94 protein-coding genes and 2 pseudogenes (2 of these 96 cut by a window edge) are annotated in these 115,343 nt (G+C 71.7%); 54 read left to right on the top strand and 42 right to left on the bottom strand.

Annotation, left to right across the window (positions count from 1 at the left end; all coding sequences use genetic code 11):
• Positions 1-197, top strand: partial view of an FAD-dependent monooxygenase gene (locus ACH4XV_RS03265; protein ID WP_395786558.1) — the final stretch only. It extends 1,315 nt beyond the left edge of the window; 197 of the gene's 1,512 nt are visible here — the last part of the coding sequence; its start codon lies beyond the left edge, outside the window; the stop codon is at positions 195-197.
• 111 nt (positions 198-308) lie between these two features.
• Here ACH4XV_RS03265 and ACH4XV_RS03260 read toward each other — a convergent pair whose 3' ends face one another.
• The 3 genes from ACH4XV_RS03260 to ACH4XV_RS03250 all read right to left on the bottom strand — a co-directional run bounded on the left by ACH4XV_RS03260 (position 309) and on the right by ACH4XV_RS03250 (position 8,788).
• On the bottom strand, positions 309-1,709 hold the full coding sequence (locus tag ACH4XV_RS03260; RefSeq protein WP_395786557.1) for a M1 family metallopeptidase: 1,401 nt from the start codon (positions 1,707-1,709) through the stop codon (positions 309-311).
• Between the two features lie 333 nt (positions 1,710-2,042).
• Positions 2,043-5,480, bottom strand: coding sequence for an amino acid adenylation domain-containing protein (locus ACH4XV_RS03255; RefSeq protein WP_395786556.1), 3,438 nt, complete (start codon positions 5,478-5,480; stop codon positions 2,043-2,045).
• Between the two features lie 761 nt (positions 5,481-6,241).
• Positions 6,242-8,788, bottom strand: a complete 2,547-nt coding sequence (locus ACH4XV_RS03250) for a BTAD domain-containing putative transcriptional regulator (protein ID WP_395786555.1) — start codon at positions 8,786-8,788, stop codon at positions 6,242-6,244.
• 553 nt (positions 8,789-9,341) lie between these two features.
• Here ACH4XV_RS03250 and ACH4XV_RS03245 point away from each other — a divergent pair.
• Together ACH4XV_RS03245 and ACH4XV_RS03240 are read left to right on the top strand one after the other, a co-directional pair.
• Positions 9,342-10,469 carry a saccharopine dehydrogenase family protein gene (locus ACH4XV_RS03245; protein WP_395786554.1) on the top strand — a complete coding sequence of 376 codons (1,128 nt, stop codon included), beginning with the start codon at positions 9,342-9,344 and terminating at the stop codon, positions 10,467-10,469.
• Between the two features lie 172 nt (positions 10,470-10,641).
• Complete coding sequence (locus ACH4XV_RS03240; RefSeq protein WP_395786553.1) at positions 10,642-11,763, top strand: glycerophosphodiester phosphodiesterase; 1,122 nt, start codon at positions 10,642-10,644, stop codon at positions 11,761-11,763.
• A gap of 87 nt (positions 11,764-11,850) precedes the next feature.
• Here ACH4XV_RS03240 and ACH4XV_RS03235 read toward each other — a convergent pair whose 3' ends face one another.
• Entirely contained in the window at positions 11,851-13,149 is a 1,299-nt protein-coding gene (locus ACH4XV_RS03235) for an NAD(P)/FAD-dependent oxidoreductase (protein ID WP_395786552.1), read from the bottom strand.
• A 195-nt stretch (positions 13,150-13,344) separates the two neighbouring features.
• Here ACH4XV_RS03235 and ACH4XV_RS03230 point away from each other — a divergent pair, with 195 nt between their 5' ends.
• The gene (locus ACH4XV_RS03230) at positions 13,345-15,564 is read left to right on the top strand and encodes an NADP-dependent isocitrate dehydrogenase (protein ID WP_395786551.1); all 2,220 of its coding nucleotides are present in this window, start codon (positions 13,345-13,347) and stop codon (positions 15,562-15,564) included.
• 56 nt (positions 15,565-15,620) lie between these two features.
• Here the strand turns inward: ACH4XV_RS03230 and ACH4XV_RS03225 are convergent, their stop codons facing one another.
• Positions 15,621-16,883, bottom strand: a complete 1,263-nt coding sequence (locus ACH4XV_RS03225) for a sulfite oxidase (RefSeq protein WP_395786550.1) — start codon at positions 16,881-16,883, stop codon at positions 15,621-15,623.
• A 135-nt stretch (positions 16,884-17,018) separates the two neighbouring features.
• Positions 17,019-17,606: an RNA 2',3'-cyclic phosphodiesterase gene (gene thpR, locus ACH4XV_RS03220; protein WP_395786549.1), complete on the bottom strand. Its 588-nt coding sequence runs from the start codon at positions 17,604-17,606 to the stop codon at positions 17,019-17,021.
• Between the two features lie 360 nt (positions 17,607-17,966).
• Here thpR and ACH4XV_RS03215 point away from each other — a divergent pair, with 360 nt between their 5' ends.
• Complete coding sequence (locus tag ACH4XV_RS03215; protein ID WP_395786548.1) at positions 17,967-18,911, top strand: RICIN domain-containing protein; 945 nt, start codon at positions 17,967-17,969, stop codon at positions 18,909-18,911.
• Positions 18,912-18,942: 31 nt separating this feature from the next.
• Here the strand turns inward: ACH4XV_RS03215 and ACH4XV_RS03210 are convergent, their stop codons facing one another.
• From ACH4XV_RS03210 to snpA, 3 genes are all read right to left on the bottom strand, one after another.
• Positions 18,943-19,398, bottom strand: coding sequence for a hypothetical protein (locus ACH4XV_RS03210; protein WP_395786547.1), 456 nt, complete (start codon positions 19,396-19,398; stop codon positions 18,943-18,945).
• A gap of 74 nt (positions 19,399-19,472) precedes the next feature.
• Complete coding sequence (locus ACH4XV_RS03205) at positions 19,473-19,874, bottom strand: NTP pyrophosphohydrolase (RefSeq protein WP_395786546.1); 402 nt, start codon at positions 19,872-19,874, stop codon at positions 19,473-19,475.
• A 162-nt stretch (positions 19,875-20,036) separates the two neighbouring features.
• Entirely contained in the window at positions 20,037-20,699 is a 663-nt protein-coding gene (gene snpA, locus ACH4XV_RS03200) for a snapalysin (RefSeq protein WP_395786545.1), read from the bottom strand.
• A gap of 273 nt (positions 20,700-20,972) precedes the next feature.
• Here snpA and ACH4XV_RS03195 point away from each other — a divergent pair, with 273 nt between their 5' ends.
• Positions 20,973-21,956, top strand: coding sequence for a LysR family transcriptional regulator (locus tag ACH4XV_RS03195; protein ID WP_379997820.1), 984 nt, complete (start codon positions 20,973-20,975; stop codon positions 21,954-21,956).
• Between the two features lie 103 nt (positions 21,957-22,059).
• Here the strand turns inward: ACH4XV_RS03195 and mtnB are convergent, their stop codons facing one another.
• Both mtnB and mtnA read right to left on the bottom strand, forming a co-directional pair.
• Positions 22,060-22,704 carry a methylthioribulose 1-phosphate dehydratase gene (mtnB, locus tag ACH4XV_RS03190; protein WP_395786544.1) on the bottom strand — a complete coding sequence of 215 codons (645 nt, stop codon included), beginning with the start codon at positions 22,702-22,704 and terminating at the stop codon, positions 22,060-22,062.
• Between the two features lie 207 nt (positions 22,705-22,911).
• Positions 22,912-23,907: an S-methyl-5-thioribose-1-phosphate isomerase gene (gene mtnA / locus ACH4XV_RS03185; protein ID WP_395786543.1), complete on the bottom strand. Its 996-nt coding sequence runs from the start codon at positions 23,905-23,907 to the stop codon at positions 22,912-22,914.
• Between the two features lie 667 nt (positions 23,908-24,574).
• Between mtnA and ACH4XV_RS03180 the strand changes: the two genes are divergently transcribed.
• The 8 genes from ACH4XV_RS03180 to ACH4XV_RS03145 all read left to right on the top strand — a co-directional run bounded on the left by ACH4XV_RS03180 (position 24,575) and on the right by ACH4XV_RS03145 (position 33,072).
• On the top strand, positions 24,575-25,651 hold the full coding sequence (locus tag ACH4XV_RS03180) for a BMP family ABC transporter substrate-binding protein (protein WP_395786542.1): 1,077 nt from the start codon (positions 24,575-24,577) through the stop codon (positions 25,649-25,651).
• Positions 25,652-25,742: 91 nt separating this feature from the next.
• Positions 25,743-27,353 carry an ABC transporter ATP-binding protein gene (locus ACH4XV_RS03175; RefSeq protein WP_395786541.1) on the top strand — a complete coding sequence of 537 codons (1,611 nt, stop codon included), beginning with the start codon at positions 25,743-25,745 and terminating at the stop codon, positions 27,351-27,353.
• Between the two features lie 13 nt (positions 27,354-27,366).
• Positions 27,367-28,566: an ABC transporter permease gene (locus ACH4XV_RS03170; protein WP_395786540.1), complete on the top strand. Its 1,200-nt coding sequence runs from the start codon at positions 27,367-27,369 to the stop codon at positions 28,564-28,566.
• Between the two features lie 2 nt (positions 28,567-28,568).
• A complete protein-coding gene (locus ACH4XV_RS03165) occupies positions 28,569-29,537 on the top strand; it encodes an ABC transporter permease (protein ID WP_395787048.1) in 969 nt (322 codons plus the stop codon).
• Positions 29,534-30,313, top strand: a complete 780-nt coding sequence (locus ACH4XV_RS03160) for a nucleoside phosphorylase (protein WP_395786539.1) — start codon at positions 29,534-29,536, stop codon at positions 30,311-30,313. Before ACH4XV_RS03165 ends, ACH4XV_RS03160 begins: the two co-directional genes overlap by 4 nt.
• Complete coding sequence (locus ACH4XV_RS03155) at positions 30,310-31,653, top strand: amidohydrolase family protein (RefSeq protein ID WP_395786538.1); 1,344 nt, start codon at positions 30,310-30,312, stop codon at positions 31,651-31,653. The genes ACH4XV_RS03160 and ACH4XV_RS03155 overlap by 4 nt, the downstream gene beginning before the upstream one ends.
• A 14-nt stretch (positions 31,654-31,667) precedes the next feature.
• Positions 31,668-32,282 carry a sulfite oxidase-like oxidoreductase gene (locus ACH4XV_RS03150; protein WP_395786537.1) on the top strand — a complete coding sequence of 205 codons (615 nt, stop codon included), beginning with the start codon at positions 31,668-31,670 and terminating at the stop codon, positions 32,280-32,282.
• Complete coding sequence (locus ACH4XV_RS03145; protein WP_395786536.1) at positions 32,275-33,072, top strand: ferredoxin reductase; 798 nt, start codon at positions 32,275-32,277, stop codon at positions 33,070-33,072. Before ACH4XV_RS03150 ends, ACH4XV_RS03145 begins: the two co-directional genes overlap by 8 nt.
• A gap of 73 nt (positions 33,073-33,145) precedes the next feature.
• Here the strand turns inward: ACH4XV_RS03145 and mtnC are convergent, their stop codons facing one another.
• On the bottom strand, positions 33,146-33,898 hold the full coding sequence (mtnC, locus tag ACH4XV_RS03140; protein WP_395786535.1) for an acireductone synthase: 753 nt from the start codon (positions 33,896-33,898) through the stop codon (positions 33,146-33,148).
• The gene (locus tag ACH4XV_RS03135; protein WP_395786534.1) at positions 33,895-34,476 is read right to left on the bottom strand and encodes a 1,2-dihydroxy-3-keto-5-methylthiopentene dioxygenase; all 582 of its coding nucleotides are present in this window, start codon (positions 34,474-34,476) and stop codon (positions 33,895-33,897) included. The genes mtnC and ACH4XV_RS03135 overlap by 4 nt, the downstream gene beginning before the upstream one ends.
• Positions 34,477-34,703: 227 nt before the next feature.
• Here ACH4XV_RS03135 and ACH4XV_RS03130 point away from each other — a divergent pair, with 227 nt between their 5' ends.
• Together ACH4XV_RS03130 and ACH4XV_RS03125 are read left to right on the top strand one after the other, a co-directional pair.
• Positions 34,704-35,087 (top strand): hypothetical protein, encoded by a 384-nt coding sequence (locus ACH4XV_RS03130; protein ID WP_395786533.1) that lies wholly within the window; start codon positions 34,704-34,706, stop codon positions 35,085-35,087.
• A gap of 25 nt (positions 35,088-35,112) precedes the next feature.
• A complete protein-coding gene (locus tag ACH4XV_RS03125) occupies positions 35,113-35,262 on the top strand; it encodes a hypothetical protein (RefSeq protein WP_201261031.1) in 150 nt (49 codons plus the stop codon).
• A gap of 317 nt (positions 35,263-35,579) precedes the next feature.
• On the opposite strand, the gene ACH4XV_RS03120 is transcribed toward ACH4XV_RS03125, so the two are convergent.
• On the bottom strand, positions 35,580-36,455 hold the full coding sequence (locus ACH4XV_RS03120) for a response regulator transcription factor (RefSeq protein ID WP_395786532.1): 876 nt from the start codon (positions 36,453-36,455) through the stop codon (positions 35,580-35,582).
• Between the two features lie 223 nt (positions 36,456-36,678).
• Between ACH4XV_RS03120 and ACH4XV_RS03115 the strand changes: the two genes are divergently transcribed.
• Positions 36,679-38,352, top strand: coding sequence for an AMP-binding protein (locus ACH4XV_RS03115; protein ID WP_395786531.1), 1,674 nt, complete (start codon positions 36,679-36,681; stop codon positions 38,350-38,352).
• Here the strand turns inward: ACH4XV_RS03115 and ACH4XV_RS03110 are convergent.
• The gene (locus ACH4XV_RS03110) at positions 38,349-39,449 is read right to left on the bottom strand and encodes a nucleotidyl transferase AbiEii/AbiGii toxin family protein (protein WP_395786530.1); all 1,101 of its coding nucleotides are present in this window, start codon (positions 39,447-39,449) and stop codon (positions 38,349-38,351) included. The two genes, ACH4XV_RS03115 and ACH4XV_RS03110, sit on opposite strands and share 4 nt — an antisense overlap.
• 178 nt (positions 39,450-39,627) lie before the next feature.
• Between ACH4XV_RS03110 and ACH4XV_RS03105 the strand changes: the two genes are divergently transcribed.
• Complete coding sequence (locus tag ACH4XV_RS03105) at positions 39,628-40,632, top strand: serine hydrolase (RefSeq protein ID WP_395786529.1); 1,005 nt, start codon at positions 39,628-39,630, stop codon at positions 40,630-40,632.
• Positions 40,633-40,736: 104 nt separating this feature from the next.
• The gene (locus ACH4XV_RS03100; protein WP_395786528.1) at positions 40,737-41,333 is read left to right on the top strand and encodes an HhH-GPD-type base excision DNA repair protein; all 597 of its coding nucleotides are present in this window, start codon (positions 40,737-40,739) and stop codon (positions 41,331-41,333) included.
• 111 nt (positions 41,334-41,444) lie between these two features.
• Here ACH4XV_RS03100 and ACH4XV_RS03095 read toward each other — a convergent pair whose 3' ends face one another.
• Entirely contained in the window at positions 41,445-42,848 is a 1,404-nt protein-coding gene (locus ACH4XV_RS03095; protein ID WP_395786527.1) for a DHA2 family efflux MFS transporter permease subunit, read from the bottom strand.
• Positions 42,849-43,020: 172 nt separating this feature from the next.
• Between ACH4XV_RS03095 and ACH4XV_RS03090 the strand changes: the two genes are divergently transcribed.
• The 7 genes from ACH4XV_RS03090 to ACH4XV_RS03060 all read left to right on the top strand — a co-directional run bounded on the left by ACH4XV_RS03090 (position 43,021) and on the right by ACH4XV_RS03060 (position 51,776).
• Positions 43,021-43,515: a winged helix-turn-helix transcriptional regulator gene (locus ACH4XV_RS03090; RefSeq protein WP_395786526.1), complete on the top strand. Its 495-nt coding sequence runs from the start codon at positions 43,021-43,023 to the stop codon at positions 43,513-43,515.
• A 282-nt stretch (positions 43,516-43,797) separates the two neighbouring features.
• Positions 43,798-45,225 (top strand): helix-turn-helix domain-containing protein, encoded by a 1,428-nt coding sequence (locus ACH4XV_RS03085; protein ID WP_395786525.1) that lies wholly within the window; start codon positions 43,798-43,800, stop codon positions 45,223-45,225.
• 261 nt (positions 45,226-45,486) lie between these two features.
• Complete coding sequence (locus ACH4XV_RS03080) at positions 45,487-48,678, top strand: M28 family peptidase (RefSeq protein WP_395786524.1); 3,192 nt, start codon at positions 45,487-45,489, stop codon at positions 48,676-48,678.
• Positions 48,679-48,828: 150 nt separating this feature from the next.
• Positions 48,829-49,413: a MepB family protein gene (locus ACH4XV_RS03075; protein WP_395786523.1), complete on the top strand. Its 585-nt coding sequence runs from the start codon at positions 48,829-48,831 to the stop codon at positions 49,411-49,413.
• A gap of 113 nt (positions 49,414-49,526) precedes the next feature.
• Entirely contained in the window at positions 49,527-49,895 is a 369-nt protein-coding gene (locus ACH4XV_RS03070; RefSeq protein ID WP_395786522.1) for a TetR-like C-terminal domain-containing protein, read from the top strand.
• An 87-nt stretch (positions 49,896-49,982) separates the two neighbouring features.
• Positions 49,983-50,501: a DUF4240 domain-containing protein gene (locus ACH4XV_RS03065; RefSeq protein ID WP_395787047.1), complete on the top strand. Its 519-nt coding sequence runs from the start codon at positions 49,983-49,985 to the stop codon at positions 50,499-50,501.
• 90 nt (positions 50,502-50,591) lie between these two features.
• Positions 50,592-51,776 carry an epoxide hydrolase family protein gene (locus tag ACH4XV_RS03060; protein ID WP_395786521.1) on the top strand — a complete coding sequence of 395 codons (1,185 nt, stop codon included), beginning with the start codon at positions 50,592-50,594 and terminating at the stop codon, positions 51,774-51,776.
• 75 nt (positions 51,777-51,851) lie between these two features.
• On the opposite strand, the gene ACH4XV_RS03055 is transcribed toward ACH4XV_RS03060, so the two are convergent.
• Positions 51,852-52,295 (bottom strand): hypothetical protein, encoded by a 444-nt coding sequence (locus ACH4XV_RS03055; protein WP_395786520.1) that lies wholly within the window; start codon positions 52,293-52,295, stop codon positions 51,852-51,854.
• A gap of 104 nt (positions 52,296-52,399) precedes the next feature.
• Positions 52,400-53,294, bottom strand: a pseudogene (locus ACH4XV_RS03050) (sigma-70 family RNA polymerase sigma factor).
• A gap of 66 nt (positions 53,295-53,360) precedes the next feature.
• Between ACH4XV_RS03050 and ACH4XV_RS03045 the strand changes: the two are divergent.
• Both ACH4XV_RS03045 and ACH4XV_RS03040 read left to right on the top strand, forming a co-directional pair.
• Positions 53,361-53,825 carry a carboxymuconolactone decarboxylase family protein gene (locus ACH4XV_RS03045; RefSeq protein WP_395786519.1) on the top strand — a complete coding sequence of 155 codons (465 nt, stop codon included), beginning with the start codon at positions 53,361-53,363 and terminating at the stop codon, positions 53,823-53,825.
• A gap of 297 nt (positions 53,826-54,122) precedes the next feature.
• Complete coding sequence (locus ACH4XV_RS03040; RefSeq protein WP_395787046.1) at positions 54,123-55,244, top strand: methyltransferase; 1,122 nt, start codon at positions 54,123-54,125, stop codon at positions 55,242-55,244.
• A 77-nt stretch (positions 55,245-55,321) separates the two neighbouring features.
• Here ACH4XV_RS03040 and ACH4XV_RS03035 read toward each other — a convergent pair whose 3' ends face one another.
• Together ACH4XV_RS03035 and ACH4XV_RS03030 are read right to left on the bottom strand one after the other, a co-directional pair.
• Positions 55,322-55,519, bottom strand: a complete 198-nt coding sequence (locus tag ACH4XV_RS03035) for a DUF397 domain-containing protein (RefSeq protein ID WP_395786518.1) — start codon at positions 55,517-55,519, stop codon at positions 55,322-55,324.
• 1 nt (position 55,520) lies between these two features.
• Positions 55,521-56,378: a helix-turn-helix domain-containing protein gene (locus ACH4XV_RS03030; protein ID WP_395786517.1), complete on the bottom strand. Its 858-nt coding sequence runs from the start codon at positions 56,376-56,378 to the stop codon at positions 55,521-55,523.
• A gap of 202 nt (positions 56,379-56,580) precedes the next feature.
• Here ACH4XV_RS03030 and ACH4XV_RS03025 point away from each other — a divergent pair, with 202 nt between their 5' ends.
• Entirely contained in the window at positions 56,581-57,069 is a 489-nt protein-coding gene (locus ACH4XV_RS03025; RefSeq protein WP_395786516.1) for an ATP-binding protein, read from the top strand.
• 87 nt (positions 57,070-57,156) lie between these two features.
• The gene (locus ACH4XV_RS03020; protein ID WP_395786515.1) at positions 57,157-57,810 is read left to right on the top strand and encodes a hypothetical protein; all 654 of its coding nucleotides are present in this window, start codon (positions 57,157-57,159) and stop codon (positions 57,808-57,810) included.
• Positions 57,811-57,828: 18 nt separating this feature from the next.
• On the opposite strand, the gene ACH4XV_RS03015 is transcribed toward ACH4XV_RS03020, so the two are convergent.
• Complete coding sequence (locus ACH4XV_RS03015) at positions 57,829-58,359, bottom strand: hypothetical protein (RefSeq protein WP_395786514.1); 531 nt, start codon at positions 58,357-58,359, stop codon at positions 57,829-57,831.
• A 35-nt stretch (positions 58,360-58,394) separates the two neighbouring features.
• Positions 58,395-59,699 carry a diaminopimelate decarboxylase gene (lysA, locus tag ACH4XV_RS03010; protein ID WP_395786513.1) on the bottom strand — a complete coding sequence of 435 codons (1,305 nt, stop codon included), beginning with the start codon at positions 59,697-59,699 and terminating at the stop codon, positions 58,395-58,397.
• A gap of 198 nt (positions 59,700-59,897) precedes the next feature.
• Here lysA and ACH4XV_RS03005 point away from each other — a divergent pair, with 198 nt between their 5' ends.
• Positions 59,898-61,469, top strand: coding sequence for a helix-turn-helix domain-containing protein (locus tag ACH4XV_RS03005; protein ID WP_395786512.1), 1,572 nt, complete (start codon positions 59,898-59,900; stop codon positions 61,467-61,469).
• Here ACH4XV_RS03005 and ACH4XV_RS03000 read toward each other — a convergent pair.
• From ACH4XV_RS03000 to ACH4XV_RS02990, 3 genes are all read right to left on the bottom strand, one after another.
• Entirely contained in the window at positions 61,454-63,046 is a 1,593-nt protein-coding gene (locus tag ACH4XV_RS03000; protein WP_395786511.1) for a serine hydrolase domain-containing protein, read from the bottom strand. The genes ACH4XV_RS03005 and ACH4XV_RS03000 overlap by 16 nt on opposite strands.
• A complete protein-coding gene (locus ACH4XV_RS02995; protein WP_395786510.1) occupies positions 63,046-64,539 on the bottom strand; it encodes an APC family permease in 1,494 nt (497 codons plus the stop codon). The genes ACH4XV_RS03000 and ACH4XV_RS02995 overlap by 1 nt, the downstream gene beginning before the upstream one ends.
• A 220-nt stretch (positions 64,540-64,759) precedes the next feature.
• Positions 64,760-65,383, bottom strand: a complete 624-nt coding sequence (locus tag ACH4XV_RS02990) for an RraA family protein (protein WP_395786509.1) — start codon at positions 65,381-65,383, stop codon at positions 64,760-64,762.
• A 190-nt stretch (positions 65,384-65,573) separates the two neighbouring features.
• Between ACH4XV_RS02990 and ACH4XV_RS02985 the strand changes: the two genes are divergently transcribed.
• Positions 65,574-66,269, top strand: a complete 696-nt coding sequence (locus ACH4XV_RS02985; RefSeq protein ID WP_395786508.1) for an HNH endonuclease family protein — start codon at positions 65,574-65,576, stop codon at positions 66,267-66,269.
• Positions 66,270-66,582: 313 nt separating this feature from the next.
• Here ACH4XV_RS02985 and ACH4XV_RS02980 read toward each other — a convergent pair whose 3' ends face one another.
• A complete protein-coding gene (locus ACH4XV_RS02980; RefSeq protein WP_379997906.1) occupies positions 66,583-67,068 on the bottom strand; it encodes a GbsR/MarR family transcriptional regulator in 486 nt (161 codons plus the stop codon).
• A gap of 117 nt (positions 67,069-67,185) precedes the next feature.
• Between ACH4XV_RS02980 and ACH4XV_RS02975 the strand changes: the two genes are divergently transcribed.
• The gene (locus tag ACH4XV_RS02975; RefSeq protein WP_395786507.1) at positions 67,186-68,097 is read left to right on the top strand and encodes an ATP-binding cassette domain-containing protein; all 912 of its coding nucleotides are present in this window, start codon (positions 67,186-67,188) and stop codon (positions 68,095-68,097) included.
• A complete protein-coding gene (locus tag ACH4XV_RS02970) occupies positions 68,094-69,740 on the top strand; it encodes an ABC transporter permease (protein ID WP_395786506.1) in 1,647 nt (548 codons plus the stop codon). Before ACH4XV_RS02975 ends, ACH4XV_RS02970 begins: the two co-directional genes overlap by 4 nt.
• A gap of 37 nt (positions 69,741-69,777) precedes the next feature.
• Here the strand turns inward: ACH4XV_RS02970 and ACH4XV_RS02965 are convergent, their stop codons facing one another.
• Positions 69,778-71,244, bottom strand: a complete 1,467-nt coding sequence (locus ACH4XV_RS02965; RefSeq protein ID WP_395786505.1) for a sugar porter family MFS transporter — start codon at positions 71,242-71,244, stop codon at positions 69,778-69,780.
• Positions 71,245-71,717: 473 nt separating this feature from the next.
• Here ACH4XV_RS02965 and ACH4XV_RS02960 point away from each other — a divergent pair, with 473 nt between their 5' ends.
• The 8 genes from ACH4XV_RS02960 (at position 71,718) to ACH4XV_RS02925 (ending at position 83,017) form a co-directional block, all read left to right on the top strand.
• On the top strand, positions 71,718-74,066 hold the full coding sequence (locus ACH4XV_RS02960; RefSeq protein ID WP_395786504.1) for a M4 family metallopeptidase: 2,349 nt from the start codon (positions 71,718-71,720) through the stop codon (positions 74,064-74,066).
• 316 nt (positions 74,067-74,382) lie between these two features.
• Positions 74,383-75,594: an ROK family protein gene (locus ACH4XV_RS02955; protein ID WP_395786503.1), complete on the top strand. Its 1,212-nt coding sequence runs from the start codon at positions 74,383-74,385 to the stop codon at positions 75,592-75,594.
• A gap of 335 nt (positions 75,595-75,929) precedes the next feature.
• Positions 75,930-77,219 carry an ABC transporter substrate-binding protein gene (locus ACH4XV_RS02950; RefSeq protein ID WP_395787045.1) on the top strand — a complete coding sequence of 430 codons (1,290 nt, stop codon included), beginning with the start codon at positions 75,930-75,932 and terminating at the stop codon, positions 77,217-77,219.
• A gap of 4 nt (positions 77,220-77,223) precedes the next feature.
• Positions 77,224-78,189, top strand: coding sequence for a carbohydrate ABC transporter permease (locus tag ACH4XV_RS02945; RefSeq protein ID WP_379997920.1), 966 nt, complete (start codon positions 77,224-77,226; stop codon positions 78,187-78,189).
• 114 nt (positions 78,190-78,303) lie between these two features.
• Positions 78,304-79,209: a carbohydrate ABC transporter permease gene (locus tag ACH4XV_RS02940; RefSeq protein ID WP_379997922.1), complete on the top strand. Its 906-nt coding sequence runs from the start codon at positions 78,304-78,306 to the stop codon at positions 79,207-79,209.
• The gene (locus tag ACH4XV_RS02935; RefSeq protein ID WP_395786502.1) at positions 79,206-80,492 is read left to right on the top strand and encodes a 6-phospho-beta-glucosidase; all 1,287 of its coding nucleotides are present in this window, start codon (positions 79,206-79,208) and stop codon (positions 80,490-80,492) included. Before ACH4XV_RS02940 ends, ACH4XV_RS02935 begins: the two co-directional genes overlap by 4 nt.
• Entirely contained in the window at positions 80,480-81,514 is a 1,035-nt protein-coding gene (locus tag ACH4XV_RS02930; protein WP_395786501.1) for an N-acetylglucosamine kinase, read from the top strand. The genes ACH4XV_RS02935 and ACH4XV_RS02930 overlap by 13 nt, the downstream gene beginning before the upstream one ends.
• A 303-nt stretch (positions 81,515-81,817) precedes the next feature.
• Positions 81,818-83,017 carry an MFS transporter gene (locus ACH4XV_RS02925; protein WP_379997929.1) on the top strand — a complete coding sequence of 400 codons (1,200 nt, stop codon included), beginning with the start codon at positions 81,818-81,820 and terminating at the stop codon, positions 83,015-83,017.
• A gap of 13 nt (positions 83,018-83,030) precedes the next feature.
• Here ACH4XV_RS02925 and ACH4XV_RS02920 read toward each other — a convergent pair whose 3' ends face one another.
• The 3 genes from ACH4XV_RS02920 to ACH4XV_RS02910 all read right to left on the bottom strand — a co-directional run bounded on the left by ACH4XV_RS02920 (position 83,031) and on the right by ACH4XV_RS02910 (position 86,933).
• On the bottom strand, positions 83,031-83,867 hold the full coding sequence (locus tag ACH4XV_RS02920; RefSeq protein WP_395786500.1) for a Gfo/Idh/MocA family protein: 837 nt from the start codon (positions 83,865-83,867) through the stop codon (positions 83,031-83,033).
• A gap of 159 nt (positions 83,868-84,026) precedes the next feature.
• Positions 84,027-85,193 (bottom strand): N(5)-(carboxyethyl)ornithine synthase, encoded by a 1,167-nt coding sequence (locus ACH4XV_RS02915; RefSeq protein ID WP_395786499.1) that lies wholly within the window; start codon positions 85,191-85,193, stop codon positions 84,027-84,029.
• Positions 85,194-85,235: 42 nt separating this feature from the next.
• Positions 85,236-86,933, bottom strand: coding sequence for an alpha-glucosidase (locus ACH4XV_RS02910; RefSeq protein WP_395786498.1), 1,698 nt, complete (start codon positions 86,931-86,933; stop codon positions 85,236-85,238).
• Positions 86,934-87,160: 227 nt separating this feature from the next.
• Here ACH4XV_RS02910 and ACH4XV_RS02905 point away from each other — a divergent pair, with 227 nt between their 5' ends.
• The 3 genes from ACH4XV_RS02905 to ACH4XV_RS02895 all read left to right on the top strand — a co-directional run bounded on the left by ACH4XV_RS02905 (position 87,161) and on the right by ACH4XV_RS02895 (position 91,776).
• Complete coding sequence (locus ACH4XV_RS02905; protein ID WP_395786497.1) at positions 87,161-89,344, top strand: DEAD/DEAH box helicase; 2,184 nt, start codon at positions 87,161-87,163, stop codon at positions 89,342-89,344.
• Between the two features lie 103 nt (positions 89,345-89,447).
• Entirely contained in the window at positions 89,448-89,954 is a 507-nt protein-coding gene (locus ACH4XV_RS02900) for a DUF2269 family protein (protein WP_395786496.1), read from the top strand.
• 115 nt (positions 89,955-90,069) lie between these two features.
• Complete coding sequence (locus tag ACH4XV_RS02895) at positions 90,070-91,776, top strand: ATP-binding protein (protein WP_395786495.1); 1,707 nt, start codon at positions 90,070-90,072, stop codon at positions 91,774-91,776.
• On the opposite strand, the gene ACH4XV_RS02890 is transcribed toward ACH4XV_RS02895, so the two are convergent.
• The 10 genes and pseudogenes from ACH4XV_RS02890 to ACH4XV_RS02845 all read right to left on the bottom strand — a co-directional run.
• Entirely contained in the window at positions 91,744-93,951 is a 2,208-nt protein-coding gene (locus ACH4XV_RS02890; protein ID WP_395786494.1) for a xanthine dehydrogenase family protein molybdopterin-binding subunit, read from the bottom strand. The genes ACH4XV_RS02895 and ACH4XV_RS02890 overlap by 33 nt on opposite strands.
• Positions 93,948-94,937: an FAD binding domain-containing protein gene (locus ACH4XV_RS02885; RefSeq protein WP_395786493.1), complete on the bottom strand. Its 990-nt coding sequence runs from the start codon at positions 94,935-94,937 to the stop codon at positions 93,948-93,950. Before ACH4XV_RS02885 ends, ACH4XV_RS02890 begins: the two co-directional genes overlap by 4 nt.
• Positions 94,938-94,942: 5 nt before the next feature.
• Positions 94,943-95,425: a (2Fe-2S)-binding protein gene (locus tag ACH4XV_RS02880; RefSeq protein WP_395786492.1), complete on the bottom strand. Its 483-nt coding sequence runs from the start codon at positions 95,423-95,425 to the stop codon at positions 94,943-94,945.
• 72 nt (positions 95,426-95,497) lie between these two features.
• The gene (locus ACH4XV_RS02875; RefSeq protein ID WP_395786491.1) at positions 95,498-96,310 is read right to left on the bottom strand and encodes an ABC transporter ATP-binding protein; all 813 of its coding nucleotides are present in this window, start codon (positions 96,308-96,310) and stop codon (positions 95,498-95,500) included.
• The gene (locus tag ACH4XV_RS02870; protein ID WP_395786490.1) at positions 96,307-98,058 is read right to left on the bottom strand and encodes a dipeptide/oligopeptide/nickel ABC transporter permease/ATP-binding protein; all 1,752 of its coding nucleotides are present in this window, start codon (positions 98,056-98,058) and stop codon (positions 96,307-96,309) included. The genes ACH4XV_RS02875 and ACH4XV_RS02870 overlap by 4 nt, the downstream gene beginning before the upstream one ends.
• On the bottom strand, positions 98,055-99,023 hold the full coding sequence (locus ACH4XV_RS02865; protein ID WP_395786489.1) for an ABC transporter permease: 969 nt from the start codon (positions 99,021-99,023) through the stop codon (positions 98,055-98,057). The genes ACH4XV_RS02870 and ACH4XV_RS02865 overlap by 4 nt, the downstream gene beginning before the upstream one ends.
• Before the next feature lie 61 nt (positions 99,024-99,084).
• Positions 99,085-100,638: an ABC transporter substrate-binding protein gene (locus tag ACH4XV_RS02860; RefSeq protein ID WP_395786488.1), complete on the bottom strand. Its 1,554-nt coding sequence runs from the start codon at positions 100,636-100,638 to the stop codon at positions 99,085-99,087.
• A gap of 107 nt (positions 100,639-100,745) precedes the next feature.
• Positions 100,746-101,588 carry an alpha/beta fold hydrolase gene (locus ACH4XV_RS02855; RefSeq protein WP_395786487.1) on the bottom strand — a complete coding sequence of 281 codons (843 nt, stop codon included), beginning with the start codon at positions 101,586-101,588 and terminating at the stop codon, positions 100,746-100,748.
• Entirely contained in the window at positions 101,585-102,940 is a 1,356-nt protein-coding gene (locus tag ACH4XV_RS02850) for an O-acetylhomoserine aminocarboxypropyltransferase/cysteine synthase family protein (protein ID WP_395787044.1), read from the bottom strand. The genes ACH4XV_RS02855 and ACH4XV_RS02850 overlap by 4 nt, the downstream gene beginning before the upstream one ends.
• A 180-nt stretch (positions 102,941-103,120) precedes the next feature.
• Positions 103,121-103,948 (bottom strand): annotated as a pseudogene (locus tag ACH4XV_RS02845) (isopenicillin N synthase family dioxygenase); the annotation flags it as partial.
• Positions 103,949-104,867: 919 nt separating this feature from the next.
• Here ACH4XV_RS02845 and ACH4XV_RS02840 point away from each other — a divergent pair.
• From ACH4XV_RS02840 to ACH4XV_RS02820, 5 genes are all read left to right on the top strand, one after another.
• Positions 104,868-106,244, top strand: coding sequence for a bifunctional o-acetylhomoserine/o-acetylserine sulfhydrylase (locus ACH4XV_RS02840; protein ID WP_395786486.1), 1,377 nt, complete (start codon positions 104,868-104,870; stop codon positions 106,242-106,244).
• A gap of 36 nt (positions 106,245-106,280) precedes the next feature.
• Positions 106,281-107,507 carry a homoserine O-acetyltransferase gene (locus ACH4XV_RS02835; protein ID WP_395786485.1) on the top strand — a complete coding sequence of 409 codons (1,227 nt, stop codon included), beginning with the start codon at positions 106,281-106,283 and terminating at the stop codon, positions 107,505-107,507.
• Positions 107,508-107,610: 103 nt separating this feature from the next.
• Positions 107,611-108,174: a rhodanese-like domain-containing protein gene (locus ACH4XV_RS02830; protein ID WP_395786484.1), complete on the top strand. Its 564-nt coding sequence runs from the start codon at positions 107,611-107,613 to the stop codon at positions 108,172-108,174.
• Positions 108,175-108,299: 125 nt separating this feature from the next.
• On the top strand, positions 108,300-109,118 hold the full coding sequence (locus ACH4XV_RS02825) for a polysaccharide deacetylase family protein (protein WP_395786483.1): 819 nt from the start codon (positions 108,300-108,302) through the stop codon (positions 109,116-109,118).
• 65 nt (positions 109,119-109,183) lie between these two features.
• Complete coding sequence (locus ACH4XV_RS02820; protein ID WP_395786482.1) at positions 109,184-109,759, top strand: hypothetical protein; 576 nt, start codon at positions 109,184-109,186, stop codon at positions 109,757-109,759.
• Here ACH4XV_RS02820 and ACH4XV_RS02815 read toward each other — a convergent pair.
• Positions 109,756-110,760, bottom strand: coding sequence for an alpha/beta hydrolase (locus tag ACH4XV_RS02815; RefSeq protein ID WP_395786481.1), 1,005 nt, complete (start codon positions 110,758-110,760; stop codon positions 109,756-109,758). The genes ACH4XV_RS02820 and ACH4XV_RS02815 overlap by 4 nt on opposite strands.
• A gap of 214 nt (positions 110,761-110,974) precedes the next feature.
• On the opposite strand from ACH4XV_RS02815, the gene ACH4XV_RS02810 reads away from it, so the two are divergent.
• Positions 110,975-111,625 (top strand): TetR/AcrR family transcriptional regulator, encoded by a 651-nt coding sequence (locus tag ACH4XV_RS02810; RefSeq protein WP_395786480.1) that lies wholly within the window; start codon positions 110,975-110,977, stop codon positions 111,623-111,625.
• A gap of 19 nt (positions 111,626-111,644) precedes the next feature.
• On the opposite strand, the gene ACH4XV_RS02805 is transcribed toward ACH4XV_RS02810, so the two are convergent.
• Positions 111,645-112,886, bottom strand: coding sequence for a hypothetical protein (locus ACH4XV_RS02805; protein WP_395786479.1), 1,242 nt, complete (start codon positions 112,884-112,886; stop codon positions 111,645-111,647).
• Between the two features lie 97 nt (positions 112,887-112,983).
• Between ACH4XV_RS02805 and ACH4XV_RS02800 the strand changes: the two genes are divergently transcribed.
• From ACH4XV_RS02800 to ACH4XV_RS02790, 3 genes are all read left to right on the top strand, one after another.
• The gene (locus tag ACH4XV_RS02800; RefSeq protein WP_395786477.1) at positions 112,984-113,565 is read left to right on the top strand and encodes a TetR/AcrR family transcriptional regulator; all 582 of its coding nucleotides are present in this window, start codon (positions 112,984-112,986) and stop codon (positions 113,563-113,565) included.
• Between the two features lie 125 nt (positions 113,566-113,690).
• Complete coding sequence (locus ACH4XV_RS02795; protein ID WP_395786475.1) at positions 113,691-114,920, top strand: Cmx/CmrA family chloramphenicol efflux MFS transporter; 1,230 nt, start codon at positions 113,691-113,693, stop codon at positions 114,918-114,920.
• 234 nt (positions 114,921-115,154) lie between these two features.
• On the top strand, positions 115,155-115,343 hold the beginning of the coding sequence (locus tag ACH4XV_RS02790) for an APC family permease (protein ID WP_395786473.1). It continues 1,467 nt past the right edge of the window; 189 of the gene's 1,656 nt are visible here — the first part of the coding sequence; the start codon lies at positions 115,155-115,157; the stop codon falls past the right edge of the window.

The raw sequence follows: 115,343 nt of genomic DNA, 5'->3' as shown, positions 1-115,343 counted from the left end.
GGGTCGATCTGGTCGAGGCCCGGAGCCAGGACGAGTACTGGCCCGTCCCGCCCGGCAGCGAGGTCGCCGCCCCGGCCGCATTGCTGATCCGCCCCGACGGCCACGTCGCCTGGGGGGCCGACCCGGACGCCGACCCGGACTTCCGGGCCCTGCGCCAGGCCCTCGCCACCTGGTTCGGCCCACCGCGCCAACCCTGACGCCCCACCCCCGATTCGAGCCCGCGTGGGGGCGGGCCCCGAGAGCCCCGGGTCGGATGTCGAATTCCACCCGGGGCTCTCGGGGCATGTTCGGTCGTGTCGTCGATCGTGTTATGGGGTGGCAGGCTTGCCTCGGCCGTACAGCCATGTCGCGAACATGGCGTCCAGGTTCTTGCCGGAGATGTGCTTGCTCAGTGCGATGAACGCGGCCGAGTCGGCGTGTCCGTAGCGGTGTTCGCTCGCCCAGGCCCGGAGGATGGCGAAGAAGTCCCGGTCGCCCACGGTCTGGCGCAACTTCTCCAACACCATCGCACCGCGCGCGTAGGGCGGCTTGCCGAAGATGTGCCCGCCGTCGCCAGGGTCGCCGGCCGGGAAGGACCACAGCGCGTCGGTCTCCGGCAGCGCGTAGTCGGTGGCGAACTTCTGCGCCGTGCTCGGGCCGCCGTGCTCGGCGTCCCACAGCCATTCGGCGTAGGTGGCGAAACCCTCGTTCAGCCAGATGTCCTGCCACTTCGTCAGCGTCACCGAGTCACCGAACCACTGGTGCGCCGTCTCGTGCACCAGCGTGTCCAGCCGCGGCGCCCGGTCGTAGATCGGCCGGGTCTGGGTCTCCAGGGCGTAGCCGACGTCGGGCGCGTCCTGGACGATCGAGCCTGCGGCGTCGAACGGGTATCGGCCGAAAAGCCTGCTTTCGAACTCGATCACGGCGGGCAGTTGGTCGAGTACCGGCTTGGCCGCCGCGGCCTGGCTCGGGGCGACCGCGTTGTATACGGGCAGCCCGCTCCGAGTGGTGTACTGCTCGGTCTGGAACCGGCCGATGCTCGCCGTCGCGAGGTAGGCGGCCATCGGCTGCGACTCGCGCCACGCGAACGTGGTCTTGCCGTCGCGGCTGCGCCGGTCGCGCAACCGGCCGTTGGACACCGCGGTCCAGCCGTCGGGGACGGTGACCTCGACGTCGTAGGTGGACTTGTCGCTCGGGTGGCTGTTGCTGGGGAACCACGTCATCGCGCCCTGGGGTTCACTGGCCACGAAGACGGAGTCGTCGGGTTGGATGATCCAGCCGTCGGGGGAGCCGTCCGGGTCGTACACATGCGCCGGTACACCCGAGTAGGTGACGACCACGTGGAACCTGCGGCCCTTGTCCAGCGCCCGGGACGGGGTGACCGTGAGTTCGTTGCCCGCGCGGCTGAAGGCGACCCTTCGGCCGTCGATCCGGACACTGTCCACGGTCAGTCCGGACAGGTCGAGGTTGAACGAACTGAGCTTTTGGGTGGCGGTGACCGTGAGGTCGGCGGTGGCCACGAGGTTCTTGGTGGTGGGTGTGTAGTCCAGGTCGAGGCCGTAGTGGACGACGTGGATTCCACCGTTCCCGGAGTTCGGGAAGTACGGGTCGCCCGCCCCGGGAGCACCGGGCGTGGCAGCGCCCCCCTGCGTTCCGGCACCCACCAGGAGGGCGGCGAGCACGGGAGTGGCGACGAGGGCGAGGAGGGGACGGGCGATCTTCGATGCCAAGGTGATGGCCTCCTGTGTCGTGGCTGGGTGCCGCCTCGGCTGTACAACACCGCGGCGGCGGGTCCGACGTGGCGCACGATCGACTCACCGCGACGCGCGTGGAACGGTATAAACCGCCCGGCGCGCCGCGGCGGCCATCACTCTACGGTCGAACCCCCGGGCGATAAACAGGTTGCGCGTGGTCATCCGGATGACGCGGGGGCATCACCGGGTCGGCGCACCGACCGGGGATCGCCCGAGGTCACCGCGGGCGCACCACCGACCACCCGGCGTGTGCACCGGTGCACGGACGCGGATACGCGGAGGTGCCGATACACCGGGGCCGCAAGCGGCCTACCACTTACCGTCGTTGGTCACCAGGACCTGCGCGGCCGGGTGGTTCGCGTGTCGCGACACCGGCGCCGTCGGACGCGCGGCCGCCTCCAGCGCGGCGCGGTCGACCTTGCCCTCGGCGTCGATCGGGATCCGGTCCAGCGGAACGAGCGTGGGCAGCATGTACTCCGGCAACTCCAGCCGCAGCCGCTCGCCCAGCGCCGCCACGTCCAGCGCCGGCACACCCAGGGCCGCGCCGCCGTTGCCCGCGCCGATCACAGCCGGGACGGGAGCCGGGGTGACACACGCGACGATCTCGGTGCCGTTGTCCGTGGGCCGGCCGAACACCACCGTGTCGGCCACCGCCGGCTGGCGCCGTACCACCGCCTCCACCTCCCCCAGTTCCACCCGCACGCCCTTGGCCTTGACCTGGTGGTCCCGGCGTCCGAGGAACTGGAAGGACCCGCAGGGCAGTTGCCGCACCCGGTCGCCGGTGCGGTACAGCCGGCGCCCGCCGCGCGGGTCGAACGGGTCCGGTACGAACGCGGCGGCGGTGGCCGCGGGGGCGTTCAGGTAGCCGTGCGCCAAGCCCTCGCCGCCGACGTACAGTTCGCCCTCCTCGCCGGCCGCGACCGGAAGCCCGTTCGGGTCCAGCGCGTACGCCGTACCGTCGCCGAACGGCCTGCCGATGGGCACCACGCCGGCCCGGAGGTTGTCCGGCGTGATGTCGTGGGTGGTGCTGAACGTGGTGTTCTCGGTGGGCCCGTACCCGTTCACCACCCTGCCCGGCGACCGGCCGCCCGCGAACAACTTCTCCAGGCGGCGCGGATCGTGCGGCTCGCCGCCCGCCAGCAACACCCGCAGCCGGCCGAGCGCGTCGGGTGCGACGTCGATCACCTGGTTGAGCAGCGTGGTGGTGAGCCACAACACGGTGATCCGCTGCTCGGCGAGGAAGGCCCGCAGCCGGGTCGGCGAGAGCACCACGTCGGCGTCCTCGATCACCAGCGTGGCGCCGCCGGACAGCGCGCCCCAGATCTCGAACGTCGACGCGTCGAACGCCGGGTTGCACAGCTGCGCGACCCGGTCCTCGACGCCGATCCGCAGATACTCGGCGTGCGGGACCAGTCGGCTGATCGCCCGGTGCGGCACCATCACCGCCTTGGGCGTACCGGTGGATCCGGACGTGGACATCACGTAGGCGATGTCGTCACCGTGCACGCGCGGCGGCGTCGCCGAGGGCGCCGCCCGCGCCCCGGATCGGCGCCGCTCGGCGAGCAGTTCCAGGCACAACACCGGTACCAGGTCGGCCACGAGCGCCGCGGTGGTCTCGTCGGCGACCAGGGCCGCCTGGGCGGTGGCCCGGACGATGCTGCGGGTGCGGGCGGTCGGCTGGCGTACGTCCACCGGCAGGTAGGCGCATCCCGCGTGCAGCACGCCCAGGCACGCGATGACCAGGTCGGCGCCGCGACCGATCGGGACGGCCACCACCGCGCCCCGACGCAGCCCGGCGGCCCGCAGTCCGGCGGCCACCTCGGCGGCCTGCTCGTCCAACTCGCGGTAGGTCAGCTCACGTTCGCGGTGCCGCAGGGCGATCGCGTCCGGGCGTTCCCGCGCGTGTCGGCGCACGAGTTCGTGCACCGGCACATACTCCGCGTCCTCGACGATCGGGCTCGCCATGCGTCGGGCCTCGACGAACCCGGCGGCCGGGCCGAAGGTTTCTCCACGCGGGGCCTTGCCGGCCTCGACGTCGGGCCCGAGCCCGATCGCGTCCACGGCCCGCGGCGGCACCGCCTCGATCCGGGCGGCCCGCTCCCCCATCGTGCGCCGCCGCGCGGTGCGCTTCGGCAACACCCCTGCCGGGAGGGGAAGTTCCACGTCCGGGTCGGCGAAGGCGGCCTCGATCGCGGTCATCATCCGGGCATGCAGGTCGGCCGCTGCCTGCTCGCTGAACAGGCCGGTCCGGTATTCCAGTTCGGCGATCGTACGATCGCCCCGCCGGGTCAGCGCCCACAGCAGTTCGTACTTCGTGGCGCCGGTCGGCATCGACGTGCGGCCGGCCCACGAGCGGCCCAGTCGCAGTCCCCGCTCCGAGGCGTCGAGGTAGGTGAGTCCGACCTGGGCCAGCGGGGCGCGCGACCGCTCGCCGGGCGCCGGCGGCAGCGCCGCGACGATGCGTCGGAAGGGTACGTGCCGCCGGGCCAGCGCCTCGGCGACCACCCGGCGGACCCGCCGGGCCAGGGCACGGGCGGTCAGGCCCGGGGTCAGGGTCAGCCGCAGCGGCAGGGTGTCCACGAACGTGCCTACCTCGTCCCGCTGTTCGGGCCCCCGGGTGGACACCGGTACGGCCACCACGAGGTCGCGCTCGCCGGTCACCGCGGCGAGGCCGACGAGGTAGCCGGCCACCCAGGTCATGAACGGGCTCAGCCGCTCGCCGGCGGCCACCGCGTGCAGCGCGGCGCTCGCTCCGGCCGGGACCACCATGCGGTGCGCGCCGCCCGCGACGTCGAGTGTCCCGGGCCGGGGCAGGTCGTGCGGCAGCGCGATGGCGCGCGGGCACCCGGCCAGGGTCGCCCGCCAGGAGGCGAGCGCGGCGGCCGGGTCGGCGACGAGCGGGGCCGGGGGCAGGCCGAGCGGGTTGGGCCGGGCGACCGGGTCCGGCGTCGCTCCCGCGTACCGGCGCTGCAACTCGCCTTCGAGCAGCGCCAGCGAGGCGGTGTCGCAGACGAGGTGGTGTGCGGTGAGCAGGAGTTCGGCGCCGACCTGGCCCCGGTCCACCACCAGGGCGCGCAGCAGGGGTGGGTGGGCGAGGTCGAAGGGGGTCCGGATCTCGTCGTCCAGCAGGGTGCGTACCACCGTGTCGGGCACGCCTTGGGCATCCACCCAGCGCACCGGCACCGACACCCCGGACACCTCGAAGGCCCGTCCCGGCGCGGCGAATCCGCGTTGCAGCGCGGCGTATCGTCCGGCCACCTCATCCAGCGCGGCGATCAGCCGGGGCACGTTCGGCGAGCGGGCGAACCGGTAGTGGGCGTCGATGTGGTGGACCGGCGTTCCCGGGTGCCGCTGCTCGGCCACCCACAGGTGCTCCTCGGCCGGGGTGAGTTCGCGGAACTCGTCCTGTCCCGGGGCCACGTGTCCGTCGCCGAGCGCCGCGAGAAGCCGGCCGAACTCCGGGTGGTCGTAGAGGATGTCGAGCGCCAGATCCTCGGAGCCGGTCAGCTCCCGCAGCGCGATCGCGGTCTCCACGGCCGCGACCGAGTCGCCCCCCTCGGCGAAGAAGTCCGCGTCGTCTCGAACCGGAACCCCGGCCTCCGCACCCGCGTCGGCACCGCACCCGAGCGCGCCCAGCCAGGCCCCGGCCACCGCCGTCCGCCAACCGGCCGCGATACCACCGTCACGACCGCCGGCCCCGCCCGCGGCGGACCCGATCCGCCCGTCGGCCGCACCCGCCCCGTTCATCGTCCACGACCCCTCTCGTTCCCCCGCAACGCCTTCGAAATTTCCCGCCCTTGCCCGGAGTCGCGGTCCATCGTGACGCCCTTCCCATCGGTGCGATACCTCGGCGGAAGCCCCGTGGCGATGTGTTCGTCGGCAAACGTTCGCACCGTAAGGACGCGAATACGAGGGCGTCAAGGATAGGAAACGGAGAATGCACCGATAGGAAAAGGAAAGGCGGCCCGCATATCGTGCGTGTCGAGGGGGGAGCGCCCGCTCGCACCGTGACGCCGATATGCGGGCGTGGCAACGTGATCGGCGAGGCGGGTAGGGCGAACCCGGTCCGGGGAGACGTTCCCGGACGGACCGGGTCCGAGGCGGCGTCCTCGGATCCACGACACGTGCGGAAGTGGGAGCGTGTCCGCGGCCGGAACCGGCTTCGGACCCGAATGCACGTGTCGAACCGGGAGCGTTCCGGGGTCACCGCGCGTCCCGAGGGGAGGGCGGGACGTGGCGAGGGTGGGGGCCGGAAGCGCACCGGCAGGGGTGGGCGGCCGGACCCGTGTCGTCGTCCGGACCGGCGTACGGCGGGCTCGGCCAGGGTTCGCGCGTACGACCGGACGACGGCCGGGCCCGGCCGCCCGCTCGGAACAAGGCACCTGCCGGGAATGATCCGCCTGCTCCCCACGAGCCGCCCGTTCCGCACAAGCCGCCTGCTCCGCGCGATCCGCCTGCTCCGCGCGATCCGCCCGCTCCGCGCGATCCGCCCGCTCCGGCCGGGCCGCCTACTCCGCACGCACCGTCGCAGCACCGGATCCGCCCGACGGGCAACCCTCCGCGCGCAGCGCACGCACCTGCGGGATCACCGCCCGGACCCACGCGCCCTCATCGCCCACCGGCCCGGCCCCGGACCCGAACGCGCCCGACTCCAGGCCCGGTTCGCTCCGCTCCCCGACCGGCGACGACGGCGCGGATCCGGCCCGCGGCCGCGGCATGTTCGCCGCGAGCGCGCGGGCGGCCACTGCGAGCACGCCCGCCTGCCGCTCCTCGCCGCGCCCGTACCCGGTATCGGCCGGGTCGAGCAACGTGCGCAACTCCCCTGCGTGTTCCCCGGCCCCGACATCTGCCTCCGCCAGGCGCACGTGGGCCCGTAGCGCGCGCGTCGACGCGTCGGGCGTCGACGCGGCCTCGACGAACTCGTCGCCGAACCCCACCACCGCGTGCCCGGCGTCCGGGTGGGTCCGCGCCTCGGACAGGGTGACCGTGCTCATCGCGAGTCCGCGCGCGTGCTCCAGGAACCCGGCGGCGGCGGCCTGTCGGATGGCCGCCAGGATCCACGGGCGCTCCTGCGCGTACCAGGCGAGCGGATCGGCCAGCAGCCGCTCGACCAGTTCGGCGGAGAAGACCCGCTGCCGCCCGCCCGCGTACGGTCCGCTCGACGCTGCCCCGCGCTGTCGCCGCCGGGCCTCGCCGAGCAGGAACAGCAGTACGCCAAGGGTGCGTTCCAGCGCCGCGCGGCGGACCCCGGGCGGTTCGTCGGCGGCCAGCCGCTCCCGGGCGAAGGTGTACACCAGCTCGGGGAATCGGTAGCGGGCCACGCCGGTACCGGCGTTCACCTCGACGTCGAGGAGATAGCACTCGGCCAGTTCCTCCAGCGGGTCCTGCGCCCGCAGCGGGTCGGTGCCGAGCAGCGGCGCGCCGACCCACGAGGCGAAACCGGGGGCCTGGAGCAGGGCGAGCAGCCGAAAAAGCCGCCGGGCCTCGGGAGTCAGGCCCTCGTAGGTGGGCGCGATGCTTCCCCGCACGCTCACCTCGCCGTAGCACAACTCATCCAGTCGCCGGGAGCCGTTGCCGAGCCGGGCGACCAGGTCCGACACGCTCCAGTGCGGCCGGGCCGCCAGTCGGGTGGCCACGATCCGCAGCGCCAGCGGCAGGTGTTCGCACGCGGCGCACAGCGCGGCCGCCGCGTCCGGCTCGGCGGCGATCCGGTGCCGGCCCGCGATCCGGGCGAGCAGTTCGACCGAGCCGTCCGGGTCGAAGGCGGGCACCTCCAGCCGATCGGCGGCGGGCAGGCCGGTGAAGCGGCGCCGGGAGGTGACCAGGACCCGGCACTGCGGGGTGCCGGGCAGCAGCGGCAGGACCTGGCTCTCCACGGTGGCGTCGTCCAGGACCACCAGCACCCGGCGGCCGGCGAGCAGGTCGCGATAGGTCTCGGCGCGCTCCTCCAGGCCGTCCGGGATGGCCGATCCGCTCAGGCCCAGCGCGCGCAGGAAGCGGCCGAGCACGTCGTGGGGGTCCACCGGGCCGTCCGCCGAGGTCAGGTGCGCGAAGAGTTGGCCGTCGGGGAAGTCCGGGGCCAGTCGGTGTGCGGCGTGCACGGTCAAGGTGGTCTTGCCCACGCCGCAGCGTCCGGTGACCACGGTGATCGGTACCGCCGTGCCGAGCCCTGCGGTGTCGCGCGGCCGGGTCAACTCCCGGGCGAGGTCCGCCCGTCCGGTGAAGTCGGCGAAGTCGGCGGGCAGCAGGCGCGGTACCCGGGTCGGTGCGATCACGACCGGTTCGATCATCGCCGGCGCGGTGGGTCGCACCAGATCCGGGTCGCCGCTCAGGATGGCGCGGTGCAGGCGGCGCAGGTCCTCGCCCGGCTCGATGCCCAGTTCCTCGATCAGGATCTCCCGGGCCTTGCGGTATTCCTCCAGCGCCTCGGCCTGCCGGCCGGCCCGGTACAGCGCGGTCATCAGCAGCACCCGCAGCCGCTCGCGCAGCGGATGCGCGGCGACCAGGGCGAGCAGTTCGCCGGCGGGCCCGTGCGGCGCGCCGGTGGCCAACTCCAGTTCCAGGCACTCCTCGTGCACCACCAGGCGGCGTTCGTCCAGGTGCGCGACGCCGTGCCGGACCAGTCGGCTGTCGATCCCGGCCAGCGCCGGTCCGTGCCACAGGTCGAGCGCGGCTCGGAACTCGCGGATCGCACGCTCCGGTTGCCGCTCGGCCGCGGCGCGGCGGCCGGCGGCCACCCCGGACTCGAAGGCGTGCAGGTCGAGTTGCCCGTCGGCCACGCGTAGTCGATAGCCGGGCGATCGGGTGGTGATCAGCCCGGGTAACGCGGCGGCCGGAAGCTGGCGGCGCAGCGAGGAGATGCAGATCTGGATCTGCCCTCGGCTGGTGGTCGGCGGCGCCTTGTCCCAGACGCCGTCCACGAGCCGGTCGGTGGGCACGATGTGGTTGGCCTCGAGGAGGAGCAGGGCCAGCACGGTGCGCTGGCGGGTGCCCTTGATGTCCACCGGTGCGCCGCCGTGGACCGATTCGAGCGGGCCGAGAATCCGGAATTCCATGGAACCCTCCAGTCAAGCGCGGTGGTGTCGCGACGGTCTCGGGGTGTCTCGCGGAGAGTCGAGCCGTCGCTCGGACGGATGTGTCTCCACGCGCGTAGCCCCCCGCGCGCGCTCCTCCCGCTGCCGCTCGGGTCGGCCCGGGTGTGACGACCCGTCCTTCGGTCGCCCGTGCCGGGCGGACGACGCGACGGGCGGATCGCGGGTACCTGGAGACGACATTGACACAACGGAAATTCGTCGGTCAATGACTCCGTGGCACGATTCGCTCGCCGTCCGCAATCACGGAACCGCCCATATCACTTGATAATCGGCACAGTCGGTCGGCCCGTATATCAGCGCCGGGAAAACCCGGGCCGGCCGGCGAAGTCTCGGAGCGGCCGGCGCACTCCAGCGACCCGGGCCGACGCCCTCGACCCCCGCGCTCGCCGCGTCCGGAATTGCACGGACCATGTCGTTCCCGACACTGGCAGCGCCCTCGGCGGGCGCAGAGGATGTGTACATGCTTCTCCCGGCCGGGTGTTCCGGTCGGGCCTCGATTCCGGAAAGCGAAATCATGAACGCCATCGCCACGAATACGCCGACCGCCGACGCCGCTCTCCGGGAAAGTGCGGTCGTGGTTTATGGGGCCTATGGACACACCGCGCGTTTCGTGGTCGCCGAATTGCACCGCCGGGGTCGGACGGTGATTCTCTCCGGTCGGAACGAGAAAAAGCTCCGGGAACTCGGCGAGCGGTATCCGAACGCGAGGATCCGGGTCGCCGACGTCGCCGATCCAGCCGCGCTGGACCGGGCGTTCGCGGGCGCCGCCGCCGTGATCAACTGCGCTGGACCGTTCTCGGAGACCACCCTTCCGGTGGCCGACGCGGCCATCCGCGCGGGAGTGCACTATCTCGACGTGGCGGCCGAACAGGCCGCCACCGCCGCGCTGTTCGACACCCGGGGCGAGCAGGCCCGGGCCGCCGGGCTGGTGTTGGCACCGTCGTTCGCCTTCTATGGCGCGCTGGGCGACCTGTTGGCCACCGTCGCGATGGGCGAGCGGTCGGAGGCGGACGAGATCACCATCGCCTTCGGCCTGGACAGCTGGCTGCCCACCGAGGGCAGCCGACTCACCGGTCGGACCAACGCGGGACGGCACCTCGGGTTCACCGGCGGCCGGCTGCACCCCTTCTCGTACTCGCAGGAGCAGTCCGAGTGGCGCTTCCCCGCGCCGATGGGCGCCCTGGCGGTCACCGAGTTCGCCACCGCCGACCAGGTCACCATCCCCCGTCACCTGCGCACCCCGGAGGTGCGCGCGGTGATGAACCTGGCCCCGCTGCGGGACGTCAACGACGCGAGAACGCCCAATCCCTCCCCGTCCCCCGCCGACCCCCTCGGCCGCTCCGCGCAGACCTTCCTCGTCGAGGTGGTCGTGCGCACCGGCGAGGGGGAACACCGCGCAGTGGCCGGAGGCCACGACATCTACGCGGTCACCGCGCCCCTCGTGGTCGAGGCCGCCGAACGGCTCCTGACCGGACGGCACACCACGACCGGCGTCCTGGCCGCGGGCGAGGCCTTCGACGCGGCCGACTTCCTGCGCGCGCTCACCCCGGACCACCTGAGCCGCCTCGAACTCCCGGGCGGGGACGCCGAACGGCACACCCAGGACGCCGACCGCCCGACCACGATCGCCGCCGCCCACTGACCGGGGCCCGGCCGGGCCCGGGCACCGTCGCATCGGGCCCGGCCGCCGGACGTTCTCCGGAGGTTCATCCGCGGGCCGGCTTCGTCCTCACCGCGCGTCGTCTGTCGGCGATTGACTCGGCGTGTTTGCACGATTCGTGCTCCCGCGCGCCCGCGTCGGGACGACAGAGGAGATGGCGTTGCGACGTATCCTTCCCGCGCTCGGTGTGGCCGGCGTGCTGCTCGCGACCGTGATCGCGGTTCCCGCCGCCGCGGCGCAGGACGACGCGTCCCGCGATTCGTCGCGGCCGTCGACCCACCCGATCGTGATCGGGCACCGGGGCGCCAGCGGCTACCGTCCCGAGCACACCCTGGAGAGCTACCGCCTCGCGATCCGGATGGGCGCCGACTACATCGAGCCCGACCTGGTGTCCACCAAGGACGGCGTGCTGGTCGCCCGGCACGAGAACGAGATCTCCGGCACCACCGACGTGGCCGCACACCCGGAGTTCGCCGCGCGCAAGACCACCAAGACCATCGACGGCACGCCCGTCACCGGGTGGTTCACCGAGGACCTGACGCTGGCCGAGCTCAAGACGCTGCGCGCGAAGGAGCGGCTGCCGCAGGTCCGGCCCACGAACACCACGTTCGACGGGAAGTTCGAGGTGCCGACCTTCCAGGAGGTCCTGGACCTGGCCCGCACCGAGGGCCGCCGGCTCGACCGTACGATCGGCGTGTACCCGGAGACCAAGCACCCGAGCTACTTCCAGTCGATAGGTCTGGCCCTTGAGGAGCCGTTGGTGCGGGTCCTCAAGCACAACCGGCTCACCGGGCGCAAGGACAAGGTGTTCATCCAGTCCTTCGAGACCGCCAACCTGCGCAAGCTCGACCGGATGACCGACAACAAGCTGATCCAGCTGCTGGACGCGAGTGGCCGGCCGTACGACCTGGTGGTGGCGAACGACCCGCGTACGTACCAGGATCTGGCCAAGCCGGAGAACCTGAAGTGGATCCACTCCTACGCCGACGGCGTCGGGGTCAACAAGAACCTGATCGTGCCCCGCGACGCGGCGGGCAAGCTGCTCGCGCCGACCTCGGTGATCCGCGACGCGCACCGCAACCAACTGCTCGTGCACGCCTGGACGTTCCGCGCGGAGAACCAGTTCCTGCCGCTGGACTTCCGGCTCGGCGCCGACCCGAACGCACGCGGTGACATCACGTCCGAGTACGAACTCTTCTACGGCCTCGGCCTGGACGGCGTCTTCGCCGACCACCCGGACACCGCCGTAGCGGCCCGCGCCGGCCTCGGTCTCTGACCCCGGGCGTCCGATCGGCCCCGTACCGCCCGACGGCCGTACGGGGCCTGCCCATGTCCGGCGACCCCGTCGGTCCGCCGGCCGGGTTCAGCCGAAGACCGTCCCGGAGTTGGCCGTATTGACGCTGCGCCGTCGGGAGAACGCGCCCAGGTCGATGCGCTTGCCGGTGTGCGGGCCGACGAAGCACACCGGATCCGCGTCGTGGTCCGCCCCGTTGTCCACCGCCTCGATCAGGGCGGCCATCATCCGCCCCACCAGCGGGGCGTTCTTGAACTGGTTTCCGCTGGTGCCCATGGCCACGTAGTAGCCGTCCAGTTCGGTCCGGTCGTAGATCGGCGTCCAGTCGTCGGCGACGTCGTACACCCCGACCACCCCGCGCGCCCGGTTCGGCACGGTCAGCCCGCTCAGCCGCCGGGCCGCCCGGGTCACCTGGGCCTCGAACACGGCCTGCGTCGGGTTGGGGTTCGCCTCGTCCGGGTCGTCCAGCCACTGGAGCGGGTCGCACTCGGGCTCGGTCCCGCCGACCAACATCCCGCCGCCGACCTCGCCGCGCAGGTACACGCCCAGGTCCAGGTCGGCCACGGCGACCCCGGCCGCGCCCTCCGGGTTGTAGCCGTCGGGTGCCCGGAGGTATTCGACCTCCTGCCGCAGCGGTCGCACCCCGATGGTGAAGTCGGCGCCCACGCCCGCCAGTTCGTTGATCCGTCCGGACCAGGGCCCGGCCGCGTTGACCACCGTCGCACACGCGAGCCGGGACCCGTCGTCGAGCACCACCGTGCGCACCCGACCGGCCGTCGACTCGATCGTGGTCACCGTGCGCCGGAACCGGAACTCGGCGCCGTACCGCCGCGCCGCGGCGGCCAGGTTCTGCGCGGCCAGCTGCGGATCGCTCACGTACCCCGCGTCGGGGGTGAACACCGCCCCGAGCGTGCCGGTCGCCGGCGCCCAGAACGCCTCGTCGTCCAGTCGTCGGGGCGGCCAGTAGCGACCGGTGTCCAGTCCCGGGATCCTGGCCGCCAGCGTCTGCGCGTCCCACTCCTCGTACGGCACCCCGACCGCGTCGAACAGCGGCAGGTAGGCCCCGCGCGGCGCGGCGTCCACATCGAGCAGGGCCAGCCCGCAACGCTCGAAGCGCACCGGGTCGGCGACCTCGCAGCCCAGGTGCTCGGGCCAGGCCCGCCAGCAGAACAGCGCCTCCCACGACGCGGCCACGCCGGCGTACGTGGAGAAGTTGAACCGCACGATCGCGCTGGACGCGCCGGTCGAGCCCAGGCCCACGCCGCCGGCCTTGTCCACCACGGTCACCCGCCGCCCCGCGCGGGCGAGTTCGAGTGCGATCGAGGAACCCATCACCCCCGCGCCGATCACCACGACGTTCGTACTCATCCGGGCTTCCTCCCTGAGATGCGGTGCGACACGTCACAGTCTGACCGGCCGACCGCCCCGGTACCGCCGACTGTCGCGGTATGTCGCGCCGCACCCACGGTCCGTCCCGGAACCGGCAGGGCCCGCGACGCACCATCACCCGCCGCAAGATATCTTGATGTCGAGCAATGTTGCGGACATGGAGCGGAGCATCCTGTGACTGACCCGACCATCATCTATACGCACACCGACGAGGCCCCGGCGCTGGCGACGTATTCGTTGCTGCCGGTGATCCAGGCGTACGCGGCGACGGCCGGGGTCAAGGTGGAGACTCGTGACATCTCCCTGGCCGGTCGCATCATCGCCCACTTCCCGGAGCGGCTGACCGCCGAGCAGCGCCTCGACGACGCGCTCGCCGAGCTTGGCGACCTGGCCAAGACGCCGGAAGCCAACATCATCAAGCTGCCCAACATCTCCGCCTCGATCCCGCAGCTCAAGGCCGCCATCGCCGAGCTGCGCGAGCAGGGCTTCGCGCTCCCGGACTACCCGGACGACCCGAAGACCGACGAGGACAAGGACGTCCGGGCCCGCTACGGCAAGGTCCTGGGCAGCGCGGTCAACCCGGTCCTGCGCGAGGGCAACTCGGACCGCCGCGCCCCCGCGTCGGTGAAGAGCTACGTACGGGCGCACCCCCACCGCATGGGCGCCTGGACCGCCGAGTCGAAGACCGCCGTCGCGACCATGGACGCCGACGACTTCCGGTCCACCGAGAAGTCGGCCGTGATCGCCGAGCCGGGCACGCTGCGCATCGAGCTGGTGGGCGACAACGGCAGCACCACCGTGCTGCGCGAGTCGGTACCGGTGCTCGCGGGCGAGGTGGTGGACGCGTCGGTGATGCGCGCCGCGCCGCTGCGCGAGTTCCTGGCCGCGCAGGTCGCCAAGGCCAAGGCCGAGGACGTGCTGCTCTCGGTGCACCTGAAGGCCACCATGATGAAGGTCTCCGACCCGATCATCTTCGGCCACGCGGTCCGCGCCTTCTTCCCGCAGACGTTCGCCGAGCACGGCGCGGCGCTCGCGGCGGCCGGCCTGAGCCCGAACGACGGCCTCGGCGCCATCCTCAAGGGCCTGGACGCGCTGCCCGACGGCGCGAAGATCCGCGAGTCCTTCGACGCCGAGCTGGCCGCCGGTCCGGCACTGGCGATGGTCGACTCGGATCGGGGCATCACCAACCTGCACGTGCCCAGCGATGTGATCGTCGACGCCTCGATGCCGGCCATGATCCGCACCTCCGGGCACATGTGGGGCCCGGACGGCAAGGAGGCGGACACCCTCGCGGTCCTGCCGGACAGCAGCTACGCGGGCGTGTACCAGGTCGTCATCGACGACTGCAAGGCCAACGGCGCCTACGACCCGGCCACCATGGGCTCGGTGCCCAACGTCGGTCTGATGGCGCAGAAGGCCGAGGAGTACGGCAGCCACGACAAGACCTTCGAGATCCCCGCCGCCGGCACGGTGCGCGTGGTCGACGGCGCCGGCACCGTGGTGTTGTCCCAGGTCGTGTCCGCGGGCGACATCTTCCGGATGTGCCAGACCAAGGACGCGCCGATCAAGGACTGGGTCAAGCTCGCTGTCACGCGCGCCCGCGCCACCGGCGCCCCGGCCGTGTTCTGGCTGGACGAGGGCCGCGCGCACGACGCGAACCTGATCGCCAAGGTGAAGCAGTACCTGCCCGAGCACGACACCGAGGGCCTGCGGATCGAGATCCTGTCGCCGGTCAAGGCGACCGCGTTCTCCCTGGAGCGCATCCGTCGGGGCGAGGACACCATCTCGGTCACCGGCAACGTGCTGCGCGACTACCTGACCGACCTGTTCCCGATCCTGGAGCTGGGCACCAGCGCCAAGATGCTCTCGGTGGTCCCGCTGATGGACGGCGGCGGCCTGTTCGAGACCGGCGCGGGCGGCTCCGCGCCCAAGCACGTGCAGCAGCTGGTCAAGGAGAACTACCTGCGCTGGGACAGCCTGGGCGAGTTCCTGGCCCTCGCGGTCAGCTTCGAGCACCTGGCCCAGTCGGTGGGCAACGCCCGCGCCCAGGTGCTGGCGGACACCCTGGACCGGGCCACCGGCACCTTCCTCGACAACGACAAGTCGCCGAGCCGGCGCCTGGGCGGCATCGACAACCGCGGCAGCCACTTCTACCTGGCCCTGTACTGGGCGCAGGAGCTGGCCGCGCAGACCGAGGACGCGGCACTGGCCGAGGCGTTCGCCGGGCTCGCACACACGCTGCGCGAGCAGGAGCAGACGATCGTCGACGAGCTGATCGCGGTCCAGGGCAAGCCGGCCGACATCGGCGGCTACTACCGCCCCGACCCGGCCAAGGCCTCGGCGGTCATGCGTCCGTCGGCGACCTTCAACAACGCGCTCGCCACGCTGGCCTGACCCGTTCGCACCCGCACCGCCCCGATCGGCCCCGCGCCGGTCGGGGCGGTGTCGCGTCAACCCACCGTCACCGGGTGGCGAACGACCGCGTCGAAGAGATACCCCTGGGTGTTGAACGTGGCGCGGTCCGGCTGGGTACGCCCGGCCGTGTCGCTCGCGCGGGCGAGCAACAGCGCCGGCCCGGACTCGGCGGGTCGCCAATCCACACTCCAGCGCACCCACCCGTCGCGCCTCGGCTCGTCCCACACGTGCGCGTGCCGCCATCGCACACCACCGTCCGTACTGACCTCCACCCGGCATACGCCGCCCGCGCCCGACCAGGACCGGCCGGTGAGCCGGTGCGGGACACCGGCCGCGAGCCGCGCGCCGAAGGGCAGCTCGAACGCGCTCTTGAGGGTCTGCCGGGTCAGCGGCGGCCCACCGCCCTCGGGGAAGGCGGGGCCGAACATCCGGTAGAACTCGGTGTTCCACGGCGAGTACAGCGGCTGCGCGGAGACCTCGATGTCACCGACCCACTTGATCGAGGAGATGCCCACCCACGAGGGCACCACCACCCGCACCGGCGCGCCGTGGTCCGGCGCGAGCGGCGCGCCGTTCATCTCGTACGCCAAGAGCACGTCGTCGAGCGCCTTGGCCACCGGCAGCGGCCGGCGCACCCGGCCGTAGTCGACCCCACCGCCGACGTACGGATCGTCCAGTCCGCGTGGCATCACGTCGACCGCGTCGGGGCGCAGTCCGGCCCGGCGCAGCACGTCGGACAGCCGCGCGCCGCGCCACCGGGCCACCCCGATCGCGCCCAGCGTCCAGGGTGTGCCCGGCACGGTCTCGCCCTGCTGGGAGGCGTAGAGGCTGCGGCCGTTGCCGGCGCACTCGATGGCGGCGGTGTGCGTATGGGCGGGCAGTCGGCGCAGCTGGTCCAGGTCGAGGGTGATCGCGTCGTCGTATCCGACGTTGGTGCGCAGCCCGCTCCCCCACAACCGCAACCGCCAGTCCCGGGCGGCCGATTGCGGAGTCGAGGTGTGGTTGCGCACGAAGAAACGCTCGACCGGTGTGAGGTATCCGGTGTCTGCGAGCGCCGCGAAGTTGCTCTCGGCGTTGGTGCCCCGCACGGTGAACCACTCGGGCGGAAGCGGCTTGACGATGCCCGGCGCGGTCGAGCCCGCCGCGAAGGCACCGGTCGTCGGCAACACCGACAGCGCTCCGGCCGCCGCGAGCAGCTTGAGCAGATCGCGCCGGCCCGGCCCGTCGGCCCGCCTGCCGCCGGCGACGAGTTGCCGCAACCGGCGGCGGTCGTAGGCACCTTCGTTGATCGATGTCATCGAAACCTCCACCGAACGGGGCCCGACGTCACCACACCGGGCGATCTCACGATCACACGGGAGCACGTACCCGCGCGGGTACCCCCGGCAATCCCCGTGTTCGGGCCCGGCGGCCGACTCCCGTGCGCGTGGGCGCTATCGGGTCGGCAGTGGCCAGGCGTCCACGTCGCGGTAGTGGATCGGTCCGGGTCCGCGGCCCTGGTTGCTCGCCACCAGGTGCAACGTGCGGGCGGGCCAGGGCCGTCCGGCGAAGTCGGCGAGTTCGGCGGCGGCGGCCGCGATGCCGTCGAGGTTGTCCCGGCGGGCTCGGGCCAGAGTCAGATGGGCCCGCAACGGCCGGTTCTCCAGCGGGATTCCGCAGTCCGCCACCACGCCCCGGACCGCGTCGGCCAGCGTGTGCAGCGCGTCCAGATCGCCGCGTACGTCGCTCCACAACACCCGCTCGTCGAACTGCCCGGCGCCGTGCAGCGCGAGCGTGAGCGGCTCGGCCGCGACCGCCACCTCCGCGAGCGGCGGTCGCAGCGCCTCGACCACGTCGACCGCGACCTCGCCGAGGAAGGCCAGCGTGATGTGCCAGTCCTCGATGCGATTCCAGCGCAGCCGAGGATGCGCGGCATGCACCGGCCGCAGGGCGCGCGCCAGTTCGTCCTTGGCGTCGTCGGGCGGGGCGAGGGCCACGAACAGGCGTACGGTCCGCGGCGCGGTGGGGGCTTCGTCGATCACAGAAGATGTCGTACCGCATCGCCCCCGTCCCCCGCGCGGCGCCCCACCGGCACACCTCGGCGACCACTTCCCCAACCGATCGGTCGAGCAGGGGGTATGCACCCCTGCCGCCGCAAGAGGCCGCTTGTGTCCCGGACACGGGGGCGGTGTCCCGGCAGGTGGCAGCGGTGTTCCGGACGTGTTCCGGACGGCGCCGGGGTCCGCCGGCGTGTCGCGGGGCTCGCGAGCCGGTGCGGTGATCGTGCGGATCGCCGTCCGCTATATCGCTTTTCTGGGACTCGCCGCTCCGGCGAACTGCCGGCACCATGGGTCGCGCATCGGCGACGGTGCGTGCGTGTCGAGATCAGGGACGGGGGTCTTGTGGGACGGCGTGACGACGGTGCCCCCCGGCCGGAGTCGGCGACGACGGCCGCCGAATACGTGGCCGCGTTACGCGAGTTACGCGAGTGGTCGGCGTTGACCTACCGGCAACTGGCGGCCAAGGCCGAGGCGTCCGGGCGGGTCCTGCCGGCCAGCACGGTCGCTGCCGCGCTCGGTCGTGCCACCCTGCCACGCGCGGAGCTGGTCGAGGCGCTGGTGATCGCCTGCGGACTGGACGCGGCGGACGCCGCCCACTGGCTGGAGGTCCGCGACGATCTGGCCGCCGGACGGGTCGGCGAACGCGCCGAGGAGAGCGAACCGCCGCCGCCCCCGCCCGACGAGCCGCCGGCCGAACCGACGACGATGCGCCGACGCCCGTGGGTGTGGCCGGCCGCCGCCGTCGCGGCGGCCGCGATGATCGCCACCGCCGTGATCTTCGCGTTCCGGGGCGACGGCGACGACCACCTCGATGCACCACGCGGCCCTCTCCCCAACGGGAAGTACCTGATCAAGCCCGCGCACATCCCCGACGGATCGTTGTGCCTGGGCGAGGGCCGCGAACGCAACCGCCGCACCGACCGGCCCATAGCCGTCCAGAGGTTGTGCAAGAGCGTGTACCCGAACACCTATCTGGTCGTGGTGGCCCCGGACGTGTATCAGATCGAATGGCGCAACCCGGTCGACGGCGTCGGCTGCCTGCGCGTGGACGACGCGATGATGGGCCCCGGCGGACTGCTCAGCCCGGTCGACTGCACCGGCGCCGCACACCAACGTTTCCTGTTCGAGCCCGTCGACCCCGGCATCTTCCGGCTGCGCCCGGTGCACAGCGGGTTGTGCGTGGGCATCATCGGCGGCCCGGCCGAGATCACGGAGGGGGCCGAGGCGGAACAGGCCGCCTGCACCGGCGCCGCCGACCAACGCTTCCGCATCGAACGCGTCGACTAGGTACTCACGCCGCGTCGCCGTCGAGGCGGGTTCAGCGCGGCGGGTCCGGGTGGTCGACGCCCTCGAACACCTCGACCCGCACGATCGGCTCCCGCCCGCCCCGCTGCGAAACGGTCCGCACCACGCCCCACGGCCGATCGGGCAGGGTCACCTCGAACGAGTACGTGTTGGCGCAACCGGTGCAGTCGTACCGGTCCTGCCACACCTCCACGTCGACCCGGCTGCCGGGCACCCGGGCAGCGTGCCGATAGGTCGCGTGGCAGCGCTCACACCGCTCACCGGGCGCACACGTCCCCCCGCAGGGGCAGGGCACATCGAACGATTCGGCCGGCTCCCAGTAGCGGGTGCGCAACGCCGCCGCGGTCCGCGCGTCGGGAGCCTTGGCCCCGCGCGGCACGGCCATCTGCCGCGCCGCCACGACATACGACTCCCCGGAGGCGGCCATCCGCCCCCGAATCACACCTTTACGCACCCGATTGGTGGTCATCCGGCCCTCCGCCACTCACCCACGTCCAAGGCGGCACCCGAACCACCGCCCCCCACGATATCCGGCGACCGACCCTACGGTCGCACCGCGCGGGGCCCGACCACCTCGGCCCCGAGGGCCGATACGCGCGCCCGAAGGCCCCGATCGGCGGTCACCACGAGGCATCGACGCCCGGGCGCGGCCGCGACGACGTCGACCACCCGGTCGTCCCCGCTCCCCTGCGCCCGCACGACCCGCACACCCTCCACCCCGACGACCCCACCGGCCGCCCCCTCGACAACCAGCACCACCTCGACCGGCCCCGCACAGGCCCACTCCGGCACGGACGCCCCGGCCGGCACCCCCGCCGAAGCCACCTCCACCAACGCATCCCGCAACCGCTCGGTGGCCCCCACCCGATCCCGCCACCACCCGTCCGGCACGGCCCCCACCACATTCGCCGAATCCACGACCACGAGCGGCACCAGGTTCTCCATCCCCCCATCCTCCCGCCGAACCAACCGCCCGAACCCCACCCCGGGCCCATGGAACGGCACCCGACCGTCGCATCGACGACGATCGGGTGCCGGTTATGGGGACGACGCGGCGCCCGGGGGAAGGGAGCCGGGGAGGAGCCCGGTGGGCGCCGCGAGCCGGGGTCAGGACTTCGCGGAATAGGCCGCCAGGCCGTTGCGCCAAAGGGTGTTGACGCGCGAGCGCTCCTGGGCGTTCGGGTTCGGGTTGGTGCAGGACGGGCCGGGGCCGCCACCGGACATCAGTTCGCTGCACGGCCCGGAGTAGTGGTCCGGCAGACCCAACACGTGGCCGGTCTCGTGGGCCGTGACCCGGGTCGAGTTGTACTGCTGGTTCTGCTGGTAGTCGAGGAAGATGTAGCCCCGACCGTGGCCGTCGGTGCTCGCGTAGGAACCGCGCGAGTCGTTGCCCTCGTAATACCGGAAGTCGGGGTTGCTGCCCTCCTGGAGCCGGACGTTGGTGACCGAGCTGTTCCAGATCTGCGCGGAACGCGCTATCTGGGTGCGGAACGTGGGTGCACTGGACGAGCTGTAGGTGACGGTGACCACGGCGGCGCCCGGCGCGGCGGCGCGCTTGGCGGCCACGGACCGCATCACCGCGTCGAGGAACGCCTGGTTCTGCGCCTGATCCTCGTTGCCGGTGTAGTTGGCGGAGTGGCGAAGGGGGGCCGCCACATCGCTGGGGCCGGCCGACGCCGCGGGGGCGGCGATCACTCCGGCCGCGAGGCCGAGGCCGAGGATGGCGGTGATCACGGTCTTACGGGGGGTTCGGGGACGCGCAGGGGACATGGCGGTGCTCCTTGGGTGCCGAAGACCAGTTCGGTGCGGAAACGAGTCTCATGGGCGTCCCGTCCGGCCCGGATGATGACAACCGGCGATAGCACGGTCGTATCACCCGCCGTTCGCGCGCCGTTCCCGCACCGCTCCCGTGGCACCACCGGGCGTTCCCGCACCGTTACCGGCCATCCACGCATCGTGTTACGGCGGATTCACCGCCCGCGACCGATCTCGCGTGCACACGTGTCTGGTACGACCTCGGTGGAGCGTCCTATCCTCCGCATCATGGAGCTCGAGGTGAGGCACCTCCGCGCACTGTGTGCCATCGGCGACACCGGCAGCCTGCACGCGGCGGCCAGGTTGCTCGGCATGACCCAGCCCTCGTTGACCGCCCAGCTCAGACGCATCGAAAACGCCCTGGGCGCCCCCCTGTTCGTGCGCGATCGGACCGGCAGCCGACCCACCCCCCTCGGCCTCACGATGCTGCACCGGGCCCGACCCATCATGGCCGAGATGAGCGCGCTGGTCATCGACACCCAGGCCGAGGCGGTCCGCACCGCCGGGCCGAACCTGCGCATCGGCGGCACCGCGAACCGGGTGATCGCCGACTGGTTGCGCCGACTTCGGCTGCGCCTGCCCACCACCGACACCTATCTCCGGGTGGACGTATCGGCGAGCACGCTGCTCGGGATGGTCGCCGCCGGCCAGCTCGACGTGGCGTTCGTGCACGAGGTCGAGGGCTTCCCGCTGCGCGTTCCGGACGGGATGCGCCGCCGCGTACTCGTCGAGCGGGAACCGCAGTTCATCGCCCTGTCGCCGGATCATCCGGCGGTGACCGAACCGGAGGTCAAACTCGCCGATCTGGCCGACGACCAGTGGATGGTCGATCCGAGTGTGGACGGCGAATGGGAGGGCCTGCGCGAGGTGTTGTCCGACGCGGGCATCAACCCCCGGATCCTGCACGGGGATTACCTGACCGCGGCCTCCCTGGTTGCGATCGGCGAGGTGGTCACGCCGTGCCAGCCCACCTCGCGTCCGCGTCCCGACATGGCGGTGCGTCCGCTGGCCGGGGATCCGCTCGCGGTACGGCTGTTCCTGGCCTTCCGCACCGAGAACGGCCCCGCGCCGGCGCTGATCGACACGGTGTATCACGAGTTGGAGGCCGCCTACCGCGAGGCCGCCTGGCTGGCCGTCGCCTATCGTCAACGCCTGCTGCGCGAGGACAGCCCGATCCTGCGCTACGACGGCCAGACCCGCGGGCGCACATAGCCGGGGCCCCGGGATGGTGTGGGCTGCCGGCAAGTGCGACCCGGCCGCGTTCCGGACTTCGGGATTCGGGTGCCGAAGTCCGGATGGGCCGCGTGCGTCGGGTTCAGCCTTCGGCGATGCGGTATTCGAGGAGCCACTCGACGATCTCGACGTGGTGGCGGGCCTGGATCGGCGTCTCGCCCCAGACGTACAGCCCGTGCGAGGCGACGACGACCGCGGGCACGCCGGGGACCAGGGCGGCCTCCAGGCGGTCGCCGAGTTCGGTCATGTCCTGGCTGTTGGCGATCACCGGGATGGTGACGGTCTCGTCGTGCGCGGAACGGCCGATGCCCTTGAGCATTTCCATGTCGCGCAGTTCGATCCCGGCCGGCCAGCGCTTGCCGGCGCGCACCGCGGCCAGGGTGTGTACGTGGAAGACCGCGCCCGCCCCGGTCAGCGCGACCACGCGGGCGTGCAGGCCGGCCTCGGCGGACGGTCGGCGCGGCGGGGTGCTCGCCGCCTCGGGGACCGGTTCGCCGGCGGCGTCCACCACGACCAGGTCGTCCGTCGCCAGTTCGCCCTTGTCCAGGCCGGAGGCGGTGACCGCGAGCCGCAGCGGGTCGCGGGAGAGCACCACGGACAGGTTGCCGGAGGTGCCGCGCATCCAGCCGAGCCCGGCGAAACGCGCGGCCTCCCGGGCGAGGATGGCCCCGGCGGCGTGGACGGGATCCGAGACCGAGGCGGGGATTCCGGCGTCGGGGGTCGTCATGGGAGGTTCCTCACTGTGTCGTTCACGAGGCTGCGATGGGTGGGGATTCGACGGGGATCGGTCCGGACCTCGGACCGGGACCGACGAGTCATCCTCGCACCCGGGGCGCGACGGATATGGATCGGGACGGATATGGATGGAGCGAGCCGCGCGAAACGGATGGATGCGCCGTCGTCGCCCGGCGCGGCTCGACCGCCGGGGCCGGGCTCAGTACTCCCGCACGCCCGTCTCGTTGACGATCACGCTGATCAACCGCGCCGGCGTGACGTCGAACGCCGGGTTGAACGCGCGCGATTCGGCCGGTGCGACGCGCACTCCGGCCACCTCCAACACCTCCGACTCGGGGCGTTCCTCGATGGTGATCTCGTCCCCGTGCGCCGTCGCGTCGTCGAAGGTGGTCAGCGGCGCCGCGACCACGAACGGGATGCCCGCGTCGGCACAGGCCAGTGCCACGCCCACGGACCCGATCTTGTTCGCGGTGTCGCCGTTGGCCGCGATCCGGTCCGCCCCGATCACCGCGACGTCCACCAACCCGCGCAGGATCGTGCTCGCCGCCGCGCCGTCCGGCTGGACCAGATGCGCGATGCCCTCCTGGGCCAACTCCCAGGCGGTCAACCGGGATCCCTGGAGCAGCGGCCGGGTCTCGTCGACGTACACGACCTCCACCGCGCCGCGCGCGTGCAGTTCGCGCACGATGCCCAGCGCGGTCCCCCACCCGGCGGTGGCCAGCGATCCGGTGTTGCAGTGGGTGAGCACCCGCAGCGGACGACGCCCGACCCGGGACAGGATCCAGTCGGCGCCGTGCCGGCCGATCGCGTGATTGGCCTCGACGTCCTCCCGCACCACCGCGTCCGCCTCGGCGAGCACCGCGTCCACGCCCTTCGCCGCGAACGGCAGCACCCGGTCCACGCCGCCGGCCAGGTTGACCGCGGTCGGCCGGGCGTCGCGGATCCGCCCGATCTCCGCGGCCAGTCGCGCCGCGCCCCAGCCCTCCCGCTCCCCCTGCCGCATCGCCACCGCGACGCCGTACGCGCCCGCCGCGCCGAGCGCCGGCGCGCCGCGCACCGCGAGTCGGCGGATCGCGTCGATCAGCGCGTCCACCTCGGTGATGTCGAGGTACACGATCCGCTGCGGCAGCGCGGTCTGGTCGAGCAGCCGCAGGCCGGTGTCGTGCCAGGCGAGCGAGCGTATCTCGGAGGCCATCGGGGGTCCTTTCCGGGCGGGGAACAAGCGCCGCGCGGGCGGTGCGAACACCGGCCCGAGGGCAGGCCGCGGTGCGGCGGCGGACGCGGCAACCGCACGGTCCGGCACCACGGATGCTACGTCGCCGCCCCGCGCCCGGCGGACCCACACCCGCCATGCGGGACGAACACGCGTACCCCACGCCCACCCATCGGCCACATCATGGACAATCTGTCCATATTCTGGACATGTGAGAGAAGTGCCTGGTGAGGGTGCTAACCTCCCCCGAAACCAGTCATGTGATCATCACATCGACCTTCGAGCGTGTCTGGTTCGATCGGAAAGGAGCCGGCTGTGGCCGAAACGTGGCGTTGCGACAACGTACGCATCGAGTGCCGCGGCCGCTCCATGGCGTGTCACCGTCCGCCCCTTTCGCTCGACGAGCGCGGCTTCCTCGACGCCGACACGCGCCGCACCGACCGCTGTTGTCGGCGCTCGCACTGACCGGTCGTCCCGCACCGGCAAACCCGCACCGACCGCGCCGCACCGGCCGCCGCTCCGACAGCTCCAGCAGCTCCCACCGCACCGGGATCCCGAGACCCGACTCCGGGATCGCGAGGTTTCCGTCCCCGAACCACCGACGCCACACACCGCACCGCCGGCGTCGACACTCCTCCCAAGGACGCTCATGTACCGCAACACCTTCCGCCACCGCCTCGCCGTGGCCGGTCTCCTCGTCGGCACCGCGCTGGCCGCCACCGCCTGCAACGCATCCGCCGACAAGGACAAGGGCAACACCCCGGCCGCCGGCGGCACGGGCGGCGGCGCCGGCAAGAACGTGGTGCTGGTCACCCCGGAGCCGATCGGCGTCAACGACTTCCTGAAGCTGGCCGCCACCGGCGCGCAGAACGCGGCCGGGAAGGCCGGCGGCACCGCGACCGTCCTGGAGAGCAAGGACACCAGCGCGATCCAGCAAAACGTCGAGGCCGCGGTCCGGCAAAAGCCCGCCGTCGTGGTGGCGGTCGGCTTCGAGTTCGCCGACGTGCTGGCCCAGCAGGCCGAGGCCAACCCGAAGCAGCAGTTCCTGTTCGTGGACTCGTGCACCACCAAGCCGTACCCGAACATCACCTGCGCCACCTTCCGCGAGCACGAGGGCACCTTCCTCGCCGGCGCCGAGGCGGGCCTGCTGACCAAGAGCGGCAAGGTCGGCGCGGTGGTCGCGCTGGACAGCCCGCAGATCCGCCGCTTCTCCGACCCGTTCGGCGCGGGCGCCAAGCAGACCAACCCGGCAAGCTCCTTCACCCAGCTGTTCGTCGGCGGCCAAAAGCCCTTCAACGACCCGGCCCGCGCCGGCGAGCAGACCGCGTCGCTCAAGGCCAAGGACGTCGACCAGGTGATGGGCGCCGCCTCCGCCGCGGGCAACCTCGGCGTGTTCAACGCGGCCAAGTCGGCCGGCCTCCAGGCGTTCGGCGTGGACGTCAACCAGTGCTCGGCGGCACCCGGCACGGTCGTGGACAACGTGATCAAGCGCACCGACGTCGCGGTGGACAAGGGCGTCGAGCAGATCGTCGGCGGCAAGCCCGGCGGCGTCACCTCCTACGGCGTCAAGGAGGGCGGCATCACCCTCACCGGCCTGGAGAGCGGCGTGGAGACCTCGCAGTGCCTGATCGCCCAGCGTCCCGAGGTGATCAAGACCGTCCAGGTCCTGCGCGACCAGATCGTGGCGGGCACGATCACCGTGGCCGACCCGGCCGCGGCCAAGTAGTTCGCGAGCCGGGGTCGGGGCGCGGCACACACCGCGCCCGACCCCGGCCGACGCCCGTCCCACCGCCCCCTTTCCACCGGAGACACGCCCGATGAACGATCAGCACGCCGCCGCCCCCGGTGACTTCGCCGAGGTCGAGATGCGCGGCATCGTCCGGCGCTTCCCCGGCGTACTGGCCAACGATCGGGTCGATCTGTCGGTGGAGACCGGCGAGATCCACGCCGTCATGGGCGAGAACGGCGCGGGCAAGTCGACCCTGATGTCGATCCTGTACGGCCTGCAACGCCCGGACGCCGGCCGCATCCTGCTGCGCGGCGCCGAGCACTCCTTCGGCACGCCGGTCCAGGCGATCGCGGCCGGACTGGGCATGGTGCACCAGGGGTTCAAGCTCTTCCCGTCCCTGACCGTCACCGAGAACGTGGTGTACGGCAGCGAGCCGACCCGCCGCGGCCTGGTCGACCGGGCCGCCGCCCGGGCCCGGGTCGCCGAGCTGGTCGAGACGCACGGCCTGCGCGTACCTCCCGACGCGCGCGTCGCGGACCTGCCGGTGGGCGTGCAGCAGCGGGTGGAGATCCTCAAACTGCTCTACCGCGACGCGCGCGTGCTGATCCTGGACGAGCCCACCGCCGTACTCACCCCCGCCGAGGCCGATCGCCTCCTGGAGGTGATCCGCGGCCTGGCCCGCTCCGGGCGCACCGTGTTGCTCGTCACCCACAAGCTGGGCGAGGTGATGGCGGTCGCCGACCGGGTCACCGTGTTGCGCGACGGCCGGGTCACCGCCCGCCTGGCCACCGCCGAGACCACGCCGGCCGAGATCGCGCTGGCCATGACGGGCCGGCGGATCGACCTGGACCGCACCCACCCGGCCGGCACCCCCGCCGCCGACGTGCTGGAGGTGCACGGGCTCACCGTGTCGGCCGGGCGCGGCGCCAAGCCGCTGGTCGAGGACGTGTCGCTGACCGTACGGGCCGGCGAGATCGTCGGCGTGGCGGGCGTGGCGGGCAACGGGCAGAGCGAACTGGTCGAGGCCCTGGCCGGGTTGCGGCCCGCCGCCGAGGGTCGGGTGCTGGTGGCCGGTTCGGACGTGAGCGGCGCCTCGGTACAGCGGCGACGGGCGGCCGGTCTGGCCTACGTCCCCGAGGACCGGGCCACCGTCGGCGCCGCGCGTGACGCCTCGCTGGCGGACAACCTGGCGATGGGCTTCCACCGCACCGCGCCGCTCGTGGCGCGCGGCGGCTTCCTGCGCCGGAGCGCGATCCGCGAGCACGCGACGCGGGTGATCGAGCGTTTCGGGGTCAAGGCCGCCTCCCCCGCGGTGACCATCGGCACGCTGTCCGGCGGCAACCAGCAAAAGGCCATCCTGGGCCGGGAGATCACCCACGACGCGCCGCTGCTCCTGGTCGAACAGCCCACGCGGGGTGTGGACATCGGCTCGATCGAGAACATCCACGCGCGGTTGGTGGAGTATCGCGACGCGGGTCACGGCGTGCTGCTCGTCTCGGCCGAGCTGAGCGAGATCCTGGCGCTGGCCGACCGGGTCCTGGTCATGTACGAGGGCCGCGTCGTCGCCGAACTGCCGCGCGCCGAGGCCGATCCGCACCGGATCGGCCTGGCCATGGCGGGCGGCACGATCGAGGCGACCGCGGACGCCGACCCGGACTCCGATCCCGACTCCGCACCGACCACCGCCCACCTGGCCTGACGGGTTATCAGACATGACTGCCATCAAGGCCGGTACGGCCATCGAGCACGCCCCCGGACCGGCCCGGTACGCCGCCCTGCGCCTGCGCGGCGCGGTGCTGTCCCCGGTCACCGCGTCCATCGTGGCCGCGCTGCTGCTCGGCGCGATCATCCTGGCCGGCACCGGCGCCGACCCGGTCACCGCCTATCGCGCGGTATTCACCGGCGCGTTCGGCTCCGAGGGCATCGGCGACACGCTCGGCGAGAGCATCCCCATCGTCGGCCTGGCCCTGGCGCTGGCCATCCCGCTGCGCGCGGGCCTGGTCAACCTCGGCGGCGACGGCCAACTCGTCCTGGGCGGTCTGGCCGCCGTCTCGGTCGGCCTGTACTCGCCCTTTCCCAGCGCGGTCACCGTGGTCCTGGCCCTGCTCGCGGGCATGCTCGCGGGCGGCCTGTGGGCCGCGCTGGCCGCCGTCCTGGAGACGCGGTGCGGTGTTCCGCTCCTGGTCAGCAGCCTGCTCCTGAGCTACCCGGCGATGTCGTTCGTGTCCTACATGGTGCGCTTCCCGCTGCTCCAGAAGGGCTCGGGCATCCCGCAGACCGATCGACTGCCCGAGGGCGTCAAGCTGCCCGAGTTCGCCGCCGGATCCGGCGCGGGCACCGGGGTCAGCGTGGGCATCGTGCTGATCGGGCTGGCCGCGCTGATCTACTTCGTGGTCGACCATCGCACCGCGGCCGGCTACGAGGTGCGGATGACCGGCCTGGGTGCGCGCTTCGCCGGCTACGCCGGGGTGGACCGGGCCCGGCTGACCCTGCGGCTGATGTTCGCCTCCGGAGCGCTGGCCGGGCTGGTCGGCGCGATCGCCGTCCTCGGCTTCCCGTACCGGCTGGTCGACGGCTCGCTGACCACGCCCGGCTACACCTGGACCGGGCTGCTCGCCGCGCTGCTGGCCGCCGCGTCCCCGCTGGGCACGGTCGCGGCCGGGTTCTTCTTCAGCGCACTGACCATCGGCGGCTTCGGCATGGAGCAGGAGACCGCCGTGCCGCAGCAGTTGACCTCGGTGCTCCAGGCCGTGGTGATCATCTTCCTGGCCGTGCGCGGCGGGGTCTTCCGCAAGGGTGGGTGGTTGCGCCGACTCGGGCGAGGGGCCGATCCCGGACCGCTCGCGACGGTATCGCCGCCTGATCCCGACCCGAATGTGCCCGCCCCCGCGCGCGGCGACGGAGGTAAGTGACCATGTCCTTCGACGCCGAACTGATCTTCTCCGCCCTGCGCGCGCTCACCCCGATCCTGTTCGCCGCCCTCGGCGGCGCGTTGTGCGAACGCGCGGGCGTGTTCAACGTGTCCCTCGAAGGCACCATGCTGATCGGCTGCTTCGCCGCCGTCACCGGCAGCTGGTTCGGCGGCAGCGTGTGGATCGGGGTGATCTCCGCGGTCCTGGCCGCGATGGTCTTCTCGCTGCTGCTGGCCATCGGCGCGGTCACCCTCGGCGCCGACGCGGTGGTGTTGTGCATCGCGCTGAACCTGCTCGCGGTCGGCCTGACCGGCTTCCTCCTGCGGACCGTCTTCGGCAAGCAGGGCACCTTCGGCGACCCGGACCTCAAGGGCCTGCAACCGGTGGAAATCCCCGGCCTGGAGTCGGTGCCCTTCGTCGGTCCGGCGCTGTCCGGCCACTCGCCGCTGGTGTACCTGTCCTGGGTCGCGGTCGCGGTGATCGCGGTCCTGCTGTCCCGGCACCCGTGGGGTGTACGGCTGCGCGGCGTCGGCGAGGCCCCGGAGGCTGCGCAGTCGCTCGGGGTGAGCGTGGCCCGCTACCGCTACGCCGCGATCCTGACCTCGGGCGCGTTGTGCGGACTGGCGGGCGCGCAGCTCGCGTTGGGCAACGTGACCCTGTTCTCGGAGAACATGACGGCCGGTCGCGGCTGGATCGCCGTGGTCGCGGTGATGCTCGGCCGGGCGCTGCCGGTCGGGGTGCTGCTCGCCGGCATCCTGTTCGGGCTGGTCGAGGCGATCGGCTTCCGGCTCCAGGGCGAGGGCATGCCCCAGCAGGCCGCCGACGCCGCGCCCTACGTGATGACCCTGGTCGCGCTGTTCCTGGCCACCCGTTCGCGCGGCCGACGCGGCGGCGCGCCGCCGGGCCGGTTCACCGGCCGCATCCCCCGTCCACGCCGCATCGCGCGCACCACCACGGAGTCGCCCTCATGACCACCACCACCCGCCCCGCCGTGTTGCCGATCACCCGGATCCCCAGCAGCGGGCTGCCCGCGCACGCGCTCGTCGTCGGCGACCCGGCGCGTGCCGCGCTGGTCGCCGAACGCCTCGACGACGCGCGGCGAATCGGCGCCAACCGGGAGTACGTCAGCTACGCGGGCACCTGGCGCGGGCTGCCCGTGGTGGTCTCCTCACACGGGGTGGGCGGGCCCGGCGCGGTATGCCTGTTCGGCGAGTTGGCGGAGGCGGGGGTGCGCACCTTCGTCCGGCTCGGCACGGCGGGCGCGATGGCGCGCGGGGTGCACGACGGGGACCTGGTGATAGCCACCGGCGCGGTGCGCGACGACGGGGTCACCCAGCAGTTGGTGCCCGCCGAGTTCCCGGCGTCCGCCACGCCGGAGGTGGTGCTCGCGCTCCAGGGCGCGGCCCGCGCGCACGCGGCGCCGCACCACCGGGGCACGGTGTGGACCCGCGCGGCGTTCATGCCGGGTGTGTTGGAACTGCCGATGAAGCCGTATCAGGCGGCGGGTGTGCTGGCGATCGAGATGGAGTTGTCGGCGCTGCTGGTCTGGGCCGCGCTGGGCGGGCACCGGGCCGGCGGGGTGCTGGTCGTGGACGGCATCGCGGCCGACGACCTGGTCGACGAGTCGGGCGCGTCGACCTACGACCCGCATCGCACGGTGGTGGCCGAGGGCGTCGAGCGGGGCGTGGTGGTGGCATTGGACGCGCTGCACCGGTTGGCCGAGGACGATGCGGCGGACGGCGCGTGATCGATCTGCTCGTCACCGGCGGCGCGGTGCTCACCGCCGACGCGGCCGATACGTACGTGGCCGACGGCGCGGTGGCGGTCGCCGACCGGCGGATCGTCGCGGTGGGGCCGGCGGCCGAGGTGGGGGCGCGCTTCCCCGGTGCGCCGACCCTGGACGCGCGCGGGTGCCTGGTGTTGCCGGGGCTGGTCAACGCACACTCGCATGCGGCGATGACGTTGTTCCGGGGTACGGCCGACGACGTCGATCTCCAGGTGTTCCTGGACCGGTTGGTCGCCGCGGAGAGCGCGGTGTTGTCCGCCGACGTGGTGCGCGCCGCGGTGCGGTTGGCGCTCGCCGAGTCGATCCGGGCGGGTGTGACCACGGCGATGGACATGTACTGGTTTCCCGAGGCGGGCCTGGAGGCCGCCGCCGACGCGGGCTTTCGGCTGGTGACGGGGCCGACGTTCATGGATGTGCCGGGGCCGCCCGACGGGCTCGACTTCGCGGCCCGGCTGCGGCTCGCACCGCAGTTGCTGGCCCGGACGGCGATCCGCTGCGTGACGCCGCACAGTACGTACACGCTCGACCCGGACCGGCTCCTCGCGGTGGCCGAACTGGCCCGCGAACACGGTGCGTTGCTGCACATCCACGCGGCGGAGAACGCGGCCGAGGCGGAGAGCGTACGGCGCCGTCACGGCCGGCGGCCGGTGGAACTCCTGCACCATCTGGGGCTGCTGGGCCCCGGCACGCTGCTCGCGCACGCGGTGCACCTCACCGACGAGGAGATCGGGTTGATCGCCGGCTCCGGCGCGGGTGTCGCGCACTGCCCGGTGTCCAACCTCAAACTGGCCTCCGGGGTGGCGCGGCTGCCCGAACTGCTGGCGGCCGGGGTGCCGGTGGGGTTGGGTACGGACGGCGCGGTCAGCGCCAACGCGCTCGACCTGTTCGGCCCGATCCGCGCGGCGGCGACGCTGCACCGGGTCGGTTCCGGGGCGCCCGACCCGACCGTGGTCGGCGCGCGCACGGCGGTACGGATGGCCACCGTCGACGGCGCGCGGGCGATCGGGATCGGCGCGCTGACCGGGTCGATCGAGGTGGGCAAGGCGGCCGACCTGGTGGTGCTCGACCTGAACCGGCCGCACCTGACGCCCCGGCACGACCCGTGGTCGATGCTCGCCTACGCGGCCGGGCCCGCCGATGTGCGGGACACGGTGATCGACGGCCGGATCGTGCTGCGCGACCGGCGGTTGCTTACGATCGACGAGGGCGCGGCGATCGAGGAGGTCGAGGCGCTCGCGGGGGCGCTGCGGAAGCGGGTCGGCGGCCCCGGGGCCGGTCCTGGTCCTGGTCGAACGACGTGAAGGGAGAAGGCGACATGGGTTCCACCACGCGTGGCTTCGTCGGCCGGCACACCGCCGCCGAGCGTGATCCGCGGCTGCCGCCGGGGCAGTACGACGCGCGTCACGACTTCCCGGTTCTCTCCGCCGAGGTCACTCCCGAACTGGCGCCTGCCGACTGGTCGTTCCGGATCGACGGGCTGGTCGACCGGCCGCGCTCGTGGAGTTGGGACCAGGCCCGCGCACTGCCCCGGGAGACGTACGACGGCCCGATCCACTGCGTCACGTCCTGGTCGAAGCTGAGCACCGACTTCACCGGCGTATCGCTGGACGTGTTCCTGGCCGAGGCCGGACCGCGCGCCGGCGCCACCCACGCGGTGGCCTTCTCGCACACCGGCTACACCACCAACCTCGCCCTCGCCGACCTGACCGGCGGCCGGGCCTGGATCGCCTTCGACTTCGAGGGCGAGCCGCTGACCCCTGCGCACGGCGGGCCGGCGCGGTTGCTGGTGCCGCACCTGTACTTCTGGAAGAGCGTCAAGTGGATCGCGGGCCTGCGCCTGCTGGACCACGACGAGCCGGGCTTCTGGGAGGTCAACGGCTACCACCATCGGGGCGACCCGTGGGCAGAGGAGCGGTACTCCGGTGACTGAGTCGACCCCTGCGGGCCTGGTGAACCTCCCGCCGATCCCCGCCTTCGCCGCCCCCGGCCGGGCCGCGCCGAGCCTGCGCGGCGCCGTGGACTGGCAGCGCGCGACCGTGGTCGAGGTACGGCGCGAGACGCCCAACGCGGTGACCGTGCGCCTGGCGCTGCCGGTGTGGAACGCGCATGTGGCGGGCCAGCACTACATGTTGCGGTTGACCGCCGCCGACGGCTACACCGCGCAGCGGCACTACTCGGTCGCCTCCGCGCCGGACGACGAGGGGCACATCGAGTTCACCGTCGACCGCATGCCGGGCGGCGAGGTGTCCGGCTTCGTGCACGATGTGGCCCGTCCCGGCGACGTGTTGGAGGTACGCGGCCCCCTGGGCGGGTTCTTCGCGTGGCCGGGCGATCGGCCGGTGCTGCTGGTGGCGGGCGGGTCGGGGCTGGTCCCGCTGATGGCGATGGTGCGCCACCGGCGGCGCCGCGCGCTGAGCGTGCCGCTGCGCCTGGTCGCGTGCGCCCGCACGCCGCAAGACCTTTTGTACGCGGCGGAGTTGGCCCCGCTGCCGGGCGAGGAGCACACCGTCCTGTACAGCCGCGCGGCTCCGCCCGGGTATCCGCATCCGGTGGGCCGGCTCACCCCGGACACGCTCGCCCCGCACGCGGCGGCGGCCGTCGCGGACGAGCGCTACGAGGTCTTCGTCTGCGGCTCGACCGGATTCGCCGAACACGCGGGCCGACTGCTCACCGCGGCGGGCGTACCGAGGACCCGGATCCGGGTGGAGCGCTTCGGCTGAGCCTGTCTTTCGCCGAAGGGCGGCCGGTGGCACGGGAGTTCGTGCCGTCGACCGCCCTTCTCCCGCTTATTGTTCAGGGCTCGCGCAGGATCGGCCGATCGCCCGTCAGGTCCAGCCGTGCGAAGGTGGCCGTCTCCGGGTGATCGCCCACGCCCCGGTCGTAGTACGGCTCGTCGGCGTCCGGCCGGCGTACGCCGATGGTCCACCACCCGGCCTCGCGCGCCGCGTCCAACTCCTCGACCACGTCGGACAGGAAGACCAGGCGCTCCGGCCGCTCGCCGATCTGCGCCGCGATCGTGCGGTACGAGTCGGCGACCCGCTTCGGGCCGGCGTTCTCCGTGTCGAAGTGCCCCGAGAACAGCGGCAGCAGCGACCCCTCGGGCGAACTGCCGAACCACGCACGCTGCGCGGCCACCGAGCCCGAGGAGAAGATGTACAGCCGATGCCCGGCCGCGTGCCACGCGCGCAGCGCCGGGATCGCGTCCGGGTAGAAGTGCGAGGTGAGTTCGCCGGACGCGAAGCCCTCGGCCCAGATCAGGCCCTGGAGCGCCTTGAGCGGCGTGACCTTCTCGTCCCGGTCGAGCCAGCCGTTCAATGCCTCGACGATCCGCCGGTTGTCCGCGTCGGGCTCGCCGATCAGCTCCCGCACGGCCTCGACGGCACGCATCACGTCGGGGTGGTCGCCGTGCTCGTCCAGCCAACGCGCGAAGTGCACGCGGGAGTACGGATACAACTGCTCGGTGATGAAGCCGGTGGCGCTGGTGGTGCCCTCGATGTCGACGACCACCGTCAGCGGCGCGTCGACCGGGTTCGTGCCTGAGCTCACGCGGCGTACCCGGCCCAGATCTCGTCGAAGTCCGGGAAGCGCGAGGCGATCGGGTCACCGGTGAAGTCGCCGACCCAGCCGTCCTCGTCGTGGAAGAACCGGATCGCGGCCACCGACGGCTCCACGCCCATGTCGAACCAGTGCGTGATGCCCTTGGGCACCGAGAGCAGATCACCGGCCTCGCACAGCACCGCGTGCACCCGGCCGGCGATGTGCAGGTAGAAGATGCCGGCGCCCTCGACGAAGAAGCGCACCTCGTCATCCTCATGCGTGTGCTCGGTCAAAAACTTCGCCCGCGCCCCGGCGGCCTTGGCCGGCCACTTCGGATCATCCGACGGCTGCAACCGGATCACGTCCACGAGGATGTACCCCTCGGCCGCGGAAATACGATCCACCTCGGTCTTGTAGGCCGCGATCACCTGATCCTGCGTAGCCCCATCCGGCAACGCCACATCGGCCGTCCACCGCTCGAACCGAACCCCGATCGGCTCCAACTCTCGAGCGATCTCCCCCGGATCCGAAGTCCGCACGACCACCTCGGTGGCATCGTCCTCAGGCCACACGGTCAACAAGGACATGGCGTCCCTCCACGAGTACTCGATCGGGGCAAACTCCCCGAGCACCAAATCCGCTACACACCAAACACCAAAGGCCCCCCGGACCATCCCCAAAACTACCGTCTCCCCCGATTCCCCCCACTCGGGTCCCATACTTCGGAACTTGCCCGCACCGCCGAACCCTGGCTCACGATGTGCTTTCGAGGGCACACTGAGAGCAACCGGACGATGGACCCCCGAGGAAGCGCATGAACGACACTCCAGACGAACCGCAGGACCACGACCCGACTGTTCCCGACACCCAAGACGGAAGGCTGTTCCGTACGGTCGTCGGGGACGAATGGGTAACCATGCCGGCCACCATCGCGGGCATCCGTGCGGCCCTGCCCGAAGAGCAGCGCGCCGAGTTCACGGAGGCGATCGAGAACACTCCCGCCAGGGACATGTTCGCGACGATGGTCCGATGGGCGCGCCCCCCGGAAATGGTCGAAGCAGTGGAGCGCGATCACGACAGAATTCAGCGCCTGGCCGAGGAAGCCGACGCGCGGGTGATCATGGGGGAGGATCCCGATGTCGTACGACGTGACCTACGATCCCAAATCGCAAAGGGCGCGCGACCAACTCGCCCCTGACCAACGGCGGGACCTGGACAACGGCATGCAGCGCATCGCCCAGGACCCGTACGGGTCGGGATCCAGCCCGACCTACAGCAAGGACCGCCGAGAGGCGACATGCGGAAGTGTGTTCGTCGTCTACCAGATCACCAACAGTCGACTGTTGATCACGGTGGTCCAGGTCATCGCATAATCCACACGCAGCGAGGTTCCCGGCCCATCCAGCCAACGGGCCGGGAACCCCCTCGACCACAGCAGCCCACCCGGCCCTTGACAACAACAAGGCCACGCCGACTCGCAACCGCAACCCAGACACACAAAACCGACCACAGCAGCGCGTCCGGCGCTTGAGGATCAAACAAAGCCACACCCACTCGCGGCCGCAACCCACGCACGGGACCCAACCAAACCAGCCCGTCCGGCGTTTGAGGACGGCCGGGACGAGACGCCGGCCTCCGTCGGGCGAGGACCCGATCGCACCGGGCGACCACCCCCGGCCGCCCGCAAGGGCTACGGCAACAGCCCCGTCGCGCGCGCCGCGCCGACCGCCTCCACCCGATTGTGCGCCCCAAGCTTCCGCATCGCGGACCGCAGGTAGCTCTTCACCGTCTCCGCCCCCACCCCCAGCGCCTGCGCCACCTCCGCGTTGGTCCGCCCCACCCCCACCAGGGCCAACACATCCGTCTCACGCACCGTCAACCGCGGCCCCGCCGCCCGCACGGCGCCTCCGCCCTCCCCGACCGAGGCCGCCGTCCGCGCCAACCGCCCACACACCGCCCGCAACCGCTCCCCCAGCACCGGATCGTCGACCGCGGCCGTCCCCGCCAGCGCCAGCAAATCCGCATGGGCCAGCCGAATCTCCAACGCCGCCCACCCCGGCAACTCCGCCGCCCGCGCCATGCGTTGCTCGACCTCACGCGCCACGGCGATCTCGTGCCCCGCCTCCCTCGCCGCATCACAGGCCGTGGTCAAAATGCCGTCCCCGAAGTCCGACGGCCGCCGCAACGCCCCATACAGCACCGCCGCCACCACCCCCCGCCCACCGCCGGGCCCCGGCACGGGAACCGGCACAGCGAACACCGCCCGCACCCCCTCCGTCGTGACCGCCCGGTCGTACTCGTGGCTGATCGCCGAAGCCGCGACGTAGTCCACCACCCGCACCGGCCGCCGCGTCGTGATCGCCTTGCCGCCGACCCCGCTCCCGGCGACCACCGTCAACCCGGCGAACACGCGCGTCGAGGTGCCGCTCAGGTACGAGATCACCAGCCGATCCGCCGTACTCGGACACGGCCCGGCGAAGGCCACGTCCACCCCGGTCCGCGCCCGAAACCGCTCGACGGCCCGCGCAAGCGGATCCTCGACCGAGCCCGCCGCCGGTCCGCCCATGGCCCCTCCCCACACTCCACACTCAGGCTCGCGTCGTACCCATCCAGGGCACACCCACACCGCGCCCGGGCACCGTACTGCCGAGCCCCGTCCGGCATCACCCCCATTCGGGGGTACTCCGCTCGCCGCCCCCACCCGCCCCCACCTACCGTCGCGACCACACAGACACGCCACATCGAAAACCCGGCCCCGCCACCCACCCCGTCCAGGCAGGTGACCCGCGATGACCGCCCCCGTGCCCGCCCCGCCGCAGGCCGAAATCCCCCCGTCCTCCCGCCAGGGAGAGCGCACGCCGCCCCTGCCCCACGAGACCATCGGCGCGAACCTGGCCCGGATCGCCGCCGCGTACCCGGACCACGACGCGCTCGTCGAATGCGCGAGCGACCGGCGCTGGACGTACGCGGAGTTCGACACCGCCGTCGACAACCTCGCCCGCGCCCTGATCGGCGTCGGCATCGAGGCGGGCGACCGCGTCGGCATCTGGTCGCCCAACTGTGCCGAATGGACCCTCGTCCAGTACGCCGCCGCCCGCGTCGGCGCGATCCTGGTCAACCTCAACCCGGCCTACCGGGTGCACGAGATCGAATACGCGCTCGCCCAATCCGGGACCCGGCTCCTGATCGCCGCCTCGCGCGTGAAGACCAGCGACTACCCCGCGATGGTCGCCGAGGTCCGCCCGACCTGCCCCGACCTGGAACGTGTCGTGCACATCGACACCCCGGACTGGCCTGCCCTGCTCGCCGAGGGCGCCGACGTCTCGCTCGACCGGTTGCGCGCCCGCGAGGCCACGCTGCGGCCCGAGGATCCGATCAACATCCAGTACACCTCCGGCACGACCGGCTTCCCGAAAGGCGCCACCCTCTCCCACCGCAACATCCTCGGCAACGGCTTCCTGGTCGCCGAGATCCAGGGCTGGACCGCCGCCGACCGGGTGTGCCTGCCGGTGCCCTTCTACCACTGCTTCGGCATGGTGATGGGCAATCTCGGCGCGACCAGCCACGGCGCGTGCATGGTGATCCCGGCCGCGCTGTTCGACCCGGCCGCCACGCTGCGCGCCGTGCACGAGGAGCGGTGCACGGTCCTGTACGGCGTGCCGACCATGTTCATCGCCGAGCTCGCCCTGCCCGACTTCGAGGCGGGCAAGTACGACCTGTCCTCGCTGCGCACCGGCGTCATGGCCGGTTCACCGTGTCCGGTGGAGGTGATGAAGCGGGTGATCGACCGGATGGGCATGACCGAGGTAACCATCTGCTATGGGATGACCGAGACCTCGCCGGTGTCCACCCAGACCCGCCGCGACGACTCGCTGGAGCGCCGGGTCGGTACGGTCGGCCGGGTCCACCCGCACCTGGAGATCAAGGTGGTCGACCCGACCACGGGCGCGACCGTCCCCGAGGGCTCCCCCGGCGAATTCTGCACGCGCGGCTACTCGGTGATGCTCGGCTACTGGCGCGACCCCGAGCGCACCGCCGAGGTGATCGACGCCGACGGCTGGATGCACACCGGCGACCTGGCGACGATGGACGCGGACGGCTACGTCTCCATCGTCGGCCGGATCAAGGACATGGTCATCCGCGGCGGCGAGAACGTATACCCGCGCGAGATCGAGGAGTTCCTGTACGCGCACCCGGACATCGAGGACGTCCAGGTCGTCGGCGTCCCGGACGCCCGCTACGGCGAGGAGCTGATGGCCTGGATCAAACTCCGCCCCGGCGCCCCGGAGTTGACCGCCGGCGCCCTCCGCGAGTTCTGCACGGGCCGGCTGGCCCACTACAAGATCCCGCGCTACGTCCACTTGGTCGACGCGTTCCCCATGACGGTGACCGGCAAAATCCGCAAAATCGAAATGCGCGAACGCTCCATCCGACTCCTCACCCAACCCCCGCCCCACCCCTAACCCAACCGCCCGAATGCCTCCGCCACCACATGCGGATGCCACCGCTCGTGTCCGACCTGCGCCGGCCGCGCGTCCCAGTGGCCGGTCACCACCCGCGCGGCCTCGGCCAGGTCGCAGGTCCCCGGCCCCATCACTTCGCGGTACACCACCAGGGCCGAGTCCAGATGCCACGAGTCGGCTGTGATCACGTCCGACAGTGCCCGCGAATCCCCGCGCAGCGCACGGCACTTCTCGATCCAGGGGCGCAACCGCCGCACGGCCCGCGCATACCCGCTCTCGCCGGACCCCGCGTCTGCGGCGAAGGTCGGTGCGAGCGCCCGAATCAGTCGTGCCGGTAGCTCGTCGGCCGTCAACTCGGGCTGATCGTCGCCCGGTTCGAAGGGCTTCACCCGGTCCAGGGCGAGTGAAGCCACGGTGAACGGGTGGCCGCCGTAGCTGGGGTCGAACGCCATGAACGTGGCCCGCAGCAGCGAGACGGGCAACGGCACGTGCTCCGCGAGCAGTACCGCGTCGTGGAGATCCTGGGGGCGCGGGTGGTCGTCCTCGACCAGCCACAACAACTTCCAGGCCAACGACTGTTCGGGGGTGGCGCCGACCAGCAGGTGTGTGCCGGTGCCGTCCGAGCGCGGGATCTCGACCAACTCCGGCTCGCTCGGCAGGCGTTCGCCGAAGACGAAGTCCAGGTGCACCGTCCCGCCCGGCAACCCCTCGGCCCGCCACGGAAGTCCGAGTCGGCGGCCGGGCGCGCGGTCGTAGGCCCGGAGCGTTTCGTCCAGGGCCCGGGTCGCGACGACCCGTACGCCGAACGCATCCGTCGCGGACGACTCCTCGGCGCGGCGCACGATCTCGGCGAACATCCGGTCGGTACGGCCGTCCTCCGGCCCCCACCCCTGCGTCGTCACCACGAAGTCGAGGTCACCCGGATCGCGGGCCGCCGCGCCGTACCAGGCCTTGAGCAACACGCTCCCGCGCAGCACGAGTTCGTCGACCCTGCGGGACTCGGCCACGGCCGCCAGGAGATGGTCCACGGCCCGGGCGCGGGCGCGCCGCCATCGTGTCGCCGAGTCGGGGTCGAGGTGGGGTGGCGGCACGGGCATCGCACGATCCTCCACGTCGGCGGGCAGCGGGGCAACCGCCGGATCCCACGAGCACGCGCGCGAGCACGAGCATGACCGCCGCGGTGTCGGCGTGTTCGCCGTGCCACTGCCGCCACTCTCATCCGCTCTTCATGCGCGTCTCACCCACCGCACAGGGCCGCCCACCACCGTATGGAGCATGAGCCCCGCTCGCGAGCGCACCCGCCGCCGCCCGATCGGCCGAGGCCGAGCCGTCGTCGCGCCCATCGTGATCGTCCTGGTCTGTGCGACCCTGCTGTGGTCGGCCGTCTCCCGCAGCCGCGCCGAGCCGACCGCGAGCGCCACCGCCACCGCGAACACCGGTGCGGCTCCGGGGACATCGGCCACGCCGCCCGAGCACACGGAGCCCACCTTGCCACCGCCGGACAGCCCCACCGCCGCCCCCACCGACGTGGCCCGCGGCGCCGACCCGCAACCGCCCGTGGGCCCGGTCGCCGCCGACGTCCTCGCCGCCGCGATGCCCGCGACCACCGGAAGCGTGTCGGTCGCCATCCTCGACCCGGCCGACGGCACCATCGCCGGCTATCGGGAGGACCGCGCCTACGTCGCCGCGAGCATCGTCAAGGTCGACATCCTGGCCGCGCTGCTCCTGCGGGCCCAGCACGACGACCGCGCGCCGACCGCCGCCGAACGGGCCGCGGCCGAGGCCATGATCGAGAACAGCGACAACGACGCCGCCGACACCCTGTGGTCCGCCATCGGCGGTGCCGCCGGCTTGCGCGCCGCCAATGCCCTCCTGGGCCTGACCGAGACCGAACCGACCGGCGCGTCCTGGGGGTTGACCACGACGACCGCCGCCGACCAGGTCCGCCTACTGGCCGCGATCACCGCCGCCGACTCACCCCTCGACGCCGGCTCCCGGGCCTATGTCGCCGACCTGATGACCTCCGTCGAGGACGACCAGACCTGGGGCGTATCGGTCACCGCCGACCCCGCCACCACTCCGGCGCTCAAGAACGGCTGGCTCCCCCGCGATGCCACCGGCCTGTGGGTGATCAACAGCATCGGCCACATCACCCACGCCGGCCGGCCACTGCTGATCGCCATCCTCTCCGACGACCAGCCGACCATGGACGAGGGCGTATCCCAGGTCGAAGCCGTCGCCCGAGCCGCGGTCCCGGCAGTGGCAACGGCTCTGGGCTGACCATGACCACCCGTCCGCATCGCCGCCGGCCGGCAGCGCCCCATCCACGTGATCGGCGGCGAGTCCGGGTGCGGGTCCGGGGCCGGCCGGGAGATCATCGGGGGATGAACACGACAGTGCACCTCGCCCAGCAGGACGAGGCCGACGAGTTGTTGGGACGCAGTGCGTTGGCGGCGCTGACCGGCATGTTGCTGGACCAGCAGATCCCGATGGAATGGGCGTTCACCGGCCCCTACACGATCACCCAACGCCTGGGCGCCACCGACCTGGACGCACACGAGATCGCCGCCTACGACCCGGACGCCTTCACCGCGCTCTTCGTCGAGAAGCCCGCCGTACACCGCTACCCCGGCTCGATGGCCCACCGCGTCCAGCAGTTGTGCCAGTACCTGGTCGAGCACTACGACGGCGACGCGAGCGCGGTCTGGGCCGACGCGAAAACCGGCGCCGAACTGCTGAAGCGGCTCCAGGAACTGCCCGGTTTCGGAAAGCAGAAGGCACAGATCTTCCTGGCCCTGCTCGGCAAACAATACGGTGTGACCCCCAAGGGCTGGCGCGAAGCGGCCGGCGCCTACGGAGAGGTCGGCTCCTACCGCTCGGTGGCCGACATCACCGGCCCCGACTCCCTGGCCAAGGTCCGCGCCCACAAACAGGAAGCCAAACGCGCCGCCAAGGCCGCCAAGGCGACCAAGGCGACCTGACCAAAAACGGGAACCCACCGGGGACACAAGCCCCACCCCGGGCGGGAAGCCCGACCGGGGCGGGGAGCGGCCCCGCGCCCGGCGTGCCCGCTCCCCGCCCTGCCCCGCTCGTCAGTTCACCGGCGTCGATACCGCCGAAGCCGCCACCGCTCCCGAGGCCCGCTCGGCCGCACCTCCCGCTGCCGTGCCCGCGCCGCGGCCCGCCCTCGGCAGGAACAGGGCGGCGAGCGCGGTGAGCAACGTCGCGCCGCCGAGGATGCACCAGGCCCGGTCGTAGCCGTCGAGTGTGGCCTCCGTGCCGACCGCCGCGACGAACACCGCGACCCCGAGGGCCGCACCGACCTGCCGCAACATCGTGATCACCCCCGAACCGGTGGCGAAGCGATCCGGCGTCAGCGCACCGGTCGCGGTGGCGATCAGGGTCGGCAGGACCAGCCCGACGCCGATGCCGCTGAGGATCGAACCGGGCAGGAAGTCGCTCGCGTAGTGCGCGTGCGGTTCGAGTCGGACGATCCACCACCCCAAACCCGCACTGAAGGAGATCCCGCCCAGCACGACCAGCGGCCCCGGTCCGACCCGGGCCGCGTACCGCCCGGCCAAAATCGTCACGAGCGGCACGCACAGCGGCCCGGGAACGGTCCCGAGGCCGGTCCGCAGCGCACTCCAACCCCACACGGTCTGCATCCACATCGTGGCGGAGATCAGCATCCCGGCGAACGCGACGCCGAACAGGACGTTGGCCACCCCGGAGACCGCATAGACCCGATTTCGCACCAGCGCGCCCTCGACCACCGGACGCGGGTGCCGCCCGTTGCGCACGAGGAATCCAGCCACCAGCACCAGGGTGGCCGCCCACACGCCGACCGTACGGCCGGACCACCAGCCCCAGTCCGGCGCCCGCACCACGCCCAGCGACAACGCGCCGATCGCGGCGGTCAACAGCACGGCTCCCACCAAGTCCGGCAGCGGCCCACGATCGGTCGGCGCGGGGTCGGGCAGTCGGCGCGCGCCGAATACCAGCGTCAGCACGCCGATCGGCAGGTTGACCACGAAGACCCAGCGCCAACCGGGTTCGAGCAACAGGCCGCCCAGGACCGGGCCCACCGCGGCGGCGATTCCACCGATCGCGGCCCAGGCGCGGATCACCGTACCGCGACGTTCGGGCGGGTACGACGTGAGCAACAACCCCAGCGACGCGGGCATCAACAGCGCGGCGCCGACCGCCTGGCCGAGTCGGGCGATCACCAGGACCACCAACTCCGGCGCGGCGGCGCACAGCGCGGAGGCCAGGGTGAAGACCGCGACGCCGGCCAGGAACGCACGCCGATGCCCGATCCGATCGGACAACCGCCCGGCCGGCACGAGGAGGGCGGCGAAGACGACCGTGTAGGCGTTCAGCACCCAGGACAGGTCGGCGAGCGAAGAGCCCGACCACGTCTCGGCCAGCGAGGGCATCGCGACGTTGACGATGAACAGGTCCAGGTTGACGAGCACCACGCCCGCACAGACCAACACCGCCGCAAACGCACGCGGCGGTCGATCCGAGCCATTACCGGCCATAACGAGAGCCCTCCCGGGTCACCGAGCGAGTAAGTCCTATGAAGCAACTCGGCCAACCTAGAACGAGCGAGTTCTATAAAGCAACTTACTAAGTACAATCATGCAACCCACCCATTACACTGACGCCATGCGCCGCAAGAGCTTCCAGGAGATGCACTGCTCGGTCGCCCAGTTCCTCGAGGTGGGCGGCGAGTGGTGGACGATGCTGATCGTGCGGGACGCCTTCTTCGGCGTGACCCGCTTCGACGACTTCCACGAACGGCTCGGCATCTCGCGCAACGTGCTCACCCAGCGCCTGGAGCACCTGATCGAGCACGGCATCCTCGAACGCGCGGCCTACCAGGACAAGCCGGTCCGCTACGACTACCGCCTGACCGACAAGGGCCGCGCCCTGTGGCCGGTACTCAACGCCATGCGCCAGTGGGGCGACCAATGGGCCGCCCCCGACGGCCCCCCGGTGATCGTCACCCACACCCCGTGCGGCCACCCCACAACCGCGGTCCACATCTGCTCCGCCTGCCGGGAACCCCTGACCCCCGAAACCCTGAAGGCAACCCCGGGCCCAGGCGCAAGGGACGGCCTCCTGTCGAACCTCCCCCCGAAAGCCACGCCCACGGCCTGATCACCGCACCAACCACAAGCCCCATTCCGGCCCAACCCACACCCGGCCGAAGCAACATCCGAGCCCGAACGGCCCGGCCGGCGCCCAAGGCCGCCCCCGCCAACCCGGGGTGATATGTCACACCGCGTCCCGTGCCACCCACCCCCGCCCAATCCCACCTCCACCGCACGCCAAAAGCGGAATGCCTCGTTCCATCGGAGACAACTCGCACTCCCGTCTGTCACCCTGCTCCGGGCAGTGACCAACCGTCGACCATCCGGAGTTACCTCGGGGAGGACGAACGTGAACAGGCTCCCGAACGCACCCGTCACCACACAGGTCGCGTCCACACCTCTAAAGGTCGCGTCCACACCGTTGTGGGCGGAGTTCGGCCGCACGCTGCGGACCCGGCGCCGCCTCGCCGGAATGACCCAGCAGCAACTCGGGCTGCGCGTCGGCTACCACCACAGCCTGATCAGCAAGCTGGAGGCGGGCCTGCGCGAACCGCCCGCCGGCCTGCCGCGCCGGCTCGACGACCTCCTCGACACCGGCGGCGACCTGTCCGCCCTCCTGACCAGCCGCGCCATCCCGCCGCCCGCCCTGCACCGCACGCACTTCTCGGTGATACCCGGCGGCGAGGCGCCGGCCGGACTCGCCCCCCTGGCCGACCGGTTCTGGCCCGAGCGGCTGCCCTACCACGGCCTGCCCTGCCCCCTGCACGGCAAGGACGGCTGCCACGAGTGCGAGGTCCCGCCGTACGCCGACGCGCTCACCATCCTCGCCGGCATCGACGGCAACAACCCGACCGGCGTCGACCCCGACGTGGTCCACGTACTCACCGCCCTGCTCGGCGGCTACACCCAGGCCGGCCTGCACGGCGGCACCACCACCGGCCTGGTCGGCTCCGTCGAGTACGTGCTGCGCCGCATCGTCAGCTGGGCCGAATCCCTGAACGCGCAAGGCCGTTCGCCGCACGCGCAGCTGCGCCTGGCCGCCGACTACGCCCAACTCGCCGGGCGTTTCCGGATGCAGCAGGGCCAGAGCGTGATCGGCATGGCCTGGTACGACCGCGGCCTCAACTGGGCGGACGTGTGCGAGAGTCCGGGCGCCCGCGCCTCGCTGCTCGCCGACGTTTGCTCGTTGGCCCGCCTCGACGGCGACGCGACGGCCGCACTGGCCTACGCCCGCGCCCTGGAGGCGGTGGACACCGGCCGGGCCTGGATCACCACGCTCGCCAAGCTCTACCAGGCCCGCGGCCACGCGCTCGGCGGCGACATCGGCGAGTGTCGCCAGGAGATCGCCACCGCGCATCGGCAGATCAACCGCTTCGACGAACGCGACCGCGCCGAGGCACCGTGGCTGACCGGACTGGCCGGCCGACTCCGCATGGAGGCCACCGTCGGCGGCGCGCTGCGCGATCTGGCCGCGCGTACCGGCGATCTCGCCTCGGCCCGGTCGGCGGTCCAGTCGGTGGAGGCCGCGTTGGACCTGCTGCCCGTTCCGCTGCGCCCCGCCCGGGTGTTGCTGACCGTACGGCTGGCCGACGCGCTCGCCTGCGCCGGCCGTCCCGACGCGGCGGTGACCACCGCCGCCCCGGTCATCCACGAGGCCGCCGGCCTGGGCACCGCGACCACAAATCGGGAACTACTGGGCCTGCGCCGACGTCTGACCCAACATTGGAGCGATCTGCCGGAGGTGCGCGACCTCTTGGAGCAGATGCCGGGTCACTGAACGGTCGTCGGCGCACGCGTCGGGGCATCGCAGCGCCGCCCGACCGGGCGACCAGGCACTCCCGCGACTCCCGGGGTCTGCTTGGCGTTTGCCGGAATTTGCCGGCCGTTGCCGAGCGCTTCTCCGCCGCCCCACACCCGTGTGAGTGTTTCGCTCGCTCGGGCACGAACCCGGCCTGCACGGTCGCCCGCGTCGCTCACGAGGCGTACGCGGCGCAAGCCGGCGACGTGGTCGAGGCATGTCCCCTCCCAAGGAGCCTCGATGAATCGCAGAACGACCACGGCCGGGACCGTCCTGGCCATGCTCGCCGGCTTGGCGATCGGCGCGGCCGGAGCACCGGCCGTCGCCGACCCGTCACCTCCCCCCGCAAACCCGCAGGCACTCGCGGTATCCGCCGCCGACCGGGCGGCCGCAAGCGGCCTGGACGCCCTCGCCAAGGGTCCCGACGAGCAGTACGAACGCCAGGTCGTCACGCCGTGGATCAACGACCTGTACTCGGTCGCGTACCAGCGCACCTACCGCGGCCTGCCGGTCGTCGGCGGCGACGCGGTGGTCATGGCCGACGGCAAGGGCCGCGTCCACGCGACGCAGGCCTCGACCGACGCGCGCATCTCCGTGATCACCCAACCGACGGTGGCGGCCAGTGCCGCCGAGGCCACGTCCCGGGCCCAACTCCCCGTCGTGGACAAGGTCGAATCGCACCGCCTCGTCGTGCGGGTCAAGGACGACAAGAGCGCGCTGGCCTGGGAGACGGTGGTGGCGGGTCGTACCGCGACCGCGCCCAGCCGGCTGCACGTGTTCGTCGACGCGACCACCGGCGCGGTGCTGGGCACGACCGACGAGGTCAAGGCCGGCTCCGCGAACAGCCAGTGGAACGGCCCGAGTCCGCTGACCATCGACACCACCAACTCCGGTGGTACGTACTCCCTGCGCGACCCGAACCGCCCCGGTCTGACCTGTTCCGACTACAGTTCCGGCCAGGTCTTCTCGAAGTCCACCGACTCGTGGGGCAACGGCCAGGCGTCGAGCAAGGAAACCGGCTGCGCCGACGTCTTCTGGGCGGCGCAGAAGGAATGGAACATGCTCCGCGACTGGCTCGGTCGCAACGGCCACGACGGCACGGGCGGCAGCTGGCCGGTCAAGGTCGGCCTGAACGACGTCAACGCCTACTGGGACGGCTCCTCCATCTCCATCGGCCACAACCAGAGCAACCAGTGGATCGGCTCGATGGACGTCGTCGGCCACGAATTCGGCCACGGCATCGACCAGTTCACCCCGGGCAGCACCAGCGGTGAGGCCGGGCTCGGCGAAGCCACCGGCGACATCATGGGCGCGCTGACCGAGGCGTACGCGAACGAGCCCTCGCCGTACGACGCTCCCGACTACACGGTCGGCGAGAGCGTGAACCTGGTGGGCCAGGGCCCGATCCGCTACATGTACAAGCCGTCCACCAACGGCGACCCCGACTGCTACAGCTCCTCCATTCCCAACACCGAGGAGCACGCGGCGGCCGGACCGCTGAACCACTGGTTCTACCTGCTCGCCGAGGGCACCAACCCGGGCGGCGGCAAGCCGACCAGCCCGACCTGCAACAACACCACCCTCTCGGGCGTGGGCATCCAGAAGGCCGGCAAGGTCTTCTACGGCGGCATGCTGCTCAAGACCAGCGGCATGACCTACAAGCGCTACCGGACCGCGACGCTCACCGCGGCCAAGACCATCGACCCGACGTGTGACCTGTTCAAGAAGACCAAGGCGGCGTGGGACGCGATCAGCGTGCCGGCCCAGACCGGCGACCCGGTCTGCAACGTCGACCCGGGTTCGGACTTCAGCCTCGCGGTCAGCCCGACCAGCGGCAGTGTGACGCCCGGTGGCACCACGACCACCACCGTGACCGCCACGCTGGTCTCGGGTCCGGCGCAGAACGTCACCCTGACCACCGGCCCCCTCCCGGCCGGCGTCACCGCGTCGTTCAACCCGGCGACCATCGGCACGGGCCAGTCCTCCGTTCTGACCCTGTCGGCGAGCGCGTCGGCGAGCGCGGGCACCAGCTCGGTCACCATCACGGGCACGGGTTCCACCTCGCACACCGCGCAGTACACGTTGACCGTCGGCAGCGGGCCGGGCAACCCGAGCGACCCGCCGGACATCAACGTCGCGAACGTGCAGTCGCACCTGACGCAGCTCAACCAGATCGCGAACCAGAACGGCGGCAACCGCCGTGCGGGCAGCGCCGGTTACACCGCGTCGGTGGCGTACGTGAAGGGTAAGCTCCAGGCGGCCGGATACCAGGTCAGCGAGCAGACCTGCACCTCCTGCACGTACCGCTCCAACAACCTGATCGCCGACTGGCCCGGCGGCCCCGCCGACTCGGTCGTCATGTTCGGCGCCCACCTGGACAGCGTCGGTGCCGGTCCCGGCATCAACGACAACGGTTCGGGTTCCGCCACCCTCCTGGAGAACGCGCTCGCGCTCGCCCAGGCCAACCCCAGCCTGACCAAGCACGTGCGCTTCGGCTGGTGGGCCGGCGAGGAACAGGGCCTCCAGGGCTCGCAGTTCTACGTCAGCCAGCTCGGCTCCGCGCAGCGCGCGGCGATCAAGGGCTACTACAACTTCGACATGGTCGGCTCGCCCAACGGCGGCTACTTCATCAACAACATCAACTCCGCCACGTCCGCGCCGATGAAGGCGTACTGGGACTCGCTGAACCTGCGCCCGGAGGAGAACGTCGAGGGCCAGGGACGCTCCGACGACTACTCCTTCCAGCAGGCCGGCATCCCGACGTCGGGCTACGCGGCCGGTGCCGACGCGCGCAAGACCTCGGCACAGGCGACGAAGTGGGGCGGGCAGGCCAACCAGTCCTACGACTCCTGCTACCACTCCTCGTGTGACACCAGCTCCAACATCAGCGCCACGGTGCTCAACCGCAGCGCGGACGGTGTCGCGTACACCATCTGGAAGACCGCGGTCGGCGGCACCACGCCGAACAACGACTTCACCATCTCGGCGGTTCCCTCCTCCGGCAACGCGCTGCCCGGTGCCACCGTCTCCACGACGGTGAACACCACCACCTCCAGTGGTACGGCGCAGACGGTGACGCTCGGCTCGAACGCGCCGTCGGGCATCAGCGTGAGCTTCAGCCCGCCGTCGGTCCAGAGCGGCACCTCCTCGACCGCGACGATCACCGTCGCGGCGGGCACCGCGGCCGGTACGTACCCGATCACCATCACGGGCACGGGCTCGGTCGTGCACTCGACCACGTACACGCTGACGGTCGGCGACGGCGGTCCGGGCAACTGCTCCGCGCCCGCCTGGGACGCGAACACCGTCTACGTGGGCGGCAACACGGTCTCGTACCAGGGGCACACCTACCGCGCCAAGTGGTGGACCCAGGGCGAGACCCCCGGGACCACCGGGCAGTGGGGGGTGTGGCTCGACCTCGGACCGTGCTGAGGCCGCACACCGAGAGCACGTAGCACGTAGGTAGTCCGTACGACCGCTGTCCCCATTGTGATGCCCGGTGCCCCGAGGTTTGGGTCACCGGGCATCACACCGTTCGGGGTCGGCACCAGCATTGTCGGTGCGGGCCGGCAGAATGCCCGAATGGCTACGAACCCTGATCTTTCGGCCGGGTCAGACCCGGGGGTCGAGCCGTGGCCGGCCGACGGGTCGCCGTCCCTGCCCGCCGATCTGACTGCCGCCAAGGAGCTGGTCTACGACCGGATCGGGTTCGGATCGAGCCGCCCGGTCGCCGAGCCGGAGAGCGCCGAATATGGGGCGTACACGCTCACCGTGGCCGGTGCGCGAGTCCGCTTTCGGAGCGCGAGGACCACGCCGACCAAGGTCGGCCTGTTCGTCACCCTGTGGCGGCGCTCGGCCGCCGGGCCGATCGAGCCGTCGGCGGTCGAGGATGCGATCGACCTGGTGGTGATCGGTTGCCGGCAGGGCGAACACCTCGGGCAGTTCGTGTTTCCGACGGCGGTGCTGGCGGAGCGCGGCATCCTGTCCGTGGGCGGTGTCGGGGGCAAGCGGGGTTTTCGGGTCTACCCGCCGTGGGTGACGCCGACCGTTCGACAGGCGGAGCGGACGCGCGCCTGGCAGGTCGAGCACTTCCTCACGCTGTCGGGTGCGGCGCCGGCGGACTCGGCGCGGATCCGGCGGTTGTACGCGGCGGGCAGGGCCCGGTAGCTCTCGACGTCAGGGGGCGCCGCCGCACGCGGCCCGGAGATCTACCGCTGGTGGCCGTCGAAGGGGGCCCTCCTCGGCGCCGCGCTCACCGGTGCCCGGCGCCTGGAGTCCCCATGCCCGACACCGGCAGCCTCCGGGGCGATCTGGAGGCGCTGATGGACGGCATGGTGTCCCTGCTCACCACCCCGCCGACGGCCGACATCGCCGTCGCCGCCCTGGGTGCGGTCACCCACAGCGCCGAACTCGCCGAACACGCCGGCACCTTCTTCGCCGGTCGCCTGGCGCGCGAACGTCCCGTCTTCGAGCGCGCCGTCGCCCGGGGCGAACTCGCCGCCGACGCGGACCCGATGTTGCTGATGGACCTGCCGGCCGGCGCCGCCTGGCTCCGGGTGGTCTTCCGCCAACTTCCGGTCGAGCCGGATTTCGCCCGGCGTACCGTGGCGGCGATCCTGGACGGAGCCGCCTCGCACGCCGACGGTTGACCCGGGGCCGACCCCGGGCGGGCGAACCGAATTGCCCTTCATGTCCTCCCGGGCGTTCGGCCCCGCGCATGCGATGATCCGACCGTGATGGACGAGAGCGAGTTCTGGGAACTCATTGACGCCACGCGCGAGGCGGCCGAGGGCGACCCCGAAGAGCAGGCCGACCTGCTGGTGGAGCGCCTGACACAGCTCGATCCCGACTCCGTCTGCGACTTCGCCAAACACTTCGAGGCGCGCTACACCCGCGCGTACCGCTGGGACCTGTGGGGCGCGGCGGCGGTCCTGCTCGAAGGCGCGAGCGACGACGTCTTCGACGCGTTCCGCTGCTGGCTGATCGGCCAGGGCCGGGACGTCTTCGAGGGCGCCCTCCGCGACCCCGACGACCTGGCCGACCTCCTCGACACCTTCGACCCGGACATCGACGGCGACGGCGAGGACCTGGGCTACGCCGCCGACGAGGCATACGAACAGATGACCGGCACCCCCATGCCCCCGGTGGGCCTCCCACCCCAACCGGTGGACCCGGTCGGCACGGCGATCAACCTGGAATTCGACGATGCCCTGGCCACCCGCTACCCCAACCTGTGGACCCGCTTCCGCACGTAGGCGGTGACGTGATCGCGACCATCCGGGCCGTGAGGTCGTGGGTGCGTGTGCGGTCCGGGGTGTGATCGTCGCGGAGTTAGCATGCGTCCTATGTCGGACGAAAAGGTGTTCCAGTCGCAGCAGTTCATCGGGCGCACCGATCCCGCCGTGCTTGCCGACCTTCGGGCGCGGTTGCGGGCGACGCGATGGCCGGATGCGCCGGAGGAGGTCGGGTGGGGGCTCGGGGTCGATCTCGGGTATCTCCGGGAGTTGGTGGGCTATTGGGCGGACGGGTTCGACTGGGGCGCGCAGGAGGCCGCGCTCAATCGGCTGCCGCGCTTTCGGGCGACGGTCGGTGGGCTCGGGATCCATTACGTGCATGCCCGGGCCGTCGCGCCGACCGGGCCCGTGTTGCCGTTGGTGCTCGGGCACGGGTGGCCGGATTCGTTCTGGCGCTACACCAAGGTGATTTCGCTGCTGACCGATCCCGGTGCGCACGGGGGTGATCCGGCCGACGCGTTCGATGTCGTCGTACCGGACATGCCGGGCTACGGGTATTCGGATCGCCCGACCGGTCCGCCCCTCGACTCCATCGCCGTCGCCGGTCTGTGGGCCGAGTTGATGGACGGGCTCGGCTACGCCCGATTCGGCGCGGCGGGTGGGGACATCGGCAGCCACGTCAGTCGCTACCTCGCCCTCGACCACCCCGACCGGGTGGTGGCCGTGCACCGCACCGACGCCGGTGTACCCGTGGTCTCCGGCGACCTCGCCGAGTTCACGCCCGAGGAGCGCGAGTGGTTCCGGGAGGTCGCCGCCTGGGGCGCGGCCGAGGGCGGCTACGCCGCGATGCATCGGACGAAGCCGCAGACCGCCGCAGTCGGGCTCACCGACTCGCCGGCCGGCCTCGCCGCCTGGATCGTCGAGAAGCTCCGCGCGTGGAGCGACTGCGACGGCGACATCGAGCGCAGTTTCACCAAGGACGAGATCCTGACCAACATCACCATCTACTGGCTCACCGAGACGATCGGCTCGTCGATGCGGATGTATCGGGCCAACGGCTCGATCCCGCCCGCACAACTCGCCCGCCGGGTCGAAGTCCCCTCCGGCTTCACGCTGTTCCCCGGCGACCTGATCCGCCCACCGCGCGCCTGGATGGAGCGCACCACGAACGTCGTGCGCGTGACCGAGGCCGAACGCGGCGGCCACTTCGCGGCATTCGAGGAACCCGAACTGTACGCCGAGGAACTACGCACGTTCTTCCGCCCGTTCCGCACGGCGGGCCCGAACGCGAGCTGACGGACGGCGCCCGGCGGCGATCGCCCCGTTCGGTTCGGCCGGGCGCCCGGCCGGGGTCGTCCCGATGGCTTCGGGTCAGGGCCGCCTGCGGCTCGCGATCTCGTCGGAGAGCCGCTGCACGTGGGCGGGGTCCGCGTCCCGGGCAAGGGAGACGTAGTGGTCCATCACGGCCGGCCGGTAGCGCACGGGCAACGTCTGGCCCGGGGCGAGTCGGGTGAGCTCGGTGATCGTGAGGTTTTCGTCCGCGATACCGCGGAACGAGATGCCGTCGGCGGTCTCCACGTCGAACATCAGGACCACGCGTGGATTGTTGTTGACCTCCCGCCAGTCGACGAGAACACCGAGCGCAAGCGTCCCCGTACGCAGTTCCGCATTGCGCTTCCGTGCGTCACCGCTCAGGACCGGGTTCGGGGCGACGCCCGGGAAGTCGGGCCCGACGCCCAGTGATTCCCGACTCAGGTCGGGCCTGAGCTGCGCCATCAGATCGTCGAGCTTCTGCTTCTTCTTCGAACCGAACATCCGGTCCCCTCCCTCACCCCGGTGCCGGAATCTCGGCCTGGCGCCTCGCCCTCGCTGGGATTGTACGTCGCGGCCACTCCCGACCTCCGTCGCATCGCCCTGGCTCACCTCGGATCCGGCAGATCCATCAGGGCCGGCTTCGCCGGGTCGACCACGGCCCTGATCTCGGTGATCCGGCCGTCGACGACGGTGAACGCGAGGACCGAGAGCGGAGAGCCGTCCTCGCTCCAGGAAACAACCCCGGGCAGGCCGTTGACGAACGCCGGCCGCCCCAGCGCGACCCCGCCCCCGGCCAGTCGCGCCCCCGCCGCGACCTTGGTGGCGCCGAGGGTGACGACCGTACCGCCGGGGGTATCGACGACCAGCCGCACCTCGGGATCGAGCACGCGCAACAACTCCTCGAAGGCGCCGTGGCGAGCCGCCGCCAAAAACGCGTGGACCACCTCGCGCTGCTCCCGGACGCCGTCCGCCGTCCGCTCGGTCGCCCGTACCTTCCTGCGCGCCCGGCTGGCCGGCATCTTGGTGGCGTCGGCGGACTTGCCGAGGATCCGGCCGATCTCCTCGAACGGCACCGCGAACAGGTCGTGCAGCACGAACGCGAGCCGTTCGTTCGGCCGCAACGATTCGAGCACGACCAAGAGCGCGAGCCCGACCGAGTCGGCGAGCACCGCTTCCTCCTCCGGCGCGGCCGTCGTCGATCGCCACGACGAACTCCGGCAACTGCTCGTCGTAGGACGCCTCGGGACGGGCCTGCCGCGAGCGCAGCACGTCCAGGCTGATCCGGCCGACCACCGTGGTCAGCCAGCCGCCGAGGTTGTGGATGGTCGCCGTGTCCTGGCGGGACAACCGCAGCCAGGCTTCCTGGACCACGTCCTCCGCGTCGGAATGCGACCCGAGCATGCGATGGGCGACCGCGCGCAGTCGGTCGCGCTGGGATTCGAACGCCTCGACCATCGGGTCCGTGGGACCGGGCCCGGGGTCGGGGTTGGCGCCGGACATGTTGTTACCTTCCTCGAATCCGCTCCGTCATGGGTGATGACGGGCCCGAAGGGGCGCAGGTAACCGATGAAGGAGCAGACCCATGCAAACACGGCTGAAGAGCGCGCCGGGCCCCGACCTGACCACCGCCTTCCAACACCTTTCAAGGCGATTCACGCCGGAGGCGTCGAGCCGCGCCTGCTGTCGCTGATCCACCTGCGGGTCAGCCAGATCAACAGCTGCAGCCCATGCGTGTATGCCTCGATCGACGCGGCGAAGAAGGCCGGCGAGTCGGACGAGCGGCTGCACCAGGTGGCCGCCTGGCGCGAGACGCCGTTCTTCACCGACGAGGAACGGGCGGCGTTCGCGTTGACCGAGGCCGCCACCCGGATCCAGGACGGCGCCCCGGGCGTCACCGACGAGATCTGGGAGGCCGCCGCCGGCCACTTCACCCAGGAACAACTGGGCGCGATCACCCTGGAGATCGCCCTGACCAACTTCTTCAACCGCATCAACCGCACCACGAACGAGCAGGCCGGCAAGACCTGGTAGCGGAACGGAGCGTCATCAATGGGGGAGGCCCACGCCTCCCCCGTCGCCGAATCCGGGTTGCCCGCGCGCCGAGAACTGTGCAAGCCTCACGTGTCATCTCTCCACCACGTCCCCGAAAGGGCTGGTCGTGACGCTAGGCATGGTTCTCGGCGACTTCTCCTCTCGCGCTTCGACGCGGGAGCGGTAGCCCTGCCTGCCCCGATACACGCGCCTGTGCCGTAGCACGCGCGTCGTTTTCTCCTGCTCCTCGTCGAAGTGCTCTTCGTGCCCTGCACGTTCGATCACGAGGAGTACGTGGTGTCCACGATCCACTGGACCGAAGCCCACACGGTCCGATCCGCCCGCTGGCACTCCGAGAGCGCCGCACCGCTTCCCCGACGCGTCGTCGTCGCGGACGACCGGATGAAAGCCGATACCGCATACCGCCTGGCCTGCGAAGGCACCGCGATGTTGTGGCGCGGCGACTACCACAACGCACGTCAACTACTACGCGCGATGAACCACCGTCTCAACCGAAAGCCTCCCCCTTCGGGCGACAACCCGGCCGAGTCCTTCCGCCTCCACCGCCGCGCCCAAGGCCACCGTGCCCGGGTATTGGGCAAACTCCTCGTACTACTGGAGGACGACCACTCCCTGGCGCTGCGCAGAGCCCCCGACGTCCGTCGGGCGTGCACCGAGGCATACGGCCCACCGCACGGCCCTTCGGCGGTCTCGCTCACCGAACTGCTGGGCGTGATCGGAGCACGGCAGTGGCGCGAGAAGGGCGTGGAGATCCCGGCACTCGCCGCCCGCATCCACCCGCACTACGGCGTCTTCTCCCCGCTCAGGGGCGAGTACGTCGACCTGGTCGCACAGGCACCCCTCCCCGGCGGCGGCCCCGGCCGCACCGCTTTCGACCTCGGCACGGGAACGGGCGTACTCGCCGCAGTCCTGGCCCACCGGGGAGTCGACCACGTGGTGGCCACCGACATCAATCCGCGAGCACTGTCCTGCGCCCGCGAAAACATCCACCGACTCGACCTCACGGACCGCATCGAAGTAGTAGGCCCCTGCCTCTACCCGGATGGCCGCGCCGACTTGGTCGTCTGCAACCCACCCTGGATCCCCGCCCACCCGACATCCGCAGTGGAACAAGGCGTCTACGACCCGAACAGCACCATGCTCCGAGCCTTCCTCAACGACCTACGCTCCCACCTCACACCGGAAGGCGAAGCCTGGCTGATCCTGTCGGACCTCGCCGAACTTCTGGGCCTCAGAACCCCCCACGAGGTCCCCACCGCCATCGAAGCAGCCGGCCTCAAGGTGCTGGACAGGACCACCACAAAACCCCAACACCCAAGAGCAGGAAACCCCAGGTCCCCCCTACACGCCGCCCGCGCCGCGGAAACCACATCCCTATGGCGCCTGACGGGCACCTGACCACAACTCCCCATCAGCGAATCGCCCTTGCCCCCGATGCGCATCGGAGGCAAGGGCGATTCGGGCCCAGCTGCCAGTCAGCTTTTGAGAGCTTCCGCCAGGCAAGTCCACGCGTCGTGGGGGATAGCGAGAGTGCCGACAGTGCGGTCCTTGCTGTCCCGCACAGCGACGGCGGCCGTGGCCGGCGCGGTCTCGACGCAGTCGCCGTCATTGTGGCTGTACGAGCTTTTCCGCCAGGCGAGACGGGCCTCGGGGCGAGAGTGACGCAGGGTCATGTCAGTTCTTTCTGATCGTGGCAATCAGTTCACGGCTATCCTCCGGGCTCAGCGCGTGTCTGGCCAGGTTCTTGAAGAGCCGAGTGATCCGCCGCACGTCACAGGGATCGTCCATGAACGTGCTCCCGCCGACGCCCTGTCCGAAGGCCACGGATGGCTCGCCTTCACCGTAGGAGAGGATCTGGAAGGGATTCGACTGGGTTCCTCCGGCTCCGGCCGCGAAAGGAATCACCCGTACCTCCACGTGGGGCAACGCGGTCATCTCCAGCAGGTGTCGAAGTTGCGCGTCGTGCTCGGCACTGCCGCCGACTTGGAACTCGAGCACGGCTTGGGTGATCACGGCTTCTATAGCCAGGCACGGGTCTTCATAGACACGCCGCTGACGGCAAGTACGCACCTCGACCAAGTCGTCTACCTGATCGGGGTTCAGATCGTTGAACCCAACGGCGGTGACCTCTCGCGCATACGCCTCGGTCTGCAAAAGCGGTGGCATGACAGCAAGTTGGTAGTCTTGGCGCAAGGTGGCCCAGTCCTCGTACTCCAGAACCGTGGCGTAGTTGGCCGAGATGACGTCGCCAAAGCGTGACCACCACGGTGGATCCGCGTTCCAGACGGACATCGCCAGCAGCTCAAGCGCCTCGCGTTCACCGCCGACCAACCCGAAGAAGTCGACCAGCGCATAGAACTCTCGTTCCGTGCAGGTTCGATCGCCGGTTTCGGTACGCGTGAGCGTCGACTGGCTGATGCCAATGGCCCTGCCCACACTCTCCGATGAGCGTCCCATTCGCACGCGGATCTTGCGAAGCCGCGCACCGAGTTCGCGTCGAGCCTTCAAGTTACCCGGTCCCGTGCCTGCCATCGAGCGCCTTCCATCCGATGATTTCCACCCCATTGTGCAGCCGCGCAGCATCGCTGACGGCGCGAGCCTAGCGACGCCGCCACCCGTTCGCATGACTTCTGAATAATTCACGCATGTGGCTTGACTCATGCGGCGTAGCACATGCAGTCTCTTTCAAGTCACCGTCTGTGCTTGAAGAATCACCAAGCGCAACAAGATCGCGATGCCCTGGGCACCACTGGCAGTGGGGAGTCGGCGCGCAATGACCCAATTCGCGAATCCGTGTATGGGAGTGCAGCGGATCAAACTTCCCCCCGGGCCGGAAGCCGCCTCCGTGGCAAGAGAGTTCGTGGCTCTATGGGGCACCGGATGCAACCAGGGCAACATCGTTGATGTGCTGCGGCTCGTGGCGTCCGAGTTGGTGGGGAATGCCGTGCGGCATGCCGGTGGGGCTCGGTCCATCTCGTGCGTGGTGGGCGAACAGGGTGTCGTGGTCGAAGTCGTGGATGGTGGTGGGCCGTTCGCGCTCGGGGTGGAGCCTCCCGCCGATGACCGGGACTGCTGCGGGCGCGGGTTGTTTCTGGTCTGGGCCATGGGATGTGGGCTCGGGTCGGGGCCCGTTCGTGGTGGTGGCAAGTGGGTTCGGGCCGTGATCTCGGGCGAACTTGGCGCGCATGACTCTGAGTTCGGATCGGGCGGGCCGCCAGGCTGAGCCGCCGCTCCTCACCGATCGATTCGATTCCAGCGAAACGGAGTTGTCGTGTCCGAAAGCCAACCCTGCTCCACCGGGAGCCACTTGATGTCACCCGAAAGAGTGGTCGGGCTGCTTCAGACCTTCGAGACCGCTCGTACCTTCCTGAAATGCCTCTCGCTGGCCGACGTCCACCTCCTCCCGAGCGTTCCGGGCGGCCACACGACCCTGGCCTGGAGCGCGCCCGGCACGCCCGTCCCCCGCGCGTTCGACGACGAACGAAACCTGGTCGGCTGGTTCGAGCAAGTCCCCGAATACCTGGGCCGGATCGATGCGATCATGCACGTCTCGCCCGTCGGCGCCGACCACGACGGGGACTTGGAGGTAGCCGCGCCGAACGGCACATCCGCGACCTTCCGGCGCCCGAACGAACACCCTTCCGCACTCGCCCGCCCCATGACGATCGGCGTGGTCACCGACGACGACGCCGGCCTCACCCTCACCGACCGGGGTGTCTGGCACACACTGCTCCCGCAACCGATAGACCTCGTACCGCTCGGCGCCAACCTCGGCACCGACCTGGCCGGCTTGGCCCCGGCCGGCGAAGTCCTCCCCTACCGGTGGTGCCTGCGCGCCCTCCGCCACTACTGGATCGGCATCGTCTTCGTCCTCGACCGACGAGCCGCCCTCTACTGCCCCTGCGGCCGGGACACCATGCACCATCACCCCTCGTGGGAAGACCTCCGCGGGCCCCGGCCCTGATCGCACCCGGGCGCCGGATCAGCGCGCGGGGCCGACCCGAACAGGCGACGAGTTCAGCACGATCGCCACCGCCCGCACCTCGCTCGTCCAACGCTTCTCATCGTCGAACCCCAGGGCGTACACCATGCAACACGCACACTGCGGCATCAACGAGACGAACTTCCGCTCCTCCTCCGTCTCGGCCACCACGTCCCACCAACTGCCGCTAGCCACCTCGGCGAGGGGAACACCTTCTTCGACAATCCTGGCCGCCAGTCGCCGCAACGCGTAACGCCAGGCCAGGTCTGGATTCGGCAGTTCGATCCCCGTCTCAGCGAGCGCCTGCTCGAACAGGTCCCGCAGATCACGAACATCGTCACCCCGGCCCAGCCCGGCCAACTCGCACAGCGCCGGCGATTCCAACTCGGCCGCCAAAGCCTCGGCGGCAATCATCGGCAGATCCGTCGGCTCGACCCCGTCCACCCGGTAACTCCACGCCACTTCCGAGAGCGCCATGAAGGCGGCCTCCGACCTGGGTTCGGGCTCATACGGGCTCTCGGTTTCTTCCATGGGCACACACTTTGCCCGACCCGAGCATTCAACCGTCACGAATTCGGAACGCACGAGGTCAGGTCCCGGCGCATCAGGTCGGCGTAGGTTTCGCGGCGCACCACGGCGCGGTGCGCGCCGTCGCGGACGAAGACCACCGGCGGGCGGCGGGCGCCGTTGTAGTTGTTGCTCAGCGCGTAGGTGTAGGCGCCGGTGACCGGCACGGCGATCAGGTCCCCGACGCGCGGGTCCGCCAGCGGGACGCCGGCGCTGAGGGTGTCGCCGGACTCGCAGTGCCGGCCCACCAGGCGGCACGGCTCGCCCTCGCCCGTCGGGCGGTCGGCGACGGCGGCCTCGAAACGCTGCTGGTAGAGGGAGACTTCGAGGTTGTCGCCCATGCCGCCGTCGACGGCGACGAAGGTGTGCCCCGCGCCGCGCTTGACGGAGACGACCCGGTACAACGAGACGCCGGATTCGGCGACCATCGAGCGGCCCGGCTCGACGAGGATGCGGGCGTCGGCGGGCAGCAGGCGTCGGGCGACCTCGGTGACGGCGTCGAGGTACGCCTCCACCGTGGGCGGTCGATCGGCGTAGGTGTAGCGCGATCCGAGGCCGCCGCCCAGGTCGTAGACGGCGAACTCGCCGAGTTCGGCGACCGCTTCGACGGCCTGCGCGAAGGGCGCGAGGTCCAGGATCTGCGACCCGACGTGCACGTGGACGCCGTCCAGCCGCAGCCGGTCGCTCCCGCGCAGTCGCGCGATCGCCTCCCGGGCCTGCGGCAGAGGCAACCCGAACTTGGAGCCGTTCTGGCCGGTGGACACCGCCTCGTGGGTGTCGGGGCGGATACCGGGAGTCAGCCGGACCAGCACTGCCTGCTCCGCCGCGGTGCCGGCGAGGATCTTCTCCAGCCGGTCGATGTCGTCGAAGTTGTCGACGACGACCGTCCCGGCGCCGGCCCCGACGGCCAGGCGCAGTTCCTCCTCGGTCTTGGCGTTGCCGTGCACGATCAGGCCGGCCGGGTCCGCGCCCGCGGCGAGGGCGAGGGTCAGCTCGCCGCCGCCGGCCACGTCGATGCCGATGCCCTCCTCCGCGAGCAGCCGCATGACGGCGGTGCAGGGGAATGCCTTGGAGGCGAATGCGACGCGGGAGTTCGGCCAACGGGCGGCCAGGCCGTCGGCGTACCGGCGGGCGCGGGCGCGGACCGACGCCTCGTCGAGGATCAGCGCGGGGGTGCCGTATGACTCGGCGAGCTCGGCCGCCCGTACGCCGCCGATGACCAGTCCGCCGCTCCCGTCCCGGGTGGCCCCGGGCGGGAACAGTCCCAGCAGTTCCCGGGCTGCCTGCGTCTGTGTCGCTGCCATCCGCGCTCCTTGTACCGGTGATCCGTGTGCCTGTGATCCGTCCCGCTCTCCCGCCATGCTCGCGCTCCGACCACTGTGGATCATCGTTGACATCGTCAATGCGGGTCTCCCAGACTTGACGCCCACCACAGTCCGTCGAGTCGGGGGTGCACCATGCGGGAGTCCGCCGTTCGGGGGTCCCTGCCCGTCCGTCAGCTCGTGGACAACATCGGTCCGGCGCTGCTGCGCCTGGTTCAGGAGGGGACCGGCAGCGGCGGACCGCTCACCGACGTCGCCATCCATGCCCCGGGCGCGCCGACACGGCTCGGACCCGGGTGCGTGGTCCTGGGGGTCGGCGTGACCACGGAAACCGAGTTGCGTGAGCTGACCGCGGCCATGCGGGAGGCCGGCGCGGAGGTGCTGGCAGTAAAGGCTCCGGTGCCGCCGTCGCCCGACGACACGACGGCGATCATCGAGGTCAACCGGGACGCGTCCTGGATGCACGTGGCGACGACGGTGCGCGAGCAGCTGCTCGCGGATGCGAGGACACGCGTGCGGTCGGCCGACAGCGGCGCGGAGCTGTTCGCCCTGGCGAACGCCATCTACGAAGCCGTCGGTGCCCCGGTCACCATCGAGGACCGTTTCTCCGCACTGGTCGCCTGGTCGCGCGGGCAGGACCGGACCGACTCCGAGCGAATCGAGACCATCCTGGGGCGGGCCGTGCATCAGCGCACGCTCGCCGAACAGCGCGCGCGCCAGGAGTTCGAGCGGCTCCATGCCGGCACCGAACCGGTGTACATGGAGGCGACCGGAGCGGATCAGCTGGCAAGGGTGGCGATCGCGGTCCGGGCCGGTTCGGACGTCCTCGGCTACATCTGGGCCGCCGTCACCGGGCCGCTCGACGAGGAGGCCACGGCCCGGTTGCGCGAATTCGCGCCCGTGGTCGCCCTGCAACTGGTGGGTCTGCGCACGGAGACCGGCTACGCCCGCCGCCAGCGCGGCGAGCTGGCCGCCGCGGTACTCGGCGGGGCGGCCGATCCGGTGGAGGCGAGCCGGCTGCAGCTGGGCTCCGGCCCCGTCTGTGTCCTGGCCGCGGCCCCGAAACTCGCCGGAGGTACGGGCTCCGACGCGCCGGCCGCCGCCGCGCTGCGCCGGTTCGCCGACACGCTGGAGTACTTTCTGGCGGCGGTGCACCCCCGTTCAGCCGTGGTAACGGGCACGGGAGTGGTGTACGTACTGGCCGCCTGGCCCGCGGAACATGCCACGGCCCCGGAGTCGGCCGTCGCCCTGGCTCGCGACTTCCTGGCGCGGACCCCACTGGCCGGTGACTATGTGGTCGCCGTCGGCGGCCCGGCCGAATCCATGGGCCGGATCGCCGACGTACGGGCGCAGGCGGACGCCGCGTTGCGGGCGCTGCGGCACCCGGCCGTGCGCGGACCGGTCGTACGCACCGTGGAGGACATGGCGCTGGCGGTGCTGCTACTGCACCTCGCCGACGCTACCGAGGCGCTGGGCCTGCCGGAGGCCGGCGGCGCGCTGCGGCGGCTGCGCCGGGAGGAGGGCCGCGATGGTCCGCTGACGGCGACCCTGGCCGCCTACCTCGCCGCCGCGGGAGCCACCGATACCGCGGCCGAGGCCCTGCACATCCACCCCAACACCATGCGATATCGGCTGCGCCGTATCCGCGAGGTCTCCGGCCTCGACTTCGCCGATGCCGACGCCATGCTGCTCGCGCACCTCCAACTCCGGGTGCGCGAGCTGCGGACGAGCGCTTCTCACGGCTCCGGCTGATCCCGGAACGAGCGCGTGTAGCGGCACCCGTCCACGTCGACCCAGAGCACCGCGCCGTCCGGGGCGGGGCCGGCCGTCAGGCGCTCCGGCAGGCGGGGATCGGCTCCGACGCGGAACGTCTCGTCGTCGAGCGGGACGAGTTCCGGTTCGTCGTAGGGCGCTTCCACGCCGGTCGCGGCGATCATGTGCAGGCGTCCCGCCCGCTGCACGATCTCGAATGCGGGATACCAGGGGGTGTAGCTCCGGTAGTGACCCGCGAGTGCGTGCGGTGGGGCGATCGGCGCGGAGGGACCGGGGCCCAGTGACTCGGGTCCGTAGAGCCAGCGTCCGTCCCAGGAGTGGTGGTAGGCGGACCACCCCGGGTGGTCGCACACCAGTCGCCCGTCGCCCGCGTCGTACAGCCTGCCGGTCACCCCCTCCGAAGTGAGCGAGAGGCGGCCGTCCCCCGCGGACTCGACGCGGATCCCACGCGGCCCCGTTCCGTGGACCCCGACATAGCGCCGGGCGTCGGGGATCCGCTCCGGATCGAACAGCGCCGGGTCCGCCGGGGCCCCCTGGACGACGGCGAGCACATGGCGGGCGAAGCGGCTGATGATCTGACATTCGCCGGGGGCGTTGGTCAGCACGGCGACACCGTGCCCGCCGTCGATGTCGACGGCGAGATACGAGCGGTATCCGACCATTCCGCCGGCGTGCGTCAGCCAGGTGTGGCCGTCGATCGTTTCCACGCCCACGCCGCACGCGTAGTCGGGACCGACCGTGTCGGCAGGCATCGTGAGGAGCTGTCGGAAACGCTCGGGCCCGACGACCGTCGTGCCGTCCAGGGTGCCCCGGCCCAGCAACATGCGGGCGAACCGGCCCAGGTCGGAAGCGGTCGCCAGGACGTTCCCATCGGCCGACGCGTACTCGAAGAAGCCGGCCGGCGCGAGTGGGGCCGACGGCAGCGGCGGGCGGTCGTCGCGCAGGAACCGGTACCCGGTGGCGAGTTCGGCGATCTCCTCGTACACGATCCGCGCCGCCGAGTCGCGCATGCCCAGGGGCCGCAGCAGCCGTTCGGTCATGGCGTCGGCCGTCGACTGCCCCGTCACCTGCTCGACGATCAACCCCAGCAGGTTGTAGCCCTCGTTGGAGTAGTGGAATATCTCACCCGGTTCGACCCAGGTCCTCGCATCGCGCAGCGCGTAGCCGCGGGCGGCGGCATCGGGCAGCGCGTCGGCCCCGGCCACCAGGCCGGAGGTGTGCTGTAGGAGGTGCCGGACGGTGATCGCGCGAGAACCGCCGTTCGGGGCGAACCAGGGCAGGTGATCGGCAACCGCCGCATCGAGGTCCACCTTCCCCTCGTCCGCCAATATGCCGAGCAGGAAGGCGGTGAAGGTCTTGCTGATGGACCCGATCTCGAAGCGCGTGCGACGCGAGATCGGCGCCCCGGACTCCGCGTTCGCGAACCCCGCGGTGACGAAAGCCGACTCGCCGGTCCCATCGACGACGCTGATCGCGATTCCCGGCACCGGCCACCGGGTCCGCAACTGCTCCGCCAGCCCCGAAAGCACTTGTTGCACGTCCGGTTTCACATCCATCACACACTCGCTTTCCGAGAACCGAATCCCGCGAAACGGTCCGGACCCAGCTCGACCCGGGAGGAGTCGATCTCGGCGTCCGGCCGATCGCCTTTGACGAAACGTCGGCACAGTGGGTACAGCAGCACGGCCAGCAGCGCCACCACGACACTCGTACCGAACGTCGCGGGCTCGTCGACCGCCGTACTCCATGCCAGGTACACGATCATCGCCGCCGGCAGCGCGACGACCAGGACCGCACCGGGCCATCCACCGGGGACCCGAACCGGCCGGAGCATCTGCGGATACCGCCAGCGCAGGACCAGGAAGGCCGCGAATTCCAGCAGGATCGAGGCCAGGGTGAGCAGCACCGTGGCCCGCAGGATCGAGCCGAAGTCGACGGCGGCGAGCACGATGACGACGATGGTGCTCGCCAGCAGCGCACCCACGGGCGTGTCGAACCGTCTGCTGTCCCGGGCCATCCAGCGCGGCAGGTACGCGTCCGCGGCGAGCGCCCGCGGGACCCGGGTGCTGGTCAGCAGGATCGCCGTGAACAGCCCTACCAGGGAGAGCGCCGATCCCAGGGAGATCAGCACCTTCAGCCAGATTCCGCCCAGGGCGTCGCCGACCACGACGAAATCGCCCTGGACCCAGTCGGCGGGCGAATCCCGGTGCAGCCCGCTGCCGATGGCGGCGACGGTGGGCAGCAGGTAGGCGGTGATGATCAGCGGAACCGAGATGAGCAGGGCCCGGGTGTAGGTCCGGTGCGCGTCGGCGACCTCGCCCAACACGGTGCTCGGGCCGTCGAAGCCGAGGTAGAGCCACACGATGACGCCGAGCGCGCCGGCTACCGACGAGTGCAGGCTCTGACCCGGCACCGTGAAGGGCGAGAGCACGTTGATCCCGTTGCCGACCGCATGCCGGATGCCGAGGACCGTCAGCACCGCGAACGGTGTGAGGATCACCAGCATCATCCCGACCGAGTACTCGCTCACCGCCTTCGAGCCTCGGTAGTTCAGGTACGCCATCGGGAGGATGAGGGCGACGGTGACGATCCAGTGCAGGTCCACGACGAAACCGCCGTGGAACAGGTCCACGATCACCAGGCCCTCCCCGCGGGCGATGTCCGGAACCCACGTGGCCAGGTAGTCGACCAGCAGGATCGGGTAGAGGGCGAGGTTGAGCACCGACCCGATCGAATTCCAGGCCCCGAACACGAATGCCGCACCTCTGCCGAGCGCGATCTTCGTCCAGTGGTAGTAACCGCCGTCGACCGGTATCGCGGCACTCAGCTCCGCTGCCACCAGCGCGTTCGGCACGCCGAAGACCAGCGGCACCAGGGCGATCATCAACAGGGTCATGCCCGGACCGGCGCCGGCGAGTGAGTTTTCGAGCCCGAAGGGGCCGCCGGACACCGTGAAGAAGAAGATTCCGACCAGGGGCAGTACGCCGAGCGTGCGTCTGCTCGCCGCGGGCGCCGACCGCGTGATTTCCGACGGTATCCGTTCGCTCATCCTGGGCTCCACTCTCCATTCGCGCTGGTCGGCACAACGTACGAGGGAGCACCGGGGCCGTCCTCGTCGCGCCCGTCAAAGCCGCGACCCCTGGGTTGTCGCCGCCACCAACGCCGAGCCGATCCACCCGGAAGACGACGAAACCCCGGGTGACGAGGTCATCCGGGGCTGCTGCGGCCCGACCGCCGGCTACGACTGGAGACGGCCGGCCGCCACGTGGTCAGTCGGTCGGCTGGTTGGCCGTGAGCAGGGCGTCGATTCGAGCGCGGTGGGCTGTCTCCCAGTCGGTCGGGGTTTCGGCGGCTTCCTTGGCCGATTTGTGTTGGGCGTCGTGGAGTACCTGCGCTCGGCGTGCGCTCGGGACGACCACGATGCCCTCCTCGTCGGCGACCACGATGTCGCCGGGGTCCACGTCGACGCCGCCGCAGCGCACCCGGGCGTTGAGCGGTGTCACGGCCGCCTTCGTACCGGGGATGGGGATCACGCCCCGGGCGAACACGGGGAAGCCCATCTCCCTTACCTCCGCCAGGTCCCGGATCACCCCGTCGGCCACGAATGCCGCGATCCCGCGCCGGCGCGCGACGGCGCATACGTTGCCGCCCGCCAAGGCGTAGTCCACGTCGCCGGATTCGACCACGACGATCGAGCCGGGCTCGGCGCGATGGATGGCCGCGTGCAGCATGAGGTTGTCCCCCGGCGGACACCGCACGGTGAACGCGGGGCCGGCGACGCGCGGCGTCGGGCCCCACAGCGGCCGGATCCCGATGTCCATCACCTGCGCGCGTCCGAGCAGGTCGGCGAGGGTGGTCGGCGATATGTCCGCGAATCCGGCACCGTCGTTCATCGGCTCATCCTTTGTTCGCATCGGGCGACGAGACGGCGCGACACTACCGAACAGGCCATCCGCTCCTGCCGGTTGCACTCTTTCGAGTGGCCCGATCCGCGTCGTCGCCGATCCCGTCCCGTCAGTCGCTACAACAGGACCGCGAACCTGATCACGACGACTCCGGGGCGACACGATGACGATGACTCAGATGACGAGGACGAGGGCCACTGGGCGCCGGATGGCTTCCCTGGTGGTGGCGGCAACGAGCGTCGGCGCACTGCTCTTCACGCCGGGCACGGCTGTGGCGGCGCCGGCCGCGGGGGCGGCGGCGTCGGCCACGCGCCTTCCGCTGCACGACGCGATCGCCAATCTTCGGGTCGCGGAGGAGGATCGTTCCGGCTATGACCGCGCGGCGTTCCGGCACTGGATCGACGCGGACAAGAACGGTTGCACGACGCGCGCGGAGGTATTGATCGACGAGGCCGTGCTTCCGCCCGAGATCGGCGCCAAGTGCGCTCTTGCCGGAGGGCGTTGGTATTCCTACTACGAAGATGCCTACGTCGACGGCGCGGCCGGGCTGGACATCGACCACATGGTGCCGTTGGCCGAGGCGTGGGACTCGGGCGCGTCCGCGTGGACCTCGAAGCAGCGTGAGGCGTATGCCAACGACCTCGACCAGCCTCGGGCGTTGGTGGCCGTGACGGCGAAGTACAACCGCTCCAAGGCCGATCAGGATCCGAGCACGTGGCTGCCACCGTATGAGGGGGCGCGCTGTACGTACCTCACGGACTGGGTGATCGTGAAGACCAAGTACGACTTGGCGGTCGACCCGACCGAGCTCGACACGCTCCAGCGGCTGGGCGCGCAGTGCCCCAACGTGCCGATCGAGCCTGGCACGCCCTGAGGGTCCTCAAGCGCCGGACGGGCTGAATTGCGTTCGGCGCACCAAGCTGCCGTTCGCGGATGCCCGCGCAGGCGTCCTCAAACGCCGGACCGGCTGAGATGGGCTGCGCACCCGGATGCCGTTTAGGGGTGCCTGCGTGGGCGTCCTCAAACGCCGGACCGGCTGAGATGGATTGTGTTCGGCGGAACAAGCTGCCGTTCGCGAGAACTTGCGTCGGCGGGCTCGGGGGCGGGGCGGCTGGGATGGGCTGGGTTCAGCCGTCCAGGCTGCCCGTCGCGCGGGCTTGCCCGCGTGGGCTCGGGGGTGGGCGGGGCTATCTGGCGGAGCGGGCTCGCCAGCGTTGCATGACTCCGACGAATTCTTCCTGGAGGAAGGCGAAGAAGTCGGCGGATTCCAAGGCTCGGGCGCCTGCCGGGGTGTCCGGGCCCAGGGTTTGGGCGCCGTCTCGCAGGATTGTCTCGAAGCGGCTCAGGAGTTTGTCGCGCTCTCCGTAGGTCTCGTACCAGAGTTCGTCGTGCAGGCAGTAGCGGTCCCGGCGCGAACCCGGCTCGCGTTCGCGGTGGACCATGCGCACCTGGGTGAGGTAGCCGATCGCCGAGGACACCGCCGCCGGGCTGATCCGCAGCGACTCGGCGAGTTCGGCCGAGGTCATGCTCGCCGAGTCGGCCGCGAGGAGGGCGGCGAACACGCGCGCGCCCATCCGCTGCATGCCGGCATCCGTCAGCTCGCCCGCGAAGCGCTCGACGTAGCGTGCGACGGCCGCCTCGTCCCGCTTCGCCACCGACTCTTCTTCTCGCATCCGGCTCACCTTACGACCACCCTCCGGGCACCCACGAAGCACGCTGCCGCTTCGTCTTCATGATTCTTGACTTTTCTTAACTTCACAACTTTCTGAAGGACGCGTATGTTCTGAAACATGAACACGGCGATCAGCGTCTCCGGTCTGCACAAGTCCTTCGGGCGCACGCACGCCCTCGACGGCCTGGATCTCGAGGTCGCGACCGGCGAGGTACACGGGTTCCTCGGCCCCAACGGCGCCGGCAAGTCCACGACCATCCGCGTCCTCCTCGGCCTGATCCGCGCCGACCGGGGCGACGTCACCCTCCTCGGCGGCGACCCGTGGCGCGACGCGGTGGCCCTGCATCGCCGCGTCGCCTATGTACCCGGCGACGTCACCCTCTGGCGCAACCTCAGCGGCGGCGAGGTGATCGACCTGTACGGCCGGCTGCGCGGCGGCCTGGACCCGGCCCGGCGCGCCGACCTGCTGGACCGGTTCGAACTCGACCCGACCAAGAAGGGCCGCGCCTACTCGAAGGGCAACCGGCAAAAGGTGGCCCTGGTCGCCGCGTTCGCCTCCGACGTGGACGTCCTGATACTGGACGAGCCCACCTCCGGCCTGGACCCGCTGATGGAGGAGGTCTTCCGCACCTGCGTCGCCGAGGAACGAGACCGCGGCCGCACCGTGCTGCTGTCCAGCCACATCCTGGCCGAGGTCGAGGCGCTGTGCGATCGGGTCAGCATCATCCGCAACGGACGCACCGTCGAGTCCGGTTCGCTGGCCGACCTGCGCCACCTGAGCCGGACCACCGTACGCGTCCAACTCACCGGCCCGGCCGACGGTCTGGCCGACCTCCCGGGCGTGCACGACCTGCGCGGCGACTGCGATCACACCGTGCTCGAGGTGGACAACGAGCACCTGAACCCGGTGCTGCGCCGGCTGGCCGAGATCGGCGTACGCGGCCTGACCAGCAGCCCGCCCACCCTGGAGGAGCTGTTCCTGCGCCACTACCGCACCGAGGACACCCGGCCCGTGGCGGTGTCCCGATGACCGCCACCGCCATCACCCCCGCCCGCACCGCGTCGGCTCGCCACCTCGCCGGCACTCCCGCCCTCGTCCGCCTCGCCCTGCGCCGCGACCGCGTGTTGATCCCGGTCTGGGTGGTGGCCCTGGTCGGCACCCTCTTCAGCACCGAACGCTCCCTCGAAAAGCTGTACGACACCGCCGCCGAACGCGCCGACGTCGCACACGACATGAACGCCAACGGCTCCTTCAGGGCCCTGTACGGCGCGGTCTACGCCGACTCCTACGGCGCCCTCACCGTCTGGCGCGTCGGCGCCACCGTCGCCCTCCTCGCCGGCCTGATGAGCCTGCTCGTGGTGATCCGGCACACCCGCGACGAGGAGGAGACGGGTCGCCAGGAGGCCCTGTCCGCCGCGATGGTCGGCCGCAGGGCACCCCTGACCGCGGCCCTGGTCGGCGCCGCCCTGGCCAACCTCGCGCTGCTGCTCATGTGTACCGCCGTCCTGCGCGGCGCCGGCCAATCCACCGCCGGCTCCCTCGCGTTCGGCACCGCCGTGGCGCTGACCGGCATGGTCTTCGCCGGCATCGCGGCGGTGTCCGCGCAGCTGACCGAGAACACCCGCCTCGCCCGCGGCATCGCCGTCGCCGTCCTGGGCGTCGCCTTCGTCCTGCGCGCGGCGGGCGACGCGGCCCGGCCCGCGGCCGACGGAGGCAGCCATCCACTCGTGTGGGTGACCCCCCTCGGCTGGGCCGAAAACGTCCGCCCCTTCGCCGGCGACCGCTGGTGGGCCCTGCTCCCCTCCGCCGCCCTCGCCACCGGGTGCGCCGTGCTCGCGTACGCCCTCGCCGGTCGGCGCGACATCGGCGCCGGCTTCATCCGCCCACGCCCCGGACCGGCCCACGCCCCCGCGTCGTTGGCCGGCGCATACGGCCTGGCCTGGCGCCTCCAACGCGGCACCGTCGCGGCCTGGGCGATCGGCCTCGCCTTCGGCGGCGCGGTGTTCGGCGGCATCGCCGACGGCGCCAAGGACATCGTCGGCGACAACGACGGCACCCGTGACCTGGTCCGCCGCATGGGCGGCCACGTCGACCTGACCGACGCGTTCCTGTCCACCCTGATCGGCCTGCTCGGCCTGATCTGCGTGGTGTTCGCGGCCGGTGCGATCCTGCGCCTGCGCGACGAGGAGACCGCCGCCCGGGCCGAACCGCTGCTCGCCAACGCGGTCGGCCGACTGCGCTGGGCCGGCGGACACCTGGTGGTCGCCTACCTCGGCACGGCCGCCGTCCTGGCCGCCGGCGGCCTCGCGATGGGCCTGTCGTACGGGATCACCGTGGGGGATGTTTCCGGCCAACTCCCCCGCGTCCTGCTCGCCACCCTGGCCCAGACGCCCGCCGTGTGGGTGATGACCGGCCTGGCCGTCCTGATCGTCGGCGCCCTGCCCCGCCTCACCCCGGCGGTCTGGGGCCTGGTCGGCCTGGTGATCGCGCTCGGCTGGCTCGGCCCGGCCCTGAAGTTGCCGCAGTCGCTCCTGGACGTATCACCGTTCGCCCACCTGCCGAAGCTGCCCGGCGCCGACGTCACCGCCACGCCGTACGCCTACCTGCTCACCCTCGCCGCCATCCTGCCCATCGCGGGCCTGACCGCCCTCCGCCACCGCGACCTCGGCTGAACCCCCGGGGCAACCACCTCCCCGACCGCCCCCACCCTCACCCCATCTCCTCCAACGTCTTGCCCTTCGTCTCCGGCACGAACTTCACCACGAACGGAATCGACAACACCGCAAAACACGCGTACATCACATACGTGGCCGACAAATTCCAGTCCGACAACGTCGGAAACGACACCGTGATCACCCAGTTCGCGATCCACTGCGCCGACGCCGCCACCCCCAGCGCCGCCGCGCGGATCCGGTTCGGGAACATCTCGCCGAGGAAGACCCACACCACCACGCCCCACGACAGCGCGAAGAACAGCACGAACGAGTGGGCCGCGATCAGCGCGACAGTGCCCTCGGTGTCCGGGAGTTTGATGTTCTTGCCCTTTCCGGTGCGGGCCGAGAAGGCCCACGCGACCAGGCCGAGCGAGATCGCCATGCCCGTCGAACCGACCAGCGCGAGCGGCTTGCGGCCCACCCGGTCGACCAGCGAGATGGCGATGATCGTGCCGATGATGTTGATGATCGAGGTGGTGAACGAGTACAGGAACGAGCTGTTCGGGTCGATGCCCACCGACTGCCACAGCGACGCCGAGTAGTAGAAGATCACGTTGATCCCGACGAGCTGCTGGAACACCGACAGCCCGATGCCGATCCACACGATCGGCAGGAACACGAACCCGCCACCGCCCAGCAAGTCCTTGAACGTGGACTTGTGCTCGCGCCGCATCGCCGCCCGGATCTCCGCCACCCGCGCGTCCAGGTCGACGTGGTCGGACTCCACCTCGGCGAGTACCTTCCGCGCCTGCGCCTCCCGCCCGATCGAAAGCAGGAAGCGCGGCGACTCGGGGATGGTGAAGGTGAACAGGCCGTACAGCACGGCCGGCAGCACCATCACGCCGAGCATCACCTGCCACGCCTCGAGGCCGAAGATCAGCTTGCCGCGCTGGTCGCCGTCGGCCAGGTTGAGGATGCCCCAGTTGACCAACTGCGAGACCGCGATTCCGGTGACGATGGCGGCCTGCTGGAACGAGCCGAGCCGGCCGCGATAGGCCGGCGGGGCGACCTCGGCGATGTACGCCGGACCGATCACCGACGCCATGCCGATCGCCGTACCGCCCAAAACACGCCACAGCGCCAGGTCCCACAGCGCGAACGGCAGCGCGGATCCCACCGCGCTGGCCGCGAACAGCACGGCGGCGATCTGCATCACCCGGATGCGCCCGATCCGGTCGGCGATCCGGCCCGCGATCGCGGCCCCGATCGCACAACCGACCAGCGCGGCGGCGACCACCTGGGCGAGCAGGCTGGAACCCGGCGAGAACTTGCCCCGGATACCCTCGACCGCGCCGTTGATCACCGAACTGTCGTAGCCGAAGAGGAATCCGCCCATGGCGGCGGCGGCCGTGATGAAGATGACGTGGCCGAGGTTCTCCGAATAGCCGCCGCCCGAACCACCGCCCGGGGTCTCGTCGCCACCGCCGCTCGACTGCCCGGTCGTCGCTGTGCTGCCGGCCAACGTCGCCTCCTGGGTCCGTACGTCCGTGCGGGTCGGTGCGCCCCGCGCGGTTCGGTACGCCCCGCCCCGGTCCGGTGCGCCCGTCCGGTCCGGGGCGGTCCGTACGGTGTTCCGGACCCGGCCCGGTTGCCGGATCTTGAGAGTTGCCCGATATTTCGCCGCTAATCATCGGCAGGCGACCGGAAGGCGTCGTCCGCCACCCGGATCCGTCATCCGGATGCATCGCCCGAATCCCTCATCCGACCCGTCGCCCCGACACCTCAACCGGACCGTCGTCCGGGATTCCGTTCCGCCCCGAGCATTTGCCAGAACTAGCCGATCGCCGCCGAGCGCTTCTCCGCCGCCCCACACCCGTGTGAGTGTTTCGCTCGCTCGGGCACGTACCCGGCCTGCACGGTCGCCCGTGTCGCTCCCCAGCGCCGCGGTGCACGTCGGCGACGTGGTCGAGGCATGTCCCCTCCCAAGGAGCCTCGATGAATCGCAGAACGACCACGGCCGGGACCGTCCTCGCCCTGATCGCCGGCCTGGCGATCGGCGCGGTCGGCCCGTCCTCGGCCGGGACCACCGAACCGTCCTCCCCTCCCCCCGCAAGCTCGCAGGACAAGGCGGTATCCGCCGCCGACCGGGCAGTCGCGAACGGTCTGGACGCCCTCGCGAAGGGCCCCGACGAGAAGTTCGAACGACAGCTCGTCACCCCCTGGATCAACGACCTGTACTCGGTCGCGTACCAGCGCACCTACCGCGGCCTGCCGGTCGTCGGCGGCGACGCGGTGGTCATGGCCGACGGTCAGGGCCGGGTCCGCGGAACCCAGGCCGCGACCAGCGCGCAGATATCCGTCCCGACCCGGGCGACCGTGGCCGCCGGCACCGCCGAGGCCACGTCCAAGGCCCAGCTGCCGGTCGTGGACAAGGTCGAATCGCACCGCCTCGTCGTCCACGTCCTGGACGGCAACAGCAACCTGGCGTGGGAAACGGTGGTCACCGGCCGTACCGACACCGCCCCGAGCCGACTGCACGTGTTCGTCGACGCGAGCACCGGCCAGGTCCTCGACAAGGTCGACGACGTCAAGGCCGGCACCGGCAACAGCCAGTGGAACGGCCCCAATCCGCTGACCATCCAGACCAGCGGCTCGGCCGGTTCCTACTCCCTCCGCGACTCCACCCGTCCCGGTCTGAGCTGCGCGGACAACGCCACCGGCCAGGTCTTCACGAAGTCCACCGACTCGTGGGGCAACGGCCAGGCGTCCAGCAAGGAGACCGGCTGCGTCGACGTCATGTGGGCGGCGCAGAACGAGTGGAACATGCTCAAGGACTGGCTGGGTCGCAACGGCCACAACGGCACCGGCGGCAGCTGGCCGGTCAAGGTCGGCATCAGCGACATCAACGCCTTCTGGGACGGCTCGTCCGTCTCGATCGGGCACAACCAGGCAAACCAGTGGATCGGCTCGATGGACGTCGTCGGCCACGAATTCGGCCACGGCATCGACCAGTTCACCCCCGGCGGCACCAGCCGCGAGGCCGGACTCGGCGAGGGCACCGGCGACATCTTCGGCGCGCTGACCGAGGCGTACACCAACGAGCCCACCTCCTTCGACTCGCCGGACTACACCGTCGGCGAGACCGTCAACCTCGTGGGCCAGGGCCCGATCCGCTACATGTACAAGCCGTCCACCAACGGCGACCCCGACTGCTACAGCTCCTCGATCCCGAACACCGAGGTGCACAAGGCGGCCGGCCCGCTGAACCACTGGTTCTACCTGCTCGCCGAGGGCACCGCCCCGGCAGGCAACGGCAAGCCCGGCAGCCCGACCTGCAACAACACCACGCTGGCCGGCGTCGGCATCCAGAACGCGGGCAAGGTCTTCTACGGCGGCATGCTGCTCAAGACCAGCGGCATGACGTACAAGAAGTACCGCACCACGACGCTGACCGCGGCGAAGAGCCTCGACCCGACCTGCGCGCTGTTCAACAAGACCAAGGCCGCGTGGGACGCCGTCAGCCTGCCCGCCCAGACCGGCGACCCGACCTGTGTCGGCAACCCGGACGACTTCTCCCTCTCGCTCAACCCGACCTCGGGCAGCGTGCAGCCCGGCGGTGACGTCACCACCTCCGTCGCCACCGCGACCACGGGCGGCAACGCACAGCAGCTCACCCTGACCACCGGGACCCTGCCCAGCGGCGTGACCGCCGCGTTCACCCCGGGCACCGTCCAGTCGGGCAACAGCGCGTCGCTGAAGTTCACGGCGAGTGCGGGTGCGGCCCAGGGGACGTTCCCGATCACGATCACCGCCACCGGCACCGCCACCACGCACAGCGCGCAGTACCAGCTGACGGTCGGTTCCGGTCCGGGCAACCCCGACTTCTCCCTCTCGCTCAACCCGACCCAGGGCACCGTGACGCCCGGCGGGGACGTCAGCACGTCGCTGACCACGGCGACCCTCAGCGGCACCCCGCAGCAGCTCACGCTGGCCGCCGGGAACCTGCCCAGTGGCGTGACCGCCGTGTTCACGCCCGGCACCGTCCAGTCCGGCGCGTCGTCGTCGCTGAAGTTGTCCGCGAGTTCCGCGGCGACGCCGGGGACGTACACGGTGACGGTCACCGCCACCGGTACCTCCACCACGCACAGCGTGGACTACCGGCTGACGGTCGGCACCGGTCCGGGCAACTGCTCCGCACCCCCGTGGGACGCGAACACCGTCTACGTGGGCGGCAACACGGTCTCGTACCAGGGGCACACCTACCGCGCCAAGTGGTGGACCCAGGGCGAGACCCCCGGAACCACCGGACAGTGGGGGGTGTGGCTCGACCTCGGACCGTGCTGAGGACGCCGGCTCGCGCGGAGTGCGCGCGAAGTCGAGGCCGTCGATGGGTATTTCGGGTCGGTAGTACCCACCGGTAGCACTCGTCCGTAGCTCCACCCACAGTCCTGTTTCTTCGATCGTGCTGCCCGGCAGGCCCGCAGATGGGCCCGCCGGGCAGCCGCACGTCGGGCCCCGCGCCGGCTCCGGCGGACGGACTCCCTTGTCGGGCAAGGCGAACGACCTTGCCGGACACCCTTGACAGTGCCGAGAGAGCGGGCCTAATTTCCTCTACAACTCTTAGGAAGGTTTCCTAACAGTGGCGAAAGGGAGACCGCTCATGGCCGGGAGCACCGAGCGCGGCGCGGCAGCGTCCGGGCGGGAGCAGGCCGGGCGGCCGAGCCTTTTGCGGGCCATCAACGACCGGGCCGCGCTCGAACTCCTCTTGCGGCACGGGCGGCTGTCCCGGGGTCAGATCGGCTCGATGACCGGTTTGTCGAAGCCGACCGCCTCCCAGCTGCTCTCCCGCCTGGAGGCGGCGGGCCTGGTCGTCGGGGTCGGTACCACCGAGGGCGGCCGTGGGCCCGGCGCCCAGCTGTACGAGATCAACCCGGCGGCGGGGCACGTCGCGGGCCTGGACGTCACGCCCGCCCGGATCCGGGTGGCCATCGCCGATCTGACCGGGCGCGTGGTGGGCGAGCACGAACTGGCCACCCCGCGCCGGGAGTCGGCCGATACGCCGGGCCGGATCCGGGAGGCGGTCCGGGCCGCCGCCAAGCCGGCCGGACTCGACCTCGCCGATCTCGCGCACATGGTGATCGGCATCCCGGGCGCGTTCGACCCGACCACCGAGCAGTTCCGCTACGGCCGCCACCTCGCGGGCTGGCACTCCCCCGGGGTGCTGGACCAGATCCGCGAGGTGCTGGGCCTGACGGTGGACGTGGAGAACGACGTCAACCTCGCCGCGCTCGCCGAGCAGCGGGACGGATCGGCCCGCGACGCGGGGGACTTCGTGCTGCTGTGGGTCGACGAGGGAATCGGCTGCGCGATCGTGATCGGCGGCCGACTGCACCGAGGCTCGACCGGCGGCGCGGGCGAGGTCGGCTACATGCCGATGCCCGGCGCGCCGCTGCCGCACGACGTCAGCCGGCGCAACACCGGCGGCTTCCAGCAACTCGCGGGCGCGCCCGCGGTGTTGTCCCTGGCCCGCGCCTACGGCGTGGGCAGTCGTACCGCGCCGCAGGCCGTCGCCCGGGCGGTGCGGGCGACGGAACCGCGCGGCGGCGCCTTCCTCGACGAGCTGGCGAACCGGCTGGCGGTGGGGATCGCGGTGATCGTCTCGGTCCTGGATCCGGGACTCGTCGTGTTGTCGGGGGCCATCCCGATGGCCGGCGGCGAAGCGTTGCGCTCACGTGTGGTGGACGAGTTGCACCGCCTCGCGATCCCGCGCCCACGCGTCGTGCTCGGCGACGTGCCCGCCAACCCCGTACTCACCGGCGCCGTGCACGCGGCGCTCGACGTCGCCCGCGACGTCGTCTTCACCACGACCTGACGCACCACGCACACCCGTAGGCCCGCCCGGTACACCCACCTCGTACACGCACGCCCGTCCTCGTACGCCCATCCCCGTACGCGCACCACCCGACGCCGTCCACCGCCGCGACCCGTCGGCACCCGGGCGTACCCCGCCCCGGGCCCACCCTCGCCCGGGCACACCCCCGTCCAGGCACACCCAGCGCCACCGGCAGCACCCGTACCACCGCCAGGACCACGGCGCCGCTCGTCCCGGCCGCGCCGCCGCCATCTCCGGAGGAGGACCCAGTGCACAGACTCCCACGGCTCCGTCGTTCCCTCACGACCCTCGCGTGCGCCGCCACGCTCGCCCTGATGGCCTCCGCGTGCGCCGGCGACGACGGCGGCTCGGGGTCCGGCACCGGCGCCTCGGAGGCGCCCGACAAGAAGGTCACCATCACCTTCTGGCACGGCTGGAGCGCCGAGAGCGAGACCAAGGCGGTCAAGGACCTGGTCGCCAAGTTCAACGCGTCGCACCCGAACATCACGGTCAAGATCGTCTCCAACGTGACGGACGACAAGATCACCCAGGGCATCCGCTCGGGCAAGGGCCCGGACGTGGTGTCCTCGTTCACCACGGACAACGTCGGCCAGTTCTGTTCGTCCGGCTCGTGGCTCGACCTCGCGCCGTGGCTGGCCCAGTCCAACATCGACCCCGCCACCACCTTCCCGAAGGCGGTGATGGACTACACCCAGTTCCAGGGCAAGCGGTGCGCGCTGCCCCTGCTCGCGGACTCCTACGGGCTCTACTACAACAAGGACATGTTCGCCGCGGCGGGCATCGCGGGGCCGCCGAAGACGATGAGCGAACTCATCGCGACGGCGAAGAAGCTCAACCAGCTCAACGGCGACGGCACCTTCAAGGTCGCGGGCTTCCTGCCCACCTTCCACGCCTACGAGTTCACCCCGGCGCACGTGCTCGCCCAGTACGGTCCGACCTACCAGACGCCCGACGGCAAGTCGGCCCTGTCCAAGGACCCGGGCGTCCCGCAGTTCCTCAACTGGCAGCGGCAATTCGTGGAGAGCCAGGGCGGGTTCGACAAGCTGGAGAAGTTCCGCACCACCTTCGGTGAGGAGTTCTCCGCGGAGAACCCGTTCATGAGCGGCAAGCTCGCGATGACCATGGACGGCGAGTGGCGCACCGCGATGATCGCGAAGGACGCGCCGAACCTGAACTACGGCACCGCGCCGTTCCCGGTCCCGGACGACCAGCTGGACAAGTACGGCCGCAGCTACCTGACCGGCACCACCATCGGCATCGCCAAGTCCAGCCACCACCAGCGCGCCGCCTGGGAGTTCGTCAAGTTCGTGACGACCGACACCGACGCGCTGAACCAGCTCGCCGGGGCGATCCACAACGTGCCGACCACCAACGCCGCGCTGGCCGCGTCGCCGCTGGCGAACGACGAGCACTTCAAGCCGTTTATCGACGCGTTCAAGCACCCCGCGAGCAACACCACGCCCGCCAGCCCCAACGGGGGCAAGTACCAGGTGACCTTCCAGGAGTTCGCGTACAAGTGGGAGGCCGGCGGGGGTGGCGACCCGAGCAAGGGTCTGGCCGATCTGGACAAGCAGATCGACACCGACGTGGCCCAGGTCCAGTGATCCGATGACCACGACCGCCCCCGCGGCGGCGAAGGTCCCGGCGGCGCTGCGCAGGCAGCGCCGCCGGCGGAACCTGCGCACGCTCGCGTTCCTGTCCCCGTGGCTGATCGGCTTCTCGGTCTTCTTCGCGTATCCGCTCGGCGCGACCGTGTACTACTCGTTCACGCGCTACGACCTGATCAACCCGCCCGTGTGGGTGGGCACCCGCAACTGGAACTACGTCTTCAACGACTACCCGGCGCTGTGGCAGGCGTTGCGCAACACGTTGTGGCTGGTCGTGGTGATGGTCACCCTGCGGGTGATCTTCGGGCTCGCTCTGGGCATGCTGGCGATCCGGCTCAAGCGCGGATCCGGGCTGTTCCGCACGCTGTCCTATCTGCCGTATCTGGCGCCGCCGGTGGCCGCCACAATCGGCTTCGCGTTCCTGCTCAACCCCGGTACCGGGCCGGTGAACAACCTGCTCGGCGACGCCGGACTGCCGCAGCCGGGCTGGTTCACCGACCCGGACTGGTCCAAGCCCGCGCTCACCCTGCTCGCCCTGTGGGGCATCGGCGACCTGCTGGTGATCTTCACCGCGTCACTGCTCGACGTGCCGCGCGAGCAGTACGAGGCGGCCGAGTTGGACGGCGTCGGGCCCTGGCAGAAGTTCCGCTACGTCACGTGGCCGGCGATCACGCCGGTGGTGCTGTTCGCGGTGGTCACCGGGGTGATCCAGACGATGCAGTACTACACGCAGGCGATGGTCGCCGGGAAGGTCGCCAGCGGCATCATCGGCAACTCCGGTCAGCCGTTCGAGCCGGGCTATCCGCAGGGCACCACCCTGACGCTGCCGCAACTCGTGTACCAGGAAGGGTTCTCCACCTTCAACACCGGTGCGGCGTGCGTGATCTCGCTGATCCTGTTCGCCATCGCGATGGCGTTCACGTTCGTGCTGCTTCGGCGGCGGTCGGGGTTGTTGGACGACGACTGAGCGCGGCGGCGGCCGGCGCCGCCGAAGGTGCCCGCGACCGCCACGCCCTGCCACGAACCACCCCGCCGAAAACCCGAGTTCGACGATCCACCGTGCCCAGAAGGGATCGGTTACATGGCCCAGACCGTCACGGCCGAGGCGGCCGGCGTCGTGCCGCCGCCCGCGCCCGCCCGGACACCGGCGCAGCCGCATCGGCGCAAGCGTGTACTGAGCTGGATCGGCGTGCACACGCTCGCCGTCACCGCCGTGCTGTTCTTCATCCTTCCGTTCGTGTTCCTGTTCCTGACCTCGGTGATGTCCGACAAACAGGCGCTGACCAGCCATCTGTGGCCCACGTCGTGGGAGTGGGGCAACTACACCGAGGTGATGAAGACCCCCGGCTTCGGCACGTGGTGGCGCAACACGCTGATGTACGCCGGGCTCGGCACCCTGTTCACCGTGGTCTCCAGCCTGCCGGTGGCCTACGCGCTGGCCAAGTTCCGGTTCCGCTTCCGGGGCGTGGCGCTGATGCTGGTGATCTCGTCGATGATGTTGCCGCCCCAGGTGATCGTCATCCCGATGTACATCTTCTGGGCCAAGCAGATGCACCTGACCGGGACGTTGTGGCCGCTGATCATCCCGATGGCCTTCGGCGACGCGTTCACCATCTTCCTGCTCCGCCAGTTCCTGCTCACCATCCCGTCCGAATACCTGGACGCGGCCCGGGTGGACGGGTGCGGCGAGCTGCGCATCCTGATCTCGATCGTGCTGCCGATGATCCGGCCGGCGATCGCGGCGGTGGCGCTGTTCCAGTTCTTCTACTGCTGGAACGACTACTTCGGTCCACAGGTGTACGCCTCGGAGAATCCGGGCGCGTGGACGTTGTCGTACGGCCTGGAGTCGTTCAAGGGCGCGCATCAGGTCAATTGGAATCTCATGATGGCCGCCACCCTCTTGGTGATGGCGCCGGTGATCCTCGTGTTCTTCTTCGCCCAGAAGGCGTTCATCGAGGGCGTGACATTGACGGGAGTAAAGGGTTGAAGCTTGCGGTGGTGGGCGGTGGGTCCACCTACACTCCCGAACTCGCGGACGGCCTCGGCCGGTTGCGCGAGACCCTGCCGGTCGACGAACTCGTGCTCGTGGACCCGGTGGTGGAACGCCTGGAGTCGGTCGGCGCGGTGGTCCGCCGAATCCTGGCCCGCTACGGACACCCGGCCCGGGTGGTGCTGACCGACGACCTGGACGCGGGAGCGGAGGGCGCCGACGCGGTGCTCTTCCAGCTCCGGGTGGGCGGTCAGCAGGCCCGGGCGCAGGACGAGGCGTGGCCGCTGGACTGCGGCTGCGTGGGGCAGGAGACCACGGGGGCGGGCGGCCTGGCCAAGGCGCTGCGCACGGTGCCGGTGGTGCTGGACGCGGCCGAGCGGGTCCGCCGGGTCGCGCCGGACGCGTGGATCGTGGACTTCACCAACCCCGTGGGCATCGTCACCCGGGCACTGCTCGACGCGGGCCATCGCGCGGTGGGGCTGTGCAACGTCGCGATCACCTTCCAGCGGCGGTTCGCCGCGTTGTTGGACGTCGCGCCGGATCGGCTGCGCCTGGACCACGTCGGGCTCAACCACCTGACCTGGGAGCGGGGCATCCACGTGCTGGACGACCTGGGCGCGCCCGGGCCGGACCTGCTGCCGCGCCTGCTGGCCGAGCACGGGGCCACGATCGCGGCGGACATCGAGTTGCCGGTGGATCTGATGTACCGGCAGAACACGGTCCCCTCCTACTACCTGCGCTACTTCTACGCGCACGACGCGGTGGTGTCCGCGCAGCGGCACACCGGTTCGCGGGCCGAGGAGGTGGCCGCGATCGAGCGCGAACTGCTCGAGCTGTACAAGGATCCGACCCTGGACACCAAGCCGGAGCTGTTGGAGCGCCGGGGCGGGGCGTACTACTCGGAGGCGGCGGTGGCGCTGGTCGCCGCGCTGATGGGCAAGGGCGGCGACCAGGCGTCCCGGGTCCAGGTCGCCGACGTGCGCAACAACGGCATCCTGCCGTTTTTGCCGGACGACGCGGTGATCGAGGTGCAGTCCCGGATCGACGCGAACGGGGCGACGCCGCTGCCGGTGGCGCCGGTCGGGCCGTTGCAGGCCGGGCTGATCGCGCATGTCGCGGCGTACGAGGAGTTGGCCCTGGACGCGGCGCTGCGCGGCGGGCGGGACCGGGTGTTCACCGCGTTGTTGGCACACCCGCTGGTCGGGCAGTACGACATCGCCGAGTCGCTCACCGATCGGCTCCTTGCCGCGGGCAAGGAGCACCTTCCGTGGGCGCGGTGACCGGGGGCGCCTCGCCCGGGCCGGCCCCGGCCGTGCTCGCGATCGACGCGGGCAATTCGAAGACCGATGTCGCGGTGGTCGACGCCGACGGTCGGGTCTGGGGCAGGGCGCGCGGGCCGGGCTACAAGCCGTACGTGCTCGGCCACGACGCGGCGGCGGAGGCGGTTGCCGAACTGGTCGAGGAGGTGCTGCGCGCGGCGGCTGGGGTCGGGCCGGTGGAGCATGTCGCGGCCTATCTGGCCAACATCGACCTACCTGTGGAGGAGTTGCGGCTGCGCAAGGAGTTCGAGGATCGGGGGTGGAGCCGCACGGTCACCGTCGGGAACGACACGTTCGCGGTGCTGCGTTCGGGCACGAACGCGCCGCGCGGGGTCGCGGTGGTGTGCGGCGCGGGGATCAACTGCGTGGGCCTGCTGCCGGACGGGCGTACCGCGCGCTTCCCGGCGCTCGGGCGGATGACCGGCGACTGGGGCGGCGGGATCGGCCTGATGGAGGAGGTGATGTGGTCGTCGGTGCGGGCCGAGGACGGTCGGGGGCCGGCGACGGCGCTGGCCGCGGCCACGTCCGAGCACTTCGGTCTGCCGTCGGCGACCGCGGTGGCCGAGGCGGTGCATCTCGGTGAGTTGCCGGCCGAGCGGCTGCACGAACTGGTTCCGTTGTTGTTCCGGGTGGCCGAGGCGGGCGATCCGGTGGCGGGCGAGGTGGTCGAGCGGCAGGCGGCCGAGATCGCGGTACTGGCGGTGACGGCGCTGGGTCGGCTGGACCTGCTGGGCGAGGCGGCCGATGTGGTCCTCGGCGGCGGCGTGCTGGCCGCGGAGCCGCCGCTGTTGATGGCGGCGGTGGCGCGGCGGGTGCTGGAGGTCGCGCCGAGGGCGGTCCTGAAGGTCGCGTCGGACCCCCCGGTGGTGGGTGCGGCCCTGCTCGGGCTCGATCGCCTGCGCGGCGAGGGGCGAGCGCCGGTGGACGAGGGCGGGGCGGCGGAACGACGCCTGCGTGAGGGGTGGTCGGCGGGGGTGGGCTGAGCGGTCGGTGTCGGGGGGGATGGGGCGGGACCGGGGGAGGACGGGGCGGGGGGACGGGGGGACGGGGCGGGGGGACGGGGGTGGACGGTCCGGGTCGGGCCGTCCGGGGGTGGCCGGGGCGTCGGGCGGGCGTCGCACCGGCCGGCTTCGGAGCGCGGGGGCGTGACCGTGCGGCCCGGGTCCGGGTTCTGTGGTCGTTTGGGCATCGAGTGTTCATGTGGATCGCATACGATCCGGGCGGGGCGGGTTCATCCGCGACGGGGCCCACACGATGCGGATGGGGACGACTGTGGGCGATCTCGCGTGATCGACGGCTCCGCGCCGGGGCTGGTCCGCGACCGGGCGACCTGGTCGCTGTACCTGCACATGGCCGCGTTCGGCTACTTCCTGTACTGCTTCGGCCCCTCCGTCACGCTGCTCGGCGACGAACTGGGCGTGAGCAACGCCGTGGCCGCGCTGCACAGTACGGCCTATGCGGCGGCAGGCGTGTTGATCGCCCTGCTCGGCGACCGGCCGATGCGCCGCTTCGGGCGTGGGCGCACGTTGTGGACCGGGTGTGTGGTGCTGTGTCTGGGGGTGCTCGCGTACTGCGCGGCGGATACCCCGGCCGTGTCGTTGAGCGCGGCGCTGCTGTGCGGGTTCGGTGCGTTCCTGGTGGTGAACGTGGCGGGTACGGCGCTGGCCGACCACCACGGCCCGATCGCAGGGCCGAGCGCGCTCAGCGAGGCCAACGGCCTGGCCGCCGGCGTGGGTACGGCCGCCCCGCTGCTGATCGGTGTGATGGACTCCTCCGGCCCCGGCTGGCGCTGGGCCATGGTCGTGGTCCCGGTGCTCTTCGCCGCCCTGGCCCTGGTGTACGGCCGAACCCCGATCCCGGATCCGCACCCGCCGGCCCGCCCGGCACCGGACCACCGGGAGACAGCGACCGAGGACGAACGGCCGCCGGCCCGTGGCCTGCCGGCCGCCTACTGGTGGGCCTGGTTGTTGACGGTGTGCTCGGTGGCGGTGGAGTTCTCGCTGTCGTTGTGGGCCTCCACGCTGTTGCGCGACCGCACCGGGATGTCGGAGAGCGCCGCCGCCACCGCGATGACCGCCGTGGTGGCCGGCCTGTGCCTGGGCCGATTGGCGGGCGGGCGGCTGGTGTTGCGGGTGCCGCTGGATCGGCTGTACGGCGGGGCCGTCGCGGTCAACCTGGTCGGCTTCGTGGTGTTCTGGACGGCCTCGGTGCCGTGGCTCGGCTATACCGGCCTGTTCCTGTCCGGCCTGGGCCTGTCCGTACAGTTCCCCCTCGCCACCGCGACGGCGATCCGCGCGGCGGGCGGCCGCACCGACCTGGCCGTCTCCCGGCTCGCCGGGGCCACCACCCTGGCCGCCGGAGGTGCGCCGTTCCTGCTCGGCGTGGCCACCGACCTGATGCCGGTCCGTACCGCGTTCCTGCTCCTGCCGATCCTGCTCCTGGCCTCGCTGCCCATCCTGCGCCTGGCCACCACCACGCGCCCGTGACGCGGCGGCCCGGTCAGGCCCGCGCCATCGCCGCCGCGTCGACGGCGCACTCCAGGACCGCCCTGCTCCGCGACCACGGCAACGGCGATGCCGCGCCGCCCGCCATGGCCAGGATCGTGCGCATCGTGGCGCGGTAGCCCAGCGCCTCCTGCCAGTCGGGGGCGCCGCCGAGGCGGATGGTATGCACCCCGTCCCCGGTCTGCGCCGCCACCTCGTACACCTCCTCGCCGCCCGCCCCGGACACCTCGATCGTGCCCGGCCGCCCATCCGGCCAGCCGACCAGGATCGTGCCCGTGTCCTCGGAGCGGGTGGCCGGATGCACCAGCACCGACCGGGTCGCCGCCACCGCCCGCGCACCCGGACCGGCCACCGCGTCGAGGAGTTCGGCGCCGTGCAGGCCGAGCGAGACCAGCGTGCCGCCGCCCTCGGTCGGATCGTCCTGCCAGGCCCGCTCCGGTGTCAGGAAGCCGGCGATGTCGTGCCGGACCAACGCCCGCGCCCCGAGCACCCGTTGCCCCACCAGGCGCTCGGCCAGGTCCACCACGGCGGGCGCGAAGCGCAGCACGGACGAGGTCAGGAAGCGCTCCTCGTGCCCCGCCACGGCCCGGTCCAACTCGGCCAACGCCCTCGCCGACGCCGCCGCCGGCTTGTTCACGAAGCAGGGCAGCCCGGCCCGCAACACCCGCGCCACGGTCGCCGCGATCAGGGCCGGCCGCACCGTCACCACCACCGCGTCCGGCCGGCGGGCGATCAATTCGGCAAGCGAGGCGGCCGGCTCACACGCATGCAGTTCCCGAAACGCCGCAAACCGCCCGGGTTCACCACCGTCCCACCCGTCGATCCCACCCACCCCAAGATCCCGAGCCACCCCGGCATCGGTGAACGGATGACTGTGGGCGAACCCGGCAAACGCAAGACGCACGACCCAAACATCCCTTCCAGGCAACGACCAAGGCGAACCGACCCTACGACCCCGCTCCACCACCCGAATCCGCACAGTCCCCCCGACCTAGACGCCCGCGCCCGCCGCCCGTGCGTGTGGGTAGTCGGTCGCGCGGTTTTGGAAGGTCAGGATCTTCGGGTTTCGGATCACGCCGTCGCGCATTTCGATCGCGTTGGTGATGGTCGCGTCCGCGTCCCACGCGGTCGGGCCGGCCATGACCGTGCCGAGGTAGGGGATGAGGGCCTCGCTGATCTCCCACGTGGCGGAGTCCCACAGGTAGGACGGGCTGTGGTCGACCGCGTAGTAGTGGCAGTTGTCCCCGACCGTGAAGGCGGGTGCGTCGAAGGTGGTCGGGTGGGCCCATTCGAAGCCCATGCCGTCGTCGCAGGAGACGTCGATGAAGAACGAACCGGGCCGATACTCCGGCAGATCCTCGTTCAGTACGAACGTCAACGGCGCGTCGGTGTCCTGCCGAATGCAGTTCACCACGATGTCGTAGCCGGCGAGGTGGCTGCCCAACGGTACCGGCCCACCCTCGGTGAGCGCCTCCAGACGCGACGGGTCGTCCTCGCCGAAACGGAAATGGCTCATCACGACCGAGGGCATCGGCGACGCCACCGCGACCGCGTCCCGCGCCGTCAACACCGTGACGTCCGAGATACCCATCGCCTCCAGAGCTATCACCGCGCCGCGCGCCGTCGCGCCGAAGCTGAGCACCGCCGCACGCATCCGGCGGCCGTAGCTGCCGGTCGCGCCGCCGAGCGCGAGAGCATGCAACACCGAGCAGTAGCCCGCGAGTTCGTTGTTCTTGTGGAACACGTGGACACTGAACGCGCCGGTCGCGGTCCAGTGATTCATCTCCTCCCACGCGATCATCGTCAGCCTACGATCGATGCCCAGCTGGGTCATGATCGGATCCTGCACACAGTGCGGCCAGCCCCACAACACCTGGCCGTCGCGCATCGCGGCCACGTCCTCGTGGGTCGGTTTCGGCAACAGCACCACGTCACTCTCCGCGAGCAGGCGTTTACGCGGAAGCAGGCCGGCCACGTGCCGCACGAGTTCCGCGTCGGCTACGCCGAAACGCTCGCCGTAGCCCTCCTCCAGGAACAGGTGTTCGCGGACGTCCGGCGCAATCCGCTCGACGTGCAGCGGGTGGACCGGCAATCGGTGCTCGTTCTCCTTGAGTGAGGAGCCGAGAATGCCGAGAGTCATGCGGGTCCTGCGAATCATGAGATTCCTTAGGTAGACCCCCAGTATCCCCCACACGCCCGACTACCCCTTTCGCTGTACGCGGGCCTCCCACGGTTGCAGCGTCGCCGGGTCGATCGACGTGCCCGCGTTGCCGAGGACGAGCGGGGCCGTCGCCCACTCGGTCGCGAGCGCCGCCGGGAGCTCGACCGGCTCGCCGGTGAAGTTGGCCAGCGTCAGCAACGTGGTGTCGCGATAGCGCCGGGTGAACGCGTACAGCCGTTCGTCGTCCGCCAACAGCATCGTGAAGTCGCCGTGTACGACGGCCGGTTCACTGTGTCGCAGGGCGATCAGTCGGCGGTAGTGGTGGTACACCGACTCCGGGTCGGCCCGCGCCGCCGCCGCGTTGATCGTGGTGTGGTTCGGGTTGACCGGCAACCACGGTGTGCCCGTGGTGAATCCGGCGTGTTCGGACGTGTCCCACTGCATCGGCGTACGCGCGTTGTCCCGCCCCCGCGCCCGTAGTCCGTCCAGCACCCGCTCCGGGTCCTCGCCGGCCCGGATCGCCTGCCGGTAATGGCCCAGCGCCTCGATGTCCCGCACGTCCTCGACCGAGGCGAACGGCGCGTTGGTCATGCCCAGTTCCTCGCCCTGGTAGATGTAGGGCGTGCCCCGATGCAGGTGCAGCACGGTGGCCAGCATCGTCGCCGAACGCACCCGGTATCGCGGCCCGTCGTCGCCGAACCTGGACACCACCCGGGGCTGGTCGTGGTTGTTCCAGTACAGGCTGTTCCAGCCCACCTCGGCCAGGCCCGTCTGCCAGCGGCCCAACGACTCCTTGAGCGCGGTCAGCCGCAGCGGCCGCACGTCGAACTTGTGCCGCCCGAAGTCCAGCCCCACGTGCTCGAACTGGAATACCATGTCCACCTCGCCGCGCGCCGGGTCGGTGAACAGCCGCGCGTGCTCCAGCGTCACTCCCGGCATCTCGCCCACGGTGAGCACCCGTTCCGGCCGATCGGCGAAAACCTCCCGATGCATCTCCGCGAGGTATTCGTGCACCCGGGGCCCGCACACGTAGTACGGCGACCCGTCGCCGTACAGCCCGTCGCCCGTCGACTCGCCGTCCGGCAGGTCCGGATGCTTCGAGATCAGGTTGATCACATCCATCCGGAACCCGTCCACCCCGCGGTCGAGCCACCAGCGCATCATCGCGTAGATCGCCTGGCGGACCTCCGGGTTCTCCCAGTTCAGGTCGGCCTGCTTCGGCGAGAACAGATGCAGGTAGTACTCCCCGCTCGTGTCGTCGTACTGCCACGCCGACCCGGAGAAGAACGACCCCCAGTTGTTCGGCGCCGCCGCCTCCTCCCCCACGACCCCGCGCTCCGGCCGCCCCGGGCGCCACCAATACCAGTCCCGTTTGGCGCTGTTCGGCCCCTCGCGCGATTCCCGGAACCACGCGTGCTCATCCGAGGTGTGGTTGACCACGAGGTCCATCACCAGCCGCATCCCACGCTCGTGTACCGCCGCCGTCAGCCGGTCGAAGTCGGCCAACGTACCGAACATCGGCTCGATGCCCTGGTAGTCGCTGATGTCGTACCCGTTGTCGTCCTGCGGCGAGGGATACACCGGCGACAACCACAAGACGTCCACCCCGAGCCCGACCAGATGATCGAGCCGAGCCAGGATCCCGCCCAGATCCCCGATCCCGTCCCCGTCGGAGTCCGCGAAACTCCGCGGATAGATCTGATAGACCACCGCCGACTTCCACCAGGGCTCCTCCACCCGCTCCCCTTCACCACTCGCCACGACCCACCAACCCCTCTCCCGAAGCACACGAAGCACCCAGAGCACCCAGAGCACCCAGAGCGCCCGGAGCACACGAAGCACCCGGAGCACCCCGGCCCCTCCACTGTCACCCGCCGGCCGCCCCCACGTCCGCGAACCCCGGATTTCGAGCGCGGCATGGGAGGATGCCCCGTCGCGGCGAGCACGATGGGGCGGAGCACTCGATGGGATCGGCCGAACCGGCAGCCGGCGCACCGGCCGGCGGCAGACGCGCGCGGGAAGTGCTGGCCGCGGCGGAGGCGTTGTACACCGCCGCCCGAACCGTCACCGCCGACCAGGCCGGGGCGCTCGACGCGGTGCGCTCGGCGTTGTCCCCGCTTCGCGCCGAGTTGGTGGCCGCCGCGCTGGCCCGCATCCCGATCGACCAGCTCCGCGAGGCCACCGACGGCCGACTGCGCCTCGGCGCCCTGGAGGCGGCCGGATTTGCGACGGTCGGCGCCGTGTACGACGCGCCACCGTACCGACTGCGCCAGGTGCCGGGCGTCGGCGAGCAGACCGCCGCCCAGGCCGTCGGCGCCGCACGGCGCATCGCCCGCGCGGTCGAGGACACCGTCACGGTCCGCATCGACCCGGACCGGCCCACGGAGCAGACCACCGCGCTGGTCCGGGCGCTGTACACCCTGGTCGCGGCCGGCCCGGAGGCCCGCAGGACGGCGGCGATCGCCGAAGACCTCACCGGGCGCCTGGTCGCCCCGCGCGCCGCCGCCGGCCCGGGCCGCAGTCGGCTGCGAATGTGGTTCGCCCGAACCGACAAGCGGGAACGGGTCGCCGCGGCCCTCGCCGAACTGCACACGCTGGTCTCGGACGCGGCCGAGCGCGAACTGCCGCTGCTGTTCGCCCAGGCCTCGACCGACCTGTTGCGCGTCCCCGGTTCGGACTTCGAGGCGTGGTGCGACTTCGAGCAGCGCCCGGCGGACTACTACGCCCTGCTCGACACGATCGCCGGCCGGGTACCGGACCGGGACGCGGCCGAGGGATTCATCCCCGCGGAGATCGCCGAACGGGTCAACGCCCAACCGCTGGACGAGTCCCTTCTGCTCGCCTCACTGCGCGGATACCAGTCCTTCGGGGCTCGGTTCGCGCTCAGGCAGCGTCGGTCGATCCTCGGTGACGAGATGGGGCTCGGCAAGACCGTCCAGGCGATCGCGGCACTCGCCCACCTCGCAGCCGGCGGTCACCACCGTTTCCTGGTGGTGTGCCCGAGCAGCGTGCTGATCAACTGGGAACGCGAGGTGCGCAAGCACAGCCGGCTCCGTCCCATAGTCGTGCACGGCCGGACCCGGGTGGAGGCGTTCGGTCACTGGCAGGAGTCCGGCGGTGTCGCGATCACCACCTTCGACGGACTCAAGACGCTCCCCGCGCCCATCGCCGAAGCGGCCGTGGGGATGCTCGTGGTGGACGAGGCGCACTATGTGAAGAATCCCGACACCGGACGCTCCCGGGCGCTGGCCGGCTGGACCGAGCACGCCGGGCACGTCCTGTTCCTGACCGGCACCCCGATGGAGAACCGGGTCGCCGAATTCCGTTCCCTCGTCCAGCGGTTGCAACCCGACCTGGTCCCCGGGATCCACGGGCGGGACGCGCTCGCGGGATCCCGCGCGTTCCGCATGGCCGTGGCGCCCGCGTACCTGCGGCGCAACCAGGAGGACGTACTCACCGAACTCCCCGAACTGTTGCGCGTCGAGGAGTGGGAGGAGTTCAGCGCCGCCGATCGAAACGCCTACCGCGACGCGGTGGCCGCCGGGAACTTCATGCGGATGCGCCGGGCCGCGTACGTCTGCGCCGACGACTCGGCCAAGCTGGAGCGGCTGCGCGAACTGGTCGCGGAAGCCGCCGAGATCGACCTGAAGGTGGTGGTGTTCTCCTTCTTCCGGGACGTGCTGGCCACGGTGGGCGCCGTTCTCGACGGTCCACGCTGCTTCGGGCCGATCACCGGCGCGGTGGCCGCGGCACACCGGCAGAAGATGGTCGACGAGTTCTCCGCGGTGTCCGGCCACGCGGTGCTGCTCGCACAGATCCAGGCCGGCGGAGTCGGGCTGAACCTGCAGGCGGCCTCGGTCGTGGTGATCTGCGAACCGCAGGTCAAGCCCACGACGGAGCAGCAGGCCGAGGCGCGGGTCAATCGGATGGGCCAGGTCCGGGCGGTCCAGGTGCATCGCCTGTTGTCCCCGGACAGTGTCGATCAGCGCATGCTCGACATCCTGGCCGAGAAGTCCGCGCTGTTCGACGCGTACGCGCGGCGCAGCGACCTGGCGGAGGCCAGTCCGGACGCGGTCGACGTGTCGGACGAGACGACGGTACGGCGGATCGTCGAGGACGAGCAGCGCAGGTGGGGCGCGACGGGCTGAGGCCGCACCCCCGCCTGCGGCGCGGCAGCCCCTGGCGATAATCCGTTGGTGGGTGGCACTGTTGCCACTCGTGCCGATCATGGGCGAGTTTTAGCCTCGGCTGGTGACCAAGTTTTTGCTTGCCGTACATGTGCTTGCCGCGATTTTGGCGGTCGGACCGGTGACCGTTGCCGCGAGTATGTTCCCGCCCGCCGCCCGGAAGGCGCGGGCCCACCCGGAGGACAAGCAGGCCGCGGCGGTGGTGCGCGCGCTGCATCGGACCTGTCGGGTCTATGCGGTCGTCGGCGTGGTGGTACCGGTCTTCGGGTTGGGGGTCGCCCTGCAGATGGACGTGGTGGGCGACGCGTGGCTGATCGTGTCGATGGCGTTGACCGCGATCGCCGCCGCGGTTCTCGGGTTGGCGGTGCTGCCCCGACAGAGCGCGCTGCTGGCCGACATCGGGACGGCGGACGGCGGGGCCGGCACCGCCTCGGCCGTGGCCCCCGATCCGTTGTCCCCCTTCCACCGCGCCACGGTGCGCCTGGGCATGCTCACGGGTGTGTTCAACCTGCTCTGGGCCACCGTGACCGTCTTGATGATCGCCCGGCCGGGGTCCTCCACCGGCGCCTGATCCGCCGCCGCTCGGCAGGTGCAAAGGTCGCCGTTTCGGGCAGGTATCGGTCCTCGCACGATGTCCGGCCCGCCGCCGGCGGGCTCGGCGCGATGGGCACGATGGGGACGGTGTGGTGGAGCGACACGAGGGGGTCGGCGCCGGGTCGGGGGCACCGGGGACCGGAACGCGGCGGCACACCTGGGACACCAGGCGTTGGCTGCTTGTCGGGGTCTCCACGACGCTGGTCGTATCGGCCCTGCTGGCCGCGCTGGGCGCGTGGGTGTTCACCCACTCCACCTCGGTGAACGGACGGCTGGTGGACTACAGTTCGCCGGCGCTGATCGCAGCGGTGCGCCTGGAGACGGCGTACGCCGACCAGGACGCCGCGGTGCGCGGCTACGTATGGACCGGCGACGCCTCGCTTTTGGACGGCTACGCGACGGGCCGCGCCACCGAGCAGGAACAGGCGGCCGTACTGCGCGAGTTGTTGCGCGACGACCCGACCGCGAGCAACGAACTGCGGGTGGTGCAGGAGCGGGCGCAGGCGTGGCAGGAGCGGGTGGTCCGGCCCGTGTTGGCCGTCCCGCCCGGGAGCGAGCCGCCGGCGGAGGTGCGCGCGGCCGTCGCCGACACGTCCGCCTATCCGGCGCTGCGCACCGCCACCCGCGAGCAGTCGAACCGCCTCCAGCGGCAACGCGACAGCGCCAGGGCCGACCTCCAGGACGTCCGCGACCTGCGCACCTGGGTGTTCAGCGGGATAGCCCTGGTGGTCGTGGGCGGTGCGATCATGGTGTTCGCGGGGTTGCGGCACGGCGTGACCGGGCCGATGGGCCGACTGGTGGCGGACGCCAACGCGGTGGCCGGGGGCGACTTTCGGCATGAGATCACCCCCACCGGCCCCGCCGACCTGCGCGCGTTGGCCGACGCGATGGAGGCGATGCGCCGCCGCCTCGCCGACGAGTTGGCGTTTTCCCACGACGCGCGGCACCGCCTGGACGAGCAGGCCACCGAACTGCGCCGCTCCAACTCCGACCTGGAGCAGTTCGCCTACGTCGCCTCGCACGACCTCCAGGAGCCGCTGCGCAAGATCGCGAGCTTTTGCCGGCTCCTGGACAAGCGGTACCACGGGCAACTCGACGAGCGGGCCGACCGCTATCTGGACTTCGCGGTGGACGGCGCGGTGCGGATGCAGGCCCTGATCGACGACCTGCTCGCCTTCTCCCGGGTGGGTCGAGGTCCGGCGACCGACGCGGCGGTGGACCTGAACGCCGTGTACGAGACGGTGGTCGGCGATCTGGATCTGGCCATCCGGGACGCGGGCGCCGAGGTCCGGCACGATCCGCTGCCCACCGTGCGCGGCGACCGCTCCCAGCTCTCCCTGGTCGTGCAGAACCTGATCGCCAACGCGGTGAAGTTCCGCAAGCCGGACCGGCCGGTCCGGGTCTCGGTCGAGGCCGAGGCGGTGGACGGGATGTGGCGGATCTCGGTGACCGACGACGGCATCGGCATCGATCCCACCCAGGCCGACCGGATCTTCGTGATCTTCCAGCGCCTGCACACCCGCGAGGCCTATCCGGGCAACGGCATGGGGCTGGCGATGTGCAAGAAGATCGTCGAATTCCACGGCGGCACGATCGGGTTGGACCCCGAGTACACGGCCGGTACCCGTATCGTGTTCACCCTCCCGGCAGCCGAACGGCCGGACGCCGAAGCCGAACGCGCCGACGCCGAACGACCCGCAGCCGAACGCCCCGGCCCCGAGACCGCGTCCGCGCGCCGCCCGCCCGACAACGACGGAAAACCCCGGTCACTCGCCGAAGTCCCCCCACCCCAGCCCTGATCGGGCCATCACCACCCGGTCCGGCGTGATCGGCAACGTGCGCACCCGCACCCCCGTCGCGTGGAAGACCGCGTTGGCGATCGCCGCCGCCGCGCCGACCACGCCGATCTCGCCCGCGCCCCGCGCGCCGACGTCGCCGATGTGCGGGTCCGGGATGTCCGTGAACAGCACGTCGAGCGCGCCGACGTCGGCGTTCGCCGGCAGGTGGTAACCCGCCAGATGCGGTTCGACCGCGTGCCCCCGGCGCGGGTCGATCGTGGTCGCCTCCATCAACGCCTGGGCCAGACCAAAGGTCATCCCGCCGATGAGCTGGCTGCGCGCCGTGCGCGGATTGATCACCCGACCGATGTCGAACGCGCCGACCATTCGCCGCACCCGCACCGTCCCGGTCGCCACGTCCACCGCGACCTCGGCGAAGTGAGCGCCGAACGAGTGCACGGCGTAAGGCGATCCCGCGTCCGGGTGGGCATGGCCGATGGCCGAGATCGACGGCGAGCCGATCCGGGTCAGCTCGCCCACGAACGTGTCGGGGCCGAAATCGATCGTGCCGATCTCCCGCCGGTACAGCGGCGATTCCGGATCGTCCAGGGCGCCGGCCAGCAGGTCGTCGCGCACCGCCTCGCAGGCCCGCCGGATCGCCGGGCCGACGTAGGCCACGGTCTGCGAGCCGATCGAGGGCGGCGCCTCGGGCAGTTCGGTATCGCCGAGCCGGACGAAGATACGCTCCGGCCCGACACCCAGCACGTCGGCGGCGATCTGCGCGAAGACGGTGTACGTCCCGGTGCCGATCTCGTGCGAGGCGACGCCCACCACGGCGGTGCCGTCGACACGCAGTTCGGCGTAGGCCGCGGCCGGTCCCGGGTCCATCTCGTGCGTCGCGCTCGCCATCCCGCTGCCGATCAGCACGTCGCCGTCGCGACGGGTGCCCGGCGTGCGGTCGTTCGGATCCCAGCCGAACCGCTCGGCGCCCAGGCGGTAACACTCGCGCAGGTGTTTGCTCGACCACGGCCGCCCCGACGAGGGATCGGTGTCGGCGTGGTTGCGCAGCCGCAACTCCACCGGGTCGACGCCCAGTTCGTGGGCCAGCTCGTCCAGGGCCGACTCCAGCGCGAACGATCCCGGGGCCCGGCCCGGCGCCCGCTGGAAGGTCGGCGGCTGCATGTCGAGCCGCGCGATGCGCTGACGGATCGTCACGTTCGGGCAGGCGTACAACATCGCGGTCGTCGCGCCGGTGTTCTCCACCACGTTCTCCCCGAAGGACGTCGCCGTGGTGCCGTCGTGGGCGATCGCGGTCAACCGGCCGTCGCGCCGCGCGCCGAGCACCACCCGCTGCCGGGTGGGCGGGCGCACGCCGCAGGAGGTGAACATCTGCGGCCGGGTGAGCGCGAGGCGCACCGGTCGGCCGACCAGTCGCGCCGCCGCCGCGGCCAGCAATACGTGCGGCCACACCGTGCCCTTGCTGCCGAAGCCACCGCCGACGAACCCGGACAACACCCGCACGTCCTCGGGCCGCAGCCCGAATGCCTCGGCCAGCGCCGCGCGTACCCCGAAGACGTACTGCGTCGAGTCGTGGACGGTGAGCCGATTGCCCGTCCAACGCGCGGTGGTGGTGCACGGCTCCATCGCGTTCATGTGCTGCGGCGGTGTCTCGTAGTACGCCTCGATCGTCGCGTCGGCCACCGCCAGGCCCGTGGTCAGGTCGCCCCGGACCACGTCCTCGCGGCCCGGCGGGGTCTGCGGGATGGCGTCCTCGATCCGCGCCAGCGGGGCCTGTTCGCGATAGCGCACCCGGATCAGCTCGGCGCCGGCCCATGCCTGCTCCCGGGACTCCGCGATCACCATCGCGACATGCTGCCCGTGGTGGTGGATCACCGCGTCGGACAGCGGTGTCCGGCCGTCGCCCATCGGCCCGTTGTCCGCCGAGTAGTAGGACGCCACCGGGCGGATGCCCAGCGAGCCGTCGGAGGCGCACACGGCCAGCACACCCGGCGCGCGCTCGGCGGCGGCGACGTCCATGTCGAGGATGCTGCCCTTGGCGATGGTGCTCTGCAGGAGCACGGCATGGGCGAGATCGGGCAGGGCCACGTCGCCGGTGTACATCGCGGTACCGGTGACCTTGACCGGACCGTCGACCCGCGTCTGGGGTCGGCCGATCCACGGCTGCTCCGGGCTCATCCGCGGTCCCCTTCCACGGCGGTCAGCGTGGTCAGCGCCCGGGCGACGACGCGGCGGATGAGTTCGACCTTGTACGCGTTGTCCCGCAGCGGCCGGGCGCCCTCGGTGGCCGCCTCCCCCGCGCGGGCGAACGCGGCGGTGCTCGGCGGCGCGCCGATCAGCGCGGTCTCGGCCGCCCCCGCCCGCCACGGCGTGGTCGCCACGCCGCCGAGCACGATCCGGGCATCGTGCACGGTGCCCTCGCGGACGTCCAGGGCGACCGCCACCGAGCACATCGCGAACGCGAACGAGGCCCGCTCGCGCACCTTGAGGTAGTACGAATGGGCACCCAGTGCCGTCAGCGGCACCTCGACCCCGGTGATCAACTCGCCGTGCGCGAGTGTGGTCTCCCGCTCGGGGGTGTCCCCCGGCGGCAGGTGGAAGGTGTCGATCGGCTCCACGCGCGGACCACCGGGTCCGTCGATCCGCACCCGGGCGCCCAGCGCGAGCAGCGCCACCGCGAGGTCGGACGGGTGGGTGGCGATGCACCGCTCGCTCGTCCCGAGCACCGCATGGCCGCGGTGGTCGCCGTCCAGCGCCGCGCAGCCGCTCTCCGGCAGCCGCTTGTTGCACGGCATCGACGGGTCGCGGAAGTAGCCGCACCGGGTGCGCTGCATCAGGTTGCCGCCGAGGGTGGCGAGGTTGCGCAGTTGCGGCGAGGCGCCGGCGAGCAGGGCCTGGGCGAGCACGGGCAGGCGCTCGGCCACCACCGGGTGCGCGGCCAGGTCGCTGTTGCGGACGAGGGCGCCGATCCGGAGCGTGTCGCCGTCCGGCGCGATCCCGCCGAGCGGCAGCCCGCCGATGTCGACCAGCCGGGCGGGGTCGGCCACGCCGCACTTCATCAGGTCGACGAGGTTGGTGCCGCCGGCGATGTACATCGCGTCCGGGCCCAGTTCGGCCCAGGCGTGCGCGGGTTCGTCCGGACGGGTGTAGGTGAAGGGACGCACGGCGGTCACCGCCCGGCCGCGGCGGCGATCGCCGTGACGATGTTCGGGTACGCGGCGCACCGGCACAGGTTGCCGCTCATCCATTCGCGGATCTCGTCGTCGTCCCCGGCGTGGCCCTCGGCGACCAGCGCCACCGCGGCCATGATCTGCCCGGGGGTGCAGAAGCCGCACTGGAACGCGTCGTGGTCGACGAACGCCCGCTGTACGGGGTGCAACTCCCCTTCGGGATCCCCGCCCAGGCCCTCGATCGTGGTCACCTCGCGGCCGTCGTGCATCACCGCGAAGGTCAGGCACGAGGTGATCCGGCGCCCGTCGAGCAGCACGGTACAACTGCCGCACTGCCCCAGGTCGCAGCCCTTCTTCGGGCCGGTCAGCCCGAACTCGTCGCGCAGCGCGTCCAGCAGGGTGACGCGCGGGTCGACGCGGATCCGGCGCGGGTCCCCGTTGACCCGCAGTTCGACTTCGTCGGCGGCGGGCTCGATCGACATGGTCCCTCCGGGGTGGGCGCACCCGGGCCGTGCCGACCCGGGATCAGCGCTGCTACCCACCCGCCGGGCGCGCTACACGGCCGACTCCCTCGGCGCGGGCAGTGTGGGGATCGCCGCAAGCAGGTCGCGGGTGTACGCATGGCTCGGGCTGCCCAGGACCCGCGCCGTCGGGCCGGCCTCGACGGCTTCGCCCGCCTTCAGGACCAGGACCTCGTCGCACAGGTGTTGCACCACGCCGAGGTCGTGCGAGACCAGCACGAGGGACAGGCCGAGCCGGGTCCTGAGGTCGCCGAGCAGGTCGAGGATCTGCGCCCGGACGGACACGTCGAGCGCGCTGACCGGCTCGTCGGCGACCAGCACGCGCGGGTCGGGGGCCAGGGCTCGGGCGATGGCGACCCGCTGCCGTTGGCCACCGGAGAACTCGTGCGGGTAGCGGTGGCGGGTGTCGGGGTCGAGGCCGACGGCGGCCAGCACCTCGTCCACCCGCGCGTCGTGGTCGCCGGCGACGCCCAGGCATTCGAGCGGTTCGGCCACGATGTCGCGCACGCGCGCGCGGGGGTCGAGCGAGCTCATCGGGTCCTGGAGCACGATCTGCACCTCGCGCCGGAACCAGGCCAGGGTGCGCGCGGGCCCGGGACGGACCTCGCGGTCGCGGTAGCGGACCGTGCCGCCGTCGGCCCGGTCCAAGCCGAGCAGCAGCCGGATCAGGGTGGATTTGCCCGCGCCGGACTCGCCGACCACGCCGAGCGCGCCGCCCTCGGCCAGTGCCAGATCCACCCCGCGCAGCGCGTACCGCCGCCCGGGTGGGGCCCACAACGAACGACGCGGCAGCCGATAGGTCCGGGTCAGCCCCTCGGCGCGCAGCAGTACGGCGGGCGCGGTCACGACGCGGCCTCCACGGAGTCGGTGGGGATCTCGGTCGGCGCCTCGATCGGGACGAACGCCGTCGCCCGCGCGGCGGCCAGGAGTGCGCGCGTGTAGGGCGCGCGCGGGTCGTGCAGGATCGTCTCCAGCGGCCCCTGCTCGACCACGCGCCCGCCGCGCAGCACCGCGATGCGATCGCTCACCGAGGACACCACCGCGAGGTCGTGCGTGATGAACAGCAGCGCGGTGCCCTGCTCCCGGGCCTGCTCGTCGAGCAGCGCGAGGATGTCCCGCTGCACGGTCACGTCCAGCGCGGTGGTCGGCTCGTCCGCGATCAGCAGCGCCGGACGGCAGGCCAGGGCGATCGCGATGCCCACCCGCTGGCGCTGCCCGCCGGAGAGCTGGTGCGGCCGGGCCCGGACCAGATCGGCCGGATCCGGCAGGCCCACCCGCGCGACCAGCTCGATCGCCGCCTCGTCGGCCCGCCGGCGGGTCATGCCCCGGTGCAGGCGCAGCGGTTCGGCGATCTGCCGGCCGATGCGCATGGTCGGGTCGAGCGCGGTGAGCGGTTCCTGGAAGACCATGGCGACCCGATCGCCTCGGATGCGGGCGAGTTCGCGCTCGGAGCGGCCGAGCAGTTCGGCGCCGTCGAGCCGGATGCTGCCGGTGACCTCGGCGCCCTCGGGCAGCAGGCCGAGCACGGCCAGTGCGGTGAGCGACTTGCCGGAGCCGGACTCGCCGATCAGGCCGAGCCGTTCCCCGGGCGCGAGGGTCAGGTCGACGCCGTCCACGACGGTGCGGCCGGCGATCCGGATCGTGAGGTCGGTGATCTCCAGGAGCGCGCCGTCGACTGCGGCGGGCGTACGCATCGCCCGCATCGCGTGCTCGCCCTCGTCCTTGGCGACCGGCCCCGATCCCCCGTGCCGCAGGCGCGGATCGGTCGCGTCCCGCAGCGCGTCGCCGAGCAGGTTGAAGCCCAACACGGTCAGCGCGACGGCGAGTCCGGGCCAGACCACGAGCAGCGGCCGGGCCGAGATGTAGGGCTGCTGGTCGTGCAGGATCCGGCCCCAGGACACCGCGGGCGCGGGGCTGCCGTAGCCGAGGTAGGACAGCGCGGCCTCGGTCAGCGAGGCCACCGCCATCACCAGCGAGAGCTGGACGAGCAGGGTCGGCGCGATGTTCGGCAGGATGTGCCGCCGGATGGTACGCCACGTGCTCGATCCGCTCGCGGCGGCGGCCAGGACGTAGTCGGTGCCGGCCACCCGCTCGATCTCGGCCCGCGCGATCCTGGCCAGGTGTACCCCAAACGCGACGCCGATCGCGCTCGCGGCGGTCCACACCGATCCGCCGAACACGGCGGCCAGGATCATCGCGGTGAGCAGCGCCGGGAACGCGATGGCCACGTCGACCAGTTGCACCACCCCGGCCGCGAACCGGCGCGGCCCGAGCGCCGCCGCCAACGCCAGTGGCACACCGAGCGCGGCGGCGATCGCCGCCGAGACGAGCGCGATCACCAGCGTCTCCCGGGAGCCGGCCAGGATCAAGCTGAACTGGTCCCGCCCGAGCATGTCGGTCCCGAGCACGTGCCCGTGCGAAAACGGAAGCAGCCAGGGCGAGTTCGGGTCCACGGCGGTCGGGTCGTACGGGGTCCACACCAGCGACAGCAGCACCGCGCCGACCAGGATCGCGATCAGCGTGCCGCCGATCAGGCCGTTGCGGTCGCGCAGCAGCGCGCGCAACGTTGCGCCGACGGCGATGCCCGCCCTCATCCGGACACCTCCCGGAACCGAACGTCCGCCAGGCGCGGGTCGATCAGCCGCTGGGCGATGTCCACCAGGAAGCCGACGAGCAGCACGATCGCCACCAGGAGCATCACCTCGCCCTGCACCTTGACCAGATCCCGGTTGCCCACGTCGGCGACCAGCATCGAGCCGACGCCGGGGAGGGTGAACACCTTCTCCACCACGATCGCGCCGACCAGGAGGGCGGCGACCTGTACGCCGAGCATGGACAACACCGGCCCGGCCGCGTTGCGCAGCCCGTGCCGAAGCAGCGCGCTGGTGCGGGTGCGTCCGGCGGCGCGCGCGGTACGCAGGTAGTCCCGGTGCAGCACGTCGAGCGTCGCGGAGCGGACGAAGCGCAGCAGCACCGCACCCTCGGACAGGGCCAGGGTCAGCGTCGGCAACACCAGACTGCGGCTCGCCTCGCCGGGATCCGCCCAGCCGTCCACGGGGAAGCCCTGGGCGGGCAGCAGCGGGGTCTGCACGGCGAACAGCAGGATCAGCAACAGGCCCACCCACAACGTGGGCAGCGCGATCCCGAGCTGGCTCGCCACGCTGATCGCGGTACCGTCGCGCCGCTCGCGGCGCACCGCCGCGAGCATCCCCAGCGGCACCGCGAAGGCGAGCGCCAGGACCAGCGCGCCGAGCACGAGGGGGCCGGTGACCCGTAGTTTCTCGCCGAGTTCGCCGGTCACCGAGGAACCGTTGAGCTGCGAGTGACCGAGGTCGCCGGTGGGCACCTCGGTCAGCCAGGTCCAGTACTGCACGATCAGCGGTCGATCCAGGCCCAAGTCGTGCCGAATGGCCCGCAGTTGCGCCTTGTCGGCGGTGATGCCGCCGACCGAGGCGGCGGCATCACCGGGGAGCAGTCGCAGCAGGGCGAAGGTCAGGACGCTCGCGCCGAGCAGGGACAGCGCGAGCAGTCCGAGCCGGCGCACCACGAACACGGTCATGCCGGCCCCCGAGCCGGCTCGTGCCGCGACGATCGCTCGTGTGACGGCCCCCGAAGCGAGGTCACTTGCCGATCCCGATCGTGGCGAGGTTGAGTCGGCTGCTGGTGTGGTGCTGGGGTGCGCCGCTGACGCCCTTGCGCACCACGGTCAGCGTCTGGGCCTGGTACAGCCAGTCGGCGCCGGCGTCCTCGGCGACCTGGCGGCCGACCCGGGCGAGCAGGTCGGTGCGGGTGCGCTCGTCGGGCGCGGCCACGGCCTGCGCGTACCAGTCGCGCACCTGCGCGTTGTCGTAGCCGAAGTAGTAGCCGGGGGTGGCGAAGTTGCCGACGTCGTGCGGCTCGGCATGGTTGACCAGGCTCAGGTCGTAGTCCCTCGCGGTGTAGACCTCGCTCAGCCAGGCGGTGAACTCCTGCTGCTTGACCGTGAGTTCGATGCCGGCGTCCTTGAGGTTGGAGACCAGGACGTCACCGATGGCGGCCGGGTAGATGTTGGGGATCTTCAGGGTGAGCTTGAGATCGGTGACCCCGGCGTCGGCGAGTGCCTTCTTCGCCGCCGCCGCGTCGTGCGGGTCGATCGAGGTCAGGTCCTGGTAGCCGGGGTCGGAGGTGGGTATCGGGCCGCCGAGCCGAACTCCCGCCCCGCCGAGGGACTTGATCAGCGCGTCCTTGTCGATCGCGCGCCGGATGGCGTGCCGCACGGCCGGGTTGTTCAGCGGCGCCTTGGCGTTGTTGATCGCCAGCGTGTACTTGTCGGTGGTGGTGCCGCGCAGCACGGTGAACTTCTCATTGCCGGTGAAGGGTTGGAGCAGCGTGGCCTCGGCCGCGGTCTCGATGTCGGTCTGGCCGGTGGCCTGCGCGTTGTTCGCGGCGTTGCGGTCGGGGATGTAGCTGAGCACGACCTTGGCCACCTTCGCCTTGGCGCCCTTGTACGCGTCGTTGCGCACGAGGGTGATCGCCGAGCCGCGTTGCCAGCCGTCCAGCTTGAAGGGGCCGGTGCCGTTCTCCGTGGTGTCCAGCTTGGCGAAATCGGTACCCTTCTTGTAGATCACGCCCTGACGCTGGGTCAGCGCCCAGGTGAGGTTGGTGTCGCGCTGCTTGAGGGTGATCACCACGGTGGCCGGGTCGGGTGCGGCGACGCCCGCGATCGTGGCCAGTGTCTTGGCGTTCGGCTGCTTGGAGCCGGGCGCGAGCACCTGTTGGAGCGACCAGACGGCGTCCTCGGCGGTGACGGGCGAGCCGTCGTGGAAGGCGGCGCCGGGGGCGAGGTGGAAGGTGTAGGTGAGGCCGTCGGGGGACGTCTCGAAGCCGGAGGCCAGGGCGGGCACGATCTTGTTGTCGGCGTTGGTGTCGACCCCGAGCAGGCCCTGGTAGACGTTGTCGAGCAGGACCTGTTCCAGCGCGACGCCGGCGGTGGTGGTCAGGTTGAGGCTGGTGGGTTCCAGGACCAGGCGCACCCGGGCCGTGGCGTTCGGGTCGAGCGCACTGTCCGCGGGCGCCGGGGCCTGGGTGTTGGCGCCGTTGGCGGCGGGGTTCGGGGTGCCGCCGGAGCCGCACGCGGCGAGGACCGGTCCCGCCAGGGCGAGGACGGCGGCGATGCGAAGCGCGGAGCGGCGCATGGTGGATCGATCTCCTTGCGGGTGGGGTGGTGCGGGATGACGTGACGTGATGGGCCGCGCGGGGTTGCGTGGCAGGGCCGTGCGACCCTCGGAGTCGGACCGGGGGCTCAGCCGCGGGCGGCGGCCAGCACGAACTCGGCGATCTCGTCGTGCACTTGTGCGCTGTCGCGTTCGGCGAGCACATTGTGCAGGTCGCCGGGGAAAATCCTGGCCCGGGCGTCGGGCAGCGTCTCGGCGGCGGCCCGGACCGCGCTCGCGGGCGCGAGGTCGTCGGCCTCGCCGTGGACGAAGAGCACCGGACGGGTGATCGTGCCGCCGGCGATCAGTGCGGCGATCCGCTCGCCGCCGGCTTCCAATGCGTCCAGCGTCTCGGGGCGCAGGCCGCCGGACCAGACCAGCGGGTCGTTGCGCAACCGTTCGGCGTACTCGGCGTTGCCGCACAGCTCGCTCGGGTCCTTGCGCAGCGACATCGGGTCGATGTCGTGTTCGGCGAGCAGCGCGCGCAGGCCGCTCTCGCCCGCCGACAACCCGGTCCCGGCGCCGGCCAGGACCAGCGCGCGGGCGGACGCGGCGGCGACCCGCTCGCCCGCGAGCAGCAGGGTGACGGCCGAGCCGAGCGAGTGGCCGGCCAGGATCAGCGGTACGCCGGGACGGCCCGCCGCGATCCGCGCCAGGACCAGTTCGGCGTCGTCGGCGAGCGCGTCCAGGCTCTCCACCAGGACCCGGGTGCCGTCGCTGAGGCCGTGGCCGATCTGGTCGGGGGCCCACACCTCGATCCCGTCGGCGTTGAGTCGATGCGCCAACGGCTCGTGCAGGCCCGCGTGTTCGCCGAGTCCGTGCAGGAAGAGCACGACCGCGACGGGTTCGCCCTCGACGGGCCACACGCGCAGGTGGAACTCGCCGCGGGCACCGCGGATCCGGCTCTGGTGCACGGCCTGACGGGTGGTCATCGGGTGCCCTCCGCGAAGGTGTCGGTGTCGGCCGCCGCGGCCGACAACCCGCCTTCCAAGTCGGCGAGCAGGTCGTCGATACCCTCCAGGCCGACGGACAACCGGACCAGGCCGGGGGTGACCCCCGCGTGCAGCCGCTGCTCGGGGTCCAGTTGTGCGTGGGTGGTGGACGCGGGGTGGATCGCCAGGCTGCGCGCGTCGCCGATGTTGGCCAGGTGGCTGAACAGCCGCAGTCCCTCGACGAAGCGCCGCCCGGCCGGCAGGCCGCCGGCCAGGTCCACCGACAGCACCGCCCCCGCGCCGCGCGGCAGATAGCGTCGAGCCGCGGCGTGCCACGGGCTGGTGGGCAGGCTCGGGTGATCCACCCGCAGCACCTCGGGCCGCGCGGCGAGCCAGGCCGCCACCCGCTCGGCGTTGGCGGTGTGCCGGTCCAGGCGCAGCGACAACGTCTCGATGCCCTGGAGCAGCAGGAAGCTGTTCAGCGGCGACACCGCCGGGCCGAGGTCGCGCAACAGCCGTACCCGCAGGCGCAGCGCGTAGGCGATGCGGTCCGGGCCGAACCTCTCCCAGAAGGAGAGGCCCTGATAGGTCGGGTCGGGCGCGACCAGGCCCGGGTAGCGGTCGGCGTGCGCGCCGAAGTCGAAGGTGCCGCCGTCGACCACGATCCCGCCGATCGCGGTGCCGTGTCCGCCGAGGAACTTGGTGGTGGAGTGCACCACGATGTCGGCGCCGTGCTCGATCGGGCGAAGCAGGTAGGGCGTGGGCACCGTGTTGTCGACCACGAACGGGACACCCGCGGTGTGCGCGATCTCCGCGACGGCGGCCAGGTCGAGCACGTTGCCGCGCGGGTTGCCGACGCTCTCCCCGAACAGCGCCTTCGTGGCCGGTCGGATCGCGGCGCGCCAGGCGTCGAGGTCGTCCGGGTCGTCGACGAAGGTCACCTCGATGCCCAGGTCGGCGAAGGTGTGTTCGAGCAGGGTGCGGGTGCCGCCGTACAGGGACGCGGCCGCGACGAGGTGGTCGCCGGCGCGGGCCAGGTTGAGCAGCGCGAGGGTGGTGGCGGCCTGGCCGCTGCCCACGGCCACCGCGGCGGTGCCGCCTTCCAGGGCGGCTATGCGCTCCTCCACCACGGCGGTGGTGGGGTTGGACAGCCGGGTGTACGCGTGCGTCTCCAGGTCGGTGAGCGCGAACGTGTCGGCCGCGTGCGCCGCGTCGCGGAAGACGTAGCTGCTGGTCAGGTAGATCGGCACGGCGCGGGCGCCGGTGGCCGGATCGGGGCGGGCCCCGGCGTGCACCTGGAGGGTCTCGAACGCCGGTCGGGGGTCGGGTGGTTCGGTGGCGTCCGGGAGCAGGTCCGACCACCAGCGCTCGACCACGCGCGGATGCGACCGCAGCCATCCGATCAGCGCGTTCTCCCCGTAGGCGGGCTTGAGCGGATTGTCCGGATCCTCGGTGACCCCGTCGGCCTCGGCGGCCAACTCGGCGGGCAGGTCGAGCGGTTCGACCACGGCGTCCAGGCGCGGGCCGAGGAAGAACGGCAACGAGTAGCGGTCGACGCCCGGTTGCGGGGCGACCACCCGGTGCCGGGTGGCCCGCAGGTAGCCGCGCGTGGCGATCTCCAACATCTCGCCGATGTTGAACACGAACGCGTCCGGCAGCGGCGTCGCGTCGATCCAGGAGCCGTCCCGGGCCTGTACCTGGAGGCCGCCGATCTCGTCCTGCTGGAGCAGCGCGAGGTAGCCGTAGTCCTTGTGCGCGCCCACCCCCTGGTCGACGTCGGCGCTGGGCCGCCCCGGATAGTGCACCACCTTGACGTGGACCGCGGCCTCCTCGTCGAACCACTCGTCGAAGTAGCCGCTGTCCTGGCCGAGCGCGGCGGCCAGCGCCCGCAGCACCTCGCGGCTGACCCGCAACGCCTCGGCCTGCCAGGCGAGTACGGTCTCGCGCAGTTCGGGCAGCGCGGCCGGCCACTGGTTGGGGCCGATCAGCCGCAGGTAGGCGGGATCGTCCGGGCCGAGGTCGAGCGCCGCCCGCTCGGGGCCGATGTCCAGTTGTTCGCGCCAGTCCGGGCCGCCCTCGGTGTACTCGGTGCCGGTGCGGGTGTATCCGCGAAACTGCGGCGAGTTGATGTTCTCCACCGCGAGCCGGTCCGCCTCGGGCAGGGCGAAGAAACGCTTCGAGACCGCCAGGGCGCGGGCGCGCAGCTCCGGGTCGACGCCGTGGCCGATCACATAGAAGAAGCCGATCTCCCGTGCGGCGTAGCGGAGTTCGGCCAGGAACGCGGCCGGGTCCGCGGCGGGGTCGCGGAATCGGGAGATGTCGATCACGGGCAGGGTGGTGGGCGGTGCGCTGGTTGCCATGACTGGGGTCCTCGGTACAGCCTCGGGCACGCCGGGCCGGACGCCGGCCCGGGACGGGGCCGAACGCGGCACGGCGGACCCGTGGCGGGTGGGGCGAGATCGGGTACGAATGGCGCGCCGGCTCGGAGGGCGGCGACGCGGAAGGCGGGCGGGCCGGCGCGCGGCGGACCGACATCGGTCACGCGGGGGCGGGCACACACCTGCTCGGCGGCGCGAAAGCGCACCGCACGAGCGCAGGGGTCAGCGACAGATCTGGTCGAAGTGGTCGGCTCGTCGACCCACCCAGAAGGGGTCGAGCAGCGCGGAAGCGACCTGACGCGGAGACATGGCCGTGATGTAAGCACGAGGAAGGCGTGTTGGTCCAGCGGACTTTGCGTCACATCCGGTCGACGACGCGTAAGGGTACGGGTCGGACATCGCGCCGGTCGGCGGCCGATGCGCGGGTCCGGGACCGGCCGCCGGTGGGCGTCGGGCGGTACCCCGTGGCGCAAACCGCTTCGGGCCGCCTACACTCGCGCCATGTCCTGCCCCATGCTCGTCAGTCGCCGCCACGTGGATCTCGTGCGCGTGACCAGCATGGCCTGTCGTATGTCCCGCTGAACCGCGGTGACCGTTTCGGTCCCGGTGGTTCGCGCGGTGTGTGAGCCCGGGCGCTGACCCGCAGGCTCCGCCGCGTCCCACGTTTTCCCGCTTCCCGCGTTCCGCTCTCCCCGTGTCCGGGCGCCGTTCGGCCCGGGCCTTCGGGTGGCCGAACCACGCCCGTCTCGCGGCCACTTCGCCGCGTGCCGTGCGCTCGGTGCGGTACGCCCGTTCGCCGCCCCCCCGGGGGGCGTGGTCCCGCGTACCCGCAATCGGTCGAGCCGCACCCACCGTTGCCCACGCCCACCGCCGATACCCGTACCCCGCAAGGAGTTTCCCGATGACCCTCGAAGCCACCGACACGCCGCCCGTCGTCGAAGCCGAACCCGTGGGCTCCGACGGCCCCGTACGTCCCGACGATCCCGCGTCGTGGTCCTTCGAGACCCGGCAGGTCCACGCCGGCGCCGAGCCCGATCCGACCACCGGGGCCCGCGCGGTGCCGATCTACCAGACCACCTCGTTCGTCTTCCGGGACACCGACCACGCGGCGGGACTGTTCGACCTGTCCGAGGAAGGCCACATCTACACCCGGATCCACAACCCCACCACCGACGCGCTGGAGCGGCGCGTGGCCGCTCTCGAAGGCGGCGTGGCGGCGGTCGCGACGGCCTCCGGGCAGGCGGCGACCACGCTGGCGGTGCTCAACCTCGCGGCGGCGGGCGACCACATCGTCTCCAGCGCGTCGCTCTACGGCGGCACGTACAACCTGTTCCACTGGACACTGCCGAAGCTCGGCGTCGAGGTCACCTTCGTCGACGACCCGGACGACCTCGACGCCTGGCGCGCCGCGATCCGGCCGCAAACGAAGTTGCTGTTCGCCGAGACGCTGGGCAATCCGCGCGCCAACGTGCTGGACGTGGCGGCGGTCGCCGATGTCGCGCACGCCGCGGGTGTACCGCTGGTGGTGGACAACACGGTGCCCACGCCCTATCTGCTGCGGCCGATCGAGCACGGCGCGGACGTGGTCGTGCACTCGGCGACCAAGTTCCTGGGCGGGCACGGCACCGCGATCGGCGGGATCGTGGTGGACGGCGGCACCTTCGACTTCGGCGCGCACGCCGAACGATTCCCCGGCTTCGCCGAGCCCGACGCGAGCTACAACGGGCTGCGCTACTGGCCGGATCTGGGCCCGGGCGCGTACGCGGCGAAGTTGCGCGTACAACTGCTGCGCGACGTGGGCGCCTCGATCGCGCCGCTGACCAGTTTCCTGATCCTCCAGGGCCTGGAGACGTTGTCGCTGCGGGTCGAGCGGCACGTGGCGAACGCGAGTGCGCTGGCCGCGTGGTTGCAGAGCCGGGAGGAGGTGGAGACCGTGCACTACGCGGGTCTGCCGAGCAGCCGGTGGTACACCGCCGGCAAGCGCTATCTGCCGCGCGGTGCCGGGGCCGTCGTGGCGTTCGAGTTGAAGGGCGGGGTCGAGGCGGGCCGCCGGTTCGTGAACGGGCTGTCCCTGTTCAGTCACCTGGCCAACATCGGCGACGTGCGCAGCCTGGTGATCCACCCCGCCAGTACCACGCACGCCCAGCTCACCGACGCGGAGCGGCTGGCCACGGGCGTGACCCCCGGCCTGGTCCGGCTCTCCGTGGGCATCGAGGGACTGGCCGACCTGCGCGCCGACCTGGTGGCCGGATTCCGCGCCGCCGCGCAGTCGAACTAGCCGGGAAAGCCGGGACCTTCGGACGGAACGCTCGCCATGTCGCATGCCACACCCCCCACACCCGCCCCGGCGGGGCCTCGTTCGCTGACCCTGCCCGCACCGCTGTGGACCGAGTCCGGGGAGGTGCTGCCCGAGGTCCGGATCGGCTACGAGACGTGGGGTCGGCTCGCCCCGGACCGCTCGAACGCGGTGCTGGTGCTGCACGCGCTGACCGGGGACAGCCATGTCGCCGGTCCGGCCGGTCCCGGCTTTCCCACCCCCGGGTGGTGGGACGGCCTGATCGGCCCGGGTCGGGCGCTGGACACCGACCGCTGGTTCGTGGTCGCGCCGAACGCGCTCGGCGGTTGTCGGGGCAGCACCGGCCCCGCCTCGCCCGGTCCGGGTGGGCGGGCCTGGGGAAGTCGTTTTCCCCGGTTGACCATTCGCGACCAAGTGGCCGCGGAGGTGGCCGCCGCCGACGTGTGGGGCATCGAGCGGTGGGCGGCCGTGGTGGGCGGGTCGATGGGCGGGATGCGGGCGGTGGAGTGGGCGGTGACCCATCCGGAGCGGGTCGGCGCGCTGTTCCTGATCGCCACCACGGCGGCGGCCGGCGCCGAGCAGATCGCGTGGTGCTCGACGCAGTTGCACGCGATCCGGGCCGATCCGGGGTGGGCCGGCGGCGACTACCACGACCGGCCGGCCTCGGCCGGGCCCTGGCGGGGGCTCGGCCTGGCCCGCCGCATCGCGCACATCACCTACCGCAGCGAGCCCGAGCTGGCCGCCCGCTTCGGCCGGGAGCGCCAGCCGGGCGAGGGCCCGAACGGCCGCTACGCCGTCGAGTCCTACCTGGACCACCACGCGGCCAAGCTGACCGCACGCTTCGACGCGGGCAGCTACGTGGCCCTGACCGAGGCGATGAACAGCCACGACGTGGGCCGGGGCCGGGGCGGCGTGGCGGCGGCGCTGGCCCGGATCACCGCGCCGACGGTGGTCGCGGCCGTCGACAGCGACCGCCTGTATCCGCCGAGCCAGCAGCGGACCCTCGCCGACGCCATCCCGACCGCGGGCCCCCTGCGCGTGGTGCGCTCCGCGTACGGCCACGACGGCTTCCTGCTCGAACTGGACCAGGTCGCTCCCCTGGTCGCCGAACTTCTGGAGCGGGCGGCACCGGCGGACCGCGTCGGGAGTACCGAACCCCTGGAGCGGGTCGGGCGTCCCGCTCCGACCCGAAATACGCCGCCGAACCGGAACACGCTGCTCGATCCCACCGTTACCGGAAGGTAGTCCTCCTCATAACCCCACCCGGTGTCGAGTCCGGGGTGCCGCGCCGCGCACCGGCGCGGCCTCCCGGCCCGGCGGCGGGCGGACCGTCGAAAGGCCGATCACCATGACCGCCCTCGCTCCCGCGCAGGTCCGCGCCCGGTTGACCGAGTTCACCGTGCTCGACGTGCGCACCCCCGGCGAGTTCGCCACGGGCCACATCCCCGGCGCGTACAACGTTCCGCTGGACCGGCTGCGCGAGGCGTTGCCGGTGCTCAAGCGGGCGGCGCACCCCGAACTGTTGATCGTCTGCGCCTCCGGTGCCCGCTCCGAGCGGGCCCGCACCGAACTGGCCGCCGCCGGCATCGAGGCCGCGCACCTGAGCGGCGGCACCTCGGCCTGGGCCGCCGAGGGCCACGCCTTGGACGCCCCGGACGGCGCTCGTACGGTGTGGCCGATGGAGCGCCAGGTCCGCTTCGCGGCCGGCTCCCTCGTGGTGCTCGGCCTGCTCGCCGGCCGCCGTGCGCCGGGGGCCCGCCTGCTGTCCGCGGCGATCGGCTCCGGCCTGGTCTTCTCCGCCGTCACGAACACCTGCGGCATGGCCGCCGTACTCGGCCGACTCCCCTACAACCGCCCCGCCGCCAAGACCCCCGACCTGCCCGCCACGCTCGGCGCCCTCGACCGCGGCTGACCCCCCACCGACGACCAAGGGCGGGCCAAGTCGCCGCAAAATGGGCTTCGGGTGGGAACCCGCCCGTTGGCCGCGTACGTGTTCGGACATGTGTCCGTAGTTCCGAACAGTGCTTGGAGTCACCGGTGACGAGCCTCCCCACCCGCCGTGTCCTGCGTCGTCTGACCGTTCTCGCCGTGGCCGGAGTGCTCGCCGCCGGGACCGCGGCGTGTTCGTCGGATTCGGGAGGTTCCGGAGCCAAGGCGAAGCCCGGTGGGCGCGAGGGGTCCGCGGAGGTCGGCCCGCCACCGTCCGACGCGCCCACCGCCGCCGATCCGCAGGCGTCGATCCCGGCGCCGCTGGTGCCGGACGCGCTGGTGCGCAAGACCGCGACCGGCGGGCGTACGGTCGCGCTGACCTTCGACGACGGGCCGAGCCCGCAGTGGACCCCGCAGGTGCTCGCGCTGCTCAAGCAGTACAAGGCGAAGGCGACGTTCTGCATGCTCGGCCCGAACGCGAAGGCCAATCCGAAGCTGGTCAAGGAGGTCGTCGCCGACGGCAACCGGCTGTGCGACCACTCGGTCACCCACGACGAGGGCATCGCGAAGCGCCCGCTGTCCCGGATCAAGTACGAGATCACCACCGCGCACGACCAGATCGTCGCGGCGGCCGGACCGGGCACGAAGGTCGACTGGTTCCGCGCGCCCGGCGGCGACTGGTCACCGCAGGTACGCGCGATGGCGGCCGGATACGGCATGCGCCCGCTGGACTGGTCCGACGACACCCGCGACTGGCAGCGCCCCGGCGCGGACAAGATCCTGGCCACCGCCGAGAAGGAGCTGCGGCCCGGCGGAATAATCCTGATGCACGACGCGGGCGGCGACCGCACACAGACCCTGGCCGCGCTCAAGCAGCTGCTTCCCTGGCTGGTCCAACAGGGCTACACCTTCGACTTCCCCGCCTGAGTCCGGAGGCCGACACGCCCCGGCGGGTGCACCGGGATTGCCGCGTCGTGGATGAATCTAGTGAAATGCACCAGTCGAGCCTTATTGCCGGCGGTCGTCACACCCGGATCCGCGCCCGGGTGACGATCGCCCTCCTCCTCTCCGCGACCGCCCTCGGCCTGACCACCGCGCCGACGGCCGAGGCCGCCTCCACGCGCGGTGGGGCCATCGCCCGTTCGGAGGTCCTGGCCCGGGCGAAGGACTGGTTCGACCGCAGGGTCGAGTACGACCAACAGGCCGTCGCCCCGGACGCCGACGGCGCGCACGACTACCGCACGGACTGTTCCGGCATGGTCGCGATGGCCTGGCATCTGCCGAGCACCGACTTCAACACCGATTCCCTCGACCGGCGTTCGGTCACCGATCGGGTCGACCGCGACGACCTGCTCCCCGGCGACGCGCTGGACGACCCCGCCGACGGTCACGTGGTGATCTTCACCGGTTGGATCGCCCGGAGCGCCGGCACCTTCACATACATCCAACTGGCCAACCCGCGCAGCGACATGGCCAGGGGCACCGGCAACTTCGACAGTCCGCGGCTCGCCGGCCACCCGACCGCGAACTACGTCGGCCTGCGCTACCTGCACGTCGTGGACGACTAGGCCACGACCACGCCGTCGCGCGTCCTGGACCGGCATCCGTGGTCCTCGTCGAGGAATCCCAGCACCTCGGCGACCACGGCCGGGTCGCTCATCACGCGGTGATGGCCGAGTCCCCTGGTGATGAACAGCCGGGCCCGGTCGGGATAGGCCGCCGCGAGCCGATACCCCTGATCGACCGTCGCCGTCGGGTCGTCCTCGTCGTGCACGACCAGGATCGGCACCCGTACCCGCTCGGGGGCGTAGGACGCGGAGAACCGCTCCCAGATGTCCGACTCCGGAGCCAACAGCCGCTCGTCCGCCCGTTCCCGGACCAGCGCCTCCACCCGTGCGTGCAACCGGAGTCGGGCACTGAACCGGTGCAACAGGTATTCCATGTCGCACACCCCGCCGATCGCCACCACTCGATCCGCCCGCACCCCCGAACGCAACGCCTGGAACGCTCCGAGCACACCGAAGGAATGCGCCAGCATGGCCCGGAACTCCCCATGGCGCTCCTGGAGTTGCCGGGCGATCTCGGCATAGTCCAACACCGTGGGGCCGATCCCGCCCGAATCCCCGTTGCCGGGCGCGTCGAAGCCGATCGGGGTCAGCCCCCGGGCCCGCAGCTCCTCGACGAACGGCGCGAAGCGCGAGGCCCGGGACTGCCATCCGTGCAGCAGCAAAACCGGCTTGGCCCCGTCGCCCCAGCGGTAGGTGACCACCTTGCGCCCGCCGACATCCAAGGTGTCGGTGACCGCGAACAGGTGCGCCGAACGCTCCGCCGGCCGCACCGGACTGCGCCCGAACGGACGCCGAAACAACACGTACGCCAGCGCCCCGGCCGCCCTCGGGGACAGTGGCGTCGCCGCCCGCAGGGCCAACCGCGCGGACGCCTCCCCGACCCGCCTGCCGGGCGCACCGGGGTTCGCCGACCCCCGTGTGTCGGCGAACCCCGGTGCCGTCGAGGTGAGTTCGAGATCGATCGGGCCCGCAATGGCGCCGGGCCCCTTCACATGGGTCATGTCCGCATGCCCCCTCGGTGAGTGATTCGCCCGGGCGGCATGCACCCCGGCGTTTTCATAATTGCACGACCGGTCGTACTATTTATCAAGTCGGCGAAGACTGTCAAGGCCCGAGGGGAGGCACGACAGCGGGATAATAGACGCCGGTCGGCCGAGCAGGCGGCGGGCCGACCCGAGGGCCGGACCGGTCGAGCCGGCGGAGACAGGAGTGGTCATGAGCACGTCCGCGACCGACGGGCGGGTCCGCAAGGGCGATCGCACCCGGCAGGCGATCGTCCACCGGGCCGCCGACATCGCCTCGATGGAGGGCCTGGAGGGACTGTCCATCGGCCGGCTCGCGAGCGACCTGGAGATCAGCAAGAGCGGGGTGTTCGCCCACTTCGGTTCCAAGGAGGAACTGCAACTCGCCGCGATCGGCGCGGCGGTCGAGGTCTACGTGGACCACGTGGTGACCCCGGCGATGGAGGGTCCCGCCGGCCTGGTCCGGCTGCGGCGGCTGACCGAGCGCTGGATCGCCTACTCACGCGACCGGGTCTTCCCCGGTGGTTGCTTCTTCTTCAACACCGCCGCCGAATTCGACGCCCGCCCGGGCCGGGTCCGCGACGCACTGGCCGGCGCCTGGAGCGGCTGGCACGCTCTGCTGACCGCCGAGGCCGAGGCGGCGAAAACCCGGGGCGAGGCCCGCCCGGACCTGGATGTGGCCCAACTCGTCTTCGAGATCATCGCGTTCCTGGAAGCCGCCAACGGCATCAGCGTCCTGCACGACGACGAGAGCGCCTACACCCGGGCCGGCACCGCCATCCACGCCCGCCTGCTGACGGCCGCCACCGACCCGGACGCGCTGCGGGCGGCGCTGACGGAATAGGCCGCACCCCGCCGGGGGCTCAGTCCGCCGCCAACCCCGCGTACCTCCGGCAGGTCGCCCGGTCGTCCGGCAGGTCGCGCGCCCGCAGCAGCTCGCGGAAGTTGAGCCACTTCCAGGTGTCCACATCCAGTTCGGCCAGGGTCGCCACGACCCGGCGCCGTGCTGCCGGCAAGTCGGCGAAGGCCGGCGCGGGCACCCCCAGTGCCTCCGTGCCGAAGGCCAGGCGCAGTGCCGCGTCCGTGATGGCGAACGCCGAGGGGCCGGAAGTGCGGGACAACCCTGTCAGGACCGATTCCAGTACGTCGACCGGGAGTTCGCCGGCTTCGAGGGCGACCAGGCTGCTCGACGCGTAGGCCCCCAGGTCGCCGTCGAAGAACCCCAGCGGGACCGCCTCGTCGTCGGCCGGCGGGTCCACCATGCAGGCGGCGAGTTCGGCGATCACCTCGAGGTCGGCCGCGCCGAGGCGGGCCAGTGCGATCGCCGCCGCCCAGCGGGCCAGGGGTTCGTCGGTGCCCTGGTGGTACGCCCGCAGCGGGGCGATCTGGGCCGCGTCGCCGAGCAGGCCGATCGCCACGATCGCGTTCGCCGCGACGCCCGGTACCGATTCGGTCGCCGGCAGGTCGCGCAGCCGGGGCAGAATCCGCGACGCCTCCTCGGGGAACCAGCCGACCGCGTAGGCCGCCGCCGCCCGCAGCTGCGGATCCGGATCGGTCAGCACACCGCACAGTGTCGGCACACCGGCGCGCACCGCGTCGTACGCGCGCAGTTCGTACTCGGCCTCCCGGCACGACTCCTCGAAGTCGAAGGTGTCCCGCCGCCGCTCCCGGGCGCGTCGCTCGGCCTCGCCGTCGGCCTCCGCGATCCAGCCGTCGAACCGCCGTCGAGCCCCCTCCGCACCCTCCGCGCGTGTTCGACCCACCGCCGCGCGCCAGGCGGCGATGGCCACCCCGTCGGGGAGATGCGCCTCGTCGTATCCGATCGCCAACGCCGCGAGCAGATGCACCAGGTCGGCCCGATCGGGGGTGCCCGGATCCGCGACGAGCGCGAGCAGGAACGGGACGGCGTGCGCCGTCGCCTCGTACCGGCTGCCCTGATGAAAGATGTTGCCGTAGAGCGCGTTCAGCGCCCGCCTCCGCTCCTCCGCGTCCGCCGAGCGCAATGCGCGCAGCTGTTCGGGCACGTCCTCGGCCGAGCCGTACGCGTGTTCCGAACCCGCCCAGTCGATCCCGTCCAGCCCGGCCAGAGGCCCCCACTCCACCATGGTCGACAATCCTTCCCTCTCCGGCGCGCGCCGTCGACGGTCGGGAGCGATCAACCTTATTGGACTGCTCATTACAAAACCTGCTAGCGTGCTCCGCATGGCCCGACCACGGAAGTTCGACGAGGAGCAGGCGGTCCAGGCCGCGCTCGACGCGTTCTGGCGGGCGGGCTACGAGGCCACCTCGACGCAGGATCTGTGCGACGCGACCGGCCTCGGCCGCAGCAGCATCTACAACACGTTCAGCAGCAAGCGCGAGCTGTTCCTGCGCGCACTGCGGCGCTACATCGAGCACATGACGAGCGTCCAGGTCGCGAACCTGGAGAGCGATCGTCCCGTACGCGACAAGATCCGCGACCTGCTGACCTCGATCGTGGTCGACGAGACCGACAACCCCGGCGACCGGCGCGGCTGCCTGGTGGTCAACACCGCGATCGAACTGTCCGGGCGCGACGCCGAGGTGACCGCGGTGCTCGAACGCGACTACCGTCGCCGGCACGCGGCGATCAAGGCCGCGATCGACGCCGGACGGCTCGACGGCGACATCGACCGGGACAAGGACGCCGACGCTCTCGCGCACGCCGTGATCGGCGCGGTGTCGGGAATCCGACTCGCCGCCCGCAACGGGGTCGACCGTGCGGGACTGACGGCGATCGCGGAGACGACACTGGCGGCGCTCTAGGTCCTGTCCGGCGAGCCGACACGGCGCCCACCGCTCCCCTGGGCCTCGCTCACGCACGCCCTGGTTTTGAACCGCATGTTCCAAAACATGAACGCATACCGCACCACCGACTCGGGAGTACCCCCATGCCTCTGGCCGTCTACATCCTCGGACTCGGCATATTCGCGCAAGGCACCTCGGAATTCATGCTCTCCGGACTGCTGGAGACGATGGCCGCCGACCTCGGCGTCTCCATCCCCGACGCCGGGCTGCTGATCTCGGCCTTCGCCGTCGGCATGGTCGTCGGCGCGCCCCTGCTCGCCGTACTCACCCTGCACTGGCCCCGGCGTACCGCTCTGATCGCCTTCCAGGCCGTGTTCATCCTGGGCCACGTGGTCGGCGCGCTCGCCCCCGGCTACTGGGTGGTGCTCGCCACCCGCGTGGTCAGCGCCATCGCCTATGCCGGCTTCTGGGCGGTGGCGGCCGTCACCGCGATCGGCCTGGTCGCCCCGAACGCGCGGGCCAAGGCGATGGCGGTGGTCGCGGGCGGGTTGTCCCTGGCCACCGTGGTCGGCCTCCCGCTCGGCACCATGATCGGCAACTGGGCCGGCTGGCGTGCGGCCTTCTGGGCGGTCGCCGTGCTCACCGCGCTGAGCACGGTCGCGGTGTTCGCGGTCCTGCCCGGCGGTCACACCGCGAACGAGGCGCCGCGTTCGGTCCGGGCCGAACTGCGCTCCATGCGCCGGCCGCGACTGTGGGTCGCCTACACCACGACGGCGGCCGGTTTCGGTGCCGTGGTCGCGGTGTTCAGCTACCTCGGCACGATGCTGACCAACACCACCGGGATCAGCGAGGCGTGGGTGCCGCTGGTGTTGTCCTGGTACGGGGTGGGCGCGGTGGTCGGGATCACGGTCGGCGGACGGCTGGCCGACGAGCACCCGTTCGGCACCCTGTACGGCAGCCTCGGCACGGTCGTGGTCGTGTCCCTGCTGCTCGCGCTGACCGCGCGGAACGTGCCGGCCACCCTCGTCCTGGTCTTCCTACTCGGCGCCGGCGGCTTCGCGGCCAACCCGGCCGTCAACGCCCGCGTGTTCGCCATCGCGTCCGACGCCCCCACGCTCGCCGGCGCGACCAACACGGCGGCGTTCAACGTCGGCATCACCGTCGGCCCGCTGCTCGGCGGCCGGGTGATCGCGGCCGGCTTCGACTACGCCGCCGTCGCGTGGGTCGGCGTCGCCCTGGGCCTGATCGCGCTGGCGAGCGCCTGGACGGACTCCCGCATGCGCGGGCGTACCTCCGCGCACGCCGCGCAGCCGACCGCCGCGCAGCCGACCGCCGAGCACTCGGCGGCCGAAGCGACCCGGGCGCCGGCCTGAACGGCGCCCGGCGCCGGCCGCGCCGTGTCGACTTCGTGGCCGACGGTAACCGCCCCGCCGCACCCCGCGACACCTGCCGTCCCATGCGGCTGACGCAGCATCAGTTCCCTTGATTTTTCCGGCCTTCGGGGCTGCCGGAGGGCTTGCCGGGGGGTCTAATCTGATCCCCTGCTGCAATGGTCCGTTTTCGGTCGAACGGGTAGAAACCACCCGTCTAGGACAGGACGGTTCGCCATGGTCTCCACCGACCCCGCAAGACCCTCCTCACCCGAACCGCCCCTGCGTCGCGCAGCCGGCGAGAAGGGCCTCAAGACCGGCGCCCTGGGCCTCGTGTCCAGCGTCGTGATCGGGCTCGCCTCCACCGCACCGGCCTACAGCCTGGCCGCCACCCTCGGCATCATCGTCGCGGGCGTCGGCCTGCAA

Source organism: Embleya sp. NPDC020630, from assembly GCF_044334985.1.
Taxonomy (GTDB): Bacteria; Actinomycetota; Actinomycetes; order Streptomycetales; family Streptomycetaceae; genus Embleya.
The sequence above is the reverse complement of the archived record's forward strand: the minus strand, read 5'-3'. Positions and strand labels throughout refer to the sequence as shown.

Bases quoted from the DNA above. Each gene is read 5' to 3' on its own strand.
- ACH4XV_RS03130 (WP_395786533.1), top strand. From the start codon at position 34,704: ATGAACGACACTCCAGACGAACCGCAGGACCACGACCCGACTGTTCCC.
- mtnB (WP_395786544.1), bottom strand. From the start codon at position 22,704: ATGACGACCCCCGACGCCGGAATCCCCGCCTCGGTCTCGGATCCCGTC.
- ACH4XV_RS03240 (WP_395786553.1), top strand. From the start codon at position 10,642: ATGGCGTTGCGACGTATCCTTCCCGCGCTCGGTGTGGCCGGCGTGCTG.
- ACH4XV_RS02905 (WP_395786497.1), top strand. From the start codon at position 87,161: ATGGGATCGGCCGAACCGGCAGCCGGCGCACCGGCCGGCGGCAGACGC.
- mtnA (WP_395786543.1), bottom strand. From the start codon at position 23,907: ATGGCCTCCGAGATACGCTCGCTCGCCTGGCACGACACCGGCCTGCGG.
- ACH4XV_RS02815 (WP_395786481.1), bottom strand. From the start codon at position 110,760: ATGACCCATGTGAAGGGGCCCGGCGCCATTGCGGGCCCGATCGATCTC.
- ACH4XV_RS03170 (WP_395786540.1), top strand. From the start codon at position 27,367: ATGACTGCCATCAAGGCCGGTACGGCCATCGAGCACGCCCCCGGACCG.
- ACH4XV_RS02830 (WP_395786484.1), top strand. From the start codon at position 107,611: ATGACCGCCCTCGCTCCCGCGCAGGTCCGCGCCCGGTTGACCGAGTTC.
- ACH4XV_RS02940 (WP_379997922.1), top strand. From the start codon at position 78,304: ATGGCCCAGACCGTCACGGCCGAGGCGGCCGGCGTCGTGCCGCCGCCC.
- ACH4XV_RS03060 (WP_395786521.1), top strand. From the start codon at position 50,592: ATGTCGGACGAAAAGGTGTTCCAGTCGCAGCAGTTCATCGGGCGCACC.
- ACH4XV_RS03105 (WP_395786529.1), top strand. From the start codon at position 39,628: ATGAGCCCCGCTCGCGAGCGCACCCGCCGCCGCCCGATCGGCCGAGGC.
- ACH4XV_RS03205 (WP_395786546.1), bottom strand. From the start codon at position 19,874: ATGGAGAACCTGGTGCCGCTCGTGGTCGTGGATTCGGCGAATGTGGTG.
- ACH4XV_RS03045 (WP_395786519.1), top strand. From the start codon at position 53,361: ATGAAGGAGCAGACCCATGCAAACACGGCTGAAGAGCGCGCCGGGCCC.
- ACH4XV_RS03180 (WP_395786542.1), top strand. From the start codon at position 24,575: ATGTACCGCAACACCTTCCGCCACCGCCTCGCCGTGGCCGGTCTCCTC.
- ACH4XV_RS02810 (WP_395786480.1), top strand. From the start codon at position 110,975: ATGAGCACGTCCGCGACCGACGGGCGGGTCCGCAAGGGCGATCGCACC.
- ACH4XV_RS02890 (WP_395786494.1), bottom strand. From the start codon at position 93,951: ATGAGCCCGGAGCAGCCGTGGATCGGCCGACCCCAGACGCGGGTCGAC.
- ACH4XV_RS03165 (WP_395787048.1), top strand. From the start codon at position 28,569: ATGTCCTTCGACGCCGAACTGATCTTCTCCGCCCTGCGCGCGCTCACC.
- ACH4XV_RS03070 (WP_395786522.1), top strand. From the start codon at position 49,527: ATGCCCGACACCGGCAGCCTCCGGGGCGATCTGGAGGCGCTGATGGAC.
- lysA (WP_395786513.1), bottom strand. From the start codon at position 59,699: ATGGCAGCGACACAGACGCAGGCAGCCCGGGAACTGCTGGGACTGTTC.
- ACH4XV_RS03015 (WP_395786514.1), bottom strand. From the start codon at position 58,359: ATGGAAGAAACCGAGAGCCCGTATGAGCCCGAACCCAGGTCGGAGGCC.
- ACH4XV_RS03255 (WP_395786556.1), bottom strand. From the start codon at position 5,480: ATGAACGGGGCGGGTGCGGCCGACGGGCGGATCGGGTCCGCCGCGGGC.
- ACH4XV_RS02870 (WP_395786490.1), bottom strand. From the start codon at position 98,058: ATGAGGGCGGGCATCGCCGTCGGCGCAACGTTGCGCGCGCTGCTGCGC.
- ACH4XV_RS03000 (WP_395786511.1), bottom strand. From the start codon at position 63,046: ATGGATGTGAAACCGGACGTGCAACAAGTGCTTTCGGGGCTGGCGGAG.
- ACH4XV_RS03055 (WP_395786520.1), bottom strand. From the start codon at position 52,295: ATGTTCGGTTCGAAGAAGAAGCAGAAGCTCGACGATCTGATGGCGCAG.
- snpA (WP_395786545.1), bottom strand. From the start codon at position 20,699: ATGTCCCCTGCGCGTCCCCGAACCCCCCGTAAGACCGTGATCACCGCC.
- ACH4XV_RS02945 (WP_379997920.1), top strand. From the start codon at position 77,224: ATGACCACGACCGCCCCCGCGGCGGCGAAGGTCCCGGCGGCGCTGCGC.
- ACH4XV_RS03065 (WP_395787047.1), top strand. From the start codon at position 49,983: ATGGACGAGAGCGAGTTCTGGGAACTCATTGACGCCACGCGCGAGGCG.
- ACH4XV_RS03195 (WP_379997820.1), top strand. From the start codon at position 20,973: ATGGAGCTCGAGGTGAGGCACCTCCGCGCACTGTGTGCCATCGGCGAC.
- ACH4XV_RS03160 (WP_395786539.1), top strand. From the start codon at position 29,534: ATGACCACCACCACCCGCCCCGCCGTGTTGCCGATCACCCGGATCCCC.
- ACH4XV_RS03235 (WP_395786552.1), bottom strand. From the start codon at position 13,149: ATGAGTACGAACGTCGTGGTGATCGGCGCGGGGGTGATGGGTTCCTCG.
- ACH4XV_RS03225 (WP_395786550.1), bottom strand. From the start codon at position 16,883: ATGACATCGATCAACGAAGGTGCCTACGACCGCCGCCGGTTGCGGCAA.
- ACH4XV_RS02835 (WP_395786485.1), top strand. From the start codon at position 106,281: ATGTCGCATGCCACACCCCCCACACCCGCCCCGGCGGGGCCTCGTTCG.
- ACH4XV_RS03025 (WP_395786516.1), top strand. From the start codon at position 56,581: ATGCCCTGGGCACCACTGGCAGTGGGGAGTCGGCGCGCAATGACCCAA.
- ACH4XV_RS02840 (WP_395786486.1), top strand. From the start codon at position 104,868: ATGACCCTCGAAGCCACCGACACGCCGCCCGTCGTCGAAGCCGAACCC.
- ACH4XV_RS03075 (WP_395786523.1), top strand. From the start codon at position 48,829: ATGGCTACGAACCCTGATCTTTCGGCCGGGTCAGACCCGGGGGTCGAG.
- ACH4XV_RS02820 (WP_395786482.1), top strand. From the start codon at position 109,184: ATGCACCAGTCGAGCCTTATTGCCGGCGGTCGTCACACCCGGATCCGC.
- ACH4XV_RS02970 (WP_395786506.1), top strand. From the start codon at position 68,094: ATGACCGCCACCGCCATCACCCCCGCCCGCACCGCGTCGGCTCGCCAC.
- ACH4XV_RS03210 (WP_395786547.1), bottom strand. From the start codon at position 19,398: ATGACCACCAATCGGGTGCGTAAAGGTGTGATTCGGGGGCGGATGGCC.
- ACH4XV_RS02800 (WP_395786477.1), top strand. From the start codon at position 112,984: ATGGCCCGACCACGGAAGTTCGACGAGGAGCAGGCGGTCCAGGCCGCG.
- ACH4XV_RS02980 (WP_379997906.1), bottom strand. From the start codon at position 67,068: ATGCGAGAAGAAGAGTCGGTGGCGAAGCGGGACGAGGCGGCCGTCGCA.
- ACH4XV_RS02975 (WP_395786507.1), top strand. From the start codon at position 67,186: ATGAACACGGCGATCAGCGTCTCCGGTCTGCACAAGTCCTTCGGGCGC.
- ACH4XV_RS03120 (WP_395786532.1), bottom strand. From the start codon at position 36,455: ATGGGCGGACCGGCGGCGGGCTCGGTCGAGGATCCGCTTGCGCGGGCC.
- ACH4XV_RS03110 (WP_395786530.1), bottom strand. From the start codon at position 39,449: ATGCCCGTGCCGCCACCCCACCTCGACCCCGACTCGGCGACACGATGG.
- ACH4XV_RS02865 (WP_395786489.1), bottom strand. From the start codon at position 99,023: ATGACCGTGTTCGTGGTGCGCCGGCTCGGACTGCTCGCGCTGTCCCTG.
- ACH4XV_RS03030 (WP_395786517.1), bottom strand. From the start codon at position 56,378: ATGGCAGGCACGGGACCGGGTAACTTGAAGGCTCGACGCGAACTCGGT.
- ACH4XV_RS02995 (WP_395786510.1), bottom strand. From the start codon at position 64,539: ATGAGCGAACGGATACCGTCGGAAATCACGCGGTCGGCGCCCGCGGCG.
- ACH4XV_RS03135 (WP_395786534.1), bottom strand. From the start codon at position 34,476: ATGTCCTTGTTGACCGTGTGGCCTGAGGACGATGCCACCGAGGTGGTC.
- ACH4XV_RS03245 (WP_395786554.1), top strand. From the start codon at position 9,342: ATGAACGCCATCGCCACGAATACGCCGACCGCCGACGCCGCTCTCCGG.
- ACH4XV_RS02985 (WP_395786508.1), top strand. From the start codon at position 65,574: ATGACGAGGACGAGGGCCACTGGGCGCCGGATGGCTTCCCTGGTGGTG.
- ACH4XV_RS02950 (WP_395787045.1), top strand. From the start codon at position 75,930: ATGGCCTCCGCGTGCGCCGGCGACGACGGCGGCTCGGGGTCCGGCACC.
- ACH4XV_RS02990 (WP_395786509.1), bottom strand. From the start codon at position 65,383: ATGAACGACGGTGCCGGATTCGCGGACATATCGCCGACCACCCTCGCC.
- ACH4XV_RS02880 (WP_395786492.1), bottom strand. From the start codon at position 95,425: ATGTCGATCGAGCCCGCCGCCGACGAAGTCGAACTGCGGGTCAACGGG.
- ACH4XV_RS02805 (WP_395786479.1), bottom strand. From the start codon at position 112,886: ATGGTGGAGTGGGGGCCTCTGGCCGGGCTGGACGGGATCGACTGGGCG.
- ACH4XV_RS03080 (WP_395786524.1), top strand. From the start codon at position 45,487: ATGAATCGCAGAACGACCACGGCCGGGACCGTCCTGGCCATGCTCGCC.
- ACH4XV_RS03035 (WP_395786518.1), bottom strand. From the start codon at position 55,519: ATGACCCTGCGTCACTCTCGCCCCGAGGCCCGTCTCGCCTGGCGGAAA.
- ACH4XV_RS02915 (WP_395786499.1), bottom strand. From the start codon at position 85,193: ATGATTCGCAGGACCCGCATGACTCTCGGCATTCTCGGCTCCTCACTC.
- ACH4XV_RS02855 (WP_395786487.1), bottom strand. From the start codon at position 101,588: ATGACCACCCGTCAGGCCGTGCACCAGAGCCGGATCCGCGGTGCCCGC.
- ACH4XV_RS03090 (WP_395786526.1), top strand. From the start codon at position 43,021: ATGCGCCGCAAGAGCTTCCAGGAGATGCACTGCTCGGTCGCCCAGTTC.
- ACH4XV_RS03150 (WP_395786537.1), top strand. From the start codon at position 31,668: ATGGGTTCCACCACGCGTGGCTTCGTCGGCCGGCACACCGCCGCCGAG.
- ACH4XV_RS02795 (WP_395786475.1), top strand. From the start codon at position 113,691: ATGCCTCTGGCCGTCTACATCCTCGGACTCGGCATATTCGCGCAAGGC.
- ACH4XV_RS02960 (WP_395786504.1), top strand. From the start codon at position 71,718: ATGAATCGCAGAACGACCACGGCCGGGACCGTCCTCGCCCTGATCGCC.
- ACH4XV_RS03125 (WP_201261031.1), top strand. From the start codon at position 35,113: ATGCAGCGCATCGCCCAGGACCCGTACGGGTCGGGATCCAGCCCGACC.
- ACH4XV_RS02955 (WP_395786503.1), top strand. From the start codon at position 74,383: ATGGCCGGGAGCACCGAGCGCGGCGCGGCAGCGTCCGGGCGGGAGCAG.
- ACH4XV_RS02860 (WP_395786488.1), bottom strand. From the start codon at position 100,638: ATGCGCCGCTCCGCGCTTCGCATCGCCGCCGTCCTCGCCCTGGCGGGA.
- ACH4XV_RS03020 (WP_395786515.1), top strand. From the start codon at position 57,157: ATGTCACCCGAAAGAGTGGTCGGGCTGCTTCAGACCTTCGAGACCGCT.
- ACH4XV_RS03115 (WP_395786531.1), top strand. From the start codon at position 36,679: ATGACCGCCCCCGTGCCCGCCCCGCCGCAGGCCGAAATCCCCCCGTCC.
- ACH4XV_RS03175 (WP_395786541.1), top strand. From the start codon at position 25,743: ATGAACGATCAGCACGCCGCCGCCCCCGGTGACTTCGCCGAGGTCGAG.
- ACH4XV_RS03100 (WP_395786528.1), top strand. From the start codon at position 40,737: ATGAACACGACAGTGCACCTCGCCCAGCAGGACGAGGCCGACGAGTTG.
- ACH4XV_RS03250 (WP_395786555.1), bottom strand. From the start codon at position 8,788: ATGGAATTCCGGATTCTCGGCCCGCTCGAATCGGTCCACGGCGGCGCA.